Raw genomic sequence first — 114454 nt, forward strand, 5'->3', positions numbered from 1 at the left:
CCAGGTCCCCGATGTCGTGCAGCCGCGCGAACCGGGCCCGCAGCATGTTCCCGAGGTTGGAGAGGTACCACGCGCGCTGGGGGTGGTCGGCCGGGACGGCCTCCACCGCCTCCTGGAGCCGGTCGATGGCGTCGTTCAGATCCGCGAGGGCTCCGATCCTCTCGTACCGGGCCCACAGTCCTCCGCCGAGGTTCGACAGACACATGGCCAGGTCGGGACGGCCGGGACGGCCGGGACGGCCGGGACGGTCGGGACGGTCGGGACGGCCCGCAGCGGCCGCCTCCACCGCCTGCCGGCCCACCTCGATGGCGGCGTCCGCATCCGCGGCGCGGCCGGCCCGGACGAACCGCTGCTGGAGCGCGATGCCGAGGTTCGACAGGAACACGGCGCGACCGGGGTGGGCTTCGGGCGCCGTGTCCACCGCCTGCCGGGCCGCCTCTACGGCCTCGCCCAAGTCCCCGACGGCGCCGGTCCGTTCGAAGCGGAGCCGTAGGGCGTTGCCGAGGTTGGACAGGACCTCGGCGCGGCCGGGCTGGTCCACGGGGAACATGGACGCCGCTTCCCGGTACCGGGCGATGGCGCCGTCCAGGTCCGGCAGCGCTCCGGCCCGCTCGTAGCGGGAGCGCAGCACGCGCCCCAGGCCGGTCAGGACCAGCGCGCGGTAGAGGCCGTCATCGGGGGTGGTCCGCGCCGCCTGCCCGAGCAGGGCGATGGCGCTGTCGAGGTCCTCCGTCGCTCCGGCCCGGTCGAACCGGGCGCTCAGCGCCTCTCCGAGGTTGTAGAGGTACATGGCGCGGCCGGGCTCCCCGGCGACCGCCGACAAGGCCTCCCGGAAGCGGTCGATCGCGCCGTCGAGGTCGGCCGACGGGCCGCCCCGGCGCGATGTGATCCGCAGCACGTTGCCGAGGGCGGTCAGGTGGATGGCGCGGTGGGGGTGGCCGGCGGGCACGGCCTCCACGATGCGCCGCCACAGGTTCGCCGTACCGGAAAGCCGCTCCGGGTCGTCCGACTCGTCCAAGCCCGCGAGCAGTTGCATGGCGTACCCGGCCGCGTTCTCCGCGAGGACGGGCACCAGCGGCTCCGGCAGGTTGTCGTCGCCGGCCAGGAAGCACGCGGTGAGTGCCTGCACGGCAATCCGCAGATCCGGTTGGTCCTGGCCCCGCCCCGGGTCCGGGCCCAGGTCCTGGTCCCGGTCCTGGTCCGTCCGCGCGGCCGTCGCCTGGTGGCGGAACCAGTGGAACCAGCCGAGCAGATGGCGGACGGCGAGGTCCTCGTCGGCGGGCAGCAGCTCCGCGAGCCGCCGCGCTTCGCTCAGGGCCTCGGCTTCCCATACCGGTGTCACGTCCCGCAGTTCCACAACACGCCGCAGCCGCGCCGCCATTGCGTCCATAGCCGCCTGAGCAGCCGGTCGTTCCGTGCGCGCTGGGTCCCCCGGATGACTCACGTCGGGTGATGCTAGTCCTACGATCCCCGCACCGGCGGGTAGTTCCTCGGATACGCTCCGCGACAGCTGCAACGAGGCGATGGCGGGGGCGAGGATGGCGGAGCCCGAGGAGACGGCGCGGGAGCTGGGGATCGTGTGTGCGAACGCGGACGCGATCCGCGGGCGCCTGCGCCGCGGTCCGGCCGGTGACGACGCCGTGCTGGAAGACGTGCTCACCGCGGCGCGGGGCGGGCGGGAGACCGGTGACGCGTTCGAGGTCCTGCACGCCGTCCTCCAATCCCTCGGCGACCCCCGGGGCCTGCACGCCTACAGCGAGACCGGCGGCTCGGCGGAGCGCGGGGTGCATGCCGCCGGCGTTGCCCGCGACCGCTCCGGCGAGCCGGTCTACGTGTGCCCGGGCCACCGCTGTACGCGCTACGGGTGGCCGGACCACGCGACGGCGCCGCTCTGCGCGATCAGCGGGGACCGGCTGCGCCTGGATCGGCTGTAGCGGTGGGGACCCTGCTGGGAGAACTGGGCAAGAAGCTGGCCGAGCGGTGGCTGTCCCTGCTGGTCCTGCCCGGCGTCCTCTACCTGGCGGTGGCGGCCCTGGCCCGGACGCTCGGCCAGGCCCACCCCTTCGCCGTGGGCCGCCTTGCCGGCCAGGTCACCGCGTGGGCCGGGGCGCCGGCCGCGCGCACCGTCGGAGGGCAGGTCGTGGTGCTGGCCGCGGTACTGGTCGGCGCCGCGGCCGTCGGGGTCGTCGCGCAGGCTCTCGGCTCCGCCGTCGAACGGGTCCAGCTGGCCGCCGACTGGCCGTCCTGGCCGGCTCCGGCCCGCGGGCTCGCGTACCGGATCACCGTCCGTCGCCGGCGCCGCTGGCGGACGGCCGCCGAGACCTGGCACCGGCACCGGGAGCAGGCCGCCGCCGCCCGGACGCGCGGCGAACGCGCGGATCCCACCGGGCGGCTCGCCGCCCGGGCGGCGATGGTCCGGATATCCGCCGAGCATCCCGACCGCCCCACCTGGAGCGGCGACCGCATCCATGCCGCGGCCGTCCGCGTGGACCGCGACCACCGGCTCGATCTGGCCGCGCTGTGGCCGCACTTGTGGCTGGTCCTGCCCGACACCGCCCGCGCCGAGGTCACGGCCGCCCGCCAGGCCCTCTCCCGGGCCACCACGCTGACCGCCTGGGCCCTGCTCTACCTGCCGCTCGCCCTGTGGTGGTGGCCCGCCGCCGCGATCGCCGTCGTTCTGGCGCTCGCCGGGCGGCACCGCACCCGGTCCGCCGCCGACACCTACGCCACTCTGCTCGAGGCCGCCACGCGCCTGCAAGCCCGCGATCTCGCGGGCCCCCTCGGGCTGGACCCGACCGGCCCGCTGACCCGCGAGGCGGGTGCCACGCTGGGCCTCCACCTGGCGCCGAGCCCGCCGCCGCGACCGTACGACGGGGGCCCGTGACGCACGGGGGTTCCGCTCAGACCGGTTCCCGGTCCCCGACGGCCTCCCATGCCCCGGAGAGCGCTTCGCCACCGCCCGCGGGGACGAACACGAGCCGGGCGCCGGAGGGCACCGGCGAGTCCCAGGCGGCCTCCACGTCGGCCATCGGGACGGCGACCGACTCGGTGGTCGGCGCCAGGGCCGGCATCCGGGCGAGCAGTTCGCGCAGGGCGGCATCGCGGCGTGCGCCCGAGATCGAGCCGAGTCCGCTCCCGCAGACGCTCACGTCCGCCTTGCGGAACCACGCGGACGGCACGGTCATGTCGGGCCCGGCCGCGGAGCCGACCTGCACCCACCGCAACGTACGCGTGAGATCGGCACGGTGGCGCAGGATTCCGTCGAGCGCCAGCTCCGCGGGGCGGTCCCACAGGTAGTCCAGGACGAGGTCCACGTCGGCGGCCGCCGCGCCGAACGCGGCCGCGATCTCCTCGTCCGGACCCGCCAGCCGCACCGTACGGTGGGCACCCAGCTCCGTCGCGATCCGCAGCCCCTCCGGGTCGCGCCCTGCCGCCACGACCGCGCCCGCGCCCTGGTCGAGGGCGAGCCGGATGGCGGCCCGCCCGGCGTTGCCGGTGGCTCCGAGGACGAGCACCGACTCGCCCTGGCGCAGCCGGCCCCGTTCGCGCAGCGCGATCCACGCGGAGGACGCGGGGTTCATGGCGGCGGCGACGGCGACCGGATCGAGCCCGTCCGGTACGGGCATCAGCGCGCCGGCCGGTACGGCGACCCGCTCGGCCATCGTCCCGTGCGGGGGTTCCAGCCCCGGGATGTAGACGAGTTCACCGGCCGCCGTCCGGCCCACTCCGTCGAATCCGGGGATCAGCGGGAGCGCGTCGCCGCCCGTGTAGTGGCCGCCCGAGGCGAACGAGCGCACCAGCGGGTACAGCGCGGCCGCCAGGACCTCGACGACCACCTCGCCGGCCGCGGGGACGGGCTCGGGCACGGACTCGTACCGGGGCGGCTGCCCCAGGGCGTGGACCAACGCTGCGTACATGAACTGGCCCCCATATGGGTGACGAGGCGACATCACGGACAGCCTGATTGTGACGGCTGCCCGCCGGACCCGCCGGCTGCGCCACGCGACAGGGCTTCGGCAGGCCGGCTTCAGCGGACCGCCGTGGCGAGGCGGTGCGCGCCGCCCGAGTGGACGAAGTCCGTCAGGGAGACCGTGTAGTCGCCCTCGTCGGGGCGGTACGCGGTGCAGTACTGCGTGGGATACCAGCCGGGGATCCGCCAGGCGGCCGGCTGGGGAATGGCCTCGCAGGTCCGGTGGCCGGGGGCCGTGCGGTGCCGCTGGAGGAAGTCCCTGGTGAGCATGGGCTCCATGAAGATGAGCTCGCCCGCGTACGCCCCGTAGATGAAGGTCTGGCCGCTGAGCGTGCCGGTGGACGGGGGGCGGCTGTCCAGGTGCGCGCCCATGGCGCCTTCCGCGGTCTGCGGGCTGCTCGCGGGGTAGCCCGCCGGCAGGTACGCGGCCGGGACCGGCTTGCCCGCCGCGGCCAGTTGGTCGCAGGCGATCAGGAGGGCGCAGCCGCCGGTCTTGATCGCCGACCGGACCCCCTGGGGGGCGAGGTAGAAGTGCACGTCGAAGTGGGCGACGTCGTAGCGGCCGTGCGGGTTGTGCCCGTGCGGGTTCCAGTTGAACAGCACCCATTGGAAGGGCACCGCGGATGCGGCGGCGGGGGTCGCCGGGAGCCCGAGCTCCAGGCTGTGGCCGCCGACGCATTCGTGCATGCCGTCGAGGTGCCCGTCGGCGTCCGCGTCGTAGCAGTGCTTGCCGTCGGTGGCGGCGGAGGTGGGCAGCCCGGTGACGGCCGCGGCGGTCAGGGCTATGCCGAGCGTTCTGGGTATCCCGCCCTGGTACTCGCTGTACGTACGGACCGCGCCGCCGCCGAGTCGGGCGGCCCGGCCGTACACGGAGCAGGCCGCGCTCCCGGTGTTCTCGGCGCAGGCGGGCATGCGTGCGGCGGAGCCGGAGGGCGGCGGCGGGGCCGCGGGCCGCCCGGTGGCGGACAGGAGCGCCGCCAGCAGCGCGGCGGAGCCGAGCGCGGCGACGGCGGTGGAACGCATCCGGCAGATGTTCATACGGCGACGCTCCAGGAAGTGCGTGCGTTGAGCGCGGTGGCGTCCACGCCGGTGACCTGGCGGGTACAGGACTTGATGCCGTCCAGGCTGTAGTCGGGCAGGACGTGGCGGATGTCGTGGAAGCCGTCCGGGGCCAGGGCTTCCACCTGGCGCAGCACCGGGTCGGGTTCCAGCCGGCGGTGGGCCGCGAGGAGCTTGGTGGTCTGCGGCCTGCGGGCCGCCTCGTAGCGCGCCGGCGCCTCGTCCAGGCCGTGGTGGGCCAGTTCGTACGCCAGCACGCGGGCGTCGACGATCGCCTGCGAGGCGCCGTTGGAGCCGGTGGGGTACAAGGGGTGCGCGGCGTCGCCGAGCAGGACGACCCGGCCGTCGGTCCAGGTGGGCAGCGGGTCCCGGTCGATCATGGGGTAGCGGCCGATGCGGGGTGCCCGGGTGATGATGCCGTGGAGGTCGAGGAAGTCGCTGCGCCAGCCCTCGATGTGGGTGAGGACCTCCTCCGGGGGGACCGCGCGGTCCCATTCGGCGCCGCCGCGCGCGTCCTCCTCGCCGAGGCCGTCGTCGGTGCGGCTCTCGACGACCCAGTTGAGCAGGCACCGCCCGCTCTCGTCGGGTCGGGTGACCGCGTAGGCGACGGCCTTCACCCGGGCGTTGCAGCCGAGGATCACCATCGTGCGTCCGTCGAGGAAGGGCGGGCCTTCGGTCACCCCGCGCCACATGCATATCCCGTTGCCGAGGGGCGGTCCTTCGTGCGGATGCATGGTCGCGCGCACGGCCGAGTTGATTCCGTCCGCGCCGATGAGCAGGTCGCAGGTGTACGGGTCCGGCCGGTCCGCCACGTACGCCCGGACGGGGGGCCCGTCCGGCTCACGGCCGCTCGTCCGGTCCTGCTCGTACCGTATGAGGCGGCCGCCGGTGACCAGGGCTCCGGGGCCGAGCCGGTCCAGGACGGCCGACAGCAGGATGTCCTGGAGGTCGGCCCGGTGCACCGAGTACTGCGGCCAGTTGTAACCGGCGGCGCGGCCGCGCGGCTCCGACCAGATCAGACCGCCGTAGCGGTGGTGGTACTCCAACCGGGCGGTCGCCACGGCCACTTTGTCGAGCGCAGGCGCCAATCCGAGTTCGGTCAGCTCCCGGACGGCGGCGGGCTGGAGATTGATTCCCGCTCCGACGGCGCGCAGGTTGGGGCACGCCTCCACGATGAGCAGATCGTCCAGCCCTGCCGCGTGAAGGCTCAGGGCCGTCGTCAATCCACCAATTCCGGCACCGGCTATGAGGATGCGCGGAGAATTCTTTCGGCCGTACGGAGACATGCCCTCTACCTCCTGGGAAAGACGCCTTCCGTTGAATGTGCGGTGTTGAAAACGAGGGGTCGAAAGCGGGGTGTCGAAAGGGAGGTGTTGCAACCGGGATGTTGAAAGCGCAGGTCAGGCGCCGATGTTCACCCGATCAGGCTACGGCCAAGTGCCGCCTGATGGGTGAGGTGGCTTTAATCGGGTGTCGGCAACAGAAAGGCAGCGACATGCCTGAAGTGACGTTCGAACCGTGCGACGTCCAGCGCCTCCAGCATGCTGTTGACTACGCCCTCCACGCCTCCAAGCAATCACTGGACGCTCTCCTGCCACCCTGGATGCCGGGCGATCTCAAACGGGAAATCAAGAGCGGATGCGTTGTATCGCATTGTGCAACGCTACTGTTCCCGGAAACAGTGGAATCCGCTCTCGCGTACTTCGACGAAAACGGCTGGCCCGCGTCGACCACCATACCGAGCGTGCTGGTCAAGCGCCGTCTGGTGGAGCGCCACTGGCTTCCGGACGATGCGGACATACGGGTGACGCGGCTGCGCGTCACGACCGGTCTGGCGCCGGAGGTCGAGGTCTTCCTCTTCCCCCGGTGCAGCCCCGGGTACACGGACGCCGTGGGTGCGCAGGAGCGCGTCCACGGTTTCGAGAACCACGTCGGCCTGTTCATGGACCGGCCCGACGAGAGGGCCCTGACCCGGCTGGCGGACCGGCTGGAGACCGGCGGCCGGATGGTCTACGAGGGCTCGGCGCACAACCCCCACGAGAACACCACGATGCTGTACTTCGCCCCCAGTGCCGCCGTGGCCATGTCGCGCCGCCGCTTCCCGCGATGGGAGCTGCAGTGCGCGGGAGATCTGACGGCGTGCGCGGACCGGCGCCCCGTCCGGACGGAGGCGGTGTGCAGCGCGTACGCGGCGCTCAAGGCGAACCACGTGGACGGCGGTCTGCCGCGGTCCACCCGGCGGCCCGTCCCGGTGGCGGTACGGGAGGGCTGACCGAGGCGGGCCATGGGCCCCGGACTCCCCGCCTCCCGTCCTGTTCCGGACGGGACGGGGAGTCTTCGGGTGCGGTCCGGTCCGGTTATCCGATCCGCCATTGCTGGGCCTTGCTCCCGGAGCAGGCGACGACCGTCAGCTGGTTGCCGGCGCCGTTGTCGGTCAGGCATCCGCCCTGGAACGCGATGTCCTTGATGTAGTAGGCGCCCGCCGCGGGGGCCTTCTCCAGGTTCCACCACACGCCTCCGTCGAAGGGGCCCGCGAGCTCGACGCGCGTGGTGTCCCCGAACTGCGTCAGCGCCCGCGACATCGCGGGGCCGGACGGGCCGCAGGTCGTGAAGCTGTCGTAGCTGTTCTTCTCGTGGAACCAGCCGAACGCGGTGGTGCCGCCCATGATGACCTTGGTGTTCGCCTGCGGGGCGGAGCCGCTCAGGCCGATCTTGAGCCCGTCGCCGACGTTGGTGATGGCACCCCAGCCGGCTCCGCCGCAGCCCTGCGGCGGGTTGGCTGCGCCGTTGCCGGAGCCTCCGGGGGTCGAACTTCCGCCTCCGGGCGCGGTCCCGCCTCCGGCGCCGCCGCCGCTCGGTCCCGAGCCGGGCTTGTTCCCCGGGTTGCCGGAGCCGCCGGCGGCCGACGGGGGATCGGGTACGGGTGCCGCGCCGCCGATGCCGCCTGCGGCGGCGCCCGCGCCCGCGTTCGCACCCGCGTTCTCGCCCGCGGGCGGGGCCGAGGCATTGGGCGTACCGGCCGGCGCGCTCTGCCCGGGGGCCGCGCCGGGGCTCTGGCTCCCGCTTCCGGACGCCGGTGCGGACGCGGAGGTGGAGGGGTGCTGTCCCGGGCCGCCCGCGTCGGTCCGGCGGGCGCCGGCGTCGATGTAGAAGACGGTGACGGCCACCGAGACCGTGATCGTCACGCTGAACCCGATCGCGAGCGGCGCGGAGACGGACGCGGGGATGCGCAGCCGGTCCCGCCACGACCGCCGCAGCTCGGTGGCGGCGCCGGCCGGCTCCGGACCCGCCCCGGCGACGACCGGTCCGGCCGGGGCGTCGAGCTCGCCGAGCGGCCGGCCGGCCGCCGCGCGCCGCGCCGCGGCGGCCATCACCGAGGCGTCGGCGTACCGCTCCTCGGGCCTCTTGGCCAGCGCCCTGGCCACGAAGGAGCGGACCGGCGCGGGGAATTCGGCGGGGAGGTCCGGCACCGGCTCCCTGATGTGCTTGAGCGCGATCTCGACCACCGACTCACCGGTGAACGGCGGCTCTCCGGTGAGCAGTTCGTAGCAGACGACGCCCATGGAGTAGAGGTCGGACGCCGCGACGGCCCCGAGCCCCTCCGCCTGCTCGGGAGCCATGTAGAGCGCCGTGCCCAGTACGGCGTGCGAGTCGGTGATGCCGGTGCTGGCCGCGCTGGAGCGGGCGATGCCGAAATCGGTGACCGTCACCCGGCCGTCGTCGCCGAGCATGAGGTTCGACGGCTTGATGTCGCGGTGCGTGACCCCCTGGAGGTGCGCGGCGTGCAGCGCGTCCAGGGCCTGGCCGGCGATGTCGAGTGCCTGCTCGACGCCGAGGGGCCCGCCCTGCGCCCGTACTTCGGTCAGCGTCCGCCCCTCGACGAGGTCCATGACGATGTACGCGACCTGCTCACCGGAGTCGATCCGGCTCTCCCCGTAGTCGTGCACGTCGACGATGCCCGGGTGGCTGAGGGAGGCGAGGACCGTGGCCTCCCTGCGGAAGCGCGCGGCGAACGAGGCGTCGTCGAGCAGCGCGGGCAGCAGGACCTTCACCGCCACCTGCCGTCTGAGCACGTCGTCGTCGGCGCGCCAGACCTCGCCCATGCCGCCACCGCCGATCCGCTCGGCCAGTGTGTATCGGTCCCCGAGGACCGTCCCCCGCCCCCACATGTGTCCCCCTGGTGGTCCGGTGCGCGCCGTGCTGGTGGTCAGCCGAAAGCCCGTCCGGCAGAGGATACTTGGGCGCCCGGGAGCGCCTGGACCCCGGCTAGTCGTGGGTGGTGGGCCAGTGCAGCCGGCCCGCGTGGATCAGCCGGAGCTGGCGGCGGGCGGTGCGCGTGACCGCCGCCCGTTCACCCTCGTCCTGTCCCGCGGCCAGGTAGGCGGACACCGTCATCACCATGTGGTCGACGTAGAGCCGCGCCAGCATGAGCAGGTCGTCCGCGCTCCAGCCCCTGCTCAGCGGATCGGCGGCGAGCCGTTCGGCCACCTCGCGGGCGAACGCGTCGAGCTGTCCCGCCACCGCCTCGCGCACCCTGCGTACGCCGCCGTGCCGTTCGCGCACGATGAAGCGGATGTGCGCGGGGTACTCCCGTACGAGTTCGGCCATCAAGTCCACGGTCGTGTCGATCCGCTGCGCCGCCTCGCCGGACGCGGCGAGCGTCGAGCGCACGGTGCCGTGCAGGCTCTGCAGAGCCTCGTCCACCAGGGCGATGCCCAACTCCTCGGTGTCCCGGAAGTGCCGGTAGAACGCCGTCGGGGTCACCCCGGCGACCCGGGTCACCTCGCGCAGGCCGAGGCTGCCCAGACTCTGCTCCTCCAGCAGCGACAGGGCCGCGTCCAGCAGGGCCCTGCGGGTTTTGTGGCGTTGGGCCTGGCGTGCCCCGATGGTCTCACTCATGACGAAAAGTCAACCCCCGATTCTCGAAATCTGCGCGCTTGCATTTAGACTGAGCAGTCAGTGCACAACTGTCTCCTATTTTGGAGGAAGCACGATGCTCTTCCTGATAGCGGCCCTCATGCTGATGGGGATCGCCCTGGGAACCGTCGCCCACGTGCCCGTTCACGTCTCCCTCGCCGCCACCGCCGCCATCGCCTGCTGGCTGCTGGTCTTCGCGGTCCGGGAGCGGACAGCCCGCCGGCACCGGCCGGCCGGCCGACAGGAGGGATGATCATGAACGTACCCGACACGGCGCTCCGCTCCACCGCCGCCGCCCGTACCCCGTCCCCCGCCCACACCCCTGCCCCTGCCCCCACCCCCGCCGTCCGTCAGGCCGACGGAATGGCGGTGGCCTCCTTCGTGTTCGGCCTCATCGGCCTCCTGGCGATGAACCTGCTCCTCGGGCCGGCGGCGATCGTCCTCGCCGCCCTCGCCCTGCACCGCGGTACGCGCCGACCCGGCCGCGCCCGGCTCGGTCTCGCGCTGGGCATCGCGGACCTCGCGGTCCTCGCCTGGCTGGTCAGCGCGGACCAGACCTGGTCGTGGAGCATCGGCTGAGCGACCCGTCCGGCGGCACCGCTACGGGAGCGGGGCCCCGCGGGCGGTGAGCCACAGGTCGTACCACTCCTCGTGCGTGAGGTCGGGCTCACGCAACGCGGCGTCGCGGCAGGCACGGATGCGCTCGGGGCGGCCGCTGCCCACCACGGGGGCGATCCGCGCGGGATGCCGCTGGAGCCACCACAGCAGCACCGTCTCCGGCGTCGTGCCCTTGGCGTCGGCCAGCTCCCGTACGAGACGGGCCGTCGCGTGCTCGTCGGGGCTCTCCTGCCGTCCGGTGAAACGGCCCTGCGCGAGCGCGCCCCAGGCCTGGAGGCGGACCCCGTACTCCAGGCAGTACTCGACCGTCCCGGACGGGAACCCGCCCGCCGCTGCCGCGGGCGTGTTGACGAGGACGCCGTCCTCCAGCCAGTCCCTGCGGTCCAGGCTCATCTCCAACTGGTTCGCGACCAGCGGGAATGCGAGGTGCCGCTGGAGGCGGGCGATCTGCGCGGCGTTCATGTTCGAGACGCCGAAGCGGCGGACGAGTCCCTGCTCGCGCAGCGAGGTGAGCGCCGCCGCGACGTCCTCCGGGTCGGCCAGCGGATCGGGCCGGTGCAGGAGCAGGACGTCGACGGAGTCGGTGCGCAGGCGCCCGAGGCTCTCCTCGACCCGCCGCACGATGGTCGAGCCGCGCAGGTCGTAGATGCCGGGGCGGTCCCCGTCCGCCAGGCGGATCCCGCACTTCGTCTGCAGCACGATCCGCTCGCGCAGGCCCGGGGTGCGGGCCAGGACCTCGCCGAAGACGGCTTCCGCCTTGCCCCGGCGGTAGATGTCGGCGTGGTCGAAGGTGTCGATGCCGCTGTCCAGCGCCGCCTCGATCGCCGCCTCGGCCTCGTCGATGTCGGCCGGTCCGTACGCGTCGGTGTCCCAGCCGCCGCCGAGCGCCATGCATCCGTACAGCAGCCGGGTGCCGTCCTTCTCCGGTGGTGTGATCGCCATGCCGCTCACCCTACGAGGCCGCCGGTTTCGTGACGGGCCGGGGGCGGGGGGCCTCCACGGGCTTCTTCTGCGGCGGAGGCGTCCTCGGCGGGTAGGAGGGCGGCACCTTCGGTCCGCTCGTACGGGTCGGCATCGTCGTCATGCGACCACGCTACGGGCTGGGGCGCCGTGCGGGCCGGTGAGTTCCCGAGGGAGAGCCGCGGCAGGCCCACCACCGCGCGGGCTGCGCGGTGGTGGGCCCGCCGGCGGCTCCTGCGGTGTGCTCGTTACGGGGCCATCTCATACGCCCCGGACAGCGCCTCGACGCGGTCCCAGACGCGGGCCGAGCGGGCTGCGTCGACGACCGGGCGCCGGACCGCGCCGAGAGCCCAGCCCTGCTGCTGCTCGGTGGCGGAGTCCTTGCCGTGGAGTTCGACGGCGTGCGCCGAGAAGTCCCGTACGAGGACGGCGAACAGCTCGTCCAGCACGTCCTCGTCGAGGCCGGTCAGCCGTGCCTGCTCCAGGATCAGCTGGCCGTGGACGACGAGCGCGAAGAGCTGGCCGACGGCGAGCAGCAGGTCGAGGTCGCGGCTCTGCTGCTCGTCCGGCGCGGCGGTGGTGACGAACTCGCAGAGCGCGTCGGCCTGTTCGCGGAACCGGGCGACGTTCGGCACAGCGGCGTACGCGTCGAACGCGGGGCGCCAGTCGTGGAAGCGGACCGCGCCGAGGCCGCGGGCCGGGCCCTGCCGGAAGAGGAACTCGTCGTCGGCCGCGTCGAGGCGGGTCTGCACGGCGGGGTGGTCCACCGGGTCCAGCAGGTGGTTGCGCATGAACTTGAGGATCAGCGCGAGGTTGACGTGGACCGTGCCCTCCAGCTTGGGCAGCCCGCGGATCTCGACGGCGGCCTGGGCGAAGTAGTTGTCCTTCTCGAAGCCCTTGGCGGCGATGACGTCCCACATCAGGTCGATGACCTTCTCGCCCTCCGTGGTCACCTTCATCTTCGTCATCGGGTTGAAGAGCAGGTAGCGGCGGTCGTCGGGGCCCGCGGTGCGGAAGTAGTCGACGGCGCGGTCGCTGAACAGCTTCATCCCGACGAGGCGTACGTACGCGTCCGCCAGCTCGCGGCGCACGTGCGGGAACGCGGTGACGGGGCGGCCGTAGAGGATGCGGTTCTGGGCGTGGGTGACGGCCTCGTACATCGCGTGCTCGCAGATGCCGATCGAGGCGGTGCAGAGGTTGAACTTGCCGACGTTGACGGTGTTCAGGGCGGCGTCGAAGGCGGCGCGGCCGGTGTGCAGGACGTCGTCCGCGCCGACCGGGTACTCCTCCAGGCGGAACTCGCTGACGTACTTGGAGGAGTCGACGACGTTCTTCACCAGGTGGTAGGCCGGGTGGCGGCTGTCGGCGGCGAAGAAGACGTACCCGTCCGGGCCCTCGACGTCGGTGCGGCGGCCGAAGACGGAGACGAGGCCGGCCGCGTTGCCGTTGCCGATGTAGTACTTGGAGCCGGTGGCGCGGAAGCCGCCCTCGCCATCGGGCTCCAGCAGCATGTCGGTGGAGTAGATGTCGGCGCCGTGGGTCTTCTCGGAGAGGCCGAACGCGAACACCTCGCCCTGGGAGAGGAGTTCGGCGGCGCGGGCGCGGGCGGCGGCGTTGTCGCTCTGCCAGACGGGGCCGAGGCCGAGGATCGTCACCTGCCAGGCGTACCAGTAGTCGAGGCCGTAGAACCCGAAGATCTCGTTGAGGGCGGCGATCCGGGCGGTGTCCCAGCGCTTGTCCGGCTGTCCTTCGGCGTCGGCGGACGGGGTGAGGAAGGTGGCGAACAGGCCTTCCTTGGCGGAGAAGGCGAGGAAGTCGCCGAGCCAGGCGCGGGTGCGGTAGTCCTCGATCAGCTTGCGCTTGCCGCGCGCCTCGAACCAGTCGACGGTGGCGCGCAGCAGCCTGCGGGTCTCGGGGTCGAAGTGCTGCGGGTCGTAGGTGCGCGGGTTGAACAGGAGGGAGTCGGCCATGGAGGTTCGCCTTCCGGAGAGGGTTGAGGGGTGAAGGTGCTGGTTCCGACGGTGCTGGTTCCGAGCTGGGGGGGGCGGCGGCTCAGGCGCGCGGGCGGGGCGCGGCGAGCCGGTGGACGGTGGCGAGTACGTCGTCGAGCCAGGCGATCGTCATGCGCTCGTACGCGATGCCGCCGCGGAGGACGACGTGCTGTAGCTCCTGGCCGGCGTCGAGCGGTGCGGGGGCCTCGGGGCCGGTGAAGTCGCGCAGCTCCCCGGCGAGGTAGCGGGCGAGCCGGTCGCCGTGGGCCCGGCGGTGCCGTTCGACCTCGCGGACCAGTGCGGCCGGGTCGTCGAAGGCCGCGCCGCGGATCTTGACGGCGAGGTCGTGGCGGAGGCTCTCGGGTTCGATCGGCTCGTGCAGCCACCGCGAGAGCGCGGCGCGGCCGGGGTCGGCGACGGAGTACTCCTTCTTGTCCGGCCGGGCCTGCTGGGCCACCTCGCGGACGGCGAGCAGGCCGTCGGTCTCCATGCGCTTGAGGACGCGGTAGATCTGCTGGTGGGTGGCGGTCCAGAAATAGCCGATGGACCGGTCGAAGCGCCGGGCGAGCTCATAGCCCGACCCCGGCTTCTCCAGCAGCGAGACGAGGATCGCGTGTTCGAGCGCCATGCCCCCGATCCTTCTATGCAACTCGTTGCATAGACAAGTCGCAGGGCCCGGGTGAGACGCGGCTCACCCGGGGCGTCGGCGGAGGACGAACCTTTACCCGCCCCTGATGGCATGCCCAGGTCAAATCTGCCAGGCTCTTCCGGCACACGCACAGCCCGCGGCCGCCCTCCGGCGCACCCGAGCCGTCCGGGCGGCCACCGAGCAGGCCGGAATCCGGCCGCCTCAAAGGAGTTCCGCGTGAGACCGACCCCCCACAAGGCCCTCGCAGCGTGCATATCCGCCTTCGCCGCGTTGGCCACCGCAGCACTGTCCATCACCCCGGCCACGGCCGCGCCGCACCGGGCACCCGCGGCGGCCGCCGCCTGCACCCCGGGCCAAGCGGTCGCCAACGGCGGCTTCGAGAGCGGCACTTCGCCGTGGACCCAGTCACAGACCAGCATCATCACCAGCCGCGCCGGTCAGGCCGCGCACGGCGGCGCCGCCTTCGCCTGGCTGAACGGTGTGGGCCGTACGCACACCGACACGCTCTCCCAGAGCGTCACGATCCCGTCCGGATGCAGCACCGCCACCCTCACCTTCTGGCTGCACATCGACACCGCCGAGACGACCACCTCGACGAAGTACGACAAGCTGACGGCGAAGATCGGCAGCACCACGCTGGCGACGTACTCGAACCTCGACAAGAACACCGGCTACACCCAGAAGTCCTTCGACGTGTCGGCCTTCGCGGGGCAGACCGTCAGCGTCGCCTTCACCGGCACCGAGGACTCCAGCCTCCAGACGAGCTTCGTCGTCGACGACGTCGCGCTCGACACCTCCGGTGGCACCACCCCGCCCGGGGACTCCACGCGCACCCCGGCCGCCCCCTCGTACACCGTCAACCTCAGCAGCAACGCCGCCGGCACCGTCTGGACCGGCCACGAGAGCGCGAGCTTCACCAACGCCTCCCCCACCCCGCTCAGCGAGGTGTACCTGAGGCTGTGGGACAACTACCACGGCACCTGCTCCGCCATGCCGATCACGGTCACCAACGTCACCGGCGGCACGGCGGGCGCCCTCTCGGTCGCCTGCACCGCCCTCAAGATCGACCTGCCGGCGCCACTGACCCAGGGGCAGACCGCCACGATCGGCTTCGACCTGGGCATCACCGTGCCCAGCGGCGCCGACCGCTTCGGCTACGACGGCGCCTTCAGCATGCTCGGCAACGCCCTGCCCGTCCTCGCGGTCAGGGACGGAGCGGGCTGGCACCTGGACCCGTACACCAACAACGGAGAGTCCTTCTACTCGCTGGCCTCCGACTTCCGCGTGGCCCTCGACCACCCGAGCACCCTGCTCGTCCCGGCCACCGGCGCCTCGGCGGACACCCCCGGCACCAGCGGGCGTACGGTCACCACGGCCACCGCGACCAAGGTCCGTGACTTCGCCTGGGCGGCCGGCCCGTTCAGCAAGATCTCCGGCACCTCCGCCGCCGGCACCCCGATCAACATCTACTCCGTGTCCGGCATCAGTTCGGCCGACTCGCAGTCGATGCTGACCACCGCCAAGTCCGCCGTGGACGCGCACTCGGCGCGGTTCGGCGCCTACCCGTACGGCGAACTGGACGCCGTCATCGACAACAACTACTGGTTCGGCGGGATGGAATACCCGGGATTCGTCCTCGACCTGGTCAGCACCACGGCGCTCACCCACGAGATCGGCCACCAGTGGTGGTACGGGATCGTCGGCGACGACGAGTACACCAGCCCGTGGCTCGACGAGGCCTTCACCGACTACGCCACCGACCTGGCCCTGAACAAGACGGGCGCCAACTGCTGGAGCAGCGTCTCGTGGGCCTCGTCCGCCGAGAAGATCACCAACTCCATGGGCTACTGGGACGCCCACTCCTCCCGCTACTCCACCGTCGTCTACGGCTACGGCAAGTGCGCCCTGCACGACCTGCGGCGCGTCCTCGGCGACACGGCCATGGCCAACCTGCTGAAGGGCTACGCCACTTCGCACTGGTACGGGGTCTCCACGACCGCCGAGTTCAAGGCCGCCGCGCAGGCCGCCACGACCACGGACCTGACCTCGTTCTGGACCCAGCACCGCATCGACGGCTGACCTGACGGGGGCCGCGAGCCGGCCCGGCAACGATTCGCCGCGGTGGGCGCCTTTCCGGCGCCCGCCGCGGCGAACTCATATGTGCCGACAACACCCTAGCCGTCACCTGTGACATGTGAAATATTACCTGCGCTTCGACCCAACTCCCCGAAAGGTCGCTCACGTTGCGCAGACTCCCAGCGGTGGTAGCGGCGATATCCCTCGCCCTCCTCGCCACCCCCGCGCTCGCCGCACCCGCCGCCCCGCCCCCCGCGGCGCAGCAGGCCCCCGAGCTCTCCCCCGCCCCGCCGTCCGCGCCGCTCGAGGTCCAGCGCCAGAGCCTGCGCCGCCAGGCCCTCGAAGGCGTCGCCGCCGGCACCACCGCGGCCGAGGCCGATGGCACGCTCCCCCGCAAGGCCGCGGTCGGCAAGCGGTACGTCGAACTCGCGCAGGAGCGCAAGGACAAGATCTTCGTGATCCTGGCCGAGTTCGGCGACCAGGTGGACAACACCACCGAGTTCGAGGGCAAGCCGCGCTTCGGCGGCACTCCCGGCCCCCGCCACAACACGATCGGCAAGCCGGCGAAGACCGACAACCACACGCTGTGGCGCAAGGACTTCGATCAGGCCTACTACCAGCAGCAGTTCTTCGGCACCGACCCCAGTGCCGTCACGCTGCGCAATTACTACCGCCTCCAGTCCTCCGGCCGCTACGACATGGACGGCCAGGTCAGCGACTGGGTGCGGCTGCCGTGGAACGAGGCCCGGTACGGGACGGACAACTGCTCCGAGCCCGGCCAGTGCCGCACCAACTGGGACCTCGTACGCGATGCCACCAACGCCTGGTACCACACCGAGCGCGCCAAGGGCCGTACGCCGGAGGAGATCAAGGCCCAGCTGGCCGAGTACGACGTATGGGACCGCTACGACGCGGACCACGACGGCAACTTCGACGAGCCGGACGGCTACCTCGACCACCTCGTCGTCGTCCACGCGGGCAAGGACCAGACCTGGGGCGGCGGAGACCAGGGCAAGGACGCCGTGTGGGCGCACCGCTGGTTCGCGTACTGGGACCAGGCCGGCAGCGCGGGGCCCGCGGGCAACAAGGCGGGCGGCGTCCCGGTCGGGGACTCCGGCATCTGGGCCGGGGACTATCTGACGGGTGGTGAGAACAGCGGAGTCGGGCTCTTCGCCCACGAGTTCGGGCACGATCTGGGGCTGCCCGACCTGTACAGCTCCGACGGGGACAACAGCGTCAACTTCTGGTCGCTGATGTCCACGGCCTCCTACCTCGGCAAGGGGCGGAACACCACCGGGGACTACCCCGGCGACCTCGATCCCTGGAGCAAGCTGCAACTGGGCTGGCTGGAGTACACGGAGGCCGACGCGGGCCGCAAGACGCGCGCGGTGCTCGGGGTCTCCGGCTACAACACCGAGGATCCACAGGCCCTGTTGGTGCACCTGCCGCCATCGGTGACGCGTACCGACCTGATCGACCCGTACGAGGGCGGCAGCCAGTGGTGGAGCGGCACCGGCGACCTGATGGACAACACCCTGACCCGGACGGTCGACCTGACGGGCGCCGCGGGGCAGACCGCCCGGCTCGACGCCCGCGTCTGGTACGACGTCGAGCAGGACTTCGACTTCCTGACCGTGGAGGCGTCGACGGACGGCGGCACCGCGTGGTCCCCCCTGCCGGGCACGGTCGGCGGCGCGGCGATCCCGGCGAAGGGGATCTCCGGAACGTCGGGCGGCTGGGCCGAACTCGCCGTACCGCTCGACCAGTTCGCGGGACGCTCCGTCCAACTGCGGCTGCGGGTGACCTCGGACGGCAACACCCACGGCAAGGGGGTCGCCTTCGACGACATACGGATCACGGCGGGTGAGCGGGAGCTGCTGCGCGACGGCGCCGAGGCGGGAGCCAACGGCTGGAACGCGCTGAAGTGGTCGCGTACGCAGGGCCGTACGGGCTCCGCCGAGCACCCGCGCGCCTACCTGGTCGAGAACCGGCGCTACACCGGCTACGGGGCCTACCTCAAGAGCGGGCCGTACAACTTCGGTGCCGGGAACGACACGGTGGAGTTCTACCCGTACCAGCAGGGCGTGCTCATCTGGCTCTGGGACACGGCGTACAGCGACAACACCACCAAGGCACACCCGGGCGCGGGCCTGCTCCTCCCCGTCGACGCGCGTCCGGAGCCGCTGCGCAACGCCGACGGCACCCTGCTCAACGCGCGGGCGCAGACCTTCGACGCGACGTTCTCGACGCGCCCGAGCGACGAGATCGTGCTGCACAAGGCGGGCGTGCCGGTGCTGATCCCGTCCCGGCCCGGGGTCCCGGTCTTCGACGACCGGCGGGGCGGCTACTGGAACGCCGACCTGCCACAGGTGGGCGTGAAGGTACCGGACACCGGGACGCGGATCGCGGTGGTGAAGGAGGCCTCCGGGGGCACCCTCACCACGGTGCAGGTCAGCCCCTCGCCCTGACGCACGGCGGCGGGCAGCCGTCCGGGCCGGACGGCTGCCCGCACGGGAACGGCCCCGCCGGGCCGGGGGACGCGTTACAGGGCGAAGGGGCCGTTCGCGCCGAAGGCCCGTTCGGCGAAGCGGGCGCCGATGCGGAGGTGGGAGGCGGCGTCCGGGTGGAGCTGGTCGGGGAGCGGCAGTTCGGTGAAGTCCGCCTCCCCGTACAGTTCGCGGCCGTCCAGGTAGTGGAGGTTCGGGTCCTCGGCGGCTCGCTGCTTGACGATGCGGGCCAGTTCGTCCCGGATGACGCCCAGCGTCAGCTTTCCGGCGGCGCGCTCCGCCGGATCGCCCGCCGCGCGGAACCGGAGCCTGCCCTCGCCGAGGGTGCTGAAGTCCGGGGCCGTGGGGCCGGGGGTGTCCTCGTGGATGGGGCACAGGACGGACGAGACGACCAGCAGGGGCGCGGTGGGGTGCCCGTCGCGGAGGGTGTCGAGGAAGCCGTGCACGGCCGGGGTGAAGGCGCGCAGCCGCATCAGGTCGTGGTTGACCAGGTTGATGCCGATCTTGACGCTGACCAGGTCCGCCGGGGTGTCCCGCATGGCCCGGGCGACGAACGGGTCGAGCAGGGCGCTGCCGCCGAATCCCAGGTTGACCAGGTCCACACCGCCGAGGGAGGCGGCCAGCGCCGGCCAGGTGGTGGAGGGGCCGGCGGCGTCCGAGCCGTGGCTGACCGAGCTGCCGTGGTGCAGCCATACCCGGCGGCCGCCGTGCGGTACGGGCTCGACGGGGGCGTCGGTGCGCAGCGCGACGAGCTCGGTGAGCTCGTTGTACGGAAGCCAGATCTCGACGTCCTTCGGGCGGTCGGGCAGAGGGCCGAACCGGACGGTGCCGACCGGGCCGGGCCGGGTCTCCACGGACCCGGTGCTCATGTCGACCGTACGGACGTTGCCGCCGGTCACACCGGCCTGCGCGGCGAGGCGGCCGTCGACGAGCAGGTCGTACACGCCATCGGGACGGGGCGGGGCGCCCACGTAGGCCATCTTGGTGCGCAGCGTGTCGAGTTCGATGACGGTGGCCCGGGTGCGGAACACCAGCCGTACGCCGGAGGGTTGTGCCTGCGCCATCGCCAGTTGCCCGTCGGTGTTCTGCGCGCGGGCCCACGCGGGGAGCCGGTGCGGGAGCAGGCCGTGCCCGGTGCTCTCCAGGTCGAGCGCGCCGCGCAGGAGGTCCGCGGTGAGGGGCGTGTCGAGGGGTGCGGCGGTCCCGTCGGAGGGGCCGGGTGCGGATGCGTGCTGGTGGTCCATGCCTCCAGCCTGTCAACCGGATGCCGGATCCGCACATCACTTTTCCCGGCCCGCCTCAGCCGATGTCGACCACGCGGGCCCAGGCGGGCGGCGTGTCCGGGACGTAGTCGGGGTCGTCCTCGTTCCACGAGCGCTGCCGGGCGAACAGGCCGATCACCGTGCGGCACGGGGGACGGGTGGTGGGCCACGCCGTCTGGCCGTCGGTCAGCACCACGATGACGTCCGGCCGCGCCCCCGACCGCAGGGCCTTCGCGAAGCCCGTACGCAGATCCGTACCGCCGCCGCCCACCAGCGGGATGCCCTCGGCGCGGCACAGCGGGTGGGCGATCCGGGCCGCCGCGTCGCACGGCACCACCGTGACCAGGTCCCGGCGGCCGCCCACCGCACGGGAGATCGCGGCGACCTCCAGCAGCGCGCTGCCCAGTTCCGCGTCGCTGACCGACGCCGAGGTGTCGATGACCACGCAGACCCGGGGCGGTCTGCGCCGCAGGCTCGGCAGCACCGCGCCCGGCACCCCGGCCGAGCGCCGCGCGGGGCGGCCGTACGTGTAGTCCTCGCCCGCGCCGGAGCCGGTGGCCGCCGAGCGGACCGCCGCCCCCAGCAACTCCCGCCACGCCTGCGGCGGGTGGAAGGCCTCCTCCGCCCACCGCTTCCACCCGCTCGGGGCGCTGCCGGGACGGCCGGTGATGCCCTGCGCCACCCGGAACCGCACCGCGTCCCGTTCCTGCTCGCCGAGCCCGTGCGCGCCGTCCTCCCCGAGGTCCCACTCCCGTTCCAGCCCGTCGGCGCCGCTGCCGCAGTCCAGCCACGCCATGTGCTGCGTCGCCGGTCCGAGCCCGAACTGCCGCAGGTAGTCCTCCATGAGCTGCCCCTCGGGCAGGCCGACGGCGGCCGGCTGGACGGCGCCCTCGGGCCGGACCAGCCCGTCGCCGTACACGTCGTCGTTGATCTCGAAGTCGGCCGCGATGTTCATCCGCAGCCGCTCCGCCGGGCCGTGCAGCCCGCGCTCCCTCGCGACCCGGTCGCCGCGCCCGTGGTGGTCGCGCAGCAGGTGCGACACCTCGTGCACCCATACGGCGGCCAGTTCCTCCTCCGGCGTACGGTCCACGAACGACGGCGATACGTAGCACCGCCAGTGCCGGTCGACGGCCATCGTCGGCACCCGGCGCGACTCCACCGTGTGCAGGGCGAACAGCGCGGTCGCGAGGTACGGCCGGACGCGGGCGGCGTGCAGCCGGGCGGCGAACAGCTTGTCGCGGTCCAATGTCCCCGGAGCTCCGCTCATCGCGTGCCGTTCGTGGCCGCCGCGGCGCGGGCCGTCGCCCGGTCCGCCCGCCGGGACAGGGTCACGACACCGGCGAGCCGCTCGATCGCCTCCGGTACGTCCCACTCCTCGCGGCGCAGCGCGGCGAGCGCGGTCGCCGGTACGACGACCAGGTCCGGGGCGCCCGTCTCCAGCGCCCGGACCAGCAGCGCCCAGGCCGCGTCCCAGCGCGCCTTCTCCGGACGCCCCCGGACCGCCTCGACCACGCCGTCGAGCACCGCTTGCCGCAGATCGCCCCGCTCGGGCAGAGCGGCGGCGGCCGGATCGGCGAGCAGCTCCTCGGGGTCCGGGAGCTCCATCCGGTCCAGACCCGCCAGCAGCTCCAGCCCGGGACCGTCCCCCACCGTGCCCCTGACCAGCAGGGAGAGCACGTCGCGGGAGGAGCCGGCCGCGGTGGCGAAGGCGATCAGGTGCAGGGTCATCTCCCAGCTCCGCGGCGACGGCCAGGGGCCGCCCCGGCGGGTTTCACCGGTGGGGAGCCGGTGTACGAGCCCGGGGCGTGCGGCGAGCAGTCCGCACACGGCGCGGCGGGCGTGCTCCACGGCCTGCGGCAGCGCGGAAGGGTCGAGGCGCGGCAGCGTGGCCCGGGGCCACGTCCCGCCGAGACCCCGTACGACGACGTCGTGGTCGTGGGTCCATTGGAGGTGGACGAACCGGTTGGCCAGCGGCGGGCTCAGCTCCCAGCCGTCGGCGGCCGAGGAGCGCGGGTTCGCCGCGGCCACGATCCGTACGCCGGGCGGCAGTTGGAGCGCGCCGATCCGCCGTTCGAGCACGAGGCGGAGCAGGGCGGCTTGTACGGCCGGCGGCGCGGTGGACAGCTCGTCCAGGAACAGCAGCCCCCGGCCGGCCCGTACCAGGCGTACGGCCCAGTCCGGCGGGGCCATCGGAACACCGTGCTGCGCGGGGTCGTCTCCGATGATCGGCAGGCCCGAGAAGTCGGACGGTTCGTGCACGCTGGCGATCACCGTGGTCAGCGGCAGGTCCAGGGAGGCCGCGAGCTGGGTCAGCGCCGCGGTCTTGCCGATGCCCGGCTCGCCCCACAGGAGTACGGGCAGGTCCGCGGCCACGGCCAGGGTCAGGGCCTCCAGTTGGGTGTCGTGGCGCGGCTCGGTGGTGGCGTCGCGCAGCAGGGACAGCAGTGCGCCGGCGACGTCGAGCTGGGTGGCGGGCGCCGGGTCGGAGGGGGTGTCCGGGACGGGGGAAGGGGCGTCCGTCACGGCAAACGGGGTGTATGCGGGCATGTTTGGTCACCTTTGGGGTTCGTGGTGTGCGCCGGGTCAGCGGCGGGGGCGCGAGCGGCGCTCGCGCGCAGGGCGGATGCCCGGGAGCAGATCGCCGGGCTTGGGTCTGGGCCGGGGGCCGGTCAGGTCCGCCCTGAACAGCCCGTACGTGATCCGGCGCCGCGCGGCCGCCTCCAGTTCGTCCCGGAGGGCTCCGTCGCGCAGCACCGCGTCGGGGCCGAGCAGCCGCTCGACGGCGGCGAGCGCGCCGGCGGTGTCGCCGTGGTCGAGGCGTTCGCGTACGCCGGCCAGGCAGTCCGGCCGGCGGTGCGCCTGGTCGATCGCCTGGAGGCAGGGCAGCGGGGTCCCGGTCAGGGCGACCAGCAGTTCCTCCCGCCGGATCTCGGCCGGATCGTGGTCGAGCGGGGCCAGTACCCCGTCGACCAGGCCGATCCGGTGCTGAGAGCCCCTGCATTCGACGAGGTGAGGCTGCTCCGCCCGGTCCGCGGTCCCGGACGGACCGGGCGGCGCGTGGTCCGGTACGAGCGCCGAGGCGACGAGCGGGTGGAGTCGTCCGGGCTCGATCGCCCCGGTGCGGAGCAGGTCCAGGTCGGGCAGGACCCAGGTCGCCGCGTCGGGCAGGACCGGCGGCGCGGGGGCGCCGGAACCGGTGGCGGCTGCCGAGATCCGCACGGCGGACGGCCGGCCGTCGCCCTCCCCCACGAGCTCCAGGTCCAGCCGGCGCCGGGACCCGAGCCGCACGCTGACGGTACGGGTGGAAAGCCCCTCGGCGTCGAGCAGGATCGCCGCCTCGGCCGCCCAGCGGTCCACGGCACAGCGAAGCCCCTGAGGCACAAGTCCCGGCGGATCGCACTCCCTTGAGGGGAGATCTGCGCCGGATCGGATGCGGAGCCCATCGGCCTGCCGCGCGTCCCAGAGGTGGCGGTGCAGGTCGAGGCGGAAGCGGGGGTCGGGGTGGGGATGCGGATGCCGGCGGGCGCCGGGCCCGGCGCGGGACCCGTCCCACAGCGCGAGGCTGATCCGCTGACCGGCATCGGCCCACGCCGGCGGGGTCCGGGCCACGAGGTGTACCGGATCCGCGCCCCCGGCCCGGCCGTACCGGGCCAGGGTGAGGGTCAGGCCCGGTCGCAGCAGTCCGTCGGGGGCGATCCGGGGCATGTGCCAGCGCAGCAGGTCGGGAGCCAAGTGGCGGAGATCGGCGCGGAGTCGGGCGGCGAGTTCGCGCCCGTGGGTGCGCGCCGCGGAACGCAGGCCGAAGTCGAGGTCGATGCCTGCGGCGGCGCACGCCCCGGCCCAGTCCCCGGCAAGGCGGCGGGCGGTGGCGGTCGCGATCATGGAGGGCGGCACGGCGAACTCGCGCACGCGCAGCCAGAGGGAGAGACGGGAGGAGCCGTCGGCGGCGGGAGTGAGCATCAGCACTCACCTTGCGCGGACGGGACCCCCATTCCGTGAGCGGTCTGAGTGATCATCGCGATGACCATAACCCCCCACCGGCCGGATCTGCCAGGTGTTTTGCGGGCTGCCGCACGCAGCGGGTGCGACTCGGGTCGCAGGGTCCACCAGACCTGAGGGGGACGCCGCGGACCGGGCGGGCCTCGGACCATGGCGAGGTGAATGTGATGAACACGCACGTGCAGATGTCCCCCTGGGAAGCCCTCCTCGTACTGGGCGCCTTCGCGCTCGTACTGGTGCGGTGGCTCCCTCCCCGCCCCCGCCGGCCGGTCACCTTCGGCGCGGCGGCCGTCGTCGTTCTGTCCGGGGCCGTGCTCGGCGTACTCGGGCTGCGCTGGCAGATGGTGCCGGTGCTGGCCGGCGCGGCCGCTGCCCTGCCGTTCGCCCTGTCGCCCCTCCTGCGGCGCGCGCCGCGCAGGGCTCCGTGGTGGCTGGCTCTGCCGGGGTCGGCGGTGTGCCTCGCCCTGGTCGTCGCGGGCCCGGCGGCTCTCTGGGCCCTGCCCACGCCGGTGTTCCCCGAACCGACGGGCCGGTTCGCGGTCGGCACCGGCGTCATGGAGCTGACCGACCCGGAGCGCCCCGAGACCGCCACCGCCGCGCCCGACGACCGGCGTACGGTCGTCGCCCAGTTCTGGTACCCCGCACGGAAGCCGCCCGCGGGCGCTCCCCGCGCCCCGTACCTCGGCCGTACGGAACCCGAGGCGCGGGTGGTCTCCAACGCCCTCGCGGACTACTCCGGTCTTCCCGGGTTCCTGCTGGACGGCCTCCCGCGCGCCCGCACGCACGCCGCCTTCGACGTCCCCGCGGCGGACGGCGCGGGCGGAAACGGCAACACCGAACGGTTCCCCGTCGTGCTGTTCTCCCCCGGCCTGGGCGGGGTCCGTACCCAGAACACGGCCTGGGCCGAGGAGTTGGCCGCCCACGGCTACGTCGTCGTCGGCCTCGACCACCCCTACGACTCCTCCGCGGTCGTGCTCGCCGACGGCCGCACGATCCGTACGAAGGTCTCAGCGACGGGCGACGACGCCGAGGACGAGAAGCGGGCGGCCGCGTGGACCGCGGTCCGCGCCGCCGATCTGAGCTTCGTGCGGGCCCAGTTGGGCCGCATCGACAGCGGGGAGATCGCCGGCCCGCTCACCGGGCACCTCGACACCGCCCGCGTCGCGGCGTCCGGCCACTCCCTCGGCGGCGGGGCCGCCCTCCAAGCCGCCCGCCAGGACCCCGGGTTCGCCGCCGTCATCGATCTCGACGGCTTCCCCCACGATCCGTCCCCGCAGCCCTTCCGTCAGCCGGTGCTCGCGCTCACCCAGGCCATCGGCCCGGACACCGACCCGGACTACCTCCCACACCTCACCCGCGTCCTCGGCCTCAGCAGCGCGACGACCTACCGGCTCACCGTCCCCGGAACCGCCCACCTCACCTTCACCGACGCCCCGTTGTACCTGCCGCCCCTCCCCTCGCTCGTCGGCTCCCTGGACCGGACGGAAGGCCCGCGCATCACCGCCGCCGCGAGCCTGGCCTTCCTCGACGCCGCCCTGCGCGACGGCCGGGGCGATCCGGCCGCGGCCCTGTCGGCGTACGGCACCCTCGCCGTCCACCGACCCGGGGACCGATGAGCCCCAAGTCCGCTGCATGAACAGTCGGTTGAACTCCGGGGTGGGTCGGTCACGCCGTGCATATGCTCCCTCCGTACGTCGTACGCCACACCTCGAAACCTAAGGGGACCGCTTCGTGAGTGTCCGCATCCAACCCTCCTCCCAGGTCGACGAGAGCGCCGAACTCGGGGACGGGACCACGATCTGGGATCTGGCGCAGGTACGGGAGGATGCGCGGCTCGGGCGCGACTGCATCGTCGGACGCGGGGCGTACGTGGGGCCCGGCGTGAAGATCGGCGACAGCGTGAAACTCCAGAACTACGCGCTCGTCTACGAGCCCGCCGAACTCGGCGACGGAGTGTTCATCGGCCCGGCCGCCGTGCTCACCAACGATTTCTACCCGCGGGCCGTCGACCCCGACGGCCGGCAGAAGCGCGGCGGCGACTGGGAGGCCGCCGGTGTCGTGGTGGCCGAGGGGGCCTCGCTGGGGGCCCGGTCGGTGTGCGTGGCCGGGGTGCGGATCGGGCGGTGGGCGCTGGTCGCGGCCGGCGCGGTCGTGTCCCGGGACGTACCGGACTTCGCACTGGTCGCAGGGGTACCGGCGCGCCGCATCGGCTGGGTGGGCCGGGCCGGGGTCCGCCTGGTGGAGCGCGAGGGCGAGCCGGGCGTGTGGGAGTGCCCGCGCACCGGCGCACTGCACGAGGAGAAGGACGGAACCCTGGCCGAACTGACCTGACGGTACGTCGGCAATTTAGGTCAATGGCATTTCCGCAAAACCGCAATCAACGAACATCCTTGGGCATACCTTGTCCCTGTACACGGGATCTGAGCAGGCAACAGGCTTTGTTCAGTGGGGGGTTGTACACGACGAGGGCATCGCGGACCAAGTGACGACGGACGGCGCGCAACGCGCCCGCCCGGCGCTGCCGTTCGCGCGTGCTCCGGTCCGGGGCATCGCTGGGGGGATCCAGTGGGCGGCCTCGGACGGTTCGTGCCATCGGGGGGAATCACACCGCCGGCACGTGCGCCGTCATGCGCAGTTCCCTCCGCCGAACGACGACCGCCGGGTCTGTCCGAGGAGCGATCAGAGGGGGTAGGTGTGTTGGAGCCGTACAGCTCGGACATACGAAGTGCGCGCAGCACACGGGAAGCCGGGGTGGGGACCCGGTGACCGCAACACGAGCAGCTCGATTAGGAGCATTGGCCCACGAGGACCCGTCGCTGCACGCGCTCGCCGAGCGGCTGCTCGCGCTGGCCGAGGCGGGACTGCCCGAGATGTACCTGCCGGGCGCCGACACCTTCGTGTTCACCCGGGCGGGCAGGGTCACCTCCGACGGCGTCCGCCGGATGGAGGCACGCGGGACCAGCACCCGGTACGCGGCCATCACCGCGCTGGGGGCACGGTTCCTGCCCGAGGACCGCCAGCGCGCCCTGTTCGGCGGACACGGCGTCGAGGAGTACGCGGGTCTGCTGGTGGAGCGGCTGCCGGCGGTGACGAACCTCGGCGACGCGGCGCTCATCGCCTGGGCGGCCGCCGAGACCGGCCACCCGAAGCTGGCGGACGCCCTGGCGCGGGTGGCCGTACTGGACGTCCCCGGACGTCCGCAGTACACGGTCGAGGCGGCCTGGGTGCTCTCCGCCCTCGCCGCGGCCCGTACCGCGGCGGACGTGGAGGACCGGCTGGCGGTCGCCCGCGACCGGCTGCTGGCGGCCAGGGCGCCCGGCGGCCCGCTGTTCCCGCACGCCACCGGTCCGGGGCTGGTCCCCGGATACCGCTCGCACGTGGCCTGCTTCGCCGACCAGACCTATCCGCTCCAGGCGCTGGCCCGGCTGCACGCGAGCGGCCCGGACCCGGAGGCCCTCGCGGCCGCCGACGCCTGCGCCGCCCGGATCTGCGAGCTCCAGGGGGACGGCGGACAGTGGTGGTGGCACTACGACGCCCGCACGGGCGGCGTGGTGGAGGGCTACCCCGTCTACAGCGTGCACCAGCACGCCATGGCGCCGACCGCGCTGTTCGACCTCGCCGAGGCGGGCGGCACCGACTTCGGCGCCGCCATCCGCCGGGGGCTGCGCTGGATGACGGACGTGCCCGAGATCAGCGGGCCCGACGGCACCCCGCGCGAGCCCATGATCGTCGAGAAGTACGGGGTCACCTGGCGCAAGGTCTACCGCGGGGACCCCGCCAAGGCCGTCCGCGCGGCCCGCGGGCTCACCACCAAGGTGGCCCCGCAGGCCCGGCTGGCCCCGCTCGACCGGGTCTTCCGCCCCGACGTGATCGACCGCGAGTGCAGGCCGTACGAGTTCGGCTGGCTGCTCCACGCCTGGCTCGGGGGGCTGGAGAGATGACCGCACGGCACGACCGCCAGGGCCGGCCGTCCCGCCACACCCTCTTCGGGGTCACGCTCGACGCCCTGACCATGGACGAGACCGTGCAGCGCTGCCTCGACGCGGTGCAGCGCGGCGAACAGATCGAGATCGGCATGGTCAACGCCGCCAAGCTGGTCAACATGCGGCGCGACCCCCGCCTCGCGGCGGCGGTCTCCGGCTGCGACCTCGTCCTCGCCGACGGCCAGGCCGTGGTGTGGGCCGGCCGCGTCCTCGGAGTCCGGCTGCCCGAGCGGGTCGCGGGGATCGACCTGTTCATGCGGCTGCTGGCCGCCGCCGAGACCGCCGGGGTGCCCGTCTACCTGCTCGGTGCCCGGCAGGACGTACTGGAGCTGATGCTCGGCCGGATCGCGGAGCGCTTCCCGGCGCTGCGCGTGGCCGGCAGCCGCAACGGCTACTTCGACGACGCCGACCAGCCGGCGATCGCCGACGCCGTCGCGCAGAGCGGGGCACAGCTGCTCTTCCTCGGCATGACCTCGCCCAAGAAGGAGATCTTCACCGCCGGCCACGGCAAGCGCACCGGCGCCCACGTCGTGCACGGCGTCGGCGGCTCCTTCGACATCCTGGCCGGCATCACCAAGCGGGCCCCCGCGGTCTGGCAGCGCATGGGCCTCGAATGGTTCTACCGCGCCCTCCAGGAGCCGCGCCGCCTCGGCAAGCGCTACCTCACCACCAACACCGCGTTCCTCCTCATGACGGTCCGGGAGCTCATCCGCCGTACGCCGTCCGCTCTACCGCCCGCCACATCGTCTGCCGGTTCCGCGAACAGGAGTCACTGATGCGCGTCGTCGTCGTGGGACAGGGATACGTCGGCCTCCCGCTGGCCATCAGGGCCGCCGAGGTCGGACACCAAGTGATCGGGTACGACGTGGACGCCCGGCGGGTCAAGAGCCTCGCCGCCGGCGAGTCGTACGTGGAGGACGTCTCCTCCGAGCGGCTGACCCGGGCGCTGGAGCGCGGCTCGTACCAGCCCAGTGAACTCGCGCGCGACTGCGGCGGCTTCGACGTCGCGGTCGTCACCGTCCCGACCCCGTTACAGGACGGTGCCCCCGACCTGCGCTACATCGAGGAGTCGGCGCACACGCTGGCCCGCTTCCTGCGGCCCGGCGCGACCGTGATCCTCGAATCCACCACCTACCCGGGCACCACCGAGGAGCTGTTCGGGCCGATCCTGGAGGACGGTTCGGGCCTCACCGCCGGGGCCGACTTCCACCTCGGCTACAGCCCCGAGCGCATCGACCCCGGCAACACCGTCTGGGGCTTCCAGCAGACGCCCAAGGTCGTCTCGGGCGTGGACGCCCGCTCGCTCAAGGCCGTCGAGACCTTCTACGCCGACCTCGTCGACAAGACGGTGCCGGTGAGCTCGCCCAAGGAGGCCGAGCTGGCGAAGCTGCTGGAGAACACCTTCCGGCACGTGAACATCGCCCTGGTCAACGAGATAGCCATGTTCGCCCGCCACCTCGACATCGACGTGTGGCAGGCCATCGAGGCGGCGTCCAGCAAGCCGTTCGGCTTCATGAAGTTCACCCCGGGCCCCGGGGTCGGCGGCCACTGCCTGCCGATCGACCCGTCGTACCTGTCCTGGCGGGTCCAGCGCGAGCTCGGCCAGAGCTTCCGCTTCGTCGAGCTGGCCAACGACATCAACAGCCACATGCCCGAGTACGTGGCGCGCCGCGTCATGGACGCGCTCAACACCAAGCGCCGGTCCGTCAACGGATCGAAGATCCTGCTGCTGGGGCTGGCGTACAAGAAGAACACCGGCGACGCCCGCGAATCGCCCGCGGTGCGCATCTCCCAGCTGCTCCTGGACATGGGCGCCAAGGTGCGCGCGGCCGACCCCCACGTGGTGGAGGGCCTCAAGGTCGACTCCCGTCTCGTGCGGGTGGAGCCGACCCGCAAGGAGCTGGCCGCGGCCGACGTGGTCGTCCTGCTCACCGACCACGATTCCTTCGACTACGCGATGGTGACCGAGCACGCCTCGTTCGTACTCGACTGCCGCAACCGGCTGTCGGGACCCACCGTGGAGGTGCTCTGACAGCATGCCCAGGATCATCTGCGTGGCCGGAGCACGGCCCAACTACATGAAGATCAAACCGGTGATGGACGCACTGGAGCGCCGCGGCGCCGAGGTGGTCCTCGTCCACACCGGCCAGCACTACGACGAGTCCATGAACGACGTCTTCTTCCGCGACCTGGGCATCCGTCCGCCCGACCGGTACCTGGGCGCCGGGTCCGGTACGCACGCCCAGCAGACCGGCCGGGTGATGGCGGCCTTCGAGCCGCTGGTGGACGAACTGGCCCCGGACGCGGTGGTGGTGGTCGGCGACATCAACTCCACGCTGGCCTGCGCCCTGGTCACCGCCAAGGCCGGCCCGCTGCTGGCCCATGTCGAGGCGGGCCTGCGCAGCCGGGACTGGAGCATGCCGGAGGAGGTGAACCGGGTCGCCACCGACCGCGTCAGCGACTACCTGCTGGCCCCCTCCCCCGACGCGGCCGTGAACCTGCGGGCGGAGGGGTACCGGGAGGACCAGATCCACGTCGTCGGCAACGTCATGATCGACACCCTGCTCGCCAACCTGGAGCGGGCCAGGGCCTCCGACGTCCTGGACCGCCACGGGCTCACCCGGGGCGGGTACGGCCTGGTCACCCTGCACCGGCCGGCCAATGTGGACGATCCCGCGGCCCTGCGCGGTCTGCTGAAGGCACTGGGCGAGATCGCCGACCGCTGCCCGCTCCTGCTGCCCGTGCACCCGCGGGCGGCCGAGCGGCTGGCCGAGATCGGAGTCCCGGGCGGCATCCGGATGGTCCCGGCCGCCGGATACCTGGACTTCATCGCGCTGCAGGACTCCGCCCGGGTGGTGCTGACCGACTCGGGCGGCATCCAGGAGGAGACCACCGCCCTCGGCGTGCCCTGCGTGACGCTGCGGGAGAACACCGAGCGGCCGATCACCGTCGAGGAGGGCACCAACGTACTGGCGGGCACCGACCCGGAGCGCATCACGGCCACCGTGAACCGGGTGCTCGACGATCCGCCCGCGCCGCGCTGCCCCGAGCTCTGGGACGGCCGCGCGAGCGAGCGCATCGCGCAGGTCCTGCTGGAGGGCGGGACGGCGGGCACGCGGCCGCGGCCCACCGATCTCGTCCCGTAGGACCGGCGGCGCCGCACCACCGCAGCACCGCATAAACCGAAGAAGAGCAAGAACCGTAATCCGCACATGAAGAGAGCGGCGGCGCGTGGACGACACGACGCCGCCGCGAGGGGGAAGACCATGGATCTCGCGGAGATCTGGCGGGTCATGCGCAGGCGCTGGTACGTGCTGCTGCCCGGACTGCTGCTCACGGCCGCACTCATCGCAGGCGTGTACCTGCTGGTCCCGGTGGAGTACCGGTCACAGAGCACGGTGACGCTCCTGAACTCGAAGAAGGCCACGGTGGCCTTCGACGGCAACCCCTTCCTGAGCACCCAGGCCTCGCTCACCGGCATGGCCGACGGCCTGGCCCGCAACCTCAACTCCGACGACTCCCGGGCCGACCTCAAGGCCCAGGGCGTCACCGGGGAGTACGAGGCGAAGATCGCCGACAACGCGCAGGGGCCCTTCATGTGGCTGAGCGTCACCGGAACCGAACCGGCCGCCGTCCTCCAGTCGGACCAGGTCTTCACCGCGTACGCCGAGAAGCGGCTCCAGGAGTTCCAGTCCCAGCAGTCGGTGACGCCCGAGGCCATGATCCGCATGGCCACGATCGTCCCGCCCCAGAAGCCGGAGGCGCAGACCAAGACCCGGCTCCAGTACCTGATCATGGCGGGGGCGCTGGGCTTCGTACTGAGCCTGGTGGCCACGTTCTTCGTGGAGGCGCGGCGCCGCAGGCCGGACAAGCCGGGCCGGCACCGGCCCGCTCCGGCCGAGAACGCCGAGTCCGAGGCCGGCGAACCCGGGGCGAGCGACTCCCGTACCGCCCGGGCATCGGCCGGAGCCTCGCCGTGACCGGGACCGACGCCGGTGTCCAGGCTCCGGCCGAGCCCCCGCCCGAGGCGCCCTCGCTGGGACGCAAGGTCGGCTCCGCCGCCCGGTGGAGCCTGGTCAACACCGTGGTCATGCGCCTCGGCAATTTCGTCACCGGCATCATCCTCGCCCGCTTCTTCCTCGGTCCCGAGGCCTGGGGCGTGTACGGGATCGCCCAGACGGTGCTGCTGGTGCTGCTCTCCGCGAACGAGCTCGGCGTCTCCCTCGCCATCGTGCGCTGGGAGGGCGATCCGCGCCGCTTCGCCCCGACCGTGCTCACGCTGAGCGCCACCTCCAGCTGCCTGCTGTACGCCGTCCTGTTCACGGCGGCTCCCGCCGTGGCCCGGGTGCTCGGCTCGCCCGAGGCTTCGGGGATCCTGCGGGTGATGTGCGTGTGCGTGGTCCTGGACGGTCTGTCGCAGGTGCCCGCCGGGTTCCTCACCCGGGAGTTCGCGCAGGGCAAGCGGATGGCCATCGACGGCGTCAACTTCGTCCTCAGCACCGCTGTCACCCTGCTGCTGGCCGTCCAGGGGTGGGGCGCGATGAGCTTCGCCTGGGGCTCCGTGGCCGGCAACGCGGCCGCCCTCCTCGGATGCTGCCTCGCCGCGCCCGGCACCCTGAGGTTCGGCTGGGACCGCGAGCAGGCGAAGGCGCTGCTCCGCTTCGGGCTCCCGCTCGCCGGGGCCAGCATGCTGGCCCTCGGCGTGGTCAACGTGGACACCATGGTGGTGGGTTCGGCCCTGGACCAGCTGGCCCTCGGCTTCTACGTGCTCGCCTTCAACATCTCCGGATGGCCCGTACGGATCATCTCCGAGGCGGCCCGCCGCGTCTCCTTCGCCGGGTTCTCCCGGCTGGCCGATTCGCCGGGGGCGCTGGCCGGCGGTTTCGGGCGCGCCCTGGGCGTGGTGATGACGGGCACCGTCCCGCTGTGCGTGCTGCTGGCCGCCCTGGCCGCGCCGATCGTGGGGCTCGTCTACGGAGACCGCTGGCTGCCCGCGGCCGCCGCGCTGCCCTGGCTGATGGCGCTGGGGCTCGTACGGATCGGCTGCGAGCTGGCGTACGACTGCCTGGTGGCCATCGGCCGGCGCCGCTCCCTCATCGGGGTGCAGGGACTCTGGCTCGTCGTCCTCGTCCCGGCCCTGGTGCTCGGCGCGGGCGCGGGCGGGATCGTGGGGGTGGCCCAAGGCCACGTCCTGGTCGCCTGTGCGGTCGTGGTGCCGGTGTTCCTGTACGCGCTGCACCGCGGCGGCGTGGCCTTGCGGACCGTGGCCCGGGCCTGCGCCTGGCCGTTCCTCGGCGGCGCCGTGATGGCCGCCGTGGTCCTGGGCCTGGAGCGGCTCCTGGGCGACGGGGTCCTCGCGCTCCTCGCGACCGGGACCGCGGGCACCCTCTGCTACGTCGTGTGCGTCCTGCCGAGCCGCGGCTTCCTGCGCGGTTCCGCGCCGGCGGGTACGACCGCGGCGGCAGGGGCGTAGCCGCCGTGGCACGCGACCGGAGGCGTCTCGTGGCCTGGCTGCTGGCCGGGCTCGTACTGGCCGTCGTACTCGCGCTGTACGACGCCGACCGGACCGGGGTCAGCGAGCCGTCGGCCGGGCCCTCGGCCGGGCCGTGCCCGGACAGCGCCCTCCGGTGCCCCGGCGCCACTCCCCCGCCCGAGATCACGCCGTCCGCCTCGCCCTCCGCGGATCCGTCCGCATCGGGCAGTCCGAGTCCTTCGGCCAGTACGGCTCCGACCTCGGCCGCGCCCTCGCCGGGTTTGAGCCCGGCGCCCGGGGGCCCGTGCTCCTCGCCCGGCGCGTGCGGGTTCCCGGACGCCGGCACCACCGGACCGCGGATCGCGCTGGAGCGGCACGACACGGGCAACATGTCCGTGAAGACCGACGGCATGGTCATCAAGGGCTGGGACATCCGCGGTTCCCTGGACGTCTACGCCAACGACGTCACCGTCATCGACAGCCGGATCACCTCCACGAACTGGTGGGGGATCAACCTGCGCCCCGGCTTCAGCGGTCTGCGCGTCCTGCACACCACCATCACCGCCGTACCGGGCAAGGGCCCCGACAACGGCGGCGTCGACTACGCGGTCTCCAACATGGGCGGCAGCTCGATCGAAGTCGGCTGGTGCGACATCTCCGTGTTCGGCAACGCCCTCTCGATGGGCCAGGGCGAGATCCACGACAACTACGTGCACGACATCGTCCCCTTCCGCAACCAGGGCGGCGAATGGCAGCACACCGACGCCGTCATCAGCGGCGGCGGCAACAAGGGCCGCCTCACCATCCGCCACAACACCCTCCTGAACCCCGTCCCCGTGCACCAGGGCGCCAGCGCCGCCGTCGGGCTCTTCGCGGACACCGGCAACGTCTCCTCCGTGGTCGTGGACGGCAACTGGCTGGCCGGCGGGGCGTACGCGCTCTACGGCGGCGGGCCCGGCGCGACCGGCATCCAGGTCACGGACAACGTGTTCTCCGCCGAATACCACGCGAACGCCGGCGCCTACGGGCTGGTCGCCGCCTGGAACGCGGGCGGCGCCGGGAACGTATGGCGCGGCAACCGTACGGCCGACGGCCGGCCCGTGGTCCCCGAGCCCGCCCCCTGACGACCTGACGTTCGAACCGAGAGGACATCATGCGCCGCATCGCCCGGGCCCCCTGGGAGCTGCTCAAGCGGGCCTTCGGCTGGCTGGTGCTCTTCGAGGCCAGGAACAAGGTCCTGCTCGCCCCTTCCGCCGTGCGGTTGCGGTCCTTCGAGGACGCCGAGACCGCCCGGCTCGCCACCCTCCTGGGCAGCCCGCCCGCCGCGCTGGTGGCCACCGTCATCGCCACCCACCGCCGTCCCGAGGCACTGCGCGCGGCGGTCCGCTCGGCTCTCGGGCAGACGGTCGCCGACCAGGTGGTCATCGTGGTCGACGACGGCGCCGGCCTGCCCGAACTACCGCAGGACCCACGGCTGTTCGCGGTGTCGCTGGCGCGCAACACGGCCACGGCCGGAGTCGTGCGCAACGTGGGGATACGGCTGACCCGCTCGCGGTACGTGGCCTTCCTGGACGACGACAACCTGTGGGAGCCCGACCACCTGGAGCAGGCCCTCGCGGTGCTGGAGCCACCCGGCGGGCCCGAGGCCGTGTACACAGCGCTGCGCCGGGTGCTGCCCGACGGCTCCGAACGGGACGTGCTGTCGGTGCCGTTCGACCGCCGCCGGGCCGCGCACGAGGCCTTCCTCGACACCAATGCCTTCGTGGCGCGCCGCACCCGGTCCCTGTACTTCAGCCGGCTGCGGCGTACGCCCGAGGTGCTGCCGCGCGAGGACTGGGAGCTCGTACGCCGCTACGCGCGCCGCCACGAGGTCCGGCACGTGCCCCGGCCCACGGTCCGCTACCTGGTCAACCCGGAGAGCTTCTACACCGCCTGGGACGGGCAGACGCCCACCGGGTGACCCGGCATCCGGCTCAGGGGCCGGGCGTGGCGCGCAGCGCGGACGGGCTGGCCAGGGCCCGCGCCGCCGCCAGGCTCGCCGGCCGGCCGAGCGCGGCGCGCGAGGTCTCGCGCAGCAGTACGGCCCCGCGGAAGGCGGCGGTCGCCGCCGCTCCGTGCCGACGGCCGTACAGCCTCACCCGGTTGAGGGTCAGCAGGGTCCACAGGCGGGGCGAGACCTGCGAGTCCCCGCCGAGGTGGACCGCGCGGGCGGCGGGTTCGAGACGGGTGGCGAAGCCGAGGTCCCCGGCCCGCAGGCAGTACTCGGTCTCCTCCGAGTACAGGAAGAAGGATTCGTCCCAGGCGCCGCACGCGTCCAGGCAGTCCCGGGAGAGGGCCATGAGCGCGCCGGTCGCCCAGTCGGCGACGGTCGCCCGCTCGTAGGCGGCCGGGTCGGTGACCAGCTCGCTCCAGCGCGGGAAGCGACCGGCCCGGCGATTGCCGATCACGGCCTCCCCCAGGGCCCGCGTCACGCGCGATTCGCGGCGCAGCGAGTGCTGGAGGGTGCCGTCCTCCTCGTACAGCAGCGGGACGCTGATCCCGACGCGGCGGCCGCCGGACAGGGGTGCGTCGAGCGCGTCGACGAGGAGTTCGGCGCAGCCCCGCCGCATCCGGATGTCCGGATTGCACACGAGGGCGGCCCGGAAGCCGCCCTCCCACGCGGCAGCGGCCTCGAGGGCGGCGTTCACCCCGGCCGCGTACCCGGCGTTGCGGCCGGTCTGGACGACCGTGGCCCCGGGGGCCAGCGAGCGGATGACGTCGACGGTGTCGTCGGCGGAGTCGTTGTCGGCGACGACCAGGCGCCAGTCGAGCCCGGCCATGCCCTCGGGCAGGGAGGCGAGGAACTCGGGCAGCACCCGGGCGCTGTTCCAGGTGACGACGAGGACGGCTACGGGACCGGCGCTGCGAGATCGGTCCGGGTGGCGGCGGGAGGGCATGCGGACTCCACGGTCGGGGGCTTCGGCGGCGCGCCGCGCCGGATGAAGCCGAGGTAACTGCCTCCGGCGGCGATCGTCAGGAAGAACATCCCGGCGAACATCGGGAAGCTGAGGGCGTCGAAGGTGGCGCTGCTGACGAGGGCGACGAGGGCGGAGGCGAAGAACGCCTGGCCGAGCTCCCGGTCGGACTCGTCGGCGGCGAGGCGGCGGATGGCACCGCCCTGGTGGATTCCCGTGAGGAACAGGGCCAGGAGGGCGAGCAGGCCGAGCAGGCCCATCTCCGCCAGGGTGAGCATGTACTGGTTGTCGGTGAAGAAGTAGAGGTCCGGCGTGAAGGTCCCGAGGCCCCGCCCGAACAGCGGGCGCTCCTCCACGTAGGGGACGATCGCGCTGTACTTGACGGTACGGGCCTGGGTGCTGCTGTCGGAGTTCGACAGGAACGACCCGAAGAGCGTGGTGATGGTGCCGATCAACCCGGGTACGGCGACCTTGAAGCAGGCCACGGAGCCGAACAGCAGCCCGATCGCGGTCCAGCGGCGCTGCGGCTTCCACCGCGGCACCATCACCAGGACCACGATGAGCACCCCGATGATGGAGGTCCGCGACACGGTCAGCGGCAGGGCTCCGCCCATGAGGGCCACCGGCCCCCAGCGCCGCCGGCGGCTGAGGTGGGCGCGGACCGGGTCGAAGGCCTGCTGGACGGCGAAGGGCAGCATCAGGGCGAGCATGCCGCCGAACTCCAGCGGCTGGGCGGTGGTGGAGCGCGGCCTGGTGAACGCCCCGCGGTCGAGCGTGGTGATCTGCGCGACGCTGGAGCGGAGCCCGGGGATGCTGATGTGTTCGGCGATGTTCGTCGCGGTGAAGAAGTCGTAGTAGCCGATGGCGGCGACCACCGATCCCATCACCACGGCCCGGCGCAGCAGGACGTCGAGACGGGCCCGGTCCTGGATGCCGGCGGAGACCAGCACGACGATCGACACCCAGACGAGCAGGCCGATCAGGCCGCGGTCCGCGCCGAGCACCTCCTTGTGGGTGCTGCCCCGGGTGGCGTCGGCGAGGTACGAGGCCAGGACGGAGACGGCCAGCAGCCACATCACGACCCGGGGCAACCGGGTGCCCGCGGCCGGCCGGATCCGGCCGGTCAGCCAGGTCGCCAGGTACCAGAACAGGCCGAGGAGGGCGAACACGTTGGCCGGGGTGCCCACCCCGCCCATGCCCGGGAGGGTCAGGTTCGAGGGGATGAAGAAGGCCAGCCCCAGGTAGCCGCTGAGCAGCGCGGTGGCGTCCGGCGTCCGGCCGGGCAGCCTCCTGCGCACGCGCGCCTTGGGTGCGCCGGCCGAGGCGGCCGCGGCGGCCGCCTCGCGCCTGCGGCGGCGGGCCACCAGCAGGGTCTCCGTCACGAAGGAGAGCGTGAAGCCGGCGGTCACGCTCGCGATGACGACCCCCAGCACCTGCTGGTAGCGGCTCTTGAGCTGGGGCACCGGGGTCTGCGGCAGCACCACCGGGGCCGTCTGGACGAAGTACGCGGGCTGTACTTTGGCGGCCGCCTGGAGCGCGTTGAGCTGCTCGCCGGCGAAGGTGGTGAGCGTACTGGTCTCCTTGAGCACCTTCGCCCGGTCGGTGCCCGTGACGGTCAGCGTGAGCATCGGGCCCGAGGTGTTCGCGGCGAAGCCGACCGTGTACGGGTCGGTCACGCCGAGGCCGTGCAGGTCGCGGGCCGCGTCGGCTCCGGACAGGGTCCTGATCAGCACGTCGGCGGTGACGACCAGCGAACCGCCCGCGTTGGAGATGGGGTTGCCGAAGGCGGGGGCCAGTTCGGCCACCGCCGTGGAGTCGAGCAGGGCCACCGAGCTCTGCGACTGGTACGCCACGGGCACCGAGCGGTACAGGTGCAGGCCCGCGAGGAGTCCGATCACCGTCAGGGGCACCATCACGTACCAGCGCCGCCGCAGCACGGCGGCTATCTCACCGATGCTCACGAATGCCCCCTTGCGCCTGCCGGAACCGATGGCGGGCGGACCGGCGTCCTGGAAAGATCGAACGCGACGGAAGGAATCCTGTGTCGCCTGGTGAGTTGTTCCGCACGCTTCGCCGCCGCTGGTACGTCCTGGTCCTGGTGGCGGCGCTCGCGGCCGCCGGGGCCGTGCAGGTGCTCCGCCCCACCCGGACCTATGTGAGCTCGGCGATCGTCGTGCTCAAGCCGCCGGTCACCGGCAGCCAGCCCAATCAGCTCGCCAATCTCCAGCCGCCGCTGGCCGCCGTGTCGTACGCGGCGGTGCAGCAGATCGAATCGCCCGCCGGGGCGGACGAGTTGCGCGCCGCGGGAGTGGACGGCACCTACCGGCTGATGCCGCGCAACAGCGGCACCAGCGTCACCCCCCGCTATCTGATCCCCTCGCTCCAGGTGCAGGCGGAGCACGCCGATCCCGCCGCCGCCAACCTGGCCGTGCTGAAGGTCGTCGAGGCGTACACGAAGCGCATCACGACCATGCAGGCCGAGCAGCAGATCCCGGAGAAGGCGCGGATGAGCGTGACCCTGCTGGTGCCGCCGACCGCGGTGGCGCAGACCGGGACCAAGAGCCGCGCACTGGCCGGGACGGCACTGCTGGCCGGGGTCTGCGGGGTGGCCGCCGCGCTGTGGACCGATCGGCTCGTGACGCGCCGGAACCGGCGCCGGCGCGAGGGCGCCGACACCGGTCCGGGGGACGAGGGCGAAACCGAGAGCCGGGTCCTCGTGGCCGCGGCGGCCCGCTGAGTACTGCTGGTTCATCAAATCCCTCGGCGTTTCCAGGACTGCCACCAGAGCCACTCGCGCCCCCGGTCGGCGACGGCCGAGAGCACCAGCGGCTGGAGGTACGGCATCACGCGGGCCCCGATCCGCCGCCGCCTGCGCAGCGCCCGGTACTCGGGGAGCCCGGTGTACTGCGGCAGGCACTCGGCGGCGAACGCCTCCAGTTCCTCCACCGGCACCACCCCGGTGCGCCCGCGGTCGTACGCGCGGTAGGCGCGCCGCAGCGCGTACCGGGCGAGCCGGGTCCGCGCCAGGGCCGACAGCCGGCCGGCCTCCGGGAGCAGGCCGGCGCACTTGTCCAGGACCGAGTCGAAGGCGACGAGGCGCTGGCGCAGGTCGTCGAGCTGCCCGCCGAAGTCGGTGGTCGACATGTTGTTGCCGTGGACGCGGTAGAAGGCCTGGTCGGCCCCGCGGACGTAGCCCACGTCGGCGTGCGCCGCGAGCCGCATCCACATCTCGATGTCGCCGGCGTGCGGGAGCTCCGGGTCGTAGCCGCCGACCTTGCGCTGGAGGCTGGTACGGACGACCACCTCGGGCGAGGTGATGCACCCGGTGCCCTCCCGGAACCGCCGCTCCAGCCACCACCGTCCGGGGTAGACCACCGATCCGGTGCTCCGGGTGCGGGCCGCGGGCAGCGGTCCCCCGTGCCGGAACCGGAGCGGCCGGCCGTAGGCGAAGCCGGCCTCGGGGTGGGCGTCGAGCAGGGCCGCGGCGCGCACCAGGGCTCCGGGGACCAGCCGGTCGTCGGCCGAGAGCAGGGCGACGTAGTCCCCGTCGGCCCACTCCAGGAGGCCCTCGTTGTAGGTGGCGATGTGGCCCTGGTTCTGCTCGTGGACCCGTACCTCGATGCGCGGGTCGGCGGCGGCGAGGGCCCGGGCGACGTCCGCGGAGTCGTCGGGCGAGGCGTCGTCGATGATCAGTACCCGTACGTCGACGCCCGGCTGCTCGTCCAGGACGCTCTTGACGCAGTCGGCCAGGAAGTGGCCGTACTTGTAGCAGGGGATCACCACGCTGACGGTGCTCACTGGCCGCTCACCTCCGTCGAGCCGTCCGCCGCGAGGCCGTTCGGCGCCGTGGTGGTGAAGACCGGGCCGACCCAGTAGTTCACGGAGCCGAAGGTGTTGGTGGGGAAGGCCGTGGAAGCGCCGTACTTGTAGAGGCCGTTGGCGCCGCCGCTGCCGTCGGCCGGGGCGACCAGCGGGTAGGAGCGGTGCGCGGCCGTGAAGTAGCCGCCGTCCACCGAGTACTTGCCGTTCGGCGCGTGGTAGGAGGCCACGTAGCTGGTGCCCGCGGTGATGGGCACCGGGGTGGCGAAGTGGAGCTGCTGCCAGCCGGACAGGGTCTCGCTGCCGAAGGTGCCGGTGGCGAGGAGGGTACCGTCCGCCGACCAAAGGCTGCCGGTGTGCGTACCGGTGTTCCCGGGGCCCTTGTAGAAGGTGATGCCGGTGACGTATCCGCCGACCGCGGACTGGAAGCGGGTGCCCAGCTCGACGGAGTTGGTGTCGTCGCCGACGTTGGCGGTGCTCGGCTCGGCGGTGGGTCCCCACAGGGTGCAGGGACAGTTCACCGTGGGCGGGCTCGCGCTGGTGGTGAAGGTCCAGGTGACCGGCGCGGCCATGGAGTTGCCCCACAGGTCCGCGGCCTGCACCGAGGCCGTGTACGTGGTGTTCAGCACCAGCTCGGTGGACGGGGTGAAGGTGGCGCTGTTGGAGGCGGTGAGGACCTTGCTGCCCGGGACGGTGGCCCCGCCCGGGTCCTTCAGTGCGAAGGAGAGGGTGTCGGAGTCGATGCCCTCGCTGAAGGTGGCCTTGACCGCGGAGGTGATCGCGGTGCCGGTCGCCGCGGACTGCGGGGTGATCGAGGTGACGGTGGGCGGCGTCGTGCTCGCGCTGGAGGTGTCCAGGACCGCGTCGACCCAGTAGTTGCTGCCGGACGCGGCCGTGGACGGGAACCCGCCCGTGGCGCTGTAGCGGTAGACGCCGTTGCCCCCGTCGCTGCCGCTGCGCAGTGCGGTCAGCGGGGCGAGCCCCGCGTCGGCGGAGGCGAAGGTGTTGTCGAAGGAGTACCCGCCGTGGGGCGCGAAGTAGGAGGCGATGTACGTGGTGTTGGCTTTGACCGGGACGGGCGAGGAGAAGTTCAGCTGCTGCCAGCCGGACGCCGTCTCGTTGGTGAAGGTGCCGGTGGCCAGGCGCTGGCCCGAGCTGCTCCACAGGCTGCCCGTGTGGGTGCCGGTGTTGGCCGGGGACTTGTAGAAGCGGACGCCCGTGATCGAGCCGGGCGCCGAGGAGCGGATCTTCACGCCGAGTTCGACGGCGCTGCCGTCACCGGCGTTGACGGTGCCCGGTACGGCCGCGGCCGGCCAGACGGTGCAGGGACACTGCTGGGGTCCCACGGTCAGCGGCACGGTGGTGGTGGCGCCGATGTTGACGCTGTCGTCCACCGCGCGGACCTTGATCTGGACGGGTCCGGGGGTGGTCGGGGTCCACTTGTAGGTCCAGGACCCGACTCCGGTGGCCGCCTTCCAGGTGGTGCCCGCGTCGGTGGATACCTCCACGCGGGCCACCACGCCGCCGCCGCTGTCGGTCGCGGTGCCGGTGATGGTCACCGGGCGCAGCGCGGGCACGGTGGCATTGGCCGCCGGGCTGGTCACGGTGATGGCCGGGCCGGTGGAGTCGGTGGAGGCGGTCGCCGTGACGAGGTTGCTCTGCAGGGACTTGGGCTGGACGCCCATGTCGGCGAACACGTTCACCGTGGCCTGCTGCATCCGCTTGTCCTCGGTGACCACGGTGTCGTCGGGGTTGCCCGTCGGCATGTTGGTCAGGCCCCAGGACCACTGCACGGTGCCGGCCCCGAACACCAGGGCGTGCGAGGTCGGGTCGCGGAAGGCGACCAGGCTGTGCGTCGCGGTGCCGTTCCCGTACGTGTTGCCGTAGTCGAGCCGGAGCTTGCCGTCGTTGATGTCGACCGTGGTGGAAGACATCGCGATCTGCCCGGGCGGCCGCGCCGCGTCCTCGACGTCGCTGTCCCACTCGTAGCCGAGCGTGCCGGCCGGGAAGGTGGCGGTCTGGGAGGGGGTCAGGCTCGCGACGGTGGTGCCCCGCCACAGCCGCATCTTGGCGAACGCGCCGGGCACGGTGATCGCGTCGCTGCGGTAGCCGTTGACGCTGAACAGCGAGCCGGTCAGCTGGTTCTGCGGCTGGTACGGCCGTCCGTTCGTGGAGCTGGCCGGGTCCATGAAGGTGCCGGTCCAGATCCCGCTCGGGTCCGGAATGCCGTTGGGCTGGGGGAAGGAGAGCTTGGTCTCCTTGTAGCAGACCAGCGTCCGGTTGGCCGTGGCCGCGCCGTCGATGCTGGGCGCGAGCCGGGTCTTCCAGAAGACCTCGTTGCCGCTGAAGTAGGTCTGGTGGACCCCGGCGCGCCGCGCGTTCAGCGCGTTGGTGAACTGGTCCTGGGTCCAGTACTCGTCGTGGCCCGAGGACATGAACACCTTGTGGTTGCCCAGCTGCGTCGCACCGCGGGTCGACATGTCGATGCCGGACATGTAGCTCACGTCGTACCCGTTGCGCTCCAGCCACGAGATCATCTGGTACTCGGACCCGTAGATCCCGTTCTCCCCGCCGATGTCCATCGGCCGGTTGTAACTGACCTCGTAGGCACGGCCGTCGGGCGCCGGTCCCCCGCCGTCGTACAGGTCCTGGCCGCCGTAGTTGTTGTACGCCTGCCAGGTCTGGTCGCTGGTCTGCACGACGATGTCGGAGTGGCTGGAGTCGTTGCGGACGACGAACGGGTACGGCATGACCCCGTTGCCGTCCGCCTGGTCGAGGTTGGCGATGTACAGGCCGGACACGGCGTCGGCCGGCACGGTCCACGTCGCGGTCACGGGCCAGTTGCCGCAGTCGACCAGGCCGGTGGCCGCCTTGGTGGTGCAGCTGCGCGGGTTGCCGCCCGCGGGGAAGTTCGCCGGGTAGGTCTGGGCCGCCTGCGCCGCGGTCGACATCAGGCGGGCACCGTCACCCCCGTAATGGCCCAGCCGGTAGACCGACACCCGGTAGGAGGTCGGCGACTGCACCTTGAACTGCACCGTCTCGCCCGCCTGGACGCTCGTCTGGGCGCTGAAGCCCTTGATGTCCCCGTAGGCGCTGGGCGAGAACCAGTCGGACATCGGCGTGCCCGGCTTGGAGTTCTCGCACACGATCGCGTTCGTGCCGGGACCGCAGGGGTCCGCCGCACCCGCGACCGAGGACGGAGGTAAGACCGTGGCCATCAGGGCGGCGACCACGGTGAAGAGGCCGTACCGGAGCAACCTTGTCCGTCTGTTCATCTGTACCTCTTTGTTGTGCGTCGGCGCGGCGCAGGGCGTCAGCGCAGCGCGTCGGTGAGCGCGTCCACGACCCGCTGCTGTTGGGCGGCGGTGATCTGCGGGAAGAGCGGGAGCGAGAGCATCCGGTCCGCGGCCCGCTCGGCGTGCGGGAAGTCCCCGCGGCCGTGGCCGAGGTGAGCGAAGGCCGGGGTGAGGTGGACCGGGGCCGGGTAGTGCACGCCCGCGCCGATGCCCTCCGCGTTGAGCTTGCCGACGACCGCGTCGCGGTCCGCGCCGCCGACCCGGACGACGTAGAGGTGCCATACGTGGACGTTGCCCTGCGCCGTGACCGGCAGGGTGACGCGTCCGGCGGCGGCCAGATCGGCCAGCAGCACGTCGTAGCGGGCGGCGGCGGCGCGGCGGGCCGCGTTGCCCTCGGCGAGCCGGGCCAGCTTGGCCCGCAGCACCACGGCCTGGAGGCCGTCCAGCCGGCTGTTGAACCCGGCCACGTCGTGCCGGTACTTGGCGATGCCGCCGTGGTTGGCCAGGGCCCGTACGAGGTCGGCCTTCTCCTCGTCGTCGGTCACCACCGCGCCCGCGTCGCCGTACGCGCCCAGGTTCTTGCCCGGGTAGAAGCTGGTGGCGGCGATGCCGCCGCTGCCGGGCGTACGGCCTTCGCGGGCGGCGCCCTGGCTCTGCGCGGCGTCCTCGACGACCTTGGCGTACGAGGGCAGCCCCGCGGCGAGCTCCGCCGCGGGGGCGCACTGCCCGTACAGGTGCACCGGGACCACGGCCCGCGTGGCCTTGCCGACCGCGTCCAGGGCGGCCTGCGGGTCCATGAGCAGGGTGTCGGGGACGCAGTCGACCAGGACCGGCCGGGCGCCGATCCGGGCGACGGCTCCGGCGGTGGCGATGAACGTGTTGGCGGGCAGCACCACCTCGTCGCCCACGCCCACCCCGCTCGCACGCAGGGCGAGTTCGAGCGCGTCGGTGCCGTTGGCCACCCCGACGCAGTGGCCGACCCCGGCGAAGGCGGCGTACTCGCGCTCGAAGGCGCGGACCTCCTCACCGCCGATGAAGGCGGTGTCGGCGAGCACCCGGTCGAATCCTGCGCGTAATTCCTGCGCGACCTCGGCGTGCGCCGCCTTCAGGTCCACGAGCGGTATCTGGTTCATCCGACTGTGCTCCCCATCCGTGTTTCCGGCCTCGTGTGTGTCTCGGGCCTCATCCGTGTCCCCGGCCCCCGGCCGGTCTCCTCGCCGTCGGCCCGCAGCTCGTCGAGCGCCGGGCCCCCCGCCTCGCGCAGCCGGCGGGCGGGGCTTCCGGCCCACACCTCGCCGGGCGGCACGTCGGCCAGGACCGTGCTTCCCATACCGGTCAGCGACCAGGCGCCGAGCGTGGTGTTCTCCCGTACGAGGGCGCCCGCGCCCACGTACGCCCCGCGCCCCAGCCGCACCCCGCCGCCGAGGCGGACCCCCGAGGCGAGCGTGGCGAAGTCCCCGACCGTGTCGTCGTGCGTGAGGACCGTGTGCGGCATCACCGCCACGTGGGCCCCCACCCGTACGGCCGCGGTCAGCACGCAGTGCGCGAGCAGCACCGAGCCGGGGCCGAGCACCGAGGACGCCGAGACCGCGGCGGTGGGGTGGACCACGGTCGCGTACCGGCGCTCGGGCAGGGCCAGGCGCCGCACGAGACGGGCCCGTACCGCGTAGTCGCGCGGGCTGCCCACGCAGACCACGACGCGGGCGTCCTGGTACGGGTGCCGGTGCACCAGCTCGCCGCCCCCCAGCACGGGCACCCCGTCGACTTCCCGGCCGTGCAGCGCCGGGTCGTCGTCCAGGTGCCCGGCGAGCCGCCACCGGGGGGCGCGGCCGCGCTCCCGGTCGGCGGCGGCCGTGTCCCGTACGGCCTGGGCGGTCTCGCGCGCGAAGCCGCCCGCGCCGACGATCAGGAGGTCCTCGGTGACCCGGGCGTGCGGGCCGGTCATCCGCCGGCCTGTTCGCGCAGCACCGCGACCACCCGGTCCTGCTGGTCCTGCGTCATGGTGTGGAACAGCGGCAGGATCAGCGAATCGCGGCTGATCCGCTCGGTCACCGGCAGCGGAGCCGCCCCGTGTCCGGCGTACGCCGGCTCCAGGTGCGAGGCCATGATCCCGCGCCGGACCGAGATCCCGGCCTCGGCCAGCACGGCGAGCAGCTCGTCCCGGCCGACCGGGAAGTCCCCGGTCAGCAGCACCCAGTACGACTGGAAGTTGCCCTCGCCGTGACCGGGGTCGCGGACCGGGCGCAGGCCCGGGATCCCGGCGAGCAACTGCCCGTAGCGGGCCGCCAGTTCACGGCGGCGGGCCACGATCGCGTCCAGTTTGCCGAGTTGCACCAGACCGACCGCGGCCTGGATGTCGGTCATCCGGTAGTTGTAGCCGACCTCCAGATAGGCCTCGGCGATCGGCTTGCTGCTGGCGTGCCGCTGCGCCGCGGACACGTTCATGCCGTGCTCGCGCAGCCGGCGCAGGCGCTCGGCCCACTCGGCGTCGTCCGTGGTCACCATGCCGCCCTCGCCGGTGGTGATCACCTTGCGCGGGTGGAAGGACCAGGCGGCGAGCAGGGCTCCGTGGCCGACCGACTTGCCGCCCACGGTCGCGCCGATCCCGCAGGCCGCGTCCTCCACGAGCGGGAGGCCCCAGTCGGCGCAGGCCGCGCGCAGGGCGTGCACGTCCGCCGGCACCCCGCCCTGGTGGACGGCGAGGACGGCCTTGGTGCGGGGGGTGCGTACGGCGTCCACGGTGTCGGGGGTCAGGTTCCCGGTGGCCTCCTCGACGTCGGCGAACACCGGGTGCGCGCCGACGTAGCGCACCGCGTTGGCGGTGGCGATGAAGGACAGCGAGGGGACGATCACCTCGTCGCCGGGGCCGAGGTCCAGCGCGATCAGCGCCAGGTGCAGGGCGGTGGTGCACGAGCTGACGGCGATGCCGTGCTCGGCGCCCACCCGCTCGGCGAAGGCCCGCTCGAACGCGGCGACCCGGGGGCCCTGGGCGACCCATCCCGAGAGCACGGCGTCGGCGGCGGCCTGCGCCTCCTCCTCGCCGAGCCACGGGATCATGACCGGGATGCGGGCGGGGGCGGGAGTGGTCGCGGCGCTCATCGGCCGGCCTCCCCGGCAGCGGCCGAGCGCGCGGCCGCGTCGGCCGCGCGCTCGGCCCGCCACCACTCCACCAGGTCCCGCAGCCCGCGGCGCATGTCGATCTCGGCGGTGAAGCCGAGGCGTTCCGAGGCCTGGGAGGTGTCCGCGAGGCGCCGGGTGACCCCGTTCACGGCGCGGGCCGGCCCGTGTTCCGGCGCCATCGCCTCCGCGCCCATGGCCTCCAGCAGTCCCACGGCCAGGTCGCGCAGGCTGGTCTCGGTACCGCTCGCGACGTTGAACACCTCGTCGGTCAGGTCGGATTCGGCGGCGAGCAGGTTGGCCCGCGCGATGTCGCGTACGTCGGCGAAGTCCATGGTCTGGGTGCCGTCGCCGAGGATCAGGGGCGGCTCCCCCGCGGTGATCCGCTCCATCCAGCGGATCAGCACCTCGGTGTACAGCCCGTGGATGTCCATCCGGGGCCCGTAGACGTTGAAGTAGCGCAGCGCGACGTAGTCCAGCCCGTACATGGCGTGGAAGCTGCGCAGCATCCCCTCGTTGAAGGCCTTCGCGGCCCCGTAGAAGGTGTCGTTGTTGTACGGGTGGTGGCGCTCGGTGGTCGGGAAGGTCTCCGCGAGCCCGTAGACCGAGGCGGAGGACGAGGCGACCACCTTGCCCACCCCGGCGGCGACGGCCGCCTCCAGCACGTTGAACGTGCCGTCCACCAGCACCTCGTTGGCCAGCCGCGGCTCCTCCGCGCACTGGGTGATCCGGATGGCGGCGAGGTGGAAGACCAGCTCGGCGCCCTCGGTCGCCTTGCGTACGGTCTCCCGGTCGCGGATGTCGCCCTCGACGACGTTCACCGCGCCGCTCTTCAGGGCGCGGGCCAGGTTGCCGAGCCGTCCCCGGACGAAGTTGTCGAGCACGACGACCTCGCGCGCCCCGTTGTCCACCAGCTGGTCGACGACGTGCGAGCCGATCGTGCCCGCCCCGCCGGTGACCAGAATCCTCTTGCCTCGTACGCTGCTCAACGCCCTGCCCCTACTGAGTCGGTCGTGGTGTTTCGTGCTGGTGCGCCCGGCGCGGTGTGCACGCCGGGCGAGATGGTGCGGGTGGCGGATCCGCCGGCCGTCGGCGCCCGGTGTCAGCGCCCGGTGCGCAGTCCGACGACCGCGCCGCGGAACTCCAGGCTGCGGGAGGCGGCTTCGAGGATGTCGAGCACCTGGAGGCCCGCCCAGCCGTCGGTGAGCGCCGGCCGCCGGGTCCTGATCGCGGCGGCGAACTCCTCGACCATGCTGCGCAGGGCCTCCTTCTCGCCGAGCGCGGGCGCCACCATGTCGCCGGTCCGGTAGGAGGCGAGCACGTCACGGCGCTCGTCCGCGCCGATCTCCTGCGGGGCCGTCATGTCCACCCCGCGGTCGAAGACGGCGACGCGCTGCGTGGGGTTGAGGTCGTCCCAGACCAGGGTGCGCTTGGAGCCGCCGACCATCGTCGTGCGGACCTTCACAGGGGACAGCCAGTTGACGTGGACGTGGGCGATGGCGCCGGTGTTGAGCGTGAGGGTCAGATAGGCCACGCAGGACTGGCCGGCACCGATCGGGTCGGCACCGTGTGCGGCGACGGCGACGGGGTGGACGTTGTCCGGGAGGATGAAGTCGAGGACGGAGAGGTCGTGGGGGGCGAGGTCCCACAGGACGTCGATGTCCTTCTGAACGAGCCCCAGGTTGATCCTCACGGAGTCGAAGAACTGGATGTCGCCGAGTTCGCCGGAGCGGACCATGTCGCGGATGCGGGCCACCGCCGGGGTGTAGCAGTAGGTGTGGTCGCACATGAGGGTGAGGCCGCGTTCCTCGGCCTCGGTCACCAGCTTCAGGCCGTCCTCGTAGGTGGCGGCCAGCGGCTTCTCCACCAGGACGTGTTTGCCGGCGCGCAGGGCGGCCAGGGCGACCTCGAGGTGGGTGCCGGCCGGGGTGGCCACGGCGACGGCGTCGACGGCCGGGTCGGCCAGGACGGCCGCGTAGTCGGAGGTCGCCTGGACGGTGGAGTAGTGACCGAGCACCTGCCGCGCGCGGTCGACGTTCAGATCGCAGAGCCAGCGGAGCCGGAACCCCGGACTGGACTGGAAGTTGCGGACGAGATTGGGTCCCCAGTAGCCCGCTCCGACGACGGCGACGCCTAACGGCTTGGCCGGCCAGGCACCTGCGATCGTGGCCTCGCGCCCCGCACCCTTCGCGGCGTCCTTCTCGGGTTCCTTCTCGGATTCCTTCACAGCGTTCACCTTTCCTTCCGCGCACGCCCGCGGGCGCAATCGACAACCCATGGCCGGGACGCGTGCGAAGGAAGGGGGTGCCGCCGACGGCCGGCGCCGGGGCGCATGCGCGACCCGTGCGTGACCTGCCCAACGGTGATGGCCCCCCACGACCGATGCCCTACGTGTTGCGACGTACTTCCGCCCCCCGGCCGCCCGGCGCCCCTCGCACCGGTCCGGCCACGGGCAGGCGGCCTGTTCCCCCAAGCCGCCGTACCCGCATGTAACCCCAACTGCCCAACTGCCCTGCTCCCACTGGATTTCAGCGTCGCCGAAGCACGCCGAATCCGGTCGGCTGCGTTCAATCTAGACCACCGGGACTACCCCCGGGGAGAGTTGGAGGAAACGGTCGGCGCGGGTGTTCGAGCGTGCATACTTCCGGGGTGACCAGCATCGTGATCCCGGCCCACAACGAGGGCCGGGTCATCGGCCGGCTCCTCGACGCGCTCCTGGCCGACGCCCCGGAACCGGGGCCCGACATCGTCGTGGTGTGCAACGGCTGTACGGACGACACCGCTGCGGTGGCGGGCGCGCGGGGGCCCCGCGTACGGGTGGTGGAGATACCGACTCCCTCCAAACACACGGCACTTCGCGTCGGCGACGAGCACGCACAGGGCTTTCCGCGCCTGTACGTGGACGCCGACGTGGAGGTCGGGGCGGCCGACGTACGGGCGCTGACCGGCGCCCTCGCGGCGCGTCCGGAGCTGCTCGCCGCGGCCCCCGGCCGGGACATCCCGCTCTCCGGGTGCGCCTGGCCGGTCCGTGCGTACTACCGGGTCTGGCAGCGGCTGCCGGCCGTCCGCGAGGGGCTGTTCGGGCGGGGCGTCATCGCGGTGACCGAGCCGGGGCACGCCCGGATCGCCGCCCTGCCCCCGCTGATGGCCGACGACCTGGCGGCGTCCCTCGCGTTCACGCCGCAGGAGCGGCGGGTGGTCGAGGCGGCCCGGGTCGTGGTGCATCCGCCGCGCACCTGGGGGGACTTGATCAGGCGGCGGGTCAGGGCGGCCACCTCGTCCGCCGAGCTGGAGCGCTTCCAGGCCTCGCGGGCGCCCGGGGGCCCTGAGGGGGCGCGTGCGCCGTCCGCGCGCACCGGCACCGGAGATCTGCGCGCCCTGCTGCGGGCCCAGCCGAGCCTGCTTCCGGGGGTGGTCGTGTTCGTGGTGGCGGCGCTGGCCGCCCGGCGGGGGGCCCGCAAGGCGATCCGGTCGGGGGACTTCTCGACGTGGCTGCGCGACGAGAGCAGCCGACAGCAGGCCTGAGCAGCGGGGATCCGCCGAATCGGGCCGTACGCCGCCCAGTTGGCCCGTACAACCATTAGGGTTTCACTCGTACGTACGAGTGACCAGACCGTCGGCACCGGGAGCTCCAGAGCATGTACCTCGCGGACCGCTCCGCGCCCGCCGGCGCGAAGACCGCACCGGACGGCGGGCCCGTCCGGGCACCCGCGGTCGCCTCGACCGTCCTCGCGCTGGGCGCGGTCAGCCTGATCACGGACGTCTCCTCGGAGATGGTCACCGCGGTGCTGCCGCTGTACCTGGTCGCAGGGCTCGGGCTGAGTCCGCTCGGGTTCGGCGCGCTCGACGGGGTCTACAACGGGGTCAGCGCGCTGGTGCAGCTGACCGGCGGCCACCTCGCCGACCGCGTCCGCAACCACAAGCTGATCGCGGGCATCGGCTACGGGCTGTCCGCCCTGTGCAAGCCGCTGCTGCTGCTCGCGCACAGCCTGGGTCCGGTGGGCGTGGTCCTCGCGCTGGAGCGCACCGGCAAGGGCCTGCGCACCGCTCCGCGCGATGCGCTCATCTCCCTTTCCACACCTGCCGGGTTACAGGGCCGCGCGTTCGGCGTACACCGCGCCATGGACACCACCGGGGCGCTGCTCGGCCCCCTCGCCGCCTTCTTCATCCTGAACATGGCGGTCGGCGGGTACGACGCCGTCTTCGGCGTCAGCGCGTGCATCGCCGTGCTCGGTGTGGTGGTGCTGATGCTGTTCGTCCCGTCGGGGGCGGGGCCGGGTCCCGGTCCCGTGGGGACGGCGAAACCGGACGGCACGAAGCCGGACGGCACGAAGCCCGCCGGCGCGAAGCCCGCCCGGGTGAACCTCCGCGAGGCGGCGGCGCTGCTGCGCCTGCCCCGGCTGCGCGCCCTCGCTCTCTGTGCCGCCCTGCTGGGCCTCACCACCGTCAGCGACGCCTTCCTCTACCTGTTGCTCCAGGACCGCACCGGCATCCGCGAGCAGTGGTTCCCGCTGCTCCCCCTGGGCACCGCCGCCGTGTTCCTGCTGCTGGCCGTGCCGGCCGGCGCCCTGGCCGACCGGATCGGCCGCCGCACCGTCTTCCTCGCCGGGCACGCCCTCCTGCTGGCGGGGTACGGGCTGCTGCTGTGGGCCCCGCACTGGCCCGCCCTCCCGTACCTGGTCCTCGTCCTGCACGGCCTGTTCTACGCCGCGACCGACGGGGTCCTGCCCGCCGCCGTCGGTGCGACCGTCCCGGCGAAGCTGCGGGCCACCGGCCTCGCCGTCGTCGGTACCGGCCAGGCGCTGGCCCGCTTCGTCTGCTCGCTCGCCTTCGGCGCCGCCTGGACGGTGTGGGGCGCCGGTCCGGCGCTCGCCGCCGCGGCGGCCGGTCTGTGCTGCTGCGCTGCCGTCGCCGGCTTCGTACTCCGTCCGTCGGCCCCGGAGTCCGGTCCGGGGCCCGGTCCGGACCCCGCTCCCGACCCGGCCCGACTCCCCCGAGGAACCCGATGACCCGCTCACGCCGGCTGCTCGTACTCGCGGTGGCCGTGCTGCTCCTCGGGGGTCTCGGCACCGCGCTGGTACTGCGCTCCGCCGCCCGCGCCGAGCAGACGCACGAAGGGGACCCGACGGTCGCGCAGGGCCGGGTCACGCTCGGGCAGCAGAACCGGCTGGCCTTCCTCAACGGCGCGCAGGGCCCGCACCGCGGGGCCCTGGTCTCGGTCCCGGGCCAGACGCCGCAGGCCGAGCGGACCGCCTCGGGCCTCACCTGCCGGCGCTTCCACGCCGCCGCCGGCACCGGTGTGTGCCTGAACTCCTCACCGGGCGCGCTCGCCCAGGACAACAAGGCCCTGATCGTCGACCCGGACCTGCGCACGCTGCACACCTTCCCGCTCGCAGGCACCCCGTCGCGGGCCCGGGTCGCGCCGAGCGGCCACTTCGCCGCATGGACGGTGTTCGTCTCCGGCGAGTCCTACGGCGCCGCGTTCTTCTCCACCCGTACGACGATCGTGGACACCCGTACGTGGGCGGTCGAGCCCGACCTGGAGAAGTTCTCCATCGTCCTGGACGGCCGCCCCTACTCCTCGGGGGACGTGAACTTCTGGGGCGTCACCTTCTCCAAGGACGACGACACCTTCTACGCCACCCTCGGCACCGCCGGCCAGACGTACCTGGTGAAGGGCTCGGTCTCGCGGCGCAGCGTCACCACCCTGGCCCAGAACGTCGAGTGCCCGTCGCTGTCCCCGGACGAGACCCGGGTCGTGTACAAGAAGCGCGTCATGCGCGGTGCTTCGCTGTGGCGCGAGCACGTACTGGATCTGCGCACGCTGCGGGAGCAGCCGCTCGCGGAGAAGCGCAGTGTGGACGACCAGGCGCTGTGGCTCGACGACCGTACGGTGGCCTACGCCCTGCCCGCCGAGGGCGCGCCGGACACCACCGACCTCTGGACGGTCCCGGCAGACGGCTCGGGCACCCCCCGCCTCCTCACCCCGGCGGCCTCCTCCCCGACCCGCCTGGGCTGATACGGGGCCACCTGCCTGACGTCGCGGCCCTGTCGGCACCGCACCGGGCCCGGATGCGTACAGACTCGTTCCTCGTGGATCTGCATCTCACGGACAAGGTGGCGCTGGTCACCGGAGCGAGCAAGGGCATCGGCCTGGCCGTCACCCGGGCGCTGGCCGGCGAAGGCGCCTTGGTGGTCGCCGCCGCCCGTACGGTGAGCGGCCCCCTGACGGAGCTGGCCGCGGGCGGGCGGGTGCGGCCCGTCGCGGTCGATCTGGCCACCGCTGACGGACCCGGGCACGCGGTACGGGAGGCGGCCCTGGCCTTCGGCGGGCTCGACGTCCTCGTCAACAACGTCGGCGCCGTCCGGCCCCGGCTGGGCGGGTTCCTGTCGCTGACCGACGAGGACTGGTCCTGGGCCCTGGACATCAACTTCCTGACCGCCGTCCGCACCACCCGGGCCGCCCTCCCCCATCTCCTGGAGCGCGGTGCGGCGTCGATCGTCACCGTCAGCTCGGTCAACGCGTACCTGCCCGACCCGGGGGTGATCGACTACTGCGCGGCGAAGGCGGCGCTCGCCAACTTCTGCAAGGCGCTGTCCAAGGAGGTCGGACCGCGCGGCGTACGCGTGAACACCGTCAGCCCCGGCCCGGTCGAGACGGCCCTGTGGCTCGGGGAGCAGGGCGTGGCCGCCACCGTGGCGGGCGGCACCGGGAGCACGCCGGACGACATCGTCGCGGGCGCCGCCGCGCAGTCCGTCACCGGGCGCTTCACCCGTCCCGAGGAGGTCGCCGACCTCGTCCTGCTGCTGGCCTCCGACCGGGCCGGCAACACCACGGGCTCCGACCACACCATCGACGGCGGACTCGTCACCACGCTCTGATTCCTGCCGCGATCCGGCTGCTTCGCGGCGCGCGGGCGGCGGTCAGGTCCGCTTCTCGGCGAGGATGCGGTCCGCCGCGTAGTGGGGGCACGAGGCCGTGTGCCAGGTGACCGTCAGGGTTCCGGCCTCCGCCGACAGGGTGCGAGCGGTGCCGTCCTTCGGGCCCGCCTGGCAGTACGTGCACACCAGGGGTCTCGGCTTGGGGAACTCCAGCATGGTCGGCCCTTCCCGCTCAGACGCACCGGATACGCCAACTCCTATCAAACCTGGGCGGATCCCGGCCCGATACCTGCCGGTAGGGTCGGAATTCCTGCAACCCGGCCGGAGATGTGATCCGGGCGTGAAGTAGCGTCTGGGCATGAGCATGCCGCCACCGTCCCCGTACTCCCCCGGTCCGTACGGACCCCCGCAACAGCCGGGTCCGTACGCCGGTCAGCAGTACCCGTACCCGCCCCCACCGCAGCCGCAGCCGTACCACGGTCAAGGCGGGTGGGGGCAGCAGCCGACGGGGCTGCCGCCGGGCGGCCACCGGACCGGGAAGAGCGCCGGCGTCATCGTGGCCACGGTGGTGGGGCTCGTGGTCGCGGGGTTCGTGTTGAACCGGATGAAAGACGTGAACCAGCACACCAGCGGAGTCGGGTTCCCCGCGGCCAACTACCGGCTCACGGTGCCGAAGACCCTGCTGGGCGGTACGTACGCGCTCTCCGAGGACCTGTCGCAGACCCAGGGCAAGGAAGCGATCAAGGGCTATGACCCGAAGATCCGCAACCCGGAGCCCGCCACCGGCCGGTACACGTCCGGATCGGCGACGGATCCGGACGGGGTCCTCGTCCTCTCCGGGATGTACGGCCAGTTCAAGGACCCGGCGGATGCCCGCAGGAAGATGATGGACGGGGCCTCGAAGGCCGACGGCGCGAAGACGGCGGTCCTCCCGCGGGACATCACGCCGAGCGGCGCGGACATCACCGTGACGTGCCAGGTGCTGACGTCGGTCGAGGAGGGTCAGACGACCACCCTGCCGATGTGTTCCTGGGCCGACGAGAACACGAGTGCCGCGGTCGCCGTGGTCACGCCCGAGACCGCCCGGCAGGACCCCGCCTCCGTCGACCTCGACGGCTTGGCCAGGACGACCCTGAAGGTGCGCGCCGAGGCCAGGCAGCCGATCAACTGACCGGGCCGGGCCGGGTCAGGCGGGGCCGGGCCGGGTCAGGCCAGGAGCTTTGTCTTGGCTTGTTGGAACTCGGCCTCGGAGAGGGCGCCCTTGTCCTTCAGTTCGACGAGCCTGGCCAGTTCGTCGACGTGCGACCCGCCGGAGGAGGACGACCCGGCCGTCTTGCGGATGTAGTCCTGGAAGGCGGCCTCGGTCTCCTTGGCCTGCTTGGCCTCGCGCTGGGTCATGCTCTTGCCGCGGGCGATGATGTAGACCAGTACGCCGAGGAACGGCAGCAGGATCACGAAGATCAGCCACCCCGCCTTGGCCCAGCCGTTCAGTTCGTGGTCCCGGAAGAGGTCGGTGACCACCTTGAACAGCAGGAACAGCCACATGATCCACAAGAAGAACCAGACCATGCTCCAGAAGACACTCAGCGCGGGGTAGTCGTCCATGGACGCCTCCTTCGGGCGGGCCCGATGCCCGCGATCAGCAGTATTGGCGCGCGTACCGCCTTCCGCATGTCGAGCCGGCCCCTGACGGCCTCCCCCGCCCGCCCGAACGGCGCCACCGCCGAGGCCCCCGCCCGTATCGCACGTTCCGCGGGACTCACCCGTTCGGGGTTCCCGTCCGGCCGGTGCTTCCTTCCGCAGGGCGGAGGCGGCACCGGCCGGTCAGGGGAGGAGCCTCAGGTGGCGAGGGTGGCCACCGGCTCCAGGCCGTAAGTGCGGGCGTAGCCGTTCTCGGTGCCCACGAGCAGGTCCACCACGTCGAAGTAGCGGTCCCAGAAGGGGGTTTCGCGCAGCGCGTCGATCAGCAGCCGGTAGGCGTCGTGGTCGTCCGCCTCCCAGACCCAGACGTCGGTGACCCGCGCCGAGTAGAACTCCGTGTCGTAGAAGCGGGAGCGGACGCCGCGGGTGCGGGCCTCGATCACCGGGACGACGTGGGTGGTGAAGGCCCGGACGCGTTCGGCCACGGTCATCGCCAGCCACTCCGGCGTGGTCTTGACCAGCATGAACGCGGTGACCGGCGGCTCGGTTCCGTCAGTGGGCATCGGCTGCCTCCGGGGTGGCGAGGACGGCGGGCTTGAGGGTCTGCGCGCACCACTGCGCGAATCCGGTGGCCGGGCCCGCCTGCGGCGAGCGGTCGACGCCCGAGTCCAGGCCCTGGTCCTTGGCGCGCTTCATGTCGACCATGCCCTCGACGAAGGCCTCGCCGAGGCCGTAGCCGAGCAGGGTGGACCGCATCTCGTCGAGCGGCTGGCGCCGGTAGCGGACCGGACGGCCCAGCTCCTCGGTCATGATGCGGGCCAGGTCGTCGGGCGACAGGTCCTGCGGGCCGAGCACCGGGACGCTGCCGACGCCGGTCCACGAGCGGTCCAGCAGCAGCCCGGCCGCCGCTCGGGCGATGTCGGCAGTGGCCACCATCGGGGCCTTGCGGTCCGCTGCGGCGGTATCGGTGAAGACGCCGTTCTCGCGGATCGAGTCGGCCTCCTCCAGCAGGTTCTCGAAGAAGGACGGGTTGGCCAGGGCGCGGTAGGCGACGCCGGAGCCGGCGATCAGGTCGTCCATGGCCAGGGAGGCGGTGACCAGCCCGGCCCGGGCGGCCTGCGGGGTGCCGCGGCCGAGCGCCGAGACGCCGACGACACGGCTGACGCCGTGGGCGGCGAACGCCCGCGCGGCCGGGCGGGTGAAGCCGCTGTACGCCTCGTCGGGCGTGGCCGAGACGTCCGGCGGCACCAGCCAGAAAACGGCGTCGGCCCCGGTGAAGGCGCGCTCGACGGTCGCGGCGTCGCCGTGCGAGCCGGTGACCACCTCGACCCGTCCGCGCACGGCTTCGGGGAGCCGGGCAGGATCGCGGACCACGACGCGCAACTCCTCTCCGTGTGCGGGCGCGGCCTCGACCAGCAGTGACAGCAGCCGCCGGCCGATGTTCCCGGTGGGGGCGGTAATGACGATCATGAATTCCTCACGGTCTTTGTCGGCTTGGTACGCCCTTCATCGTGCGGACGCCAACGGCATTGCCACAATGGGAACTTCAGCATCCAATCATTGCCTGGAACGGAATAATGCCGGTGAGCAGCCCAGACCCGAACCTCGACGCCAATCTCGCCGTCGCCCTCGACGCCCTTCTGACCGAGCAGAGCGTCACCCGTGCCGCCGCGCGGCTGCACACCTCCCCCGCGGCGATGAGCCGCACCCTGGCCCGGCTGCGCCGGGTGCTCCAGGATCCGCTGCTGGTGCGGGCAGGCCAGGCGATGGTGCCCACACCCCGCGCCGAGGCGCTGCGGGACGAGGCCGCCGCGGTGGTGCGCCGGCTGGAGGCACTGCTCACCCCGAGCGGCGGTATCGACCCCGCCGCGCTGCGGCGCACCTTCACCGTCCAGGCCTCGGACCTGGTCGGCGCGGCGCTGGCGCCGGGTCTGCTCGGGCTGGCCCGGCGCCGGGCGCCGGGGGTCTCGCTGCGGGTGCTGGCCGAGGAGTGGGAGGCGGGCCCCGCACTGCGCGAGGGCCGGATCGATCTGGAGATCGGGGCCATCGACCACACCGACCCGGAGACCCGGGTCGAGGAGCTGGTCACGGTGCGGATGGCGGCCGGCGTCAGGGCCGGGCACCCGCTCGCCGAAGGAACCCTGACGCCCGCCAGGCTGGCCGCGGCCGAGCACGTGGCGGTCAGCCGCCGGGGACGCTTCACCGGCCCGCTGGACGCGGCCTTGGCCGGGCAAGGGCTCAGCCGGCGGGTCAGCGCCGTCCTGCCCGGGCATCTGGCGGCGATGGCACTGGCGGCGGCCGGCGACGCGGTCTGCCTGGTGCCGACCGCGCTGCCGGGCGAGCCCCCTTCACCACTCGGCGACGCGGCGCACGCGCTGGGACTGCGCCTGCTGGACATCCCGCTGCCGCTGCCTCCACTGACGATCGGCATGGCCTGGCACCCGCGCCACACCACCGACGGGGCCCATCAGTGGCTGCGTGGCGCCGCGCGCCGGGTACTGCGTCCGGCCCGGGAGGAATAGCCCCCGGTGCGGGTCCGCGCACACCCGGGCGCCGGGCTCACGCCGATTCCGCCGCCACCCGGCCGGAGGCCACCGCCTCCACCAGCGCCCGGTGGTCGCGCTCGTTGAGGTCGGCATAGGCCTCCGCGAACCGGGCCAGCGCCCGGTCGAAGACGTCTCCGCTGCCCAGGTAGGCGGCGATGGCGATCCGGTCCCCGGACCGGGCGTGCGCCCGGGCCAGCGTGGTGCCGCACACCTCGCCGAACGTGCGCATGCCGCGCGGCACCATGAGCGCCGGCTCGACGCTGCCCTTCCAGTCCCGCAACTGCCTTACATAGAAGTCCCGTTCACGGCCGTCGATCCCCGTCAGCCGGTGCCAGCCCAGGAAGATGTCACTGGCCGCCTGCATCAGGCGCTGCCCGGCCACCACCCGTTCGCCCTGCATGGCGTACTCGCCGGGGCCGGCGTACGGGGCGAGGACCGACTCCCCCGCCTCCTTGGCCTGGAGGATCAGCGGGTCGCCGCCGTCCCGCCCCAGGAGCAGGATGATCCAGCACCGGGTGCCCACGCTGCCGACGCCCACCACCTTGCGCGCCATGTCGACGACGGTGAACTGCCGCAGCAGGTGCAGCCGGTCCGACGGAAGGGTCTGCCCGTAGCTCTCGACCAGGTCGCGGATCTGCTCCTCCAGCGTGCTGCGCTCCTCGTCCGGCAGCAGCTCCGAGAGGGGTGTGACCAGCGGCGGGAGCGACCTGAACCGGCTTTGCCCGGCGACCACTTCGGTGAGCTTTCCGGCGGCCTGGAGGCTGTCGCGCCCGCGCGCCTTCGCCAGTACCTCGGCCAGCTTCCGGCGGCCGCGCGAGCGCAGTTCGGCCGCAGCCAGCGTACGGAGCTGTTCCGCGTCGACCCGCGAGTACCAGACGTCGAGGTGGCTCATGACGGCGTAGCGGCGCATCTGCTCGCGGTAGGACCTGGCGGTGGACCGGACGATCTCGGTGCGCTCGCGATCGGTGAAGCCGTTCTCCCGCCCGGCGATGGCCAGGCTCACGGCCAGCCGCTTGACGTCCCATTCCCACGGGCCGGGCAGTGTCTCGTCGAAGTCGTTGATGTCGAACAGCAGATTGCGCTCCGGGGAGCCGAGGAGCCCGTAGTTCAGCATGTGGGCATCGCCGCACAGTTGGACCCGCAGTCCCGAGTCCGGCGTGTGGGCCAGGTCTGCCGTCATGACGGCGGCGGCACCGCGGTAGAAGCGGAACGGCGACTCCACCATCCGCCCGTACCGGATCGGCACCAGTTCCGCCACCCGGCCGGCCGACTGCCCTTCGAGTACGTCCACCGGATCCTGGCGGTGTGCGGGCGGCTCGAACTCCCCGTGGCCGGATCGGGGTGCCTTGCGGCGGGCGGCCCGGCCGCGTACGGCCCGTTCCTCGACGGACAGCCGCCGAAAGTCGCCCTCCGCCCTTGTGGCACGCATTGCCATCGCCATGCACCTCCAGGCCACGTCACTCGGGCCCCTGCTGCCCAGCATGGCACTCCCGGCAGTGCGCCGCCGTCCGCACGAAGCGGCCCCCTGGAGACGCTCGGCCCCGCTCAGCCGTGCTCGGCCCAGCCGGCTCGGCCCTGTCAGCCCTGTCAGCCCTGTCAGTCCTGCTCGGCTCCCGGCCGGTTCGGAGTCGGACTGCCAAGCCGCCGGGCGAGGAACGGCTCCTGCGCGAGGACGGCCCCCGTGGTGATGCCGATGGCGACGGCCACGCACACCACGATCAGCCAGGACAGCAGCACGAAGACGGAGCCGGCCGAACCGAATTGGTCCAGTGTCCGGTTGAGGGCCCTCGGCATGTAGAAGCGCGCGGTGATCGAAAGGGCGGTGACGCCAACGGCGGTGATCACCGCTCCCGGCAGCAGGGCGAGCCAGCCGACCAGCCCGCCCAGCAGCAGGTGCTGGGTCCACCACCACACCAGCGTCTGGAAGACGAGCGTGAGCGGAATGCCCAGCCAGAGCCCGAGGCCGAACCCTTCGCGAATGGGGCCCTGCACGGCCAGCAGGCAGATCCAGCCGGCGATCCAGACGAGCCAGCGCCAGATCGCGATCCGCGCCCCCGTACGCGGGATCTCCCACGCCCGCTTGCACAGCCGCTGCATGGCGCGGCTGACGGCGGTCGCGGACAGCAGCACCATCAGGGCGCCCACCAGGCCCACCGCATTCTGGAATTCCCCGTCGGAGCCGGCGAAGATTTCGTTCAGCTGCTCGCTCGCCGCGCCGTTGAGCCCGAACACCGCGCGCACCGATGCGGCCAGTTGCTCCCGTACGGCCTCCGGGGCGAACGAGGCGAAGACGAAGAGCAGCGGCACGGCGGTCAGGAAACACTGCGCGGCGAGCCGCGTCGCGGAGTCGAAGATGTCGACCGCCAGCATGCGCTCGGCGGCGTTGGTGACCACCGGGAAGCGGGACTCGGCCCGGTGCTTGAGCCGCCGGGCCGTCGCCGTCGCGGCGCGCCACCGGGTCCGCCACCACGAGGGGTGCGGGGCACTGCGCGCGTTCCTGCCGGAGGGCATCAGTACACCGACAGCACCGGCGGGGTGGTCGTCGTCATCGGGGGGTCTCCTCGGGGAAGGGCCTCGCCTTCATTCTGGTTCATTCTGGCCCCGCCGACCTGGCGCGTCGCGGCGATCGGCCGGGCCGTCGGACAGGCGACGTGTTCCGGGGTGCGCGAAGGTGCGGGCGTACGGACGCGGTGCTGCAATGGGCTCTAGGCCGCACGCACGGGTGAGGACGGGGGACGGGAAGGAACGGCTCCATGACGCAGCCGGCGGAAGCCGCGAAGCTCGGCGAGCTGCTCCGGGCACCGGGGTACCTCAAGACGCTGCTGTTCTGCGGGCTCGTCGGCATCCCGGTCTCGCTGGCCGCCTTCTGGTTCCTCGCCGGACTCCAAGAACTGGAACGCCTGGTGTGGGTGGACCTCCCGCACGCCGCCGGATTCGACTCACCGCCGTGGTGGTGGCCGCTTCCGTTGCTGCTGATCTCCGGCATCTGCGTCGGGCTGATCGTCACCCACTTCCCCGGGGCCGGCGGGCACGTCCCCGCCTCCGGTCTGCACCCGGGCGCTTCCAGCCCCGCAGTCCTGCCGGGGGTGCTCCTCGCGGCCGTGTTCAGCCTCCCGCTCGGCGCCACGCTCGGCCCGGAGGCCCCGCTCATCGCGCTGGGCGGCGGACTCGCGGTCGCGCTCCGGCACCTCACGGGAACCCCGGAGACACCGGCGAGCACCGCACTGCTGGGCGCGGCCGGATCGGCAGCGGCGATCGCCGCCATCTTCGGCAATCCGCTGATCGCCGCCGTGCTGCTGATGGAGATCGCGGGCGTGGGCGGGCCCCGGCTGTTCGCCGTGATGCTGCCGGCGCTGCTGTCGAGCGGCATCGGCTCGCTCGTGTTCACCGGGTTCGGCCGCTGGACCGGTCTGTCGACCGGCAACCTGAAGCTGGACCCGGGCGTGGAGTTCCCCCGGCTGGACATCGGTGACGTGGTCTGGTCGATCCTCATGGCCGTGGTCATCGCCTGCGCCGTGCACCTGATCCAGCACGGGGGCCGGCTGACCGCCATCCGCGTCGCCGGACGGCCGCTGCTCGTCACGACCCTCTGCGCGCTCGCCGCCGGGGTCTGCGCGGCCGCGTACGCATTGGGCACCGGCCTCAATCCCGCGGACGTGGCCTCCTCGGGCCAGGGCACGATGGGCCGGCTGGTCGGGGATCCGCACGCCTGGGGCGTGGGCGCGCTGATCGCCGTCCTGCTCTGCAAGGGCGCCGCGTTCTCCCTGTGCCTGGGCAGCCTGCGCGGCGGCCCCATCTTCCCGTCGCTGTTCCTCGGCGCGGCGGCGGGCGTCCTCTGCTCGCCCCTGCCCGGACTGGGCGTCGGCGCGGGGCTGGCGGCCGGCATGGCCGCCGCCACCGTGAGCGCGCTGCGGCTTCCGGTCAGCACCGTGCTGCTGGTGGTCCTGGTCCTGGGAAGCACCGCGATGATGCCGGTGGCGATCCTCTCCACGGTCGTGGCCTTCGTCACGACCGAACTCCTCCCTCCGGGCCCCCCGATCCCCCCGGTCGGCCGCACCCCCCGGCCCGCTCAGTGACCCCAGTCGCCGGCGATCGCCCGCAGGGCCGCGAGGTGGCGCCGGTACGCGGCGCGGCCCTCCGCCGTCACGGCGATCCAGGTACGCGGACGCCGGCCCACCCTCCCCTTGTGGACCTCGACGTATCCGGCGTCCTCCAGAGCGGCCACCTGCTTGGAGAGCAGCGAGTCGGTGACCTCCACGAGGTCGCGCACGAAGCCGAACTCCGCCTTGTCCAGCGGCATCAGGGCCGCCATGACCGAGATCCGGACGGGTGCGTTGAGCAGCGGATCGAGCCCGTGCCGCGGGTGGGAACCGGCGTGGAGTCCGCCTCCGGGGTCCGCCGTCACGAGGACCGCCGCTGTTCGAGACCGGCCCCGACGGCAAGCGGCAGCGCACAGGCGAGCGCGCCGACTGCGGTGAACGGCACGCTGTCGGCGAAGAGGGTGCTGCCCAGCGCCACCGTCCCGGCGAAGACCAGGCCCCACGTCGCCACGATGACCCCGTGCCTGGCACCGAACCCGCGCCGCACCACCGGCTGCCGGGCGGCGTACGCACTCAGCCCCCCGACCAGCACCACCTGGGCGACCGCCAGGGTGGAGGCCGCCGCGAACCCGTGCCACAGCAGCGCCGCCGGCACCAGGAGCAGCTGGCTCCCTCCGAACACCGCAAGGTAGCGCGCGTACCACCCGCTCCGCCGCCGTGCGGCCTTCTCCAGCGCTGCCGCCTTGCCCAAAGCCCCGACGGCGTTTCCCGACGTACCCACAGCAGGTCCCCCTCAACTCCGATGCCCATCAGCTACTTTCCAGAATGATCTCTACTTTCCATTTTGGCAAATAACGGGTGGGGGCGGTCCGGTACGGCTACGCGGGGGCGGGGGTCGGGTGGGCCGGGGAGGGGGTGCGGGGGCCCCGGGTGGCGTAGTGGACGTACTCGTGCTCCAGGCGGAAGCCGGCCCGCCAGGCCAGGAGGCGGCTGGGCCGGTTGTCGCGGGCGCAGGACCAGGTCGGGATCCGGCCGCGGGCCGCGATGTCCTCGCACAGGGCGCTCACGCAGGCGAGTCCCAGGTGCCGGCGGCGGTGCCCGGGATCGGCCAGCACCGCGACGTCCTCGTACCGGCTGCCCGCGAAGTACGTGCACGCCACCGCCAGCAGTTCGCGCCGCTGGAAGGCGCCCCACGCGGCGCCCGAACCGGCCAGGCCCTGCGGGCCGCCCCAGGTCCCGTGGATCCACGACGCCTGCGGCCCGAGCCCCGCCAGCGCCTGCGCGTCGCCCGCGAGGAGGCGCCGTACGGTCACCCCGCGCGGCGGACGGGCCGGCAGGGCGGGGGCCCGGCGGACGTACATCATCCGCTCCCAGGGGGTGACTCCCTCCAACGCCGTGCGCAGCGACGGCACGAACCCGGCCGGAGCGTGCACGTAGTGCGTTGCCAGCGGGTCCAGTTCCCCTGCGGCGAGGCCCCGCGGGTCGCCGCGCAGCAGCGCGTGGTCCCCGCAGGAGACCGCCAGGACCCGGGGGTTGCGGGGGCGGTCGCACCACCATCGGCCGTTCCCCGTTCTCAGCACGTGCTCGGCGAGCGCGCCGATGCCCGGGGATCCGGCGGGGAACCACGGGGCGAGGGACGGGAGGAGGGAAGGGTGCAGCTCGATCACGGGCCACCTCTGGGGCGGAAGGGAGGAGGCCGGGGCGGCCGGACGGGGGCCGCCCCGGCAGCGGATCAGGCGGCGCGCGGACGCGCAGGCCGATGTCCGTGGACTCATCCAACCTGAGCCGGAGCCAGCGCCTCAAGGCCTCTTACGGGTCCCTGATCCGGCGTTGACGCAACTCGTCCACGCAGCTCATCCGAGCCCGGGGACCGCGGAGACCACCAGGTCGATGAGCTTGATGCCGACGAACGGCAGGACGAGGCCGCCCAGCCCGTACACGGCCAGGTTGCGGCGCAGCAAGTCGTGCGCGGACGCGGGCCGGTAGCGGACGCCGCGCAACGCCAGCGGGATCAGCGCCACGATGATCAGGGCGTTGAAGATGATCGCCGAGGTGATCGCGGAGGTCGGACTCCGCAGGCCCATGACGTTCAGGGCCCCGAGCCCGGGGTAGGCCGACGCGAACATGGCGGGGATGATCGCGAAGTACTTCGCGACGTCGTTGGTGATGGAGAAGGTGGTGAGCGCGCCCCGCGTGATGAGGAGTTGCTTGCCCACTTCGACGATCTCGATGAGCTTGGTGGGGTTGGAGTCCAGGTCCACCATGTTCCCGGCCTCCTTCGCGGCCGAGGTGCCCGTGTTCATCGCCACGCCGACGTCCGCCTGGGCGAGGGCCGGCGCGTCGTTCGTACCGTCACCGGTCATCGCGACCAGCTTGCCGGGCCCCTCCCAGTCGTGGACGGCGACCAGCAGCGGCGTACCGCCCGACCGGGACACCTGCGCGGCCCGGTCGGCGGTCTCGGCCGGTACGCTGCCGCCCCGCATCGCCACCCAGTCGCAGACCTCCTGCACGGCCCCCTTGCGGATCGCGCAGCCGTTGCCGCCCGCCCAGCTCAGGTTGATGCCGCTCATCCGGGTCTTGGCGCTGAAGTGGACGAAGCGCGGATTGCTCAGCTCGTGTTCCGCGGGGGCCTTCAGGCCGTACCGCTCGGCGAGGGCGACGACGGAGCGGCCCTCGGGGGTGTCGTCGGCGAGGGAGGACAGCTGCGCGGCGTCGGCGAGCTTGCCGTGGTCGATGCCGGGCAGCGGGACGAAGCGTTCGGCTTCGCGGTTGCCGGTGGTGATGGTGCCGGTCTTGTCGAGGAGCAGGGTGTTCACGTCGCCCGCCGCTTCCACCGCCCGGCCGCTCATGGCCAGGACGTTGCGCTGGACGAGCCGGTCCATGCCGGCGATGCCGATCGCCGACAGCAGTGCCCCGATGGTGGTGGGGATCAGGGTGACCAGCAGGGCGACCAGGACGGCCGTGGCCTGGTCGGCGTGCGCGTACCCGGCCATCGGCTGGAGGGTGATCACGACCAGGATGAAGATCACGGTCAGGGCGGCCAGCAGGATGTTGAGGGCGATCTCGTTCGGGGTCTTCTGCCGGGCCGCGCCTTCGACCAGGGCGATCATGCGGTCCAGGAAGCTGTGTCCCGGGCGCGAGGTGACCCGTACGACGATCGAGTCGGACAGGACGGTGGTACCGCCCGTGACCCCGGAGCGGTCGCCGCCCGACTCGCGCAGTACGGGCGCCGATTCGCCGGTGACGGCCGACTCGTCGACCATGGCGGCGCCGTCCACGACGTCCCCGTCGGCCGGGACCGTCTCGCCCGCCTCGACCAGGACGAAGTCGAAGGGCTGGAGTTCGGCCGGGGTGACGGCCTCGGCCGGCGCGTGGCGCAGGTTCGTCCCGTACGTCCAGTGCTGGAGCCGCAGCGCCACCGTGTCCGTACGGGCCTTGCGCAGCGACTCGGCCTGGGCGCGGCCGCGGCCTTCGGCGACGGCTTCGGCGAGGTTCGCGAAGAGCACCGTCAGCCAGAGCCAGACGCTGATGACCCAGGTGAAGACCGACGGGTGCAGCAGCGCCGACAGCGTGGTCAGCACGGAGCCGACGGCGACGACGAACAGCACGGGTTTGCGGACGAGTTCGCGCGGGTGGAGCTTGCGGACGGCCTCGCGTGCGGAAGCGGCGAGCTGCTCGGGCTCCAGCATGCCGGCGGGGCCGGGGCGTTGGTGCTTGCGGGAGGGCTGGGTCACCGGGGCCGACGCCCGTTGTCGGTGACGCCGGCGGTGGTGACGGTGACGTCGGTGATGCGGAACCGCAGTCGGCAGATCACCGCGTCCGTGTCGCGGCGCACCGCGTGGGCCACGACCGAGCCGCGCTGGTTCTGCAGCAGCCGCTGCCACAGGTGCGCGGGCTCGGTCTCCGGGATCAGTACGGTGACCTGCGCGTCCGGGTTGGTCGCGGTGAGTTCGCGTACGTAGCCGGAGACGGGGCGGCCCAGTGCCCGGGTCGGCGAGGTGACCTCGACGAGCTCGACTCCCGGGTTCCACAGCTCCCAGTCTCGGCGCAGGGCCTCGGCCGCCTGCCGGTCCTCGGACGCGCAGTGGGTGACCGTGACGGCGAGGACCTCGTCGCCCAGCGAGCGGGCGGCGGTCAGCGCCTGACGGGTCAGCTTCGACAGTCCGGAGACGGGTACGACGACCAGCGAGCGGGAGCGTGTCGGGGACTGCGGTATCCGGCCGAGCTCCAGGCGCTCCCCGATCTGCGCGTACGTCCGCTGGATCTTCTCGAAGCCGAGGACGAGCAGCGGCAGGGCGAGGACGATGATCCAGGCGCCCTCGGTGAACTTGGTGGCGGTCACGACGACGGCCGCCACACCGGTGAGGACCGCGCCGAAGCCGTTGAGGGCCGCCTTGTTGCGCCAGCCCGCCGGGCGTTCCCCGTACCAGTGCCGGACCATCCCGACCTGGCAGATCGTGAAGCCGACGAACACGCCGATCGCGAAGAGCGGGACGAGGGTGTTGGTGTTGCCGCCGGAGAAGGCCAGCAGGGCCGCGGAGACGGCGGCCAGGGCGAGCACGCCGTGGCGGTGGACCTGGCGGTCGGCCTTGAGCGAGAAGAGGTGGGGCAGGTGGTTGTCGCGGGCCAGCAGGCTCATCAGGACGGGCAGTCCGCCGAAGGAGGTGTTCGCGGCGAGCGCCAGCAGCACCATCGTGGCGAACTGGACCACGTAGAAGGCGAGGTTGTGCCCGAAGGAGGCGTCGGCGAGCTGGGCGAGGACGGTGACGCCCTCGACCGGCTGGAGGTGGAAGCGGCCGATCAGGATGGACAGGCCGATCAGCATGACGCCGAGCAGGGCGCCGAGCGCGACCTCGGTGTGCTGCGCGCGCCGCGCGGCCGGGGCGCGGAAGGACGGCACGGCGTTGGCGACGGCCTCGACACCGGTCAGGGCCGAACAGCCGGCCGCGAAGGCCTTCAGCAGGAGCAGGGCGCCGACCGCCCCCGAACTGTGTTGCAGTGCGCCCTCGCCGAGCGCGGAGGCGTGCCCCGCCGCGGACGCCGTGCTGACGGGCCCGTCCCGGAAGAGACCGACGGTGATCATGGCGAGGATCGAGCCGACGAACACCGCGGTCGGCACCAGGAAGGCCTTCGCCGAGTCGACCACGCCGCGCAGGTTCACGCCCGTGACCAGCACCAGGACGGCCAGGCAGATCCAGACCCGCTCGCCGTACAGCTCCGGGAACGCCGAGGTCAGCGCGGCGACTCCGGCCGTGACCGACACGGCGACGTTCAGCACGTAGTCCAGGATCAGCGAGGCCGCGGCCACCAGGCTCGTACGCCGCCCGAGGTGCCGCTTGGCCACGGCGTACGAGCCGCCGCCGTCCGGGAACGCCGCGATCACCTGCCGGTACGAGGCCACCAGGACCGCCAGCAGCACGGCGATCGCCACGGTGACCGGGAGCGTGAACCCCATCCCGTACGCGCCGGCCGCCGCGAGCACCAGCACGATGGACTCCGGCCCGTAGGCGACGGACGCCATGGCGTCCAGCGAGAGCGCGGCAAGCCCCTGGAGCGCGGTGAGCTTGTGCCGGTCGCCGGCCCCGGTATCGGGGGGCTCCTCCGCGCCGGGGACCCTGGTCGCCGTCTCCGTCTTACCTGTGTGCATGGCCATGTTGTTGCCGGTCCCTCCGATTGAGCAAAGACGAGGGACAGCGTCTGGGCGGGAATGCGTCATCGCCAGCCGTCTTGGCGACATCCATACGTCCGCCGCCCCACTCTTCACGCACTCCTGACGACAGCGGACACGTCGGCGGCGGGGAGGGCGAGGACCATGGTCAGACCGCCGCCGGGGGTGTCTTCCGGTGTGAGCGTTCCGGCCATCGACTCGGTGAGGCCGCGAGACAGGGCGAGGCCGAGCCCGACGCCGGTGGTGTTGTCGGTGTCCCCCAGCCGCTGGAACGGAACGAAGGCCTTCTCGCGGTCGGCGGCGGGCAGCCCGGGCCCGCGGTCGACGATCCGGAACTCGACGCGGTCGGCGAGCGCGCTGGCCGTCAGCAGCACCGAGGTCCCCTCGGGGGCGTGGCGGGCGGCGTTGCCGAGCAGGTTCGCGATCACCCGCTCCAGCAGCGGCGGGTCGGCGAGCACGGCGGGAACCGTCTCCAGCCCCCGGGTCTCGACGGCGGGCGCATCGGGCGGCAGGGCTTCCAGGGCGGCCGGCAGCACCTCCTCCAGCACGGTGGGGCGCAGGCTCAGGGTCAGCGCCCCGGCCTGGAGGCGGCTCATGTCGAGCAGGTTCTCGATCAGCCGGTTGAGGCGGGCCATCGACTCGTCGGCGGTGGCGAGGAGTTCGGCCCGGTCCTCCTCGCTGAACTCCACGTCGCTGCTGCGCAGGGAGCTGATGGCGGCCCAGCCTCCGGCGAGCGGCGTGCGCAGGTCGTGGCTGACCGCGGCGAGCAGCGCCGTACGCATCCGGTCCGCGGCCCTGACGGGTTCCACCTCGGCGGCCGCCTCGGCCAGCCGGGCCCGCTCCACCGCGGCGGTCACGTGAGCGGCGAAGGCGGTGAGGACGCGGCGCTCGGAGGACGGCAGCGTACGGCCGCGCAGGACCAGCCTGGCGTCCTGCCCGACCGGCACCCCCGTCTCGGGAACGCCTGTGCGCGGAGGGGGCGTTGACGCCTCGGCCACCGGTGCGTCCAGCAGCTCGACGGAGTCCATGCCGAAGGTCTCCCTCGCCCGTTCCAGGAGCGCGGGAACCGTCTGGTCGCCGCGGACGATCGAGCCGGCGAGCGAGGAGAGCGTCTCCGCTTCGGCCGTCGCCCGCGCCGAGCGGCGCGAGAGGCGCAGTGACCGGTCCACCACGGCCGCCACCGTCCCGGCGACCACCGCGAACACCACCGTGGCCAGCACGCTGTCGAGGGTCGAGGTGAACGCGCCGACGGGCGGGATGAACCAGTAGTTCAGCAGCAGCGAGGCGGTGACGGACGCGACGACGGCGGAGACCACCCCGCCCACGCAGGCCACGCCGACGACGGCGAGCAGGAAGAGCAGGGCCTCGCTGGTGAGGTTGAGGCTGCCGCGCGTGTGGTCGAGGAGGAAGGTGAGCGCGATGGGCAGGACGAGGCCCAGCACCGGCCCCGCGATGAGGCGCGACGTCGGCAGGGTGCGCCGGCGGGACGGCAGCAGGCGCCCGCTGCCCGCCCGTTCGTGGGTGACCATGTGGACGTCGATGTCTTCGGAGTGCCCGACGACCGTCTCCCCGATACCGCGCCCGGTGAGGAAGCGTTCGAGGCGGTTGCGGCTGCTGGTGCCGAGGACCAGCTGGGTGGCGTTCTCGGCGCGGGCGAACTCCAACAGCGCGGTCGGGACGTCGTCTCCGACGACGCAGTGGTAGCTGCCTCCGAGGCTCTCGACGAGGGCCCGCTGCCCGGCCAGCGCGGCGGACGAGGCGCCCGCGGCGAGGCCGTCGCTGCGGGCGACGTGCACGGCGAGCAGGTCGCCGCCGGCCGACCGGGCGGCGATCCGGGCGGCCCGGCGGATGAGCGTCGCCCCCTCCGGGCCGCCGGTGAGCGCGACCACGACCCGCTCCCGGGTCTCCCACACCCCGCCTATGCCGTGCTCCGAGCGGTACTTCTGCAGGGCCTCGTCGACCCGGCCCGCCACCCACAGCAGCGCGAGCTCCCGCAGGGCGGTCAGGTTCCCGACGCGGAAGTAGTGGGCGAGCGCCGCGTCGACCTGTTCCGCCGGGTACAGATCCCCGTGGGCCATCCGGCGCCGCAGCGCCTCGACGGGCAGGTCGACGAGTTCGAGCTCGTCGGCGCGGCGCACCGCGTCGTCGGGCACGGTCTCGTACTGCGGCACCCCGGTGATCTTCTCGACCACGTCGCCGAGGGACTCCAGGTGCGCGATGTTCACGGTGGTGATCACATCGATCCCGGCGGCGAGCAGCTCCTCGATGTCCTGCCGGCGGGCGGAATTGCGGCCGCCGGGAGCATTGGTGTGCGGGAGCTCGTCGACCAGCGCCACGTCGGGCCGCCGGGCGAGTACCGCGTCCAGGTCCAGCTCCTCCCCCGGGGCGCGCGGCAGGAGTTCGAGGCCGGCGAGCTTCTCCTGCGTACGACGGCGCCCGCGGCAGTCGACGTACGCGACCACCACATCGGTGCCGCGCTCGGCCCGGCGCCGGCCCTCGTCGAGCATCCGGCAGGTCTTGCCCACCCCCGGTGCCGCGCCGAGCAGGACCTTCAACCGCCCGCGCCGGACTTCCGCCGCCACCACCGAACCCGCCTCCTCGTTCCCGACGCGCGCGTAGGACACGACACCGCCAGGTCATCATCGGGCGAGTGCGGTGCCCGACGGGGTCCGGCCCGGGGACCTTGACGCGGTTCTGTCGCGGCCGTCCGGTGCGCGGGCCCGCGACGTGCAGACTGCGGGTATGGCAACGCTGAACGGATCCCCCGCCTCCCCCGCGGCCCTACAGGCCCTCGCACTGACCAATTACGGGCATTTCACCACCATGAAGGTCGAGGACGGCGGGGTGCGGGGGCTGGCCCTGCACCTCGCCCGGCTGGTCGCGGACTGCCGTGCGGTGTTCGGGGCGGAGCTGGATCCCGCGTGGGTGCGGGAGTGCGTACGCAGGGAGGCCGGCGGCGGGCGGGCCGGGGCGGTCATGGTGCGGGTCACGGTCTTCGACCCCGGGCTGGACCTGACGGCCCCCGACCGGGCGGGGCGGCCGGGCGTACTGGTGACGACCCGGCCCGCCGCGGGCGGCGCCGGCCGCCCGCTGCCGGCGCTGCGCGTGCAGCGACTCCCCTTCCACCGCGACACGCCGTCCGTGAAGCACGTGGCGCTGTTCGGGCAGCTGCGGCTGCGGCGGGCGGCACGGCTCGCCGGGTTCGACGACGTGCTGTTCTCCGGTGCGGACGGGCTGGTCTCCGAGGGCTGTACGTGGAACATCGGCTTCGTGGACGAGGCAGGGGCCGTGGTCTGGCCCGATGCCGAGGTGCTTCCGGGGACGACGATGCGGCTGCTCCGGGCCGCCGGGGCCGGGCACGTCACGGCTCCGGTGACGGATGCCCGGCTGCGCTCGATGCGGGCGGCGTTCGCCACGAGCACCGGCCTCGGCGTACGGGCGCTGGCGGCGGTCGACGACATCGTCTTCCGCGCCGACGACCCGGTGATCGGCGCACTGCGGGAGTCCTACGCGGCCGTACCGCTGGACCGCCTGTAGGCCGTCGGCGGTGCGGCCGGTCAGCAGTGGTCCATCTCGGAGATCTGGAAGACCGTACGCACGGTCTGGCGGTCGATGAGGCGCGCGAGCCGCCGGAGCGGGTCCGAACCATCCGTCACGGTGCCGAGGGACAGGCTCACCTTGACGCTCTGGTCGAACAGGTGCCACAGGGCCGGGTTCGCCGCGAAGACCCGCGGATCGACCTCCAGCCGGTTGCCGTCGAGGTCCCTCAGGACCAGTCGCTGCGCGACGCCGTCGTGCCAGGCGACCGAGACGAGCCGGTCGGTGCGGACCCGGCGGTGGTGGAGCAGTCCCCGGGTCGTGAGCATGCCCGGGGTGGCGCGGACGCGGGTGGGCCACAGGACGGCGAGCAGTGCGAGGCCGAGGGCCGTCCAGAGCAGGACGCGCTGCCAGTGGGTGCAGCCGGCCGCGGCATCGACGGCGAGGAGCAGTCCCGGGAGCAGCACGGCGATGCCGGCTGCGGCCCGGGCGTCTGACGCCCAATTGCGGTCCTCCGCGAGTTTCGGTCCAGGCATGCGGTCCATGGAACGGCCCCGGGCGGGCCCCGGCCCGCTGTGCTGACGCTCTTCTGACACCGGAACCGGAAACCCTGACGTCCTTCTGATGCGCAGGGGTGGAACTCCATATGAAACGCATCAAAAGGCCGTTCCCGTCCGATACACCGGCGGGCCGCGCGGGCACTGTGGAGGTGGCGGGACACCGCCCCCACCAGGAGAATCGGAGACATGGTCCATGGACGCTGAGAACGTCGTCGGGCTGATCATCGCCCTCGCTCTGCTCGGCTACCTCATTGCGGCCCTGATCAAGCCCGAGAGGTTCTGACAGGGGTTCCGACAAGGGTTCCGACCGACCCGACCCGACCCACCCGAATCGGGACCAGCGCGTCCGGACGGGAGGCACCACATGTCCGGGTATCGACTCCACGACAGCCTCGCCCTGATCGCGGCCCTCGTGGTCCCCTTCCTCGTGGCGCTCGCGCTCGTGCCCTTCCGTACGGATCTCTCGGCGACGAACTCCGCCCTGATCCTGGTCGTCGCCGTGGTCGCGGTCGCCGCGCTCGGCACCCGCGTGGCCGGGGCCCTCGCCGCGCTGTCGGCCGCGGCCTGGTTCGACTTCTTCCTGACCCAGCCGTACGGTCGCTTCACGATCACCGACGGTGACGACGCCCAGACGGCCGTCCTCCTCCTGGTCGTCGGCCTGATCGTCTCCCAGCTGGCCGTCCGCGCACGCCGCCTCCAGGGCGCCGTGACCACCGATGCCTCGCACCTGTCCCAGCTGGAGGGCACGGTCCGGCTCGCCGAGGGCGGGAGCTCCCCCGAGGCCGTCGTCGAGCACGTGCGCCATGAGCTCATCGGCCTGCTGAACCTGCGCGGCTGCCGCTTCGAGTACGGGTCCCTCATCGGTCACCTGCCCCGGCTGGAGCACGACGGGGCCTTGTGGCTCGGCCTCGACACCGGGGAGACCGAGGCCACGTACTGGCCCGACCGGTGGCCGGAAGGCGAGACCGAGCTGCGCGCCAACGGCGGCGGGCACTACTACGGCCGCTTCCTCCTCGACCCGGTCCCGGGCCCGCTGCCCTCGGAGCAGGCCCGGCTCGTCGCCGTCGCCCTCGCCGCGCAGGCCGGCGCCGCCCTGGACTCGGCCGGGCTGGCCCACGGCGGCTGAGCCTCGCCGCTGCCGAAGCGGTTCTGCGTCAGGGTGGCATCAAGAGATCCGGCCTGCCCGTATGGAGCCCGTCAAGAGGTCTTAACGCACGCCTGAGCTCGCGGTTTGCTCTACATCGGCCGTCTTGGCCGAAATCCATTTCATCACTTCATCCAGGAGCTCACGATGGCCGATCTGGCCTTCGTCGTCACCACGGTCGCGGTTTTCGCACTGGTGGCTCTCATCGCCCGAGGGGTGGCCAAGCTGTGACCGCCGAGAACATCGTCGGCCTGCTCGTGGCCGTCTCCCTGCTGGGATACCTCGTCCTCGCCCTCGTGTACCCGGAGAGGTTCTGAGCACTGATATGAGCCCCGTAACCGCTGGTGTGCTGCAGCTGCTCGCGCTCGTCGCCGCGCTCGCCCTCGCATACCGCCCGCTCGGCGACTACATGGCCCGCGTCTACTCCTCCGAGAAGCACTACCGCCCGGAGAAGTGGATCTACAAGGCCATCGGCGCCAACCCCTCGGCCGAGATGCGCTGGCCCGCGTACCTGCGCGGCGTCCTGGCCTTCTCCGCAGTGAGCGTCCTCTTCCTCTACGCCCTGCAGCGACTGCAGGGCAGCCTGCCCGGCTCGCTCGGCTTCGTGTCGATCGACCCCGACCAGGCGTTCAACACCGCCGCGTCCTTCGTGGCGAACACCAACTGGCAGTCGTACTACGGCGAGCAGGCCATGGGCCACGTCGTGCAGACCGGCGGCCTCGCGGTGCAGAACTTCGTCTCGGCCGCGGTCGGCATGGCCGTCGCCGTGGCCCTCGTACGGGGCTTCGCCCGCTCGCGCACCGGCGAACTCGGCAACTTCTGGTCCGACCTGGTGCGCGGCACCGTCCGGATCCTGCTGCCCATCTCCGTGATCGGCGCGCTGGTCCTGGTCGCCTGCGGTGTCATCCAGAACTTCGCCGGCATCCACGAGGTCGGTCAGTTCATGGGCGGCTCGCAGCAGTGGAACGGCGGGGCGGTGGCCTCCCAGGAGGTCATCAAGGAGCTGGGCACCAACGGCGGCGGCTACTTCAATGCCAACTCCGCCCACCCGTTCGAGAACCCCACCCCGTTCTCGAACCTCTTCGAGATCTTCCTGATCCTGGTGATCCCGTTCGCGCTGACCCGGACCTTCGGCCGCATGGTCGGCAACCTGCGCCAGGGCTACGCGATCCTCGCGACGATGGCCACGATCTGGCTCGGGTTCACCGCGCTGATGATGTGGAGCGAGTTCGCCCACCACGGACCGGCCTTCGACATCGCCGGCGGGGCGATGGAGGGCAAGGAGGCCCGCTTCGGCATCGGCGGCTCGTCCATCTTCGCCGTCGCGACCACCCTGACCTCGACCGGCGCGGTCAACTCCTTCCACTCCTCGTACACCGGCTTCGGCGGCGGCATCGCGATGCTGGGCATGCAGCTCGGCGAGATCGCGCCCGGCGGCGTCGGTTCCGGCCTGTACGGCATGCTGATCATGGCGATCATCGCGGTGTTCATCGCGGGTCTGATGGTCGGCCGCACCCCGGAGTACCTGGGCAAGAAGATCGGCACCCGCCAGATCAAGCTGGCCGCCTGCTACATCCTCATCACCCCGGCGCTGGTGCTCTGCTTCACCGCCGCCGCGATGGCGCTCCCGACGCCCGGCAACTCGATGGCCAACCCGGGTGCGCACGGCTTCTCCGAGATCCTCTACGCCTACACCTCCGGCGCCAACAACAACGGCTCCGCGTTCGCCGGCCTCAACGCCGACACGCAGTGGTTCAACAGCACCATCGGCATCGCCATGCTGCTGGGCCGCTTCCTGCCGATCGTCTTCGTCCTCGCGCTGGCCGGCTCGCTCGCCGAGCAGCAGCCCGTACCGGAGACGGCGGGCACGCTGCGCACCGACAAGCCGCTCTACGCGGGCCTGCTCGTCGGCACGATCATCATCATCACCGGTCTGACCTATTTCCCCGCCCTCGCGCTGGGTCCGCTCGCTGAAGGGCTCGCCTCATGAGCACCATCACCCCCACCCGTGCGCCGCACGAAGACCTGCCCACCGGACACAAGACCCCGGCGGGGCGCGTCGGCGGCGGTCTGTTCGACCCCAAGGCGCTGCTCAAGTCCTTCCCCGACGCGGTGAAGAAGCTCGACCCGCGCGTCATGGTCAAGTCACCGGTCATGTTCGTGGTCCTCGTGGGGTCGGTCGTCACGACCGTCCTGGCGATCAAGGACCCGACGGACTGGTTCGGCTGGGCGATCACCGCCTGGCTGTGGCTGACCACCATCTTCGCCAACCTCGCGGAGGCCGTGGCCGAGGGCCGCGGCAAGGCCCAGGCCGACACCCTGCGCAAAGCGAAGACGGACACCGTCGCCCGCCGTCTGACCGACTCCGGCGAGGAGCAGGTCCCGGGCACGGGGCTCCGTATCGGCGACCTCGTGGTCTGCGAGGCCGGCGACATCATCCCCGGCGACGGTGACGTCGTCGAGGGCGTCGCCTCGGTCGACGAATCGGCCATCACCGGTGAATCGGCCCCCGTCATCCGCGAGTCGGGCGGTGACCGCAGCGCGGTGACCGGCGGTACGAAGGTCCTCTCGGACCGGATCGTCGTCAAGATCACGACGAAGCCCGGCGAGACCTTCATCGACCGCATGATCGCGCTCGTCGAGGGCGCGGCCCGGCAGAAGACGCCCAACGAGATCGCCCTCAACATCCTCCTCGCCTCGCTCACCATCGTCTTCCTGCTCGCCGTCGTGACCCTGCAGCCGTTCGCGATCTACGCGGACGCCAAGCAGTCGATGATCGTGCTGACCGCCCTGCTGGTCTGCCTGATCCCGACCACCATCGGGGCGCTGCTCTCGGCCATCGGCATCGCCGGCATGGACCGGCTCGTCCAGCGCAACGTCCTGGCCATGTCGGGCCGTGCGGTCGAGGCCGCCGGTGACGTGTCCACCCTGCTGCTCGACAAGACGGGCACGATCACCCTGGGCAACCGCCAGGCCGCCGAGTTCGTCCCGGTCAAGGGCACGACGGAGGCCGAACTGGCCGACGCCGCCCAGCTGTCGTCGCTGGCCGACGAGACCCCCGAGGGCCGCTCGATCGTGGTCCTCGCGAAGGAGAAGTACGGGCTGCGCGAACGCCACCAGGGCGAGCTCGCCCAGGCCGAGTGGATCGCCTTCACCGCCCAGACCCGCATGTCGGGTGTGGACGTCGACGGCAAGAAGACCCGCAAGGGCGCCGCAGGTTCGGTCATCGCATGGGTGACGGAGCAGGGCGGCCAGGTCGCCGACGACGCGGACCTCCTCGCCAACAAGATCTCCGAGGCCGGCGGCACCCCGCTCCTCGTGGCGGTCGAGGACGAGAAGGGTGCCCGGATCCTCGGTGTCATCCACCTCAAGGACGTCGTCAAGGAGGGCATGCGCGAGCGGTTCGACGAACTGCGCCGCATGGGCATCAAGACGATCATGATCACGGGCGACAACCCGCTGACGGCCAAGGCCATCGCGCAGGAGGCCGGCGTCGACGACTTCCTGGCCGAGGCCACCCCCGAGGACAAGATGGCCCTCATCAAGCGGGAGCAGGCGGGCGGCAAGCTGGTCGCGATGACCGGTGACGGTACGAACGACGCGCCGGCCCTCGCCCAGACTCGGCGATCCTGTCCGCGGTCATCTTCAACGCGCTGATCATCATCGCGCTGGTGCCGCTCGCCCTGAAGGGCGTGCAGTACAAGCCCACCAGCGCCGACAAGATGCTCCGCCGCAATCTGGGGATCTACGGACTCGGCGGCCTCGTCGCCCCGTTCATCGGCATCAAGATCATCGACATGCTCATCACCCTCATCCCCGGAATCGGCTGAGCCATGAACAACTCCGTAGGCAACACCGCCCGCCTGCTCGGCGCCGGACTGCGCGCCCTCCTCGTCCTGACCGTCATCTGCGGCGTGCTCTACCCGCTCGCCGTCACGGGCATCGCCCAGGTCGCCTTCGGCGACAAGGCAAACGGTTCCGAGATCAAGGACAAGAGCGGGCAGGTCGTCGGATCGTCCCTCATCGGCCAGACCTACAACCTCCCGAAGAACGACCCGAACGACGCCGAAGAGGCCGCGAAGCCGGACCTGAAGTGGTTCCAGCCGCGCCCCTCCAACGGCCTCGGCTCCAACAGCGTCAACCAGCAGTACTCCCTGATCCTCTCCGGCGCCACCAACAAGGCGGGCGACAACCCGGATCTGGTCAAGCTGGTGACCGACGCCAAGGACGCCGTGATCGCGGACAACTCCACGGCAACGTACAAGGTCAGGCCCTCGGACGTGCCGGCCGACGCCGTCACCTCCTCCGGTTCCGGCCTCGACCCGAACATCTCCCCGGAGTACGCGAAGATCCAGGTCCACCGGGTCGCGGAACAGAACGGCCTCGACGTCAAGCAGGTCGAGAAGCTGGTGGAGGACAACACCACCGGCCGCACCCTCGGCTTCATGGGCGAGCCCCGCGTCAACGTCCTGGAGCTGAACACCGCGCTCAAGGCACTGACCAAGAGCTGATGGCCGTCCTGCTCACTCGGACGGGAATCCGGTGGGGCGCGGAAGCTCCGCGCCCCACCGGTTCCTTATCCGCCCGCAACGAAGAAAGGCTGTACACCCCATGACCCGGGTGCTCGTGGTGGAGGACGATCCGCAGCTGGTACGTGCCTTGAAGATCAATCTCCAGGCGCGCAAGTTCGAGGTGGCGGAGGCCGGTGACGGCCGCGCGGCCATCCGCCTCGCCGCCGACCGCAAACCGGACGTCATCCTCCTGGACCTCGGCCTGCCGGACATGGACGGCGTGGACGTGATCAAGAGCGTCCGCGGCTGGAGCCGGGTGCCGATCCTCGTACTGTCCGCGCGCCACACCTCCGAGGAGAAGATCCGCGCCCTGGACGCCGGCGCGGACGACTACGTGACCAAGCCGTTCAGCATGGACGAGCTGCTGGCCCGGCTGCGGGCCGCCACCCGGCGGCAGGAGGACCCCGCCTCCCCCGCCGCCCCTTCCGGGATCACGACCGACGAGTTCAGCGTCGACCTCGCGGCCCGGAAGGTGGTGCGCGGCGAGCGCACGGTCCGTCTGACGCCCACCGAATGGCATCTGCTGGAACTGCTGATCGCCCATCCCGGTCATCTCGTCTCCCAGCGCAGGCTGTTGCTGGAGGTGTGGGGACCGACGTACGCCGAGCACACCAACTACCTGCGCGTGTACATGGCCCAGTTGCGGCGCAAACTGGAAGCGGACCCGTCCCACCCCCGGTACCTGATCACCGAGCCGGGCATGGGCTACCGCTTCGAACCCTGACGGACCTGACAGACACAGCACAGCACAGCACAGCACAGCACATCGAGTGGAACGAGAAGTCGGCACCAGATGAGACGCGGAAAGCTCCGGATCTACCTCGGCTCGGCGCCGGGCGTCGGCAAGACGTACGCCATGCTGTCCGAGGCACACCGCAGGATCGAGCGCGGCACCGACTGCGTCGTCGGCTTCGTCGAGCACCACGGCCGGCCGCGTACGGAGGTGATGCTGCACGGCCTGGACATGACTCCGCGACGCGAGATCGCGTACCGCGACAGCACGTTCACGGAGATGGACGTGGACGCCCTGCTGGCGCGCAGGCCCGCGGTCGCGCTCGTGGACGAGCTCGCGCACACCAACGTCCCCGGCTCGCGCAACGCGAAACGCTGGCAGGACGTCGAGGAGCTGCTGCAAGCGGGCATCGACGTCGTCACCACGGTCAACATCCAGCACCTGGAGTCGCTCGGCGACGTGGTGGAGACGATCACCGGCGTCCGCCAGCGCGAGACCGTTCCCGATGAGGTCGTCCGGCGCGCGGACCAGATCGAGCTCGTCGACATGTCCCCGCAGGCCCTGCGCCGACGGATGGCGCACGGGAACATCTACAAGCCCGACCGTGTCGACGCCGCCCTGTCGAACTACTTCCGGCCCGGAAACCTCACCGCGCTGCGCGAGCTGGCGCTGCTGTGGGTCGCCGACCGGGTCGACGAGTACCTCCAGGAGTACCGGGGCGAGCACAACATCCGCTCCACCTGGCAGGCCCGCGAACGCATCGTCGTGGGCCTCACCGGCGGGCCGGAGGGGCGCACCCTGATCCGGCGCGCCGCCCGGCTCGCCGAGAAGGGCGCCGGAGGCGAGGTCCTCGCCGTCTACATCGCGGCCAGCGACGGCCTCTCCTCGGCCTCCCCCAAGGAACTGGCCGCCCAGCGTACGCTGGTGGAGGACCTGGGCGGGACCTTCCACCACGTCATAGGCGACGATGTCGCGCACGCCCTGCTGGAGTTCGCGCGGGGCGTCAACGCCACGCAGATCGTGCTGGGCGTCAGCCGCCGGCGGCCCTGGCAGTACGTGTTCGGGCCCGGGGTCAGCGCCACGGTGGCCGTGGAGTCGGGCCCCGACCTCGACGTGCACCTGGTCACGCACGACGCCGCGGCCCGGGGGCGGCGCAGCCTGCCGGTCGCGCGCGGCGCCCGGCTGGGCCGCTCGCGCCTCATCTGGGGCTGGCTGACCGGCCTCGTCGGCCCGGCGCTGCTGACGCTGCTGCTGCACGCGGTCGTGCCCGAGCTCGGGCTCGCGAACGACATGCTGCTGTTCCTGACGTTCACCGTGGCCGCCGCGCTGCTCGGCGGGCTGCTCCCGGCCCTCGCGTCGGCCGCGTTCGGCTCCCTGCTGCTGAACTACTTCTTCACGCCGCCGCTGTACCGGCTCACGATCTCCGACCCGCGCAACATCGTCGCCATCTCGATCTTCGTCGGCGTGGCCGTGTCGGTGGCCTCCGTCGTCGACCTGGCCGCGCGCCGCACCCACCAGGCGGCCCGGCTGCGCGCCGAGTCCGAGATCCTGTCCTTCCTCGCCGGCAGCATCCTGCGCGGCGAGGACTCGCTCGAGGCCCTGCTGGAGCGGCTGCGCGAGACGTTCTCCATGCGGTCCGTGGCCCTGCTGGAACGCGCCGACGAGGTCGAGCCGTGGACCACGGCCGCCACCGTCGGCACCGATCCGGTCCGCCGTCCCGAGGACGCCGACGTGGACATGCCGATCGGGGAGAACATGGCCCTGGCCCTGGCCGGGCGGGTCCTGCCGGCCGAGGACCGCCGCGTCCTCGGTGCCTTCGCCGCGCAGGCGGCCGTCGTGCTCGACCGCCAGCGCCTGGTCGACGAAGCGGGCAAGGCCCGTGAACTCGCCGAGGGAAACCGGATCCGTACGGCCCTGCTGGCGGCCGTCAGCCACGATCTGCGCACCCCGCTCGCCGGGATCAAGGCGTCCGTCACCTCGCTCCGTTCCGACGACGTCGAATGGTCCGAGGAGGACAAGGGCGAGCTGCTGGAGGGCATCGAGGAGGGCGCCGACCGGCTCGCCGCGCTGATCGGCAATCTCCTGGACATGTCCCGCCTGAACACGGGCTCCGTCGTTCCGCTGATCCGGGAGACCGACCTCGACGAGGTCGTCCCGATGGCTCTGGGCGGCGTACCCGACGGCAGTGTCGAGCTGGACATCCCGGAGACCCTGCCCATGGTCGCCGTCGACCGCGGGCTGCTCGAACGGGTCGTGGCCAACGTCGTCGAGAACGCGGTCAAGTACAGCCCGGACGGCCGGCCCGTCCACGTGTCCGCCAGTTCGCTGCTCGACCGGGTCGAGCTGCGGGTCGTGGACCGCGGACCGGGAGTTCCCGACGAGGCCAAGGACCGGATCTTCGAACCCTTCCAGCGGCACGGGGACGCCCCGCGCGGCGCCGGGGTCGGCCTCGGGCTCGCGGTCGCCCGCGGTTTCACGGAGGCGATCGGCGGCACGCTGAGCGCCGAGGACACCCCGGGCGGCGGGCTCACCATGGTCCTCACCCTGCCGACGGCCGGGGACGCTCCCGCTGCCGCGGCGGAGCTGCCGGCGTCGGTGGTCACGTAAGGGCGACCGGGAGGCGGTGTGGCCGGCGTACGACGCGCACGCGCCGGCCGCTCGGCACCCCTGGCTCGTCAACGCCATCAGCACGCACTTCGTGTACGGGGACGCGATGGCCCGCCGGCAGACCACGTAGGCCGCCCGGCCCGCGGCACCCCCCTGGGGCCGCGGGCCGAGCGGCCCTTGTGTCGTGCGACGGCGACGAACGGGAGCGCGTTCCGTCGCTTCCGGCCCCCACGGTCCGGTCCGGTGGGCATCGTCCCGGCCAGTGTCAGGTCACTGGCCGCTCAGCTGCCGCCCGGTCGCCCGCGAACCCGTCTCACGCTGCCGTCGCGAGATCATTCTGCGCGCCGAACCCCCCGCCACCAGCCCGTCTTGACGCCCTCCTTCCGCCCGGCCGCCCATCCTTGACGCCCCACTGACGACTCCCCAGCGGGACGGCTGCGGGGGGGCCCGACCGGGGAGCCGATCAGGGAGCCGATCCGGGAGGTCATCGCGCTCGGCTCCGCGCCCTACGGCCTGCGGGGGCGGATGCGGGCGGCGAGTACGGCGACGTCGTCCTCGGCGTGGCGGGCGTCCAGGGCCGCCACCACCGCGTCCACCATCTCCTCCACCGTTTCACCGACCGGCAGCCGCAGCCCGGCCAGCCGGGCCAGCGAGACGTCGATGTCCTCGCCGCGCCGCTCCACCAGCCCGTCGGTGAACATCAGCAGGGTCTCCTCAGTGGTGATCCGCCGGGTCACACCCTCGTAGCCGCCCACCCCGGTGCCCAGCGGCGGACCCACCGGCACGTCGACCAGGACCGCCGTGCTGTCCGCCCCGAAGATCGCCGGCGGCAGATGGCCGGCGCTGGCGAAGTCCGCCACCCCGCGCGCGGGGTCGACCCGTACGAGCAGGCAGGTGGCCGGCCGCCGGGCCGGGTCCTCGGCCACCAGCGCGTCCAGCTGGCGCAGCACGCGGTGCGGGGCGAGATCCGTGGAGGCCACGTCGCGCAGCGTGGAACGGTAGGCGTTCATGTCGACGGCGGCATCGAGCCCGTGGCCCATCACGTCCCCGACCACCAGCAGCGTGCGGCCGAAGTGCAGCCGGACCGTCTCGAACCAGTCCCCGCCCACCAGGGCCCGGGAGCCGGCCGGCAGATAGCGGCTGGCCATCTCCAGATTGGGGTGCGGCCGGCCCGGCTCCGAGACCAGCGCCCGCTGGAGGTGCAGTGCCGTGTCCTCGGTGGCGGCCAGCTCCCGGGCGTGCCCCAGGTGCACCGCCGCCAGCCGGGCCGTGAAGTGGGCCGTCGCCGCCTCGTGGTCGCTGAAGCCGCCGTGGGCCCGTACGGCCAACACCGCGCCGTGGACCCGGTTCCGGGCCAGCAGCGGAACCGACACGAGGTGCACCCGGGTGCCGCCGGAGACCACCACCCACTCGGAGAGGGGGTGTCCGCCGTCCATGGCGCGTACGGAGGCCGACTCGTCGGTCTGCACGGTCAGCAGCCCGACGGCCCCGGCCACCGCGACCCGTCTCAGCCCGCCGTCCTCGGTCCGCAGGTCCACCGCCACGGCGTCGCACAGGTTGCGGAACAGGAAGCCGGCCAGCTCCTCGCACGTGGCGTTCTCGTCGAGCGTCGTCCCGATCTGCTCGGCCGCGGCCTCCATCGTGCGCAGCCGCGCGCGCAGCGCCTCGTACTCCCCCGGTGGCCCGGCGGACCTCCCGTCATGCTCCGACAAGACACCTCCCCCGGCCCCGGCAGCCGAAGAAGCCATTCCACCAGCACCGCCCGCCGGCCGCACGTGCGCCGCGCGCCTGCCGGGCCGGCGGATCACCGCGGCGTCCCCGCGGTCACCGCCCGCCACCCAGTAGAGTCGGCCGACTCAACGATCACGGGGGAAACCATGACCATGACCATGCCCACATCCATATCGATGTCGACGCTGCGGGGTACCGCGGTCCTCGCCGCAGCCCTGGCGGCGCTCAGCGTCTCCTGCAGCACGAGCCCGAAGGAGAGCGCGCCGCCCGCCGCCTCGTCCGCGCCCGCGGCCGATCCGAGCGCTGCGGCCACCCCGAGCGCAGCGGGCTCCGCGGCGCCCGACGCCTCCGCGCCCGCATCGCCCCCGGCGGCGTCCCATACGCCTTCGCCGCAGCGCTCCGAGCCGGTGAGCCTGGTCCGGGACGCCTTCGCGGGACTCCAGGCCACCCTGGGCGAATCGTGCACCCCGGGCAACTGTGCCTACTTCCTCGGCCGGGTCTACGACGAACTGCACCGCATGGACGCGGCGATGAAGGCCGACGCGAAGGGCCCCGGCCACTTCCCCGAGCCGATCGCTCTGATCAAGAAGCTCGACGCGGAGCTCGCCGGGGACCGGTCCTTCGAGAACCTGAAGAAGCACCAGACCACGCTGATCGGCACCCGCGACAAGATCAACACCTGGATGCAGGGCCACCCCGACGACTACCGCTGACGGGCGGCCAGCAGCACCTCCAGGGCCCGGGCGGTGTCCGGATGGCGGGTGATCAAGGCCGCGCCCGCCCGGCCCTGGTCCGGCGCGGTCCACGTGCCCTCGCAGCCCAGCAGGGCGGCGACCGCGTCGCAGGTCTCCGGATGGTCCGTCAGCAGCGCGGCGGCTCGGCCTCGGGCGGGGGCCGCGGCCGCCGCTGCCGGCTGGTCCAGCCACGGCGGCACCCACGTGTCCAGCGCGGCCAGCCGGCCGGGGAAGATCCGCCCGGCCTCGCGGATCAGCAGCGGAGCCAGCTCGGCGCCGCCGGACCGCAGCGTCGTGATCAGGGTCGGCAGCCAGGGCAGCAGCACTGGATCCGGGAGCCGCGCGAACGCGTTCGACACCGTCTCCACGACGAAGTCGGCCAGCTGCGGCACCGGCTCCAGCGCGTGCAGGAATCCGCTGAGGTAGCGCGGATAGGCGGGCACGACCAGGGGGTTGTCCAGCAGTTCGTCGCAGCGCGCCCGCAGCTCCGTACGGGAGAGCTGCCCGAGGTGCACCCGGGCCGCCCACAGCAGCGCCACCTTGGCCGGCTCCTGCGGATGCGACTGTGCGAAGGCCAGCTCCAGCTGGGTCCGGTCGCAGCCGAGCGACAGGGCCAGGCCCTCCATGCTGAACAGGAAGCCCAGCATCGCGGCGACCTGCCGGACGGTCGCGTCCTCGTCGGTGCACGCCGTCGGCAGCAGAGTGCAGTAGTGCGCGTAGCCCGTCTTGACGAACGACTCGATCCACGCGGGCAGCACCGGTTCGCTGGTCCGGTAGTAGCCCAGCAGCCTCCGCACCCGCCGCAGCACTTCCGGCGCGCCGTCGACGCTGCGCTCGGTGGCCAGGATCTCCAGGGCGCGCGTGCCCAGTTCGTCGGCGAGGCGGCGGCTGGGCAAGTACAGCGTCGCGTCCTCCACGGCCTGGAGCACCGTCGCCGTCGTCGCCTGCGGCCCGTACGCGGTGCGCCGCAGGCGCTGCTCCAGGACCTGCTCGATGCTGACTCCCTCGTAACCGAGCTCGATCAGCGCCCGCTGGTGCGTGCCCAGCGCGAGGTCCCACGACTCCTGGATCGGCCGCTCGCCCAGCCGCCGCTCGCCCATGATCGGCCGCGCCGTGCCCTGCGGCATCAGGTGGCGCAGCATCCACAGGACGTCGGAGCACTTCTCCAGCTCGGGGCGGGAGGCCATGTCCAGCAAGGCCCGCTGCACACCGCGCTGCTGGAGCCGCAGACCCAGCGGGGCGAGCCGGTCGTGCACGTCGCGCGCCAGCGGCGGCAGCGCGTCGTAGCCGACCTGGCCGATCCGGTCGCCGCCCATCATGATCTCGACGAGGCGGCGCACATCGCGCCGGCCCGGCACCGTGTCCTTCTCGATGCAGGTGATCGCCGCGTCCTGGAAGTCGTACGGTGTGGGCTTGGCCCGGTCGCGCATGCCGGCCAGCAGGATCGACGTCTCGAAGACGGCGATGGCGTCGGCGGTGGAGGCGAGGTAGCCGTTCCGGCGAGCGGCGCGCACGATCTCCACCGACCAGCCGAGCAGTTCGGCCTCGTCCAGGCGGTCGAGTACGGGCGGACGCCGCAGGAACCCGGACAGCATGTCGGTGGCCGTATCGGGAGCCGGCTCCTGCGCCGCCAGGGCGGGAGCCGCCGCCTTGCGCGGCTTCGCCGCCTTCTTCGTGCCCGCCTGCCCCGCGAGCCGGAACGGCCGTATCCGCGTCCGCTTGAGGTTCTTCGCCCACTGCGTGGCCGTGATCGACACGGAGCCCGCCGCGAGGCCGAACTGCGCCTCGATCGCCGCGTGGCTGGACGGGATGAGGCCGTACTGCCACGTACTCGCGCTCGGCGGGCTGATCTCGAAGGTGTCGGCGCCGTGGACACCGAACTCGGCGACGCGGCTGGCCGCGTGGAACGCCCCGCAGACGTACAGGCAGTCGGCGGGATCGGTGCCGGACGCGGCGAGGTGCTCGCGCATCCTGGTCCACATGTGGCGCTCGCGGTCCTCGTCCACGCGCACCCGGGCCGGATCCCCCGGCGCCAGCCGCCGGAACAGACTGCCGATCAGCAGCATGACCTGCCGGTACGTGTCGTGGTCGCTGTCGCCGAGGGGCAGTTCGACGTACTGGTGCCACCACTCCGACCAGTGCCGCACCCGTCCGTGGTGCAACAGGTGCTCCTCCAGTTCGGCGAAGCGCGGGCGCAGGTCGCCGATCTCCACGCCGACCGCGTCGCCGTGCAGCGCGGCCTCCTCCTCGGGCGCGGCGGGCGCGTCCGGGTCGGCCGGCTCCCCGGCCGGCTGCGCCCCGTCGTCCGCCTGCCACTGGAAGACGTGGTCCGAGGAGCGGTCGACGAGGATCAGCTCGACGCCCGGCGTGTCCAGCGCGTAGGCGATCGCCTGGTACTCGGCCGAGGCCTCCGTGATCGGTGCGACCACCGACAGCGGCGCCCATTCGGCCGGGAAACCGTCGACCTCGCTCGCGAACGCCTGCACCGCCACCGGGAGCCGGCAGTTGCGCAGCTCGGTCAGGAGCGGCGCCATGTCCTCGCAGAGCTCCAGGTAGACCACCTTCGGCTGCTTCTCCCGCAGCCGCCGTGCCATCGCGACGGCCGAGGCCGGCGAGTGGTGGCAGACGGGGAAGACCTCCAGCGGTTCGCGTACGGCGCGGTCGACGTCGTCGACGATGCCGAGGAGGATCCCCTCCAGCGCGTCGGGTCCGTCGGCGAAGGCCGTGGCGGCTTCCTGGAGCTGCGTGCGCAGCGCGTCGAAGGTCGTGCCGTGCTGCACGGGGCTCTCCTGTACCGCGCTCTCCTGCACTGAGGTCTCCTGTGCGGGGCTCATGACAGGGTGGCGATCGCGTCGCGGCCGCCCTCCAGGAACTCCGGCCAGGAGCCGCCCTCTTCCTTGCTGCGCGGCTCGACGACTCCGTGCAGGTACTTGTTGAGGATGGCCAGGTCCTCCGGCTCGCGCCGCGCCAGCGAGCCGACGAGCGAGGAGGCCAGCGTGCGGGCGGTCAGGGTGCGCTCGCCGAAGAAGTTGCCGTGCAGGATCGCGTCCTCGAGCACACCGATCTGCTCGGCGGTCGACAGCGCCGACTCCAGCTTCTCGTCGTCGCTGCCGGCCGCGGCGGCCGAGGCGCGCAGATCGGTGAAGCTCTGGAGCAGTACGTCGAGCAGGGTCGGCGGCACGTCCAGCTCGATCTGGTGGCGGCGCAGGAGTTCCTCGGTGCGGAAGCGGACGATCTCCTCCTCGCTCTTCTTGTTCGTCACCACGGGGATGCGGACGAAGTTGAAGCGGCGCTTGAGCGCGGAGGACAGGTCGTTGACGCCGCGGTCGCGGCTGTTGGCCGTCGCGATGACGGAGAAGCCGGGCTTGGCGAAGACGATGTTCTCGCTGTCCAGCTCGGGGACCGAGATGTACTTCTCCGACAGGATCGAGATCAGGGCGTCCTGGACGTCACTGGTGGAGCGGGTGAGCTCCTCGAAGCGCCCGATCGCGCCGGTCTCCATCGCGGTCATGATCGGCGAAGGGATCATCGACTCCCGCGACTGGCCCTTGGCGATCACCATGGACACGTTCCAGGAGTACTTGATGTGGTCCTCGGTGGTTCCGGCCGTACCCTGCACCACCAGCGTGGAGTTGCGGCAGATCGCGGCGGACAGCAGTTCGGCCAGCCAGCTCTTGCCGGTGCCGGGGTCTCCGATCAGCAGCAGGCCGCGGTCGGAGGCCAGGGTGACGATGGAACGCTCGACGAAGCTGCGGTCTCCGTACCACTTCTGGGAGATCTCCCGGTCGAGGCCGTCGGAGCGCTCGGACCCCAGGATGAACAGGCGGACCATCTTCGGGGAGAGGCGCCAGGAGAAGGGCTTGGGGCCGTCGTCGACGGACTCCAGCCAGGCCAGCTCCTCGGCGTACTTGATCTCGGCGGGGGCGCGCAACAGGTCGGACATGTCAGGGCCTTTCTCGGAATACGGGATACGGAACGCGGAATATCGGAGGAATCAGGTGAGGAACGTCTTGAGCTCGTGGACGAGCTTGCGGATGTGGCCGGAGAGCACCGGCGTGCCGAGGTCCTTGAAGCGCTCCCGGAACCACGGATTGACGCTGCCGCGGCCGGAGCTGGTCACCGAGCCGACCGGGATGAACTTGGCGCCCGAACGGTGGATGGCGGCCATGCTCTCGAACAGCGGCTCGGTCTGCCATTCGTAGAAGTCCGAGATCCACACCACGACGGTGTTGCGCGGCTCGGCGATCTTCGGCTGGGCCAGCGCCATCGCGACGGTGCCGTCGGTGCCGCCTCCGAGGTTGGTGCGCAGCAGGGTTTCGAACGGGTCGTGCACCCACGGGGTGAGGTCGAGCGCCTGCGTGTCGTACGCGATGAGGTGGACGTCCACCTTCGGCAGTCCGGCGAAGATCGAGGCCAGGATGGTGCAGTTGACCATCGAGTCGACCATCGACCCCGACTGGTCGACGACCACGATCAGCCGCTGCGGGGTCGTCTTGCGCGCGGTGTGCCGGTAGTAGAGGCGGTCCACGTAGAGCCGCTCCTCCTCCGGGCTCCAGTTGGTGAGGTTCTTCCAGATCGTCCGGTCGAGGTCGAGGTTGCGGAACACCCGTTTGGGCGGGACCGAGCGGTCCAGGGCGCCGACCGTGGTCTTCTCCACCTGGGTGCGCAGCACCTCGGCGACCTCGTCGACGAAGCGGCGGATCAAGGCCTTCGCGTTGGCCAGGGCCACGCCGGACAGGTTGTTCTTGTCGCGCAGCAGCTGCTCGATCAGCGACATGCTGGGGGTCAGCCGAGCGGCGAGCTGGGGGTCGGCCAGTACCTCGCGCAAGTGCATCCGCTTGACGAGGTCGGCCTCGATGGCACCGAGTTCCGGGCCGATTCCCCCGGCCCGGGCGCCTCGCAGCTCGCCGGGCTTGCGGCCGAGCGAACGCTCCAGCCAGCCCGCGTCGGACTGCCAGCGGGAGAGCTGCCCGGCCGTGACCGTGCCGGAGCCGGAGGAGAAGACGTTGAGCAGCACCTTGGAGACGAGTGCCGCGCGCCGTACCTCGGCGGCCCGGTCGCGTCCGCCGTCACCGTCATCGTCACCGTCATCGACAGCGGCCGACGCGGGCTCTGGGCCCGGCTCGGGATCCGGCTCGGGCGGAACCATCAGGCCGTCGAACTCGGCGGCCAGCTCCGGGTGGCGCTGCACGACCGAATCGACGGACGCCTGCGGGTCCAGCAGCGCGGTCGGCAGGCCGAGGTCCTCGACCACGGCCAGGCTCGCGGACTCCAGCGTCGCCTGCTCCTCCGGATCGAAGAGCCGGGCGAGGAGCCGCCAGTACAGCACCTGCCGGCGGTTGTCATCGGGGGCGGGGAGCACCTCGGCCCCCTGTTCCTGTCCGGTCATTTCCGCAGCAGCCTTCCGGCTCGTTCGCGCAGCACCGCCGCGGCGTCGGTCGCGGCCTTCTCGGCCTTCACCCCGGCCTTGTCGGCCGTGCCCCCGGCCCACGCCCCGGCGTGCACCGCGACCGCCTTCTTCCGTACGGTGGTCTCGACGGCGAGCGGCTGGACGGTGAAGGTCCCGGCGTCCCAGCGGAGCAGGCCGATGCACGCGTTCGACGTGGCGACGGCTTCCGGGGTGAGGGGTCCGGCGGTCGGGATCCGGTCCGCGTCCACGGCGAAATCGGCCCCCGCGAGGGTCAATGTGAGCGCACCCTCATCATCCGAACGGGTGGCATAGCCCTCCAGGAAGACGGGTACGGCGATCCGCGCCGGGTGCCGGTCCAGGGGCGCGGTCGCCGGAGCACTCGCGGCGGACAGGGCCACGCGGGCGGTCGCGAAGGCGTCGACGGCCTCGCCGGGGCGGGCGTACGCGTCGCTCCAGATCAGGTCGCCCTCGGCGGTGACCGGCATGTCGGCGAGGTCCATCGAGCGGCCTTCGCCGACCGCTGCCAGGAGCGACATGTGCGGGCGGAGCAACTGCCACAGGCCGGCCCCGACGACCGTGTCGGGCTTCGGCGCCGAGACGCAGGCCCGCACCAGCCGGGGCGCGGCCCCGTCCGCGGGCTCGAACACCGCGTGGACCTGGGCCTGTACGGCGGTCGCGTGCTCGTGCAGGTCGACGCCGAGCGGCAGGAGCCGGCCGGTGACCGTCCCGGTCACGGGTACGTCGGCGGCGCCGGGCAGCGTCAGCAGCAGCGCACGCGACCACAGGTCGGCCCAGCGGCGTACGGGGACACGGTCCAGGGTGGCACCCGGGCAGCAGGCGGCCAGTTCGGCGGCGAACCCGTCGAGGAGCGTCGCCAGGCGGCGCAGCGCCGGGTCGGGAAGCATGGCGGAGACGACCGGCGCCGACGCGGAGACCAGGTCGTGGTCGATGCCCTGCCAGCCGCATCGGGCGAGGTCGCAGAGCCAGGAGCGGGCTGCGGCGAGCAGGTTCGGCGCCTGCGGCCCGCCGGGGGCCGGGACGCTCCCCTTGCCGCGGGGCCGGCCGGTCACCTCCTCGACGCGGGTCGTCAGCGCGTCGTGGACGGAGCCGAGCAGTGCGGTACGGGCGGCGGCGAGGGCCGCGAAGTGGTCTTCGCCCGCGGCTCCGGCCGCCGTCTTCTCGGCGGCTTCGGCGGCCACGGCGGCCAGCGGGCTCCCCGCGACGGCGTCGGCGAGCTCGGACAGACCGGCGGCCTGGGCCGGCCGGGGGCGCAGGAGGCCGGTGACGAGGACCTCGTCGAAGGCGTCGACGGCGGCCAGGGCTTCGTCGAGCCCGGCGACGGTCTCGACGAGCGGGTCGGCGCGGTCCCCCGCACCCGTCGCCACCTCCCTGGTCGGCGGGAACCACTGCATCTCGGGCAACGGTGCGGTGGTCGGAGCGAGTTCCAGGTACGCCAGATGGCGCAGGAACCGGCTGAACACGGGCGCGGCGGCCGCGGTGTCCCCCTGCGGAGGCCGGGCGCCGACCATGTCGGCGGTGATGCCCGCCGCGGTCGGCTCACCGTCGGCGGCCGGGGCGCGCAGGTAGCGGGCCACGCGCGGGGCGCCGTACTGGAGCACCGCCTCGTTGATCAGGGCCCGGATGTGGTTGCAGAACGAGCCCCGCGCGCCGCCGCAGGGCCGGTTGTTGTTGGTGCTGCACGCGAACGCGTAGGTACCGGCCGCGACCGACGAGACGTAGACCCGCTCTATGTCCGATCCACTGGACACCACGCCCTGCAGGCGTCCGTCGGCGAGTTCGGCGAACGGGACCTTGGCGAGTTTGCGCGGCCGCGCGGGTGGTACCACCCGGGCCGTGCTCGACCTCTCCCAATCTGACAACGCACCCATCTCCTATGCAGCAAGGCGAGTTCCGCGCCATTCGGCGGACACTGCTGAACATAGGTGCGAGCACTGACAACGCCCTGGTCGCGGGCCGTCTTAGCCTTCTGCCAGCTGGGCCACCCAGCCGTACGGAAGCTCCGCGCCGTCGAGCGTCACCGCTTCGACGGTACGCGTCAGGGGGTCGATGTCGGCCTGTACGCCTTCGCCCGCGTAGCGCGGGTAGCCGGAGGCCCCGAAGTCACCGGTGGCCTCGACCACGGCGGTGCGCAGCACACCGCGCCGGGCGGAATCACCGGGCTCGGCGAGCCCCGGGCGCAGGACGACGGTGTACCGGCCGGGGGCCGATGCGGAGGCGGGGTCGGGCTCGGCTGAGGGGTTCATGCAGCCCAGGCTAGCCATCGCCCGGCCGATCGGCCGGTATCCCGGGGCCGCGCCCGGTTCGCGTCCGCCATGCGCCGTCCGCCATGCGCCGACCGCCCGACCGCCGTCCGCCGACCGGCACGGCCCCGCGGCGTTCGGGCGGCTCAGCGTCCGGGCGCCGCGCCCGTTCCGGCGCCCGTTCCGGCGCCGGTTCCCGCATGGCCGGTGCCGGCACCGGCGCGGGGTTCCACTTGGCGCAGTTCGGCGAGGAGTTCGCTCTGGCCTGCCAGCAGCTCGGTCAGGATGCGGCGGGCAGCGCGCAGGAGCTCGGCGACGTCGCCCCCGGCGAGGGCGTAGTTGACGGTCGCGCCCTCGCGCGTGGAGACGACGATGCCGGAGCGGCGCAGGACCGCCAGTTGCTGGGACAGGTTGGACGGCTCGATGTCGATCTCGGCCAGGAGTTCGCGTACGGGCCTCGGACCGTTCTGCAGGAGTTCCAGAACACGGATCCTGACGGGGTGTCCGAGCATGCGGAAGAATTCGGCTTTCGCCTGGTACAGGGGTACCTGCTTGCCCACGAACGCTCCCGCCGTTGCCTTCGACCCGTATGTGCGGTCCGGGGCGGGTGAGTTGCCCGCCCCCCCCTGCACCCATCATTCCGCCCGGTGGGCCCACGCGCGCCCCTGCTTGACCAATTTCGGATGTGCCGGATTGAAGACTTCTTCAATTCGTGGGCATGCGTGGGCTCGAGGAAGCGGCGCCTAGACCTCCAATGCGGATTCGATGCGCTTGAGCTGGTGCCGGGCCATGGCCAGATTGGAGTTCGCCTTGTTCAGCACGACGTACAGGAACAGCCCGTTGGTTCCCCGGCCCCGCAGCAGCCGGATCAGATGGTACTGATTCCCGAGGGTGATGAGCAGGTCTTCGATCTCGTCGTCCAGGCCGAGCATTTCCATGGTGCGGACCTTGGCCCGGATCACATCGGTGTTTCCCGCCGCGGCGACCGCCAAGTCGAGATCCTTGCCGCCACCGAGCGTTCCCAGTGCCATTCCGCTGGTGTAGTCGACCAGGGCGACCCCCAGGCTGCCCTCGATCGAGGTCATCGTCTCCTTCAACGAGACTTCCACATTCGCCATCGGTGCCCGCTCCCTCATCTCCGCGTTCACGGCCGGTGCCGGCTCGCGCCGCACACCGGACCACTTGTGAGGCTGACGCTACTGAGCGTGCGTGGAAGCGTGGGGAGAACGGGAGATTTGACGGAAAACCTCCCATCCCTCGTCTAAGATCCGCCCGGCACGCACGGCCGCGCGATCGCGCCGTGCTCCAGTGCCACGTACAGGGCGCCGTCCGGGCCGAAGGCCAGGCCGTGGGGCTCGCTCCCGGGCGGGTCAAGCGGGTACGAGTCGACCCGGCCCGCCAGGGTGATGCAGCCGATCCGGCCCGAGCCCCACTCGGTGAACCAGAGGCGGCCGTCCGGGCCGGAGGTGATCGCGTGGGGCCGGCAGGCCGCGTCGGCCAGCGGAAACTCGGTGATCTCACCGAGGGGCGTGATCCGGCCGATCCGCCCGGCCCCGATCTCGGTGAACCACAGCGCCCCGTCGGCGCCCGCGCAGATCCCCACGGGAGCGGCCTGTGCGGTGGGCAGCGGGTGCACGGTGACGTTCCCGTCCGTGGTGATCCGCCCCACCGCGTTCGCCTGGTTGAGGGTGAACCACAGCGCGCCGTCCTCCCCCGCCGTGATCATGCCGGGGAACCCGCCGGCCACGGGCAGCGGGAACTCCCGGACCTCGCCGTCCGTGGTGATCCGGCCGATCCGGTCGGCGTGCAGCTGCGTGAACCAGAGGGCGCCGTCGGGGCCCGCGGCGATGCCGTACGGGCCGCCGCCGGGGCCGGGGAGGGCGTACGAGCAGGACTCGCCGCCGGTCGTGATGCGGCCGATCCGGTGGTCCTGGGTACGGGTGAACCAGAGGGCGCCGTCCGGTCCGGCGGTGATGAGCGACGGGCCGCAGGAGGGCGAGTCCAGGGCGTACGTGGCGAGTTGCCCGTCGGGGGCCAGGCGGGCGACGGCACCCGCATGGACGAGGGTGCACCACAGCGCGCCGTCGGGACCGGCGGTGAGCGCGTACGGGCCCGAGGCCGGATCCGGGACGGGGAACGCGGTGGGGGCGCGCCGCCCGGCGGACTCGGGAGAGGTCGGAGATGGTACTGACACGGGTGCCTCTTTCAGAGGGGGGTGGGACGTGGACGCAAGGGCGTCATGCGGCCGGCGGGACCGCCTGGGCCTGCTCGTGTGCGTGCGCGTGCAGGTGCGGGTGCGGGTGGAGCTCCAGGCTCCGTCCCCGCCACCGGGCGCGCAGCATCCGGTCGTGGCTGACGAGGACGACCGCTCCGGGGAAGCCGGCGAGGGCGGTCTCCAACTCCTCGACCAGCGCGGGGGAAAGGTGGTTGGTCGGCTCGTCCAGCAGGAGCACATCGGCCGGTTCCGAGACCATGCGGGCCAGCGCGAGCCGCTGCCGCTGCCCCGCGGAGAGGTCCGCGATCCGCACGTCCAGACGGGACCGGTCGAACAGGCCCAAGGCCAGCAGCCGTTCGGCGTGCTCCTCGGCGCTCCCCGCCCGCCCCCGCCCGAACGCGGCGAGCGCGCTGTGGCCGTCCGGACCGGGCTCGGGCAGCTGCGGCAGGTACGCCGTCCGTGCCCCGCCGGGACGTACGACGTGCCCCCGGTCCGGGACCACCGTGCCGGCCAGGATGTCCAACAGGGTGGTCTTGCCCGCGCCGTTCGCGCCCGTGACCAGGACGCGGTCACCTGCCGAGAGGCTCAGCCCCACGGGTGCCAGTCGTCCCGCCACCTCGACGCCGGTCGCCTCCAGCAGCAGGCCGCGCGCACCGCCGCCCCGCAGCGAGGGTGAGAAGCGCAACGGCTCCGGCGGCGCGGGAACCGGGTGCGCGAGGAGCCGGTCCAGGCGCTCCCGGGCGTTGCGGACCCGGGAGGCCAGCGAGGATTGCACCCGGCCCGCCGCACGGTCGTACGCCATCTTGTTGCCGTCCTTCATCGCCCGGCCGGGCGCCACCCGGCGGGCCGTCACCGAGGCGGTCTCGCGCAGTCGGGCCACCTCCGCGCGCCAGGCCGCGTGGGCGTCGGCCCGGCGCTGCCGCTCGGCGGTCCTGCCGGCCAGGTAGCCGGTGTAGCCGTTGCCGTACCGGGTGACGACGTGGCGGTCTCCGTCCACCTCCCACAGCACGGTGCTCACCCGGTCGAGGAACACGCGGTCGTGCGAGACGGCGACCGTCGTTCCGGCGCGGCCCCGCAGGTGGTCTTCGAGCCAGTTCAGGGCGTTGTCGTCGAGGTGGTTGGTGGGTTCGTCGAGGAGGAGCACCTCGGGAGCGGCCACGAGGAGGGCGGCGAGGCGCAGGCGGACCCGTTCCCCGCCCGAGAGGCCGCCGACCGTGCGGTCCCGGGGGAGTTTCACCAGCCCGAGGCCGTTCAGGGTCCGCTCGACGCGGGCGTCGGCGTCGTAGCCGCCGCGCAGTTCGTACGCGGCCAGCAGGTCGGCGTACTCCGTGAGGACGGGGAGCCGGCCCGCGTCCTGCCCCGGCAGGTGCTCGATCCCCTCGGCCATGGCAGCTTCGAGCAGGCGCATCCGCCGCTCCATGGCCCGCAGTTCACTCAGGGCGCGGTCGAGGATCCGCTGCACGGTGTGGTGGGCGGGGAGCCGCTCCTCTTGCGCGAGGTGGCCGATCCCGCCGTCGGCCTGAGCGAAGACCTCGCCGCGGTCGGGTGCCTCCAGCCCGGCGAAGAGGCGGAGCAGGGTGGACTTGCCGGAGCCGTTCTCCCCGACGATGCCGAGGCGGCCTCCGGCGGGAACGGAGCAGCTGACCGCGTCCAGGACGAGGCGGCCGTCGTAGGACTTGGTGACGTCAAGGGCGCTGAGCTGTGGGGTCATGGGGGTCTGCCGATCCGTCGCGGTGGGTGGCGGGCGCGGGTGCATGCGTGGTGTGCGCAGTGCTGTGGACCATCGGAACCACTCCTTAAAAGCGACGTCGGTTGCGTTAAGATCCTGACATGGACTCTCCTTCCTCCGCAAGCGATCTTCCTGAACCGGCCGTCCGCAAGCGCACCGGCGGCCGCACCGCCCGCGTCCGCGGCCAAGTCCTCGCGGCGGTCGGGGAGCTGCTGGTCGAGGACGGCTGCGACAGCCTCACCGTGGACGCGGTCGCGGGCCGCGCGGGCGTCCACCGCACGACCGTCTACCGCAGGTGGCGGGACGTGGGCGGGCTGCTCGCCGATCTGCTCGACTCCGCGGCGGACGACTCCTGGAGCCCGCCGGACACGGGCTCGCTGGAGGAGGATCTCGCGGCCCTGAACCAGGAGGTGTTCGACGCCCTCGCCGACGGCCCGACCCTGACGACGGTCCTGATCACGGCGTCCTTCCGGTTCGAGGAGGCCGCCCGGGCCCTGAGCCGCTTCTGGGACGACCGCCACGCACGCTCGGCGCCTGTCGTCACTCGGGCGGTGGCCCGGGGGGAAGCTCCCGCGGCCACCGACCCGCGCGCCGTGCTCGTCGCCGCGACGGCCCCGATCTACCACGAGCTCCTGCTGCTCCGGGCCGCACCGGACCCCGCGCTCCCCCGCCGCTCCGCCCGCGCCGCGGCCGCGGCGGCGCGGGCGGGGGCCTTCGCCTCCCCTCCTCCCCCTGGTCCGGCCTGATCCGAAAGACCCGGCCCAGGCCGGGTTACCGCCTGCGGTCCACCACCGCCAGCAGCTTCCCGCTGGTCGCCGTACGGTCCAGACCGGCTCCGTCCACCACCTCGACCGCGAAGTCGAGCAGCCTCTCCTCCACCGCCGACCGCAGCTCCGGGTACGCGGCCAGGAACTCCTCCCGCGCCCGGTCCGGATCCGGAGCGTGGCCGCTCTCCAGCCGTACGGCGAGGCCCTCGCGGGCCGCGCCGGCCGTCAGGACGGCCTGGAGCTCACCGACGTACCCCAGGTGCTCCCCGGCGATGGCCACGAAACGCCGGTAGTTGAGGAAGTACGTCGCCACCCGCATCACCTCGCCCAGCCGGCCCAGCAGTTCGAAGCGCGGGGCGTGGCTGCCGCACGGGCAGCGTCCGGGCAGCGCGCGCCCGAGGTCGCCGATCACGTACCGGTCGAGGTGCTGGCCGCGCCGGGCGCGGGTGGTGAAGACGAGCCGGCCGGTCTCCCCCGGGGCCACGGGCCGGTCCTCGTCGGTGTCGACGATCTCCAGCGTGTGCAGGTCGGCGTGGAGGTGGTGGACGCTGCCGCCGCTCTCCGTGCACTGGTAGCCGAGCGGGCCGAGGTCCGTGCTGCCGTAGGTGATGGAGTGGATGACCTCGATGCCGAACGTCTCGGTCAGCGTCCTGCGCTGCTCCTCGGTGAAGTGCTCGCCGCCGTAGTAGATCTTGCGGAGACCTCCGTACGAGCGCAGCAGGTCCGCCTCCTCGTGCAGGAGCTGCCACAGGTACGAGGGCATGCCGAAGAGCGTGTCCACCTCGTACGCGGCGATCATCTCCGCGGTGGCGCGGTGGTCGGGGCCCGCCGCCATCGGCATCTGGACGCCGCCGAGCCGCTCCAGGATGGAGAAGAAGCTGATGAACCCGCCGTACATGCCGCCGCAGTAGAAGAGGTTGGCCGTACGGTCCCGGGCCGGGTCGTAACCGGCGGCGAGCAGGCCGCGGGCGGCGGCGTGCATCTGCGTGTCGTAGTCCTCGTACGTGAACAGCGACAGGGCGGGCGTGCCGGTACTGCCACCGCTGCGGAAGTACAGCTCGGCATCGCCGCGGTCGACCCCGCGGTTGAGGTCCTGGACGGCGGCCTTGTCCAGCAGCGGCCCGGTGGGCGGCGGGAAGAGGGCCGGGCGGGCGAGGTCGTCGAGGCAGGCGGTGGCGGCGAAGCGCGCGTCGGCCTGGACGGCGACGCGGCGGCTGTAGCGCTGGAGGGCGTAGACGCCGTCGTGCGGTTCACCGGCGTAGCCCGCGGTCATGGCCCCGACGGGGGTGACGCGGGTGGCCCCGGCCGCCAGCACCAGGGCGGAGAGTTCGGCGATGTCGGTGCGGCTGCCCGCGATGCCGGCCGTCTGGAGGTAGCGGCGCATGGGGCGCAGGGCGGCGATCAGGTCCTTGCGGGGCAGCGGCTTGACCCAGACGCTGCGGTGCAGCGGTGACGCGGTGAGGGCCGGGCGGGTGTCGGCCATGACGCGCCAGGTGCCGTCGGGGGCGGCCAGGACGCGGGTGAGGCCCAGGTGCTCCTCGAGACGGGCGAGGTGCTCGGTGGTGGTCAGTTCGGCGTACTCGGCCGGATCGAGGTCGCGATCCGACGCGGCGGGCGCGGGCCGCGCGGCCAGGGCGGCGGCGAGGCGCTCGGCGAACGCGTGCAGCACGTCGGTGTCCGCCGCATCGGTGTCGAGGTAGACGACCTGGGGGCTCGAGCAGGCCTGCTGCTCGAAGAGGCAGACGTCCTCGGCCAGGGCGGCCACCGTCGCCTCGTCGGCCCAGGCGTCCTGTGTCACGTAGGCGAAGGAGATCTTGTGTCCCCACTCCACCAGGCGGCAGCCGGCCGGGACATGGGCGGCGACGCCCTCGACGGCGCTCTCGCCGCCCCAGACCGCGACGGCGTCGGCGGGTGCGCACATCAGGCGCAGCCAGTCCTGGCGTGAGGAGGGGAAGCGGAGCACGATGATGCGCTCGGCGAGGGCGCCGGTCGGGTCCTGTGCGGCGAGTTCGGCGAGGAGGTGCTGGGCGAGGAAGGTGTCGGCGCTGCTGGTCTTGAGGACGTTGACGTTGCCGGCGAGGAGTCCCTCGATCAGGCTGAGCGGGGCGACGGTGGCGGCGTTGCCGGGGGCTATGTGGGCGACGAGGCCGACGGGCGCCCAGGCCTCGTACACCGTCTCCTTGGCGTCGGGGCGGCTGAGCCGCTGCGGGGCGGTGCCGCCCAGTTCGCGGCGGAGCTTGCGGGTGAGGGAGGAGCGGCCGAGGAACTCGGCGAGTTCGGCCAGGAGTTCCTCCCGGTCCGCGTCACCGCCCTCGGGCAGGTGCGGGGCCAGCCGCTCCCGTACCCGGTGGCCGGGGTCGCGCAGGGCGCGGGAGAGCGCGTCGCAGGCGGCCAGTACGGTCTCGGTGTCCAGCGGCGCGGCGAGCGCGGCCTCGACGGCCGCGGGCAGGGTGGCCAGCCTGCGGGCGGCCTCGTCGTCCCCGATGAAGGTGCCCTGCCAGTAGTGGTGGTTGAGGTTGATGGTGTCGGTCACGACATTCCCTTCATCAGTTCGGCGGCGGCCACGGCACAGCTGCGGTTGCGGCTGACCCCGGCCCGGCCGTGGATCGTGAACCACGGGGTGGTCAGCTCGCAGCCGCACTCCTCGCCCGGGTGGAGCGAGGCGAGGTCGCCCATGACGACGCTCTGCGCCGGTACGGAGGTGATGTACGGGGACACCAGGTGCAGGTAGCCGCGCTCGCCGTACGGGAGCGGTTCGAGGGTGCGGGTCGAGCGGATGAAGACGCGGGACCACACGGGCGCGTGGAGGTTGTGGTGCGCGCACTCGATGTACGGGATGCAGTGCTCGACCGAGCCGAAGGTGTCCCGGATCCGCTCCGAGGGAACGCCCAACTGCTCGGTGACGCGGGCGTACAGCTCGTGTTTCCCGATCTGCCGGTCGGTGTGGCCCTTCCAGCCGCCGCCGAGGATGATCAGGGAGCCTTCCGGCAGCTCCAGCGGCGGGAGGCCCATGGCCCGCATCCGCTCCAGCGTGAACCAGAGGAACGCCGGGAAGCCGAGGATGCGGACGGGTACGTCGTCCTCGGCGAAGCGGCGCAGCGCGGCGACGCAGCCGAACGGGTCGAACTCGTGCCCGTTGCCGGTGTTGCGCAGGGCGTACTCGACCTGCCGGGCCGGGGCGAAATCGCACAGGTAGTTGTCGGTGAACGAGGTGCCCAGGTTGAGGTCGCGGGCGGGCTCGTAGCTGTAGAGCAGGTAGTTGACCGGCTGGTCGGGGGTGATCCAGCCGTTGTGGTCGAAGATGCGGGCGACCATGCGCTGGGCGGAGCGGATGGTCCACTCGTCGAAGAACATCTGCGACTTCTGCCCGGTGGTCCCGGAGGAGGTCAGGTGGAGGTGGACCTCTTCCTCGGGTATGGACAGGACCTCGTGGCGCTTGAAGAAGTTCGCGTGCACCAGGGGCGCCCCGTACGGGGTGTCCGGCCGCGCGCCGTCGTCGTACAGGCTGCGGAAGAACGGGGAGCGGTCGCGGTGCCAGTCGTTGATCTCCGCCATGGCGGCGGCGAACAGCTCCTCCTCGGCGGGACCCGAGGTGTAGGGCTCGGTCAGGTCGCACAGCTGCTGTACCCGGGCGAGGGCGGCGGCGTCGGGGACGTCGACGGGGGCGAGATGGGGTTTCTCGGGGGTGGTGGAAGGAGTGCCGGGAGGGGTCGTGGAAGCGGTCGTGGAAGGAGTAGTGGGAGCGGTCGTGGAAGGGGTCATGAAGCAACCTCACGTACGGGCAGATGCGTCGACGCCCAGGCCGACACGTAGGAATCGAGGAAGGGCCGCAGCGGCGGGTCGACGACCAGCCCGCGGAAATCGATGTGCTCGGCGGTCCGGGACATCACCACGTAGTCGTGGAAGCCGTCCCCGTCCCGGCGCATGGCCGGATACAGGGCCCCGGCGATGAAGCCCTGGGCGGCGAAGGCGGAGAGCGCGGCGTGGTGTTCCAGCGGTACGAGCGCCTCCACGTAGCCCGCGCCGGCGCGGGTCAGGGTACGGGTGACCGGCTCCAGCCAGCCGGCGGCGGCCGCCGGGTCGGGGTGGGCCGTGACCAGGGCGCAGTAGCCGCCGGTGCGGTTGAGGTAGGCGTACACCTCGAAGCCGCCGTCGTCGGGGGTGAGGAGGATGTTGGGGGTGTGCAGCGGGTAGAACCAGCGGCCGGTGTCGGGGAAGTGCTCGTGGAAGCGGCGGCGGACGAAGGCCGGCGCCTCGATCATCTCCAGTCGGCGGGGGGCGGGCCCGGCGGGCACCGGCACGGGCGGTGTGGGCCGGGCGTCCGCGTAGCTGATGCCCAGGCTGGCCTCGGCGGTGCGCAGCAGCGGCAGCAGGGAGGCCGGGACCTCGGAGACGGGTACCCGGCGGTCCAGCACCCCGGGCGAGTGACGCGCGTAGAGTGCGAGGCTTTCGCGGCTGCTGAGGTCCACGGCGTTGGGCAGGATGCCGAGCGGGCGGAAGCCGTTGCGGGCCACGACGCGCTGGGGTCCGGCGCTGACGGTACGGACCGTGGCGTACACCGAGTCGAGCTTCCCGGCGTCGAGGGTACCGGCGCACACGGCCTCGGTCAGCTGTCCGGCGAGCCCGGATCCGCGCTGGTCGGGGTGGACGGCGAGCCCTTCGAGGCGGCCGACGCGGCTGCCGGGTTCGCTGTGCACCGCCGCCGATCCGGCGAGGGCGCCGGTACGGGGGCAGCGCGCGACGAGCCAGAGCGTGTGCGGATCCCGGATCAGCCGGGACATCTCGGCGGGGTCGGTGCCGAGGGCGGTCGGGTAGTGCGGGCCGTAGACGGCGTAGTAGAGCTGGCGGAGATCGGCGATGTCGGCCGGGGTGGCCTGCTCGATCGCGGCGGTCATCGCGTGCCTCCTGCGGGGGTGGGCTCCGGCGCGGGAGCCGGGTCGGGTGCGCCCGCCGTGTCGGGTTCGCCCGCCGGGCGGGAGTGGCCGGGCAGCAGGGCCAGGGCGAGGGCGGCGGGCACGAGTCCGGCCGCCTGGATCAGGCAGAGCGTCTGGGCGGAGAGGTGGTCGCCGAGGAATCCGAAGAGCAGCGAGGCGACCGGGAAGGTCGCGCCGAGGACGGCCTGCATGACGGCGAAGAACGCGGGCTTGTCGGCGGCCGGGACCAGCCGCTGGAACAGGGCCACGAAGCGGACCCCGATCACCCCGACGCACCAGCCCGTCAGCAGCAGGGACCCGGCGATGACGGGCCGTGCGGCGATCAGGCCGGGGACGGCGAGGGCGGCCGCCATCGCGCCCAGGCACGCGGTGCCGACCACGGCGGGCCGGCCGGGCACCCGGGCGCCGGTGAAGGAGCCGATGAGCGTGCCCACGCCGAGCGAGGCCTCCAGGAGGGCGACGGTGCCGCCGTCGCCGTGCAGCACGGAGGCGGTGTACAGCGGCATGACGACGAAGACGGCCGTGGTGAAGAGGTTGGCCGCGGTGAAGCAGAGCAGGATGCCGCGGACGTACGGCATGGAGCCCAGCAGCTGACGCAGGGTCCGCCGCGGCGCCTGCTCGCCGCCGGCGGCGTCGGCAGAGTCGGCAGCATCGGCGACGCCGGGGTGCGCGGCGGTGCGGAACCGTACGGTCGCGATGAGCAGGGCGGCCGTCGCGTAGGCGGCGGCGCAGCCGACGGCGAGGCCGGCCACCCCGGCCGCGTCCACGACGAGGGCGCCGAGCAGGGCTCCGCCGAGGCTCGCCAGCGACTGGGTGGACAGCTCGAAGCCGGTCGCGGCCTCGATGTCCGCGTCGTCGACCAGCTCGGGCACGGAGGTGGTCAGGCAGGGGTCGAAGAAGGCCTGGCAGGTCGCGAGGGCAAGGGCGGCGGCGTAGGCGGCGGCGACCGGGAGGTCGCTCGCGCAGGCCCACACGGCCAGCGCAGCGGCGGCGGCTCCCGCTCCCCCGGCCGCGGTGCGCAGCAGCGAGCGGTGGGCGAAGCGGGCGATGGCGCGGGCGACGAGCGGGGCCAGGACCACGGCGGGCAGGGTGCTGACGGCCATGAACAGGCCGGCCGCGAAACCGCCGTCACCGGACGCGGCGTCGCTGATGAGCCACCAGGAGATGCCCACCTGGAACATGCGCACGGCGGCCTGGGTGAGGACCTGGCCGAGCCATACGGTCCCGAAGGCGCGGTTGCGCAGGACCAGGGGCAGTCGGCGGCCGGAGGCCGGTGTCGCGGGCGGGGTCGGGGTCGGGGTCGAGTTCATCTGCGTCGTCATGCGGTCGGCCTCTCGTCGAGGACGCGGACGAGCTTGCCGGAGCGGGTGTTGACCACCAGGTCGCGGTGGCGGGCCCACTCGACGCGCAGCGGGTGTACGAACCCCGCTTCGACGCTGTCGGGGTAGAGCGGCCGGGCGGTGTTCAGCCCGGTGACGACCTCCTTGGCGAGGACGTCCAGGCCGGCCGCGTCCTGGCCGGGGGCAGCGGCGGGGGCGGTGGCAGCGGCGGGGGCGGTGACAGCGGCGGCGGCGGTGGTGGCGGTGGCGAGGCGCAGTACGAGGCCGTCGCGCCCCTCCCAGCGGCGTACGACGAGCTGCATGCCGGTGACACGGCAGTCGGTGTCGGCCTCGGCGACGGCGTTCGTGACGTCCTGCCAGTACAGCGAGACGGGGCCGACGCGCACGCCTTCCTCGGCCCGGCCGAGGATGCGGAACGCCCCGCCCTCGGTGTCGGTCCACTCCGCGCGGTCGCCGGCGGGGTAGCGGATGACGGGCATGAGACGGCGGTAGAGCTGGGTGACGACGACCCGTCCGGCGCGGCCCGGCTCGCGGATCGGTTCGCCGGTCGTCTCGTCGAGGATCTCGACGAGGGTGTGCGGGGCGAACGGGCGGTGTGTGCGCGTGTCTTCGCACGCGCCGGGCACCGGCCGGCCGAGGAGGCCGCCGTCGACGCTGGCATAGCCGAGCGAGCGGGGTGTGGCCCGGGGGAAGGCCGCTGCCAGGAGGCGGCGCTGGTCGTCGAAGAGGGCTTCGCCGCCGAAGAACAGGAACTCGACGCCGGGCAGTTGGCGGCCGGCGGAGGTCAGGTGCTCGGCGAGGCGGCACAGCGTGGTCGGCGTACCGGCGACGACGTCGGCGGCGAAGTCCTCGATCGTGGTGAGCGTCGAGTCGAGCGGTGCGCCGCCGCCTATGGGCAGGCGGACGTTGGCGACGGGAGCGTGCGCGAGCGAGTCCAGGATGAACAGGAAGCTGGCGTAGAGCTCACCGGCGTAGAAGAGGTCCGCCACCCGGTGCCCGGGCCGCAGGCCCGCGTCGACCATGCCGGAGCCGAAGGCGGTGACGAACTCCTGCCATTCCTCACGGGTGTAGCAGGAGAACCGCGGCGTGCCGGTGGTGCCGCCCGTCTTGAACACGACCGCTTCCCCGAGGGGGGCGGTCAGGACGCGGTTGTCGCTCAGGGTGTTGGCGGCCCAGAACGCGTCCTGGTCCACGACGGGCACGTCGGTGATCCGGCTCACGTCCGGCGGCAGATCCGCGTAGAGCTCGGCGTAGAAAGGGGAACGGTCGCGGGCGAAACGCACGAGGTCTGAAAACTGCTGGACGGGCATGCTGCCTTTACCTCGAAAGATGAAGATGAAAGTTGGAATAGGCGGGATACAGGCGGCGCGCGCTTCGGGGAGTGGTGGAACTCACACCACTCTCATCCGTTGATCAGTCAACAATGCGGACGATGCGCACAGTTGGCGAGCGCGGCGCTAACCTGATGTCTGTTCACATGATGAGACAAGAGGAACGCACCGCCAAATCGATCGATGGCCGGCCCACGGACTTCCGGCCCGCGGGGCCGAAACCGCACAGTCCGTGGTTTCCTTTCGAAGGGATTCGGCGCGCCATTGCGAATGCGCGGGACCGGCCATAATGAGGGGAAGGGCAATCTCCAGCGAACAGGACGACGACCTCGTGGGAACCGCACACCTGCCTCCGGGCCAACGCCTCGCCAAGGGCTGGCCCGTCTCCCACTACGGCCCGGTCCCGAAGTTCCGCCCCGAGCGCTGGTCCCTCCAGGTCTTCGGCGCGACCGCCACGGGCGACAAGTACGCCTGGTCGTTCGACGAACTCTCGGCGCTGCCCTGCGTCACCATCGAGACCGACCTGCACTGCGCCTCGGGTACGACCTCCACGGACCACGAGTTCTTCGGGGTCGCCGCCCGGACGATCCTGGAGCTCGCTCCCCCGGCCCCGCAGGTCACGCACGTCATGGCCTGGGCGGAGTACGGGTACAGCGCCAACCTGCGCCTCGGCGACTTCACCTCCGGCCGGACCGTTCTGGCCACCCACCACGACGGCGAGCCCCTCACCGTCGAGCACGGGTTCCCGCTGCGCCTGGTCGTCCCGCACCTCTACGGCTACAAGGGGCCGAAGTGGCTGCGCGCGATCGAGTACATGACGGCCGACCGGCGCGGTTTCTGGGAGGAGCGCGGGTACCACAACATCGCCGACCCCTGGACGGAGCAGCGCCACTCCTACCAGGAGGAATAGCCGGTCCGACCAGGCACTCCGCCTCCGGCACCCGGCCATCCGTGTCCCCGGCGGCCAGCGAATCGTTTGCGCAGGCATGACGACGACGCGCTCCACGCTCGCCACCACGGCGCGACACCGGGCAGCTGCGGATGACGGCGACCACGACCGCTCCCCGTACGTCCCCGCCCCGCGGCAGCCGGCCCACGCGGCCGTGTCTTCCCCGCTCTTCGAGCAGCTCGCCCGGGAGTGGGCGGCGCGGGGGGCCACCGTGCCGGGGCGGCCGGATCCGGCGTGGCGGCGGCTGATCTCCTGGGAGCACTTCGAACGGGAGACCGCGGCCACCGTCCGCAACCTGCACCTGCGCGGCCCGGAGCCCGTACCCTCCCCCGCGCCCGCCTCCCCGGGGAACCCTCCCCGGTGGATGCGGGCTTGAGGCCCTGACGGCCGGGAACGGCCGGAAAGTCACCGACCGGCGCGGATCCGGCCCGCGATCAGCCGGATGGCGCTGATCGTCAGGTCCGGGTCGTGCAGCTGCACGTAGTGGTCGCTTCCGGTGGCCAGGAGGTGCGGGGACTGCTCCCCCAGCTCCACCAGTCCCTGCTGGACCGCGGGCCAGGCGCGCTCCAGCGGTGCGAGGAGGACCTTCGGAGTCCCGGCCGGGGCCGCGAAGGGCTCCGTCTTGCTGAGCACGGCCATCGGTACCTTCGGCAGCGGCTTCGCCGCCCGCACCGCGCCGACCGCGCCGTCGATGTCGCCCTTCTCGAACCCCGGGTCGGCGTCGAAACGCGTACCGGGATTGTTGAGCAGCCTCACGTACGCGGGCCACTGCGCGCCGAAGTACGGCTTCATGTTCGTGCCGAACGCGTCGACGAAGACGAGGCCGGCCGTCATCTCCGGATGCCGCTGCGCGTACAGACGGGTGATCATTCCGCCGAACGAGTGGCCGACGAGCAGGTACGGTCCGGGCACGTGCGCCGCCGTCAGCACCCGGTCGAGGTCCGCGGCCATGGCGGCGAGGGAGCGCGTGCCGGTCTGCGGAGTGCTGCGGGTGGTGAGCGCCGGCGGGTTCGCGTAGCGGATGGTTCCGGGCCGGTCGTACGTGCACACCCGCGCGAAGGCCGCGACGCCCGGGAACACCGCCGGTGACTTGGGGACGGGCGGGCGGGTGTCGGTGAGGCTCCAGGTGTCGGAGGAATCGTGCAGCCCCGATTCCAGGACGACCGTGGGGCTGCCGCTCCCCTTGCAGCTCAGCCAGAGCCTTCGGCCGCCGCCCACGTCGACCTGGCGGGAGAAGTCCTGAGGGGCCCGGATCGACCCGGAGGCGGATGCGGACGCGGACGCGGCCGGGGCGCCGCGCAGCGGCGGCGGGCCGCCACACCCGGGCAGAGTGGCCAGGGCCGTCGCGGCCAGGACCGTGGTCAGGACTGTGGTCGGAAGCGGAATCCGCTGTCGCATCGGCATTCTCCGCTTCCCGTGTTCCGCGTACGCCTGTCCCCTGACCGTCCGGCCCGATCATCCGGTACGAGCGGCCCGGGCCACGGGATCGCCGCACGGGAATCGCCGCGGCCGGACACCGGACGCCGGACGGGGACCGGTCCGCGGAGGGTGCCCTCCGCTTCCGGTCCCCGGTCCCCGACATACCGATCCCGATGCCGATCCCGGTCAGGCCTTGCGCGAACGGCCGCCGCCCAGGCCCAGTCCGAGGCCCACCAGGACCGCCGCCGCGACCACGATCGCCGCGTCGATCACCAGGACCGTACGGACCCCGCCGAAGAGCGAGCCCTGCGTGGTGGCGAGGACACCGAGCAGCGGGATCCCGATCGTGAGGCCGACCTGCTGCGTGGTGGTGACCAGGCCGGTCGCCAGCCCCTGCTCCGCGTCGGGCACGCCGCTCGTCACGGTGAGCCCGTACGAGATGATCGCTCCGAGGTGGAACATGCTGGCCAGCGAGACCGCGACCGTCGCCACGAGCGCGCCCGACTCGGCGCCCACGGTGAGCAGCGCGGCGGTGAGCAGCCCCTGGCCGAGCAGCGAGCCGGTCAGGGTGCGCCGGGCGCCGAAGCGGCCGATGACCTTCGGTGCGTACGAGCCGGCGAAGGCGGAGGCGACGCCCTGGATGCCGAAGACCAGACCGGTCCGGAAGGAGGACAGCCCCAGCGTCTCCTGGAGGTACAGGGTCAGGACGAAGATGACCGTCGACATCATCGAGAAGGTCACCAGACCGCCGATGTTGCCCCAGGCGATCGTGCGCCGCTTCAGCATCGGCAGCGAGACCAGCGGGGCCGGGCTCTTGGACTCGACCACGGCGAAGGCGACGAGCAGGGCCAGGCCGGCGAGCAGCGTGCCCCACACGTCCACGCCGCCGAATCCGCGCTGGGCGGCCGTGGACAGGGAGTAGATGAGCGCGAGCAGACCGCCGGTGACGGTGACGGCGCCGGGTACGTCCAGGCGCGGCCGGTCGGGGGTGCGCGACTCGGGCAGCAGGCCGGGGGCGAGGGCGAGCACGATCACCGCGGTGACCGAGAGCAGCCCCATCGTGGAGCGCCAGCCGAGGGTGTCGGTCATGACGCCACCGAGGACCATGCCGATGGTGAAGCCGAGGGAGAGCAGGGTGCCGGAGATGCCGAGGGCCTTGTCGCGCAGCGGGCCCTCGGGGAAGGTCGTGGTCAGCAGGGACATGCCGGTCGGCACGATGACCGCCGCGCCGAGGCCCTGGAGGGCGCGCCCGGCCAGGAAGGACGCCGGGTCCCAGGCCAGGGTGGCCAGCAGCGAGGCGGCGCCGAAGAGGGCGAGGCCGATCAGGAACAGCTTCTTCCTGCCGTACAGATCGGCGATCCGGCCGAAGAGGAGGAGGAAGCCGCCGGAGGGGAGCGCGAAGGCGGTGACCGCCCACTGGAGGGCCGACTGGCTCAGGCCCAGGTCCTTGCCGAGGACGGGCAGGGCCACGTTCAGTACGGAGAAGTCGAGCGCCACCATGAACTGGGCGGCGCAGAGCACGAAGAGGACCAGCTTGGCCCGGCCGGTGAGCCGTTCGCTCCCGGGGGCTGCGGCCCCGAGGTCGCGGGTCGCGGTCCTCGTCGCCGCCGTCGCCGCCGTCGCCGCCGTCGCTGTCGTCGTTGTTGTTGTTGCTGTCTGAGAATCGATCGCCATGGCCACACCCTCGCGGTCCGGGAATGCCCGTGGAGAGTGGGAACTTATCCTGTTGGTGGCACCACCAGGCAGCCGACAGGGGGATTGAGTGGCTACACCGATCGACAAGCACCGCCGTTCCGAGCTGCGCGAGTTCCTGATGAGCAGACGGGCGCGGGTCACCCCCACGGAGGCGGGCCTGCCCGACGGCGGGGCCCGGCGCCGCACCCCGGGCCTGCGCCGGGAGGAGGTCGCCGTGCTCGCGGGGGTCGGGGTGTCCTGGTACCAGTGGCTGGAACAGGGCCGCGACATCACGGTGTCCCCGCAGGTGCTCGACTCCGTGGGCCGGGTCCTCAAGCTGTCCAGCGCCGAGCGCCGGCATCTCTACGTACTGGCGGGGCTCAACCCGCCCGCGCTCGAAGTGGCGCCCGCCGACCGGGACATGTGCCAGGGGCTGAAGCGGCTGATCGACGCCTGGATGCCGTTCCCCGCGCACATCATGGACGCGTACTGGAACACGGTTCTCTACAACGACTCGGCCGCGCTCGTACTCGGGATGCGCCCGGAGATCGTGCAGAACTGCCTCATCGCGTTCTTCACCGACCCCATCTACAAGGCCCGTTCGCGGCACTGGGAGGAGAACGCCTGCAACGTGGTCGCCCAGTACCGGGCGGCGAGCTCGGAGTGGCCCGAGGACGAGGGGTTCCGGGCCGTCATCGAGGAAGCGCGGGAGCTCAGCCCCGAGTTCGCGGTGCTGTGGGACCAGCGGGACATCCGGCCCGGCGGCCAGATGCGCAAGGAGATCGAGCACCCCGTCGTGGGGACGCTGTTCGTCGAGTCGACGCAGCTGCGCGTACCGGCCCGGCCCGACCTCTCGATCGTGCTGCACACCCCGCTGCCGGCCACCGACACGGCGGAGAAGCTGGAGTGGCTGACCTCGGCGGAGGGGCGCCGGGGAACCATGTACCCGATCGCCGGCTGACCGCCCCGTACACGGCTCACCCCGTACGCGGCTGACCTCGTACGCGGGTGCCCCGGACCGGCCGCAGCGCCGGCCCGGGCACCCGTCGGCGGGCGGCTACAGCCCTTCGGACCGCATACGCACGATCTCCTCCTCCACCGCGCGGAGCTCGTCCCGCCGGTCCATGAGGATCAACAGCTCCCGGTAGTTGGTCAGCGCGGTGACGAGAAGATCGCCCCAGCCGGGTTCCAGCGCGCACATGCGCCGCGCGGCGGCGACGGACTCGGCGCGCAGGGCCAGCGCGATCTCCGGCCGGTGTGCGAACTCGTAGCGGCTGTACTTCCACAGTGCGGCGGACAGCAGGGGCAGATAGGCCAGGGGGCTCACCTGGACCAGGACGCGGTAGGCCGCGACCCGCTCGCGGACCGGCGGCTTCGCCGATCCGAGGAGGGCGACCCGGGCTCGGAGGACTGCGTCGTGATTGATGTTCGCCGAGTGATTCATGACGGTGATTCTCAAAGCCGCACAGGGGCCCAAACAAGGGCAATCGACTGTGCCCTTGGTCCTACGAAAACACCCTCTGACCTGTCATGATGGGTACGTCTTCACCCCTGCGCCCCCCGGACGGCCCGTCGGCCTCCGCGACGGGATGCCGCCTCTCTCGCTCCTCCCCCCGCCTCCCTCCCCGCCCTCTTTCGCGTGCGCGTGGACCACTCGGAGGATCACCCAGGGATGAATGCGACATACCACCCCAAACAGACACCCAGGCGGTACCCCTTGAGTGGTCAAAGTGGCGTGGGGTTAGCATGTGAGCGCCGCCTAGCTCGAAAGATAAACCTGTGACTGTCAATGACGACTCGTTCACCAACTGGAAAAACCGCGAGGAGATCGCGGAGTCGATGATCCCGATCATCGGGAAGCTGCACCGCGAGCAGGACGTGACGATCCTGCTGCACAGCCGCTCCTTGGTGAACAAGTCGGTGGTCAGCATCCTGAAGACGCACCGATTCGCCCGCCAGATAGCCGGCGAGGAGCTCTCCGTCACGGAGACCCTGCCGTTCCTGCAGGCGCTCACCACGCTGGACCTGGGCCCCTCCCAGATCGACATCGGCATGCTCGCCGCCACCTACAAGGCCGACGACCGGGGCCTGTCGGTGGAGCGCTTCACCGCCGAGGCCGTCGCCGGGGCCACCGGTGCCAACAAGATCGAGCGCGGCGAGGGCCGCGACGTCGTCCTGTACGGCTTCGGCCGGATCGGCCGCCTCGTCGCCCGCCTCCTGATCGAGAAGGCCGGCTCCGGCAACGGGCTGCGCCTGCGCGCCGTCGTCGTCCGCGGGGGCGGCGAGGCCGATCTGGTCAAGCGCGCCTCGCTGCTGCGCCGCGACTCCATCCACGGCCAGTTCCAGGGCACGATCACGGTGGACGAGGCGAGCAGCACGATCATCGCCAACGGCAACGCGATCAAGGTGATCTACGCCAACGACCCGAGCGAGGTCGACTACACGGCGTACGGCATCAAGGACGCCATCCTCATCGACAACACCGGCAAGTGGCGCGACCGCGAGGGCCTCTCCAAGCACCTGCGCCCCGGTATCGACAAGGTCGTCCTGACCGCTCCGGGCAAGGGCGACGTCCCGAACATCGTGCACGGCGTCAACCACGACACGATCAAGCCCGACGAGCAGATCCTGTCCTGCGCCTCCTGCACCACGAACGCGATCGTCCCGCCGCTGAAGGCCATGGACGACGAGTACGGCGTGCTGCGCGGCCACGTGGAGACCGTCCACTCGTTCACCAACGACCAGAACCTGCTGGACAACTACCACAAGGCCGACCGCCGCGGCCGCTCCGCGCCGCTCAACATGGTCATCACCGAGACCGGTGCCGCCTCGGCCGTCGCGAAGGCGCTGCCGGACCTCAAGGCGCCGATCACCGGCAGCTCGATCCGCGTCCCCGTCCCGGACGTCTCGATCGCGATCCTGAGCCTGCGCCTCGGCCGCGAGACCACCCGCGAGGAGGTCCTCGACTACCTCCGCGACGTCTCGCTGAACTCCCCGCTGAAGCGCCAGATCGACTTCACGACCGCGCCCGACGCCGTGTCGATGGACTTCGTGGGCTCGCGCCACTCGTCGATCGTCGACGCCGGCGCCACCAAGGTCGACGGCGACAACGCGATCCTGTACCTCTGGTACGACAACGAGTTCGGCTACTCGTGCCAGGTCATCCGGGTCGTCCAGCACGTCTCCGGCGTCGAGTACCCGACGTACCCGTCCCCGGCGGTCTGACCCCGTCGCACCCCCGCTCCACTCACGGCCCGTTCCCCCGCCCACCCCGGCGGCGGAGCGGGCCGCGTGCGTGGGCGGGGACGCTGGCGCGGCTGTTCGACGCTTCCGGTGCTGGACGCGTCGGAGGCGGCCCCGTGAAACCCAGCACGTCGATCTCAGAATGATCCGCGACTCTTCAACGCCGCCGGTGTGCGCAATGGGTGGCAAGCCGGAGGCCGGGAGCTGGATGTGCTCCCGGGCCCCGTCACGTTCCGGCCGGGCGTCATGCGTAGGGGTCGAAGGGGATCGGGGGCTTCGAGGCGTTCAGGGCGTCGTTGAAGCGGCCGTCGGTGATCTTGATGGTGGCCGAGCCGAAGTCGGCGGTCATGAGCTTGTCGCGCAGGCCCGCCGGGTAGCCGTTCCAGCCGACGAGGCGCGGGTAGAACCAGTTGCCGGTGTGGTTCTCGGCCGGCTCGTCGTTGCCGTTGGCCAGGCGGTAGAAGTGCGTCGAGGCGCCGTCCTTGTGGTAGACGACCTTGGCATGGGTCCCGTCGAAGCGGACCTGCGAGCGCGGGTACCACTTCCAGCCGCTGTGCTGCGAAGTCGACACGTACTGGACCTCGTTGTCCTTGATCCAGACCACCACGTGCTCGAAGTCGTGCCGGTGCCCGATGGCCAAGGGGCCGAGCGTGGCCTGGTCCTTCTCGAAGTAGCCCGCGTACATGACGGCGCACCAGCCGTTGTTGCACTTCGCGCGGGAGTACGTGTTGGAGTTCTGCAGCTGTACGAGGTCACGGCAGTGGCCGTTCACCGCTCCCCCGGGCTTGAGCCCGGGGTTGAGCACGCCGCTGCTGCTGATCGCGGCGGTGGCGTAGCAGCCGTCCCCGTCGTAGTCGAAGGCGGGCGAGAAGGTCTGTTCGAGGCCGTCCGCGTTCTGCGGCAGGGCCGGTATCACGTCGGCGACCGCGACGGCCGGAAGGGCCAGCACGAGCGCCGCGGCCCCGAGCCCGGCGGTGGTCGCGGTCCGGCGGAATCCGGCCCACCGCCGCCCCGCGCGGGGGGCCTCGGCCCCGGCCCCTTCGTTCATCGTCCTCGTCGGTGACAGCAGGCTGCGCACATCATCTCCTGACCTGTACATGTAGATCCGGGCACCGAGGCGAACGCTAGCGGGGCAGCATCCAAGTCCGGGTCGAGTCAGGCGAATTCGAGATGTACGACGATGCGCGACGACGGGTCGCGCCCCGCTCAGCCGCCCACGCGGTCCAGCATCGCGCGGCGCCAGCGCTCCGTCTCGGCGATCTGGTTGAACGTGAACAGGTGCAGACCGGCCACCGCCGCCCCGGGCGCTCCGAGGGCGGGGGCGCTGCGGCGCAGCAGCCGTTCCGGGGAGTAGCCGCCGGGCGCCGCGAAGCGCAGGAACCACGAGGGGTGCCGGGTCAGGAACTTGGCGGATTCCCCCACGCCGATCTTCGTGGCCATGGCCAGCAGCTTCGTGCGCTCGACCGGGCCGGCGACCCCCACGTGCACGGGCAGCACGATCTGCCGGCCCCGTACCCGCCCGATCCACTGCCTCAGGGTCGCCGGGTCGAAGCACAGGTTGCTGACGATGTACGTCGCGTGCGGCTGCTTGTCCCGCATCGCCCGCACGGTGACCTTGTCGTCGATGAGGGGATGGCTCTCCGGGTATCCGGTGATGCCGACGTGCGCGAACGGGCTGCCCAGCTCGCCGAGCCGGCGCAGTACGGGCAGGGCCGCGTCGTACGCCCCGGCCGGCGGGTCGGCGTCGCCGGCCGGTACGAAGACGTCGTCGATGCCGGCGGCGACCAGCCGGTCCACGATGTCCGTGAGGTGGCCGGCGTCGGTGATCTGCCGGGCCGGCAGGTGCGGGACGACCCGGTAGCCGTGCCCGGCCAGGCGGGTGGCGAGGTCCAGGGTCGGGCCGATGCCCTTGGCCGGGGAGGCGGTGACGGTGACCGGTACACCGGCCGGGACGTGCGCCAGGACCTTGTCCTCGGTGGCCTTCGCCGGCAGGACCTCGTAGCGGACCCTGCGCAGGAGCTCCGCGAGGCCGCCCCCGGTGACCGGGGCCTGCGCGGGGCGTTCGGGATACGGCGTGGGCCGGGCGGACATGCCGCTCCTCCTCGGGTGGCGGTGGTGCCGCATCGGCGGCTTTCTCGGCCCCCATCATGCCGGGTGCGGAAATGCCGTCGTTCGCCGCGTACGGCAGGCCGCAGGCTTGGACCATGGAACACGTTGCCGCACTCACCGCGGAGCTCCTCGAAACGGACCGGACGGCGGGGGCCCGCCGGGCCGCCCCGGCGGCACTGCGGGCCGTGGCCTCCGTCGCCGCCACCGGCCGACGCCCGCTCCGGAGCTCCTGCGCAGCCGAACGGTCGGCGCTGATGGAGCTCTTACAGGTCGCCGCCTGGATGCTCTTCGACGCCGAGCGGCACGGGATCTCTCAGCGGCTCAGCCGCCGGGCACTCGCCCTGGCCCGCACCCTCCCCGAGGAGGCCCGCTCCGTCGAGCTGCTCGTCCTGTCCGTGCTGTGCCTGCAGGAGGAGCACCTCGGGCGCCCCGCCACATCGCTGCGCATCTCCTCGTCGGTCCTGGCCGGCCGGGACCTGCCGGCCCGGGTGGCCGCCATCTTCCACGTACGGGAAGCACGCGCCCGGGCCCGGCTCCGGCAGGGCCGGCGGGCGCTGCGGTCCCTCGCCGCGGCCCGGGAACTCCTGGCGGACGGGCCCTGCGAGCGCGATCCGTCCTGGACCTGGTGGTTCGACCGGTCGGAGCTCGACGGTCACCACGGTCTGGCCCTCGCCGACCTGGGGGATCTCGACGGCGCCGCGTCCCTCCTGCACGAGGCGGCGGCCGCGGGTGACGCACCCGCCTACCGGTCGCTGTTCTCCACCGAGCTGGCCTCCGTACTCGCCCGGGCCGGCGCCTGGCGCGAGACGGACGCGTGGCTGTCCGGCCTGGTCGGGTCCGTCCCGGACATCGGCTCCGTCCGCGCCCTGAACGCCCTGGCGCGCACGACCCGCACCATCGAACGCGGCCCCCGCGTCCCCCGCGCCCTGCGGGACACCAGCGGGCACCTCGCCGCGAGCCTGCGCGAGGAGACCGGCCCCGCGCACCCCGCCTTCCGGGCGGTCCGGCGGCCGTGAGATGGTCGCCCCGGCCTCCGCGACGGGGCCGCGCGCGAGGAGGGCAGTGTGACCGGCACCGGCAGTACAACCACCGGACGGGTACTGGTGGCGGACGACGACGCCGCCATCCGCCGCTCCCTGGAGCGCGGGCTGCGGCTGAGCGGCTTCACCGTGCTGCTCGCCGAGGACGGGCCCGCCGCACTCGCCCTGCTCGGCGACCAGGCCCCGGACGTCCTCGTACTGGACGTGTCGATGCCCGGCCTGACCGGCACGGAGGTCTGCCGCGGCCTGCGCGCCCGCGGCGACGAGACTCCCGTCCTGATGCTGTCGGCCCTCGACGAGGTCACGGACCGGATCGCCGGACTGCAGGCCGGCGCCGACGACTACCTGGTCAAACCGTTCGCCCTGGAGGAGCTCGTCCTGCGCCTGCACGCCCTGCTGCGGCGCCGCCCGGCCCCCGCTCCCGCCTCGGACGTACTGCGCGCCGGCCCCCTCGTGCTCGACGAGGCCCGCCGCCAGGTACACCACGGTCAGGCCGAACTCCACCTCACCCGGCGCGAGTTCGAGCTCCTGCTCCAGCTGGTGCGCAACGCCGGGATCGTCCTCACCCGGGACCAGCTGCTGGACCGGGTGTGGGGCTACGACTTCGAGGTCCGCAGCGACGCCGTCGACACCTTCGTCAGCTATCTGCGCCGCAAGCTGGAGGAGGGCGGGCGCCCGCGCCTGATCCACACCGTGCGCGGCGTCGGCTTCGTCCTGCGCGTCCCCGGGGCCCGGGAGAGCGGGTCGTGAAGCTCGCGACCCGCATCGCCCTCTCGGTGACGGTGGTGGTGCCCCTGCTGGTGCTCGCCGCCGGCCTGCTGGTGCTCGGGCTGGTCAGCCGCGATCTCCACCAGCAGCAGGACACCCGGCTCCAGGACCGGGCCTCCGCCGTCCTCCCGGACGTCAAGACGCTGCTCACGGCCGACCGCAACGGGAAGCCGAAGGTGGAGCAGAACCAGCACCGCAAGGTGCTCGGCGACGTCCTCGAC

The 114454-nt window shown here is 72.6% G+C and carries 99 protein-coding genes and 2 pseudogenes (2 of these 101 only partly in view); 44 read left to right on the plus strand and 57 right to left on the minus strand.

The annotated features are described in order from the left end of the window. A protein-coding gene (locus tag IF02_RS0120090) for a CHAT domain-containing tetratricopeptide repeat protein (protein WP_158708519.1) crosses the window boundary here: on the minus strand, positions 1 to 1342 show its 5' end (the start). The gene continues 2159 nt to the left of window position 1, outside the view; only the first 1342 of its 3501 coding nucleotides appear in the window; the start codon lies at positions 1340 to 1342; its stop codon lies off the left edge, out of view. Positions 1343 to 1538: 196 nt separating this feature from the next. On the opposite strand from IF02_RS0120090, the gene IF02_RS0120095 reads away from it, so the two are divergent. Both IF02_RS0120095 and IF02_RS0120100 read left to right on the plus strand, forming a co-directional pair. After that, on the plus strand, positions 1539 to 1934 hold the full coding sequence (locus IF02_RS0120095; protein WP_030158881.1) for a hypothetical protein: 396 nt from the start codon (positions 1539 to 1541) through the stop codon (positions 1932 to 1934). Between the two features lie 2 nt (positions 1935 to 1936). Continuing rightward, complete coding sequence (locus tag IF02_RS0120100) at positions 1937 to 2884, plus strand: hypothetical protein (protein ID WP_051696380.1); 948 nt, start codon at positions 1937 to 1939, stop codon at positions 2882 to 2884. Between the two features lie 16 nt (positions 2885 to 2900). Here IF02_RS0120100 and IF02_RS0120105 read toward each other — a convergent pair whose 3' ends face one another. From IF02_RS0120105 to IF02_RS0120115, 3 genes are all read right to left on the minus strand, one after another. Beyond that, positions 2901 to 3917: a quinone oxidoreductase family protein gene (locus tag IF02_RS0120105; protein WP_199809251.1), complete on the minus strand. Its 1017-nt coding sequence runs from the start codon at positions 3915 to 3917 to the stop codon at positions 2901 to 2903. A 110-nt stretch (positions 3918 to 4027) separates the two neighbouring features. Beyond that, complete coding sequence (locus IF02_RS34420) at positions 4028 to 4993, minus strand: hypothetical protein (protein WP_158708520.1); 966 nt, start codon at positions 4991 to 4993, stop codon at positions 4028 to 4030. Positions 4994 to 5004: 11 nt separating this feature from the next. Next, on the minus strand, positions 5005 to 6315 hold the full coding sequence (locus tag IF02_RS0120115) for an FAD-dependent monooxygenase (protein ID WP_030158886.1): 1311 nt from the start codon (positions 6313 to 6315) through the stop codon (positions 5005 to 5007). Positions 6316 to 6710: 395 nt separating this feature from the next. On the opposite strand from IF02_RS0120115, the gene IF02_RS0120125 reads away from it, so the two are divergent. Further along, positions 6711 to 7301: a hypothetical protein gene (locus IF02_RS0120125; protein WP_030158888.1), complete on the plus strand. Its 591-nt coding sequence runs from the start codon at positions 6711 to 6713 to the stop codon at positions 7299 to 7301. 85 nt (positions 7302 to 7386) lie between these two features. Here IF02_RS0120125 and IF02_RS0120130 read toward each other — a convergent pair whose 3' ends face one another. Both IF02_RS0120130 and IF02_RS0120135 read right to left on the minus strand, forming a co-directional pair. Further along, on the minus strand, positions 7387 to 9198 hold the full coding sequence (locus IF02_RS0120130) for a protein kinase domain-containing protein (protein ID WP_051696381.1): 1812 nt from the start codon (positions 9196 to 9198) through the stop codon (positions 7387 to 7389). A gap of 97 nt (positions 9199 to 9295) precedes the next feature. Further along, positions 9296 to 9928, minus strand: coding sequence for a TetR family transcriptional regulator (locus tag IF02_RS0120135; RefSeq protein ID WP_030158891.1), 633 nt, complete (start codon positions 9926 to 9928; stop codon positions 9296 to 9298). A gap of 94 nt (positions 9929 to 10022) precedes the next feature. Between IF02_RS0120135 and IF02_RS35205 the strand changes: the two genes are divergently transcribed. Together IF02_RS35205 and IF02_RS0120145 are read left to right on the plus strand one after the other, a co-directional pair. Further along, positions 10023 to 10199, plus strand: a complete 177-nt coding sequence (locus tag IF02_RS35205; RefSeq protein ID WP_199809252.1) for a hypothetical protein — start codon at positions 10023 to 10025, stop codon at positions 10197 to 10199. Further along, positions 10196 to 10525, plus strand: coding sequence for a hypothetical protein (locus IF02_RS0120145; RefSeq protein WP_030158893.1), 330 nt, complete (start codon positions 10196 to 10198; stop codon positions 10523 to 10525). The genes IF02_RS35205 and IF02_RS0120145 overlap by 4 nt, the downstream gene beginning before the upstream one ends. 21 nt (positions 10526 to 10546) lie before the next feature. Here the strand turns inward: IF02_RS0120145 and IF02_RS0120150 are convergent, their stop codons facing one another. From IF02_RS0120150 to IF02_RS0120160, 4 genes are all read right to left on the minus strand, one after another. Beyond that, positions 10547 to 11506, minus strand: a complete 960-nt coding sequence (locus IF02_RS0120150; protein WP_234318271.1) for an aldo/keto reductase — start codon at positions 11504 to 11506, stop codon at positions 10547 to 10549. Positions 11507 to 11516: 10 nt separating this feature from the next. Continuing rightward, positions 11517 to 11648, minus strand: a complete 132-nt coding sequence (locus IF02_RS35940) for a hypothetical protein (protein WP_267880925.1) — start codon at positions 11646 to 11648, stop codon at positions 11517 to 11519. A gap of 124 nt (positions 11649 to 11772) precedes the next feature. Further along, the gene (locus IF02_RS0120155) at positions 11773 to 13494 is read right to left on the minus strand and encodes an acyl-CoA dehydrogenase family protein (protein WP_030158896.1); all 1722 of its coding nucleotides are present in this window, start codon (positions 13492 to 13494) and stop codon (positions 11773 to 11775) included. Positions 13495 to 13576: 82 nt separating this feature from the next. After that, positions 13577 to 14143, minus strand: a complete 567-nt coding sequence (locus IF02_RS0120160; protein ID WP_030158897.1) for a PadR family transcriptional regulator — start codon at positions 14141 to 14143, stop codon at positions 13577 to 13579. Between the two features lie 237 nt (positions 14144 to 14380). Here IF02_RS0120160 and IF02_RS0120165 point away from each other — a divergent pair, with 237 nt between their 5' ends. Beyond that, positions 14381 to 16243: a M1 family aminopeptidase gene (locus IF02_RS0120165; RefSeq protein ID WP_030158899.1), complete on the plus strand. Its 1863-nt coding sequence runs from the start codon at positions 14381 to 14383 to the stop codon at positions 16241 to 16243. Positions 16244 to 16425: 182 nt separating this feature from the next. Next, positions 16426 to 18708, plus strand: a complete 2283-nt coding sequence (locus IF02_RS0120170; protein WP_106977320.1) for an immune inhibitor A domain-containing protein — start codon at positions 16426 to 16428, stop codon at positions 18706 to 18708. A gap of 74 nt (positions 18709 to 18782) precedes the next feature. Here the strand turns inward: IF02_RS0120170 and IF02_RS0120175 are convergent, their stop codons facing one another. From IF02_RS0120175 to IF02_RS0120190, 4 genes are read right to left on the minus strand one after another with little or no spacing between them, the layout of a single operon-like run. Continuing rightward, positions 18783 to 19991 carry a GDSL-type esterase/lipase family protein gene (locus IF02_RS0120175; protein ID WP_030158902.1) on the minus strand — a complete coding sequence of 403 codons (1209 nt, stop codon included), beginning with the start codon at positions 19989 to 19991 and terminating at the stop codon, positions 18783 to 18785. A 55-nt stretch (positions 19992 to 20046) separates the two neighbouring features. Further along, a complete protein-coding gene (locus tag IF02_RS0120180) occupies positions 20047 to 21276 on the minus strand; it encodes a DUF2201 family putative metallopeptidase (RefSeq protein WP_030158903.1) in 1230 nt (409 codons plus the stop codon). Then, positions 21273 to 22556 carry an AAA family ATPase gene (locus IF02_RS0120185; RefSeq protein ID WP_030158904.1) on the minus strand — a complete coding sequence of 428 codons (1284 nt, stop codon included), beginning with the start codon at positions 22554 to 22556 and terminating at the stop codon, positions 21273 to 21275. The genes IF02_RS0120180 and IF02_RS0120185 overlap by 4 nt, the downstream gene beginning before the upstream one ends. 36 nt (positions 22557 to 22592) lie before the next feature. After that, the gene (locus IF02_RS0120190; protein ID WP_030158905.1) at positions 22593 to 23969 is read right to left on the minus strand and encodes a hypothetical protein; all 1377 of its coding nucleotides are present in this window, start codon (positions 23967 to 23969) and stop codon (positions 22593 to 22595) included. A gap of 206 nt (positions 23970 to 24175) precedes the next feature. Between IF02_RS0120190 and IF02_RS0120195 the strand changes: the two genes are divergently transcribed. From IF02_RS0120195 to IF02_RS33215, 10 genes are all read left to right on the plus strand, one after another. After that, a complete protein-coding gene (locus IF02_RS0120195; RefSeq protein ID WP_051696382.1) occupies positions 24176 to 25624 on the plus strand; it encodes an alpha/beta hydrolase family protein in 1449 nt (482 codons plus the stop codon). A gap of 115 nt (positions 25625 to 25739) precedes the next feature. Further along, positions 25740 to 26339, plus strand: coding sequence for an acyltransferase (locus IF02_RS0120200; protein ID WP_030158907.1), 600 nt, complete (start codon positions 25740 to 25742; stop codon positions 26337 to 26339). A 464-nt stretch (positions 26340 to 26803) separates the two neighbouring features. Next, positions 26804 to 27949 (plus strand): hypothetical protein, encoded by a 1146-nt coding sequence (locus tag IF02_RS0120205; RefSeq protein WP_234318272.1) that lies wholly within the window; start codon positions 26804 to 26806, stop codon positions 27947 to 27949. Continuing rightward, positions 27946 to 28767, plus strand: coding sequence for a WecB/TagA/CpsF family glycosyltransferase (locus IF02_RS0120210; RefSeq protein ID WP_051696383.1), 822 nt, complete (start codon positions 27946 to 27948; stop codon positions 28765 to 28767). The genes IF02_RS0120205 and IF02_RS0120210 overlap by 4 nt, the downstream gene beginning before the upstream one ends. Then, entirely contained in the window at positions 28767 to 30023 is a 1257-nt protein-coding gene (locus IF02_RS0120215; protein WP_030158911.1) for a nucleotide sugar dehydrogenase, read from the plus strand. Before IF02_RS0120210 ends, IF02_RS0120215 begins: the two co-directional genes overlap by 1 nt. A gap of 4 nt (positions 30024 to 30027) precedes the next feature. Further along, the gene (wecB, locus tag IF02_RS0120220; RefSeq protein ID WP_030158913.1) at positions 30028 to 31137 is read left to right on the plus strand and encodes a non-hydrolyzing UDP-N-acetylglucosamine 2-epimerase; all 1110 of its coding nucleotides are present in this window, start codon (positions 30028 to 30030) and stop codon (positions 31135 to 31137) included. A 120-nt stretch (positions 31138 to 31257) separates the two neighbouring features. Next, positions 31258 to 31971, plus strand: coding sequence for a chain length determinant protein (locus tag IF02_RS0120225; RefSeq protein WP_234318273.1), 714 nt, complete (start codon positions 31258 to 31260; stop codon positions 31969 to 31971). Continuing rightward, the gene (locus IF02_RS0120230) at positions 31968 to 33464 is read left to right on the plus strand and encodes an oligosaccharide flippase family protein (RefSeq protein ID WP_051696384.1); all 1497 of its coding nucleotides are present in this window, start codon (positions 31968 to 31970) and stop codon (positions 33462 to 33464) included. Before IF02_RS0120225 ends, IF02_RS0120230 begins: the two co-directional genes overlap by 4 nt. 5 nt (positions 33465 to 33469) lie before the next feature. Then, positions 33470 to 34588 (plus strand): hypothetical protein, encoded by a 1119-nt coding sequence (locus IF02_RS0120235; protein WP_030158918.1) that lies wholly within the window; start codon positions 33470 to 33472, stop codon positions 34586 to 34588. Positions 34589 to 34617: 29 nt separating this feature from the next. Further along, entirely contained in the window at positions 34618 to 35424 is an 807-nt protein-coding gene (locus tag IF02_RS33215) for a glycosyltransferase family 2 protein (protein WP_030158920.1), read from the plus strand. A 13-nt stretch (positions 35425 to 35437) separates the two neighbouring features. Here the strand turns inward: IF02_RS33215 and IF02_RS0120245 are convergent, their stop codons facing one another. Together IF02_RS0120245 and IF02_RS0120250 are read right to left on the minus strand one after the other, a co-directional pair. Then, entirely contained in the window at positions 35438 to 36400 is a 963-nt protein-coding gene (locus tag IF02_RS0120245; protein WP_030158922.1) for a glycosyltransferase, read from the minus strand. After that, positions 36352 to 38379 carry an O-antigen ligase family protein gene (locus IF02_RS0120250; RefSeq protein WP_030158924.1) on the minus strand — a complete coding sequence of 676 codons (2028 nt, stop codon included), beginning with the start codon at positions 38377 to 38379 and terminating at the stop codon, positions 36352 to 36354. Before IF02_RS0120250 ends, IF02_RS0120245 begins: the two co-directional genes overlap by 49 nt. A gap of 95 nt (positions 38380 to 38474) precedes the next feature. On the opposite strand from IF02_RS0120250, the gene IF02_RS0120255 reads away from it, so the two are divergent. Then, entirely contained in the window at positions 38475 to 39155 is a 681-nt protein-coding gene (locus tag IF02_RS0120255) for a hypothetical protein (RefSeq protein ID WP_106977321.1), read from the plus strand. 14 nt (positions 39156 to 39169) lie between these two features. Here IF02_RS0120255 and IF02_RS0120260 read toward each other — a convergent pair whose 3' ends face one another. The 7 genes from IF02_RS0120260 to IF02_RS0120290 form a co-directional block, all read right to left on the minus strand. Next, the gene (locus IF02_RS0120260; protein ID WP_030158929.1) at positions 39170 to 40216 is read right to left on the minus strand and encodes a glycosyltransferase; all 1047 of its coding nucleotides are present in this window, start codon (positions 40214 to 40216) and stop codon (positions 39170 to 39172) included. After that, entirely contained in the window at positions 40213 to 43512 is a 3300-nt protein-coding gene (locus IF02_RS0120265) for a DUF4082 domain-containing protein (protein WP_030158931.1), read from the minus strand. The genes IF02_RS0120260 and IF02_RS0120265 overlap by 4 nt, the downstream gene beginning before the upstream one ends. 38 nt (positions 43513 to 43550) lie before the next feature. After that, a complete protein-coding gene (locus IF02_RS0120270; protein WP_030158933.1) occupies positions 43551 to 44666 on the minus strand; it encodes a DegT/DnrJ/EryC1/StrS family aminotransferase in 1116 nt (371 codons plus the stop codon). Continuing rightward, positions 44663 to 45478, minus strand: a complete 816-nt coding sequence (locus IF02_RS0120275; RefSeq protein ID WP_078622205.1) for an acetyltransferase — start codon at positions 45476 to 45478, stop codon at positions 44663 to 44665. The genes IF02_RS0120270 and IF02_RS0120275 overlap by 4 nt, the downstream gene beginning before the upstream one ends. Then, the gene (locus tag IF02_RS0120280) at positions 45475 to 46632 is read right to left on the minus strand and encodes a DegT/DnrJ/EryC1/StrS family aminotransferase (RefSeq protein ID WP_030158937.1); all 1158 of its coding nucleotides are present in this window, start codon (positions 46630 to 46632) and stop codon (positions 45475 to 45477) included. Before IF02_RS0120280 ends, IF02_RS0120275 begins: the two co-directional genes overlap by 4 nt. Next, positions 46629 to 47639, minus strand: a complete 1011-nt coding sequence (locus tag IF02_RS0120285) for an SDR family NAD(P)-dependent oxidoreductase (protein ID WP_030158939.1) — start codon at positions 47637 to 47639, stop codon at positions 46629 to 46631. The genes IF02_RS0120280 and IF02_RS0120285 overlap by 4 nt, the downstream gene beginning before the upstream one ends. Positions 47640 to 47752: 113 nt before the next feature. Further along, on the minus strand, positions 47753 to 48877 hold the full coding sequence (locus IF02_RS0120290) for a Gfo/Idh/MocA family protein (RefSeq protein WP_234318274.1): 1125 nt from the start codon (positions 48875 to 48877) through the stop codon (positions 47753 to 47755). Between the two features lie 422 nt (positions 48878 to 49299). On the opposite strand from IF02_RS0120290, the gene IF02_RS0120295 reads away from it, so the two are divergent. From IF02_RS0120295 to IF02_RS0120310, 4 genes are all read left to right on the plus strand, one after another. Next, entirely contained in the window at positions 49300 to 50175 is an 876-nt protein-coding gene (locus tag IF02_RS0120295; RefSeq protein WP_037836692.1) for a glycosyltransferase, read from the plus strand. A 113-nt stretch (positions 50176 to 50288) separates the two neighbouring features. Then, positions 50289 to 51659: an MFS transporter gene (locus tag IF02_RS0120300; RefSeq protein WP_051696385.1), complete on the plus strand. Its 1371-nt coding sequence runs from the start codon at positions 50289 to 50291 to the stop codon at positions 51657 to 51659. Continuing rightward, positions 51656 to 52669 (plus strand): hypothetical protein, encoded by a 1014-nt coding sequence (locus IF02_RS0120305; protein WP_030158946.1) that lies wholly within the window; start codon positions 51656 to 51658, stop codon positions 52667 to 52669. The genes IF02_RS0120300 and IF02_RS0120305 overlap by 4 nt, the downstream gene beginning before the upstream one ends. 74 nt (positions 52670 to 52743) lie before the next feature. Then, positions 52744 to 53532: an SDR family NAD(P)-dependent oxidoreductase gene (locus IF02_RS0120310; RefSeq protein ID WP_030158948.1), complete on the plus strand. Its 789-nt coding sequence runs from the start codon at positions 52744 to 52746 to the stop codon at positions 53530 to 53532. 42 nt (positions 53533 to 53574) lie between these two features. Here the strand turns inward: IF02_RS0120310 and IF02_RS34850 are convergent, their stop codons facing one another. After that, entirely contained in the window at positions 53575 to 53748 is a 174-nt protein-coding gene (locus IF02_RS34850; RefSeq protein ID WP_158708521.1) for a hypothetical protein, read from the minus strand. Between the two features lie 142 nt (positions 53749 to 53890). On the opposite strand from IF02_RS34850, the gene IF02_RS0120320 reads away from it, so the two are divergent. Next, a complete protein-coding gene (locus IF02_RS0120320; RefSeq protein WP_030158950.1) occupies positions 53891 to 54703 on the plus strand; it encodes a hypothetical protein in 813 nt (270 codons plus the stop codon). 35 nt (positions 54704 to 54738) lie between these two features. Here the strand turns inward: IF02_RS0120320 and IF02_RS0120325 are convergent, their stop codons facing one another. The 3 genes from IF02_RS0120325 to IF02_RS0120335 form a co-directional block, all read right to left on the minus strand. Then, the gene (locus IF02_RS0120325) at positions 54739 to 55137 is read right to left on the minus strand and encodes an SHOCT domain-containing protein (RefSeq protein ID WP_030158952.1); all 399 of its coding nucleotides are present in this window, start codon (positions 55135 to 55137) and stop codon (positions 54739 to 54741) included. 233 nt (positions 55138 to 55370) lie between these two features. After that, a complete protein-coding gene (locus IF02_RS0120330) occupies positions 55371 to 55736 on the minus strand; it encodes a darcynin family protein (RefSeq protein ID WP_030158954.1) in 366 nt (121 codons plus the stop codon). After that, positions 55726 to 56643, minus strand: coding sequence for an NAD(P)H-binding protein (locus IF02_RS0120335; protein WP_030158956.1), 918 nt, complete (start codon positions 56641 to 56643; stop codon positions 55726 to 55728). Before IF02_RS0120335 ends, IF02_RS0120330 begins: the two co-directional genes overlap by 11 nt. Positions 56644 to 56750: 107 nt before the next feature. Here IF02_RS0120335 and IF02_RS0120340 point away from each other — a divergent pair, with 107 nt between their 5' ends. Beyond that, the gene (locus IF02_RS0120340; RefSeq protein WP_199809253.1) at positions 56751 to 57695 is read left to right on the plus strand and encodes a LysR family transcriptional regulator; all 945 of its coding nucleotides are present in this window, start codon (positions 56751 to 56753) and stop codon (positions 57693 to 57695) included. A gap of 37 nt (positions 57696 to 57732) precedes the next feature. Here the strand turns inward: IF02_RS0120340 and IF02_RS0120345 are convergent, their stop codons facing one another. Beyond that, positions 57733 to 59154, minus strand: coding sequence for a DUF2252 domain-containing protein (locus IF02_RS0120345; protein WP_051696404.1), 1422 nt, complete (start codon positions 59152 to 59154; stop codon positions 57733 to 57735). A gap of 161 nt (positions 59155 to 59315) precedes the next feature. Continuing rightward, the gene (locus tag IF02_RS0120350) at positions 59316 to 60230 is read right to left on the minus strand and encodes a YhjD/YihY/BrkB family envelope integrity protein (RefSeq protein ID WP_078622207.1); all 915 of its coding nucleotides are present in this window, start codon (positions 60228 to 60230) and stop codon (positions 59316 to 59318) included. 242 nt (positions 60231 to 60472) lie between these two features. Between IF02_RS0120350 and IF02_RS0120355 the strand changes: the two genes are divergently transcribed. Next, positions 60473 to 61795, plus strand: coding sequence for a chloride channel protein (locus tag IF02_RS0120355; RefSeq protein ID WP_051696386.1), 1323 nt, complete (start codon positions 60473 to 60475; stop codon positions 61793 to 61795). On the opposite strand, the gene IF02_RS0120360 is transcribed toward IF02_RS0120355, so the two are convergent. From IF02_RS0120360 to IF02_RS0120385, 6 genes are all read right to left on the minus strand, one after another. Further along, positions 61789 to 62124, minus strand: coding sequence for a winged helix-turn-helix domain-containing protein (locus IF02_RS0120360; RefSeq protein ID WP_030158962.1), 336 nt, complete (start codon positions 62122 to 62124; stop codon positions 61789 to 61791). The genes IF02_RS0120355 and IF02_RS0120360 overlap by 7 nt on opposite strands. Next, positions 62121 to 62540 carry a hypothetical protein gene (locus IF02_RS33220; protein ID WP_158708522.1) on the minus strand — a complete coding sequence of 140 codons (420 nt, stop codon included), beginning with the start codon at positions 62538 to 62540 and terminating at the stop codon, positions 62121 to 62123. The genes IF02_RS0120360 and IF02_RS33220 overlap by 4 nt, the downstream gene beginning before the upstream one ends. A 97-nt stretch (positions 62541 to 62637) precedes the next feature. Next, positions 62638 to 63426 (minus strand): GNAT family N-acetyltransferase, encoded by a 789-nt coding sequence (locus IF02_RS0120370; protein ID WP_030158964.1) that lies wholly within the window; start codon positions 63424 to 63426, stop codon positions 62638 to 62640. Positions 63427 to 63612: 186 nt separating this feature from the next. Further along, the gene (gene kdpB, locus IF02_RS0120375; RefSeq protein ID WP_078622222.1) at positions 63613 to 65448 is read right to left on the minus strand and encodes a potassium-transporting ATPase subunit KdpB; all 1836 of its coding nucleotides are present in this window, start codon (positions 65446 to 65448) and stop codon (positions 63613 to 63615) included. A gap of 41 nt (positions 65449 to 65489) precedes the next feature. Further along, positions 65490 to 67412 (minus strand): APC family permease, encoded by a 1923-nt coding sequence (locus IF02_RS0120380; protein ID WP_051696388.1) that lies wholly within the window; start codon positions 67410 to 67412, stop codon positions 65490 to 65492. A gap of 107 nt (positions 67413 to 67519) precedes the next feature. Continuing rightward, on the minus strand, positions 67520 to 70051 hold the full coding sequence (locus IF02_RS0120385; RefSeq protein ID WP_234318275.1) for a sensor histidine kinase: 2532 nt from the start codon (positions 70049 to 70051) through the stop codon (positions 67520 to 67522). 118 nt (positions 70052 to 70169) lie between these two features. Here IF02_RS0120385 and IF02_RS0120390 point away from each other — a divergent pair, with 118 nt between their 5' ends. After that, positions 70170 to 70964 (plus strand): aminotransferase class IV, encoded by a 795-nt coding sequence (locus tag IF02_RS0120390; RefSeq protein WP_030158968.1) that lies wholly within the window; start codon positions 70170 to 70172, stop codon positions 70962 to 70964. 20 nt (positions 70965 to 70984) lie between these two features. Here the strand turns inward: IF02_RS0120390 and IF02_RS0120395 are convergent, their stop codons facing one another. After that, positions 70985 to 71500 carry a hypothetical protein gene (locus IF02_RS0120395; RefSeq protein ID WP_030158969.1) on the minus strand — a complete coding sequence of 172 codons (516 nt, stop codon included), beginning with the start codon at positions 71498 to 71500 and terminating at the stop codon, positions 70985 to 70987. A 217-nt stretch (positions 71501 to 71717) separates the two neighbouring features. Here IF02_RS0120395 and kdpF (IF02_RS33875) point away from each other — a divergent pair, with 217 nt between their 5' ends. The 9 genes and pseudogenes from kdpF (IF02_RS33875) (at position 71718) to IF02_RS0120440 (ending at position 80579) form a co-directional block, all read left to right on the plus strand. Beyond that, complete coding sequence (kdpF, locus tag IF02_RS33875) at positions 71718 to 71807, plus strand: K(+)-transporting ATPase subunit F (protein WP_037836698.1); 90 nt, start codon at positions 71718 to 71720, stop codon at positions 71805 to 71807. A gap of 81 nt (positions 71808 to 71888) precedes the next feature. Further along, positions 71889 to 72650 (plus strand): DUF4118 domain-containing protein, encoded by a 762-nt coding sequence (locus IF02_RS0120405; RefSeq protein WP_030158970.1) that lies wholly within the window; start codon positions 71889 to 71891, stop codon positions 72648 to 72650. Between the two features lie 105 nt (positions 72651 to 72755). Further along, positions 72756 to 72899 (plus strand): hypothetical protein, encoded by a 144-nt coding sequence (locus IF02_RS34855; RefSeq protein ID WP_158708523.1) that lies wholly within the window; start codon positions 72756 to 72758, stop codon positions 72897 to 72899. Beyond that, positions 72896 to 72985, plus strand: a complete 90-nt coding sequence (gene kdpF, locus IF02_RS33880) for a K(+)-transporting ATPase subunit F (protein WP_037836701.1) — start codon at positions 72896 to 72898, stop codon at positions 72983 to 72985. The genes IF02_RS34855 and kdpF (IF02_RS33880) overlap by 4 nt, the downstream gene beginning before the upstream one ends. An 8-nt stretch (positions 72986 to 72993) precedes the next feature. After that, positions 72994 to 74658 (plus strand): potassium-transporting ATPase subunit KdpA, encoded by a 1665-nt coding sequence (kdpA, locus tag IF02_RS0120420; RefSeq protein WP_030158971.1) that lies wholly within the window; start codon positions 72994 to 72996, stop codon positions 74656 to 74658. Continuing rightward, positions 74655 to 76498 (plus strand): annotated as a pseudogene (gene kdpB / locus IF02_RS32545) (potassium-transporting ATPase subunit KdpB). Before kdpA ends, kdpB (IF02_RS32545) begins: the two are co-directional and overlap by 4 nt. Positions 76499 to 76501: 3 nt before the next feature. After that, positions 76502 to 77179, plus strand: coding sequence for a potassium-transporting ATPase subunit C (locus IF02_RS0120430; RefSeq protein ID WP_030158972.1), 678 nt, complete (start codon positions 76502 to 76504; stop codon positions 77177 to 77179). Positions 77180 to 77279: 100 nt separating this feature from the next. Beyond that, positions 77280 to 77963, plus strand: coding sequence for a response regulator (locus IF02_RS0120435; RefSeq protein ID WP_030158973.1), 684 nt, complete (start codon positions 77280 to 77282; stop codon positions 77961 to 77963). A gap of 69 nt (positions 77964 to 78032) precedes the next feature. Next, positions 78033 to 80579: a sensor histidine kinase gene (locus IF02_RS0120440; protein WP_030158974.1), complete on the plus strand. Its 2547-nt coding sequence runs from the start codon at positions 78033 to 78035 to the stop codon at positions 80577 to 80579. Positions 80580 to 81085: 506 nt separating this feature from the next. Here the strand turns inward: IF02_RS0120440 and IF02_RS0120450 are convergent. Beyond that, complete coding sequence (locus IF02_RS0120450) at positions 81086 to 82291, minus strand: PP2C family protein-serine/threonine phosphatase (RefSeq protein ID WP_030158975.1); 1206 nt, start codon at positions 82289 to 82291, stop codon at positions 81086 to 81088. 171 nt (positions 82292 to 82462) lie between these two features. On the opposite strand from IF02_RS0120450, the gene IF02_RS0120460 reads away from it, so the two are divergent. Next, entirely contained in the window at positions 82463 to 83023 is a 561-nt protein-coding gene (locus tag IF02_RS0120460; protein ID WP_078622209.1) for a hypothetical protein, read from the plus strand. On the opposite strand, the gene IF02_RS0120465 is transcribed toward IF02_RS0120460, so the two are convergent. The 10 genes and pseudogenes from IF02_RS0120465 to abc-f form a co-directional block, all read right to left on the minus strand. Then, positions 83014 to 85824 (minus strand): DUF5682 family protein, encoded by a 2811-nt coding sequence (locus tag IF02_RS0120465; RefSeq protein ID WP_030158977.1) that lies wholly within the window; start codon positions 85822 to 85824, stop codon positions 83014 to 83016. The two genes, IF02_RS0120460 and IF02_RS0120465, sit on opposite strands and share 10 nt — an antisense overlap. A 50-nt stretch (positions 85825 to 85874) precedes the next feature. Then, positions 85875 to 86987, minus strand: a complete 1113-nt coding sequence (locus tag IF02_RS0120470; RefSeq protein ID WP_030158978.1) for an ATP-binding protein — start codon at positions 86985 to 86987, stop codon at positions 85875 to 85877. Between the two features lie 51 nt (positions 86988 to 87038). Next, on the minus strand, positions 87039 to 88433 hold the full coding sequence (locus IF02_RS0120475) for a VWA domain-containing protein (protein WP_030158979.1): 1395 nt from the start codon (positions 88431 to 88433) through the stop codon (positions 87039 to 87041). Then, positions 88430 to 89839, minus strand: a complete 1410-nt coding sequence (locus tag IF02_RS0120480) for a hypothetical protein (protein WP_030158980.1) — start codon at positions 89837 to 89839, stop codon at positions 88430 to 88432. Before IF02_RS0120480 ends, IF02_RS0120475 begins: the two co-directional genes overlap by 4 nt. Further along, positions 89834 to 90343 (minus strand): annotated as a pseudogene (locus IF02_RS36120) (hypothetical protein); the annotation flags it as partial. The pseudogene IF02_RS36120 and the gene IF02_RS0120480, both read right to left, overlap by 6 nt. Before the next feature lie 90 nt (positions 90344 to 90433). After that, the gene (locus IF02_RS32550) at positions 90434 to 90718 is read right to left on the minus strand and encodes a hypothetical protein (RefSeq protein WP_051696390.1); all 285 of its coding nucleotides are present in this window, start codon (positions 90716 to 90718) and stop codon (positions 90434 to 90436) included. A 143-nt stretch (positions 90719 to 90861) separates the two neighbouring features. Then, positions 90862 to 91275 (minus strand): ArsR/SmtB family transcription factor, encoded by a 414-nt coding sequence (locus IF02_RS0120490; RefSeq protein WP_267880926.1) that lies wholly within the window; start codon positions 91273 to 91275, stop codon positions 90862 to 90864. Positions 91276 to 91458: 183 nt separating this feature from the next. Next, positions 91459 to 91833, minus strand: coding sequence for a hypothetical protein (locus IF02_RS0120495; protein WP_030158982.1), 375 nt, complete (start codon positions 91831 to 91833; stop codon positions 91459 to 91461). Positions 91834 to 91976: 143 nt separating this feature from the next. After that, entirely contained in the window at positions 91977 to 92909 is a 933-nt protein-coding gene (locus IF02_RS0120500; protein WP_037836705.1) for a virginiamycin B lyase, read from the minus strand. A gap of 43 nt (positions 92910 to 92952) precedes the next feature. Next, positions 92953 to 94641 (minus strand): ribosomal protection-like ABC-F family protein, encoded by a 1689-nt coding sequence (gene abc-f, locus IF02_RS0120505; protein ID WP_030158985.1) that lies wholly within the window; start codon positions 94639 to 94641, stop codon positions 92953 to 92955. Between the two features lie 119 nt (positions 94642 to 94760). On the opposite strand from abc-f, the gene IF02_RS0120510 reads away from it, so the two are divergent. Next, the gene (locus IF02_RS0120510; RefSeq protein WP_030158986.1) at positions 94761 to 95405 is read left to right on the plus strand and encodes a TetR/AcrR family transcriptional regulator; all 645 of its coding nucleotides are present in this window, start codon (positions 94761 to 94763) and stop codon (positions 95403 to 95405) included. Between the two features lie 25 nt (positions 95406 to 95430). Here the strand turns inward: IF02_RS0120510 and IF02_RS0120515 are convergent, their stop codons facing one another. The 5 genes from IF02_RS0120515 to IF02_RS0120535 are packed head-to-tail and all read right to left on the minus strand — an operon-like array spanning position 95431 to position 103010. Next, on the minus strand, positions 95431 to 97959 hold the full coding sequence (locus IF02_RS0120515; protein WP_234318276.1) for an aldehyde dehydrogenase family protein: 2529 nt from the start codon (positions 97957 to 97959) through the stop codon (positions 95431 to 95433). Next, positions 97956 to 99188 (minus strand): acyl-protein synthase, encoded by a 1233-nt coding sequence (locus tag IF02_RS0120520; RefSeq protein WP_051696391.1) that lies wholly within the window; start codon positions 99186 to 99188, stop codon positions 97956 to 97958. Before IF02_RS0120520 ends, IF02_RS0120515 begins: the two co-directional genes overlap by 4 nt. Beyond that, positions 99185 to 100321 (minus strand): GNAT family N-acetyltransferase, encoded by a 1137-nt coding sequence (locus IF02_RS0120525; RefSeq protein WP_030158991.1) that lies wholly within the window; start codon positions 100319 to 100321, stop codon positions 99185 to 99187. Before IF02_RS0120525 ends, IF02_RS0120520 begins: the two co-directional genes overlap by 4 nt. Beyond that, on the minus strand, positions 100318 to 101682 hold the full coding sequence (locus IF02_RS0120530) for an MFS transporter (protein ID WP_078622211.1): 1365 nt from the start codon (positions 101680 to 101682) through the stop codon (positions 100318 to 100320). Before IF02_RS0120530 ends, IF02_RS0120525 begins: the two co-directional genes overlap by 4 nt. Then, positions 101679 to 103010 (minus strand): phenylacetate--CoA ligase family protein, encoded by a 1332-nt coding sequence (locus tag IF02_RS0120535; RefSeq protein ID WP_030158994.1) that lies wholly within the window; start codon positions 103008 to 103010, stop codon positions 101679 to 101681. The genes IF02_RS0120530 and IF02_RS0120535 overlap by 4 nt, the downstream gene beginning before the upstream one ends. Positions 103011 to 103320: 310 nt before the next feature. Between IF02_RS0120535 and IF02_RS0120540 the strand changes: the two genes are divergently transcribed. Further along, a complete protein-coding gene (locus IF02_RS0120540; protein ID WP_051696392.1) occupies positions 103321 to 103941 on the plus strand; it encodes a molybdopterin-dependent oxidoreductase in 621 nt (206 codons plus the stop codon). 76 nt (positions 103942 to 104017) lie between these two features. Beyond that, positions 104018 to 104356: a hypothetical protein gene (locus IF02_RS32555; RefSeq protein WP_051696393.1), complete on the plus strand. Its 339-nt coding sequence runs from the start codon at positions 104018 to 104020 to the stop codon at positions 104354 to 104356. Between the two features lie 29 nt (positions 104357 to 104385). Here the strand turns inward: IF02_RS32555 and IF02_RS33225 are convergent, their stop codons facing one another. Together IF02_RS33225 and IF02_RS0120555 are read right to left on the minus strand one after the other, a co-directional pair. After that, positions 104386 to 105378: an alpha/beta fold hydrolase gene (locus IF02_RS33225; RefSeq protein ID WP_158708524.1), complete on the minus strand. Its 993-nt coding sequence runs from the start codon at positions 105376 to 105378 to the stop codon at positions 104386 to 104388. Between the two features lie 207 nt (positions 105379 to 105585). Then, on the minus strand, positions 105586 to 107073 hold the full coding sequence (locus IF02_RS0120555; RefSeq protein WP_030159001.1) for an MFS transporter: 1488 nt from the start codon (positions 107071 to 107073) through the stop codon (positions 105586 to 105588). A 139-nt stretch (positions 107074 to 107212) separates the two neighbouring features. On the opposite strand from IF02_RS0120555, the gene IF02_RS0120560 reads away from it, so the two are divergent. Next, positions 107213 to 108034 carry a helix-turn-helix transcriptional regulator gene (locus IF02_RS0120560; protein WP_051696408.1) on the plus strand — a complete coding sequence of 274 codons (822 nt, stop codon included), beginning with the start codon at positions 107213 to 107215 and terminating at the stop codon, positions 108032 to 108034. A gap of 96 nt (positions 108035 to 108130) precedes the next feature. Here IF02_RS0120560 and IF02_RS0120565 read toward each other — a convergent pair whose 3' ends face one another. After that, complete coding sequence (locus IF02_RS0120565) at positions 108131 to 108517, minus strand: hypothetical protein (RefSeq protein ID WP_030159004.1); 387 nt, start codon at positions 108515 to 108517, stop codon at positions 108131 to 108133. Positions 108518 to 108852: 335 nt separating this feature from the next. On the opposite strand from IF02_RS0120565, the gene IF02_RS0120570 reads away from it, so the two are divergent. Beyond that, on the plus strand, positions 108853 to 110298 hold the full coding sequence (locus IF02_RS0120570) for a glyceraldehyde-3-phosphate dehydrogenase (protein WP_030159005.1): 1446 nt from the start codon (positions 108853 to 108855) through the stop codon (positions 110296 to 110298). A gap of 262 nt (positions 110299 to 110560) precedes the next feature. Here the strand turns inward: IF02_RS0120570 and IF02_RS0120575 are convergent, their stop codons facing one another. Both IF02_RS0120575 and IF02_RS0120580 read right to left on the minus strand, forming a co-directional pair. Next, complete coding sequence (locus IF02_RS0120575) at positions 110561 to 111364, minus strand: NPP1 family protein (RefSeq protein ID WP_051696395.1); 804 nt, start codon at positions 111362 to 111364, stop codon at positions 110561 to 110563. A 158-nt stretch (positions 111365 to 111522) separates the two neighbouring features. Continuing rightward, the gene (locus IF02_RS0120580; protein ID WP_051696396.1) at positions 111523 to 112407 is read right to left on the minus strand and encodes a methylenetetrahydrofolate reductase; all 885 of its coding nucleotides are present in this window, start codon (positions 112405 to 112407) and stop codon (positions 111523 to 111525) included. Between the two features lie 113 nt (positions 112408 to 112520). On the opposite strand from IF02_RS0120580, the gene IF02_RS0120585 reads away from it, so the two are divergent. The 3 genes in view from IF02_RS0120585 to IF02_RS0120595 are tightly spaced (at most 48 nt apart) and all read left to right on the plus strand, a layout consistent with a single transcriptional unit that may run on beyond the window. After that, the gene (locus IF02_RS0120585; protein WP_158708525.1) at positions 112521 to 113441 is read left to right on the plus strand and encodes a hypothetical protein; all 921 of its coding nucleotides are present in this window, start codon (positions 112521 to 112523) and stop codon (positions 113439 to 113441) included. A gap of 48 nt (positions 113442 to 113489) precedes the next feature. Continuing rightward, positions 113490 to 114215, plus strand: a complete 726-nt coding sequence (locus IF02_RS0120590) for a response regulator transcription factor (RefSeq protein WP_030159011.1) — start codon at positions 113490 to 113492, stop codon at positions 114213 to 114215. After that, on the plus strand, positions 114212 to 114454 hold the beginning of the coding sequence (locus IF02_RS0120595) for a sensor histidine kinase (protein WP_030159013.1). It continues 1203 nt past the right edge of the window; only the first 243 of its 1446 coding nucleotides appear in the window; its start codon is at positions 114212 to 114214; the stop codon falls past the right edge of the window. The genes IF02_RS0120590 and IF02_RS0120595 overlap by 4 nt, the downstream gene beginning before the upstream one ends.

Source organism: Streptomyces sp. NRRL S-244, from assembly GCF_000717915.1.
GTDB lineage: Bacteria > Actinomycetota > Actinomycetes > Streptomycetales > Streptomycetaceae > Streptomyces.

Excerpts from the sequence above, each read along its gene's own strand:
- IF02_RS0120095 (WP_030158881.1), top strand. The coding sequence starts at position 1,539 with ATGGCGGAGCCCGAGGAGACGGCGCGGGAGCTGGGGATCGTGTGTGCG.
- IF02_RS0120105 (WP_199809251.1), bottom strand. The coding sequence starts at position 3,917 with ATGTACGCAGCGTTGGTCCACGCCCTGGGGCAGCCGCCCCGGTACGAG.
- IF02_RS34420 (WP_158708520.1), bottom strand. The coding sequence starts at position 4,993 with ATGCGTTCCACCGCCGTCGCCGCGCTCGGCTCCGCCGCGCTGCTGGCG.
- IF02_RS0120115 (WP_030158886.1), bottom strand. The coding sequence starts at position 6,315 with ATGTCTCCGTACGGCCGAAAGAATTCTCCGCGCATCCTCATAGCCGGT.
- IF02_RS0120130 (WP_051696381.1), bottom strand. The coding sequence starts at position 9,198 with ATGTGGGGGCGGGGGACGGTCCTCGGGGACCGATACACACTGGCCGAG.
- IF02_RS0120135 (WP_030158891.1), bottom strand. The coding sequence starts at position 9,928 with ATGAGTGAGACCATCGGGGCACGCCAGGCCCAACGCCACAAAACCCGC.
- IF02_RS35205 (WP_199809252.1), top strand. The coding sequence starts at position 10,023 with ATGCTCTTCCTGATAGCGGCCCTCATGCTGATGGGGATCGCCCTGGGA.
- IF02_RS0120145 (WP_030158893.1), top strand. The coding sequence starts at position 10,196 with ATGATCATGAACGTACCCGACACGGCGCTCCGCTCCACCGCCGCCGCC.
- IF02_RS0120150 (WP_234318271.1), bottom strand. The coding sequence starts at position 11,506 with ATGGCGATCACACCACCGGAGAAGGACGGCACCCGGCTGCTGTACGGA.
- IF02_RS35940 (WP_267880925.1), bottom strand. The coding sequence starts at position 11,648 with ATGACGACGATGCCGACCCGTACGAGCGGACCGAAGGTGCCGCCCTCC.
- IF02_RS0120155 (WP_030158896.1), bottom strand. The coding sequence starts at position 13,494 with ATGGCCGACTCCCTCCTGTTCAACCCGCGCACCTACGACCCGCAGCAC.
- IF02_RS0120160 (WP_030158897.1), bottom strand. The coding sequence starts at position 14,143 with ATGGCGCTCGAACACGCGATCCTCGTCTCGCTGCTGGAGAAGCCGGGG.
- IF02_RS0120175 (WP_030158902.1), bottom strand. The coding sequence starts at position 19,991 with ATGGACCACCAGCACGCATCCGCACCCGGCCCCTCCGACGGGACCGCC.
- IF02_RS0120180 (WP_030158903.1), bottom strand. The coding sequence starts at position 21,276 with ATGAGCGGAGCTCCGGGGACATTGGACCGCGACAAGCTGTTCGCCGCC.
- IF02_RS0120185 (WP_030158904.1), bottom strand. The coding sequence starts at position 22,556 with ATGCCCGCATACACCCCGTTTGCCGTGACGGACGCCCCTTCCCCCGTC.
- IF02_RS0120190 (WP_030158905.1), bottom strand. The coding sequence starts at position 23,969 with ATGCTCACTCCCGCCGCCGACGGCTCCTCCCGTCTCTCCCTCTGGCTG.
- IF02_RS0120195 (WP_051696382.1), top strand. The coding sequence starts at position 24,176 with ATGAACACGCACGTGCAGATGTCCCCCTGGGAAGCCCTCCTCGTACTG.
- IF02_RS0120210 (WP_051696383.1), top strand. The coding sequence starts at position 27,946 with ATGACCGCACGGCACGACCGCCAGGGCCGGCCGTCCCGCCACACCCTC.
- IF02_RS0120215 (WP_030158911.1), top strand. The coding sequence starts at position 28,767 with ATGCGCGTCGTCGTCGTGGGACAGGGATACGTCGGCCTCCCGCTGGCC.
- wecB (WP_030158913.1), top strand. The coding sequence starts at position 30,028 with ATGCCCAGGATCATCTGCGTGGCCGGAGCACGGCCCAACTACATGAAG.
- IF02_RS0120225 (WP_234318273.1), top strand. The coding sequence starts at position 31,258 with ATGGATCTCGCGGAGATCTGGCGGGTCATGCGCAGGCGCTGGTACGTG.
- IF02_RS33215 (WP_030158920.1), top strand. The coding sequence starts at position 34,618 with ATGCGCCGCATCGCCCGGGCCCCCTGGGAGCTGCTCAAGCGGGCCTTC.
- IF02_RS0120245 (WP_030158922.1), bottom strand. The coding sequence starts at position 36,400 with ATGCCCTCCCGCCGCCACCCGGACCGATCTCGCAGCGCCGGTCCCGTA.
- IF02_RS0120265 (WP_030158931.1), bottom strand. The coding sequence starts at position 43,512 with ATGAACAGACGGACAAGGTTGCTCCGGTACGGCCTCTTCACCGTGGTC.
- IF02_RS0120270 (WP_030158933.1), bottom strand. The coding sequence starts at position 44,666 with ATGAACCAGATACCGCTCGTGGACCTGAAGGCGGCGCACGCCGAGGTC.
- IF02_RS0120275 (WP_078622205.1), bottom strand. The coding sequence starts at position 45,478 with ATGACCGGCCCGCACGCCCGGGTCACCGAGGACCTCCTGATCGTCGGC.
- IF02_RS0120280 (WP_030158937.1), bottom strand. The coding sequence starts at position 46,632 with ATGAGCGCCGCGACCACTCCCGCCCCCGCCCGCATCCCGGTCATGATC.
- IF02_RS0120300 (WP_051696385.1), top strand. The coding sequence starts at position 50,289 with ATGTACCTCGCGGACCGCTCCGCGCCCGCCGGCGCGAAGACCGCACCG.
- IF02_RS0120305 (WP_030158946.1), top strand. The coding sequence starts at position 51,656 with ATGACCCGCTCACGCCGGCTGCTCGTACTCGCGGTGGCCGTGCTGCTC.
- IF02_RS34850 (WP_158708521.1), bottom strand. The coding sequence starts at position 53,748 with ATGCTGGAGTTCCCCAAGCCGAGACCCCTGGTGTGCACGTACTGCCAG.
- IF02_RS0120320 (WP_030158950.1), top strand. The coding sequence starts at position 53,891 with ATGAGCATGCCGCCACCGTCCCCGTACTCCCCCGGTCCGTACGGACCC.
- IF02_RS0120325 (WP_030158952.1), bottom strand. The coding sequence starts at position 55,137 with ATGGACGACTACCCCGCGCTGAGTGTCTTCTGGAGCATGGTCTGGTTC.
- IF02_RS0120330 (WP_030158954.1), bottom strand. The coding sequence starts at position 55,736 with ATGCCCACTGACGGAACCGAGCCGCCGGTCACCGCGTTCATGCTGGTC.
- IF02_RS0120335 (WP_030158956.1), bottom strand. The coding sequence starts at position 56,643 with ATGATCGTCATTACCGCCCCCACCGGGAACATCGGCCGGCGGCTGCTG.
- IF02_RS0120340 (WP_199809253.1), top strand. The coding sequence starts at position 56,751 with ATGCCGGTGAGCAGCCCAGACCCGAACCTCGACGCCAATCTCGCCGTC.
- IF02_RS0120345 (WP_051696404.1), bottom strand. The coding sequence starts at position 59,154 with ATGGCAATGCGTGCCACAAGGGCGGAGGGCGACTTTCGGCGGCTGTCC.
- IF02_RS0120350 (WP_078622207.1), bottom strand. The coding sequence starts at position 60,230 with ATGCCCTCCGGCAGGAACGCGCGCAGTGCCCCGCACCCCTCGTGGTGG.
- IF02_RS0120355 (WP_051696386.1), top strand. The coding sequence starts at position 60,473 with ATGACGCAGCCGGCGGAAGCCGCGAAGCTCGGCGAGCTGCTCCGGGCA.
- kdpB (WP_078622222.1), bottom strand. The coding sequence starts at position 65,448 with ATGCTGGAGCCCGAGCAGCTCGCCGCTTCCGCACGCGAGGCCGTCCGC.
- IF02_RS0120380 (WP_051696388.1), bottom strand. The coding sequence starts at position 67,412 with ATGGCCATGCACACAGGTAAGACGGAGACGGCGACCAGGGTCCCCGGC.
- IF02_RS0120390 (WP_030158968.1), top strand. The coding sequence starts at position 70,170 with ATGGCAACGCTGAACGGATCCCCCGCCTCCCCCGCGGCCCTACAGGCC.
- IF02_RS0120395 (WP_030158969.1), bottom strand. The coding sequence starts at position 71,500 with ATGCCTGGACCGAAACTCGCGGAGGACCGCAATTGGGCGTCAGACGCC.
- kdpF (WP_037836698.1), top strand. The coding sequence starts at position 71,718 with ATGGACGCTGAGAACGTCGTCGGGCTGATCATCGCCCTCGCTCTGCTC.
- IF02_RS0120405 (WP_030158970.1), top strand. The coding sequence starts at position 71,889 with ATGTCCGGGTATCGACTCCACGACAGCCTCGCCCTGATCGCGGCCCTC.
- kdpA (WP_030158971.1), top strand. The coding sequence starts at position 72,994 with ATGAGCCCCGTAACCGCTGGTGTGCTGCAGCTGCTCGCGCTCGTCGCC.
- IF02_RS0120430 (WP_030158972.1), top strand. The coding sequence starts at position 76,502 with ATGAACAACTCCGTAGGCAACACCGCCCGCCTGCTCGGCGCCGGACTG.
- IF02_RS0120435 (WP_030158973.1), top strand. The coding sequence starts at position 77,280 with ATGACCCGGGTGCTCGTGGTGGAGGACGATCCGCAGCTGGTACGTGCC.
- IF02_RS0120440 (WP_030158974.1), top strand. The coding sequence starts at position 78,033 with ATGAGACGCGGAAAGCTCCGGATCTACCTCGGCTCGGCGCCGGGCGTC.
- IF02_RS0120460 (WP_078622209.1), top strand. The coding sequence starts at position 82,463 with ATGACCATGCCCACATCCATATCGATGTCGACGCTGCGGGGTACCGCG.
- IF02_RS0120470 (WP_030158978.1), bottom strand. The coding sequence starts at position 86,987 with ATGTCCGACCTGTTGCGCGCCCCCGCCGAGATCAAGTACGCCGAGGAG.
- IF02_RS0120475 (WP_030158979.1), bottom strand. The coding sequence starts at position 88,433 with ATGACCGGACAGGAACAGGGGGCCGAGGTGCTCCCCGCCCCCGATGAC.
- IF02_RS32550 (WP_051696390.1), bottom strand. The coding sequence starts at position 90,718 with ATGAACCCCTCAGCCGAGCCCGACCCCGCCTCCGCATCGGCCCCCGGC.
- IF02_RS0120495 (WP_030158982.1), bottom strand. The coding sequence starts at position 91,833 with ATGGCGAATGTGGAAGTCTCGTTGAAGGAGACGATGACCTCGATCGAG.
- abc-f (WP_030158985.1), bottom strand. The coding sequence starts at position 94,641 with ATGACCCCACAGCTCAGCGCCCTTGACGTCACCAAGTCCTACGACGGC.
- IF02_RS0120510 (WP_030158986.1), top strand. The coding sequence starts at position 94,761 with ATGGACTCTCCTTCCTCCGCAAGCGATCTTCCTGAACCGGCCGTCCGC.
- IF02_RS0120520 (WP_051696391.1), bottom strand. The coding sequence starts at position 99,188 with ATGACCCCTTCCACGACCGCTCCCACTACTCCTTCCACGACCGCTTCC.
- IF02_RS0120525 (WP_030158991.1), bottom strand. The coding sequence starts at position 100,321 with ATGACCGCCGCGATCGAGCAGGCCACCCCGGCCGACATCGCCGATCTC.
- IF02_RS0120530 (WP_078622211.1), bottom strand. The coding sequence starts at position 101,682 with ATGACGACGCAGATGAACTCGACCCCGACCCCGACCCCGCCCGCGACA.
- IF02_RS0120535 (WP_030158994.1), bottom strand. The coding sequence starts at position 103,010 with ATGCCCGTCCAGCAGTTTTCAGACCTCGTGCGTTTCGCCCGCGACCGT.
- IF02_RS0120540 (WP_051696392.1), top strand. The coding sequence starts at position 103,321 with ATGAGGGGAAGGGCAATCTCCAGCGAACAGGACGACGACCTCGTGGGA.
- IF02_RS32555 (WP_051696393.1), top strand. The coding sequence starts at position 104,018 with ATGACGACGACGCGCTCCACGCTCGCCACCACGGCGCGACACCGGGCA.
- IF02_RS33225 (WP_158708524.1), bottom strand. The coding sequence starts at position 105,378 with ATGCGACAGCGGATTCCGCTTCCGACCACAGTCCTGACCACGGTCCTG.
- IF02_RS0120555 (WP_030159001.1), bottom strand. The coding sequence starts at position 107,073 with ATGGCGATCGATTCTCAGACAGCAACAACAACAACGACGACAGCGACG.
- IF02_RS0120560 (WP_051696408.1), top strand. The coding sequence starts at position 107,213 with ATGAGCAGACGGGCGCGGGTCACCCCCACGGAGGCGGGCCTGCCCGAC.
- IF02_RS0120565 (WP_030159004.1), bottom strand. The coding sequence starts at position 108,517 with ATGAATCACTCGGCGAACATCAATCACGACGCAGTCCTCCGAGCCCGG.
- IF02_RS0120575 (WP_051696395.1), bottom strand. The coding sequence starts at position 111,364 with ATGAACGAAGGGGCCGGGGCCGAGGCCCCCCGCGCGGGGCGGCGGTGG.
- IF02_RS0120580 (WP_051696396.1), bottom strand. The coding sequence starts at position 112,407 with ATGTCCGCCCGGCCCACGCCGTATCCCGAACGCCCCGCGCAGGCCCCG.
- IF02_RS0120585 (WP_158708525.1), top strand. The coding sequence starts at position 112,521 with ATGGAACACGTTGCCGCACTCACCGCGGAGCTCCTCGAAACGGACCGG.